Consider the following 115,343-nt stretch of genomic DNA (forward strand, 5'->3'; position numbering starts at 1 on the left):
TACGGTGGACATCGAACGTTTGAAGATCTTCCGGTCGGCGAGGTTACTTTGCATATTGTAAAGGATGATTCAACTTCCTTTAGTTTGCCAGTCGAGCTCAAAGCCCAGGGAATGAATTATTTGAAACTAGACGCTATCCAATGGACTAAGACATCCCAAGCAGCTCGGTTAGCTTACAAACTTGTACGCGATGAAATTATTGTACGTACCGTGGAGAATCCATTGCGGGATGCTATCCAGACTGGACAAGAAAACGATCTGCAGGGCTTAAAAATCGACCGGGAAGGTTTTAGCGCGAAAAGAAAGAATAATAAGGTCGCCAGGATCTTAGTTTATGATGGTGATACGCCATTAATTGGGGCTAAAGTGAGTGATCGGGATACGAAAAAGCAATACTTTACCAGTTTTGACGGTAGTTTGGAACTTGAGCTCTCCGATGACAAAAATACTGTACTTGAGATTGTTGCTTTAGGATACACTACATCTACGATTAAAGTCTCCAGTGGCAAAGATTATTTCGTGGAGTTAAAGCCAAGCGAAAATCAATTGGATGAAGTGGTCGTTATGGGATATGGCGTTCAAAAAAGGCAATCGTTGCGTGCGGCAGCGAAATCGATTGATGTCCGGATGGACGGCGTGACTACAGCTATGTTACAGGGCGCGGTAGCGGGAATTCGAATTCGTGGAGCTGCGAGCCCTTCCCCTAGCGATAAGCCGTTAATTTTGGTAGATGGGGTTCCTTTTGAGGGTGATATTTCAAGCATTGATCCTGCTAGCATCGCTTCATTTAATGTGATTAAAGACCAATCCATGCTTGCCTTGTATGGTGCTCGTGCTGCCAATGGTGTGGTGATGGTTCAGCTGAAAGCTGGAACTGCCGCATTATCGAAGGGCGTGGCGGATATGCCCTATTTGGAATCTGGAAATACGATGCGTGTGAACTTTAGTGATGATGCATTCTGGCAGCCAAAGCTCACTACCGATGTCCAGGGAAAAGCCAATTTTGAAGCGACCTATCCGGATGATATCACCAATTGGCGGACATTCTTTATAGCGAAGGGAGCGAAAAATTTTGCAGACAGCAAAGAATTAAGTATAAAATCGTTTAAGGCTGTTTCAGCACATTTGGCGACTCCGCGATTTGCCATCAGAGGTGATCAGTTTACAGCCATGGGGCGGGTTGTTAATTATCTTAGCGACAGCCTACAGCTCTTGCGTACCATCAATAATGGGCTAAAAACACAGGAGGCAAGGTTGAAAATTGCGAAGTCCTATCGGGATCCTATATCGGTTATTGCCGATAAGGGGGACAGCGTCCAACTTGCTTATTCGATCGGATTGTCCAACGGATATTTTGATGGTGAAAAGCGTAGCATTCCGATTTTTGAAAAGGGGCTTGAACAACATGAAGGAGATTTTAAAGTGCTCAATGGTACGGCAGAGTATGTGCTGAAAACTTCACCGTCGCTTGGTGAAGTAACCTTCCATGCTGAAGCAAATTCACTGGAATTTTTACAACGGGAAATCGAATTCATTGATCGTTACAAATTTCTATGCAATGAGCAGATGGCTTCCAAATTAAGTGCATTACTTTCGAAAAAGGAGCTAGCTAAATTAATCCGTAAACCTTTTACTGAGGATAAGAAAATAAAGGAGCTCCTGAAGGAGCTACAGAAAAACAAAAATTCCAATCAGGGCTGGGGCTGGTGGAACAAGAGTGAAACTGTGACTTGGATCAGCAACTATGTGGTCGGGGTACTGTTGGATGCCCGCGAAGCAGGATACCAGGTTGAAATTGATACGGAGATCTATGCAGAACGTGAAAAGACCCTATTGAAAAGCAGCTTGGCTTCGCTGGATCTTCTAGTGGATAAAAATAAGCTTCACGGGGCCAAAGAGAATTTGTTTAGCTCCTTGATATATCTGCTCCGGTTGGATCCTAAAACAGATTACAAAAGCTATTTCTTCGAAATTGATACTAAACTGAAAAGTAAAACCATTAAGGACAAACTGTTGAAATATCTATTGATCTCAAAACTGGGGCTTAAGGATTCACATGCGGCAGATACAGTGCTTAAATATTCCTCAAAGGCTATCTTAGGGGGACTATATTGGACTTCTGGAGCTACAACGAATCAGAAAGGGGGATTTTTTATGCGACCTACGGAAACCAATACCGAGAATACGCTGTTGGCTTATGGTGTCTTAAAATCAATTGGTGGTCATGATTCGGATTTAGAAAATATCCGTAATTACTTTTTTGCGCAGCGGCAGCAAAATCAATGGTATAATATCTACGAATCTTCCCGTATCATACGAAGCATTCTGCCTGATTTGCTAAAGGCGGGAGAAACTTTTCAACCACCAGTAATGATTGTCAATGGCAAACGTATCACGACATTTCCATATACGCAAAGCTTTAAGTCGGATGAAGAGATTAAAGTCAGGAAAGAAGGGACGGGTCCGGCTTTTGTGACAGCCTACCAAAATTTCTGGAATCCAGATCCTGCCGTAGAAAAGGAAAAGGGCCTCGCTGTGGCAACACGATTTAAGGACAATGGTGCTACGGTAGCGGCGCTCAAGGAAGGGAAGCCTGTAAAACTTGAAGCAAGCGTAACATTAACTGGTGAAGCGGAGTATGTGCAGATTGAAGTTCCGATACCGGCGGGATGTTCTTATGAAACCAAAACCAATGGATACTATCGAATCGAGGCGCATAGAGAGCATTTCAAGGATCGTGTTGTTATTTTCTGCAATAAATTAGGTAAAGGTACGCATACCTTTGAGATCGAGCTTTTACCTCGGTATAGCGGAACTTATACAGTTAACCCCGCGAAGGCTGAATTGATGTATTTCCCGATGTACTATGGGAACGAGAAAATGAAAGAAGTGGTAGTGGAATAAAGATATGACTTAGAAAAAAGGGGACCTACCACACGGTAAGTCCCCAACATATAAAAACAAAAATTAAAAAGTGTACTATCGATAGTCCCATCCGCCACCTAGGGATCTGTATATCGCTACGCTTGCTTTGAGTTGGTTGACCTTTTTTTCCACGAGCTCGAATTTAGATTCCAGCGCATCACGTTGGGTTAGTAGAACCTCCATATAGTCTGCGCGCGCATATTTAAAGAGGTCGTTGGAGATACCAATAGACTCATTTAATGCGTTGACCTCCTTGGTCTTGATCTGTAGGCCACTCTCCAGATTTTTAATTTTGGAGAGCTGATTAGCAACTTCGATGTAGGCAGCCAGAATCGTCTGCTCATAATGGTAAACAGCCTGAACCTGCCGCGCATTTGCGCTGTAATAAGCGGCTTTAATTGCCCTTTTGTTGATTAAAGGGGCCGTGAGTTCACCAACGAGGGAAGAAAGAAAAGATTCTGGTTTAATGAGATAAGTCGGATCAAAGGCTTGAAATCCAACTCCAGCAGCGATGTCCAAAGAAGGATAGAACCGCGCTTTGGCAGATTTAATATCCAGTTTGGATGCAGCAAGTTCAAACTCCGCCTGCTTGATATCTGGCCTGTTCTCCAATAGGTCAGCGGGAACACCTGCATAAACAGTTTGCGGAACGAGTTGGTCGAATGCGCCTTGATCTCTTTGAACTGGCTGAGGAAACCTTCCGACGAGATAATTTATTCTATTCTCGGTCTCGGTGATCTTCTGTTTGATGTCATACTGCATACCTTGTGTCTTCAAGATCTGTGCTTCAAATCTTTTGACAGCAAGCTTATTGGATCGTGCATTTTTCTTCAAGTTATTGACGACAGCCAGGGCATCGTTTTGAATCTTAACATTCTCATTAATAACTAGGAGTTCATTGTCCAGTGCAAGAAGTTCATAGTAGGAATCTGCAATTTCAGCGATCAGATGAGTGACCATAAAATTTTTGCCTTCCACACTTGCAAAATACCGCTGTAACTGAGCTTTCGTTGCATTATGGAGTTTACCCCAGATATCTGTTTCCCATTGTGCCTGTACACCAACTCCAAAATCAAATAGTGGTTCAGGCATTTCGCGGCCGGGTTCGATTTCTGTATTCTTTTCCATCGCTCCAATATTTGTATACCGACTTACTTTGTCGACGCCTGCACCAACTTTTACACCAACAGAGGGCAGATATTCACCTTTTTTGGCACTTACTTCGTTTTGGGCAATTTGAATTTCCTGAAGCATAATATGTAGCTCTTGGTTGTTTGCCAATGCCTGGCTGATAAGTCCTTGTAGATTGGGGTCCTTAAAATAGTTTTTCCATTTAATTTTTCCAATATTCAAGGTGTCGCTGTCAGCATTCCCATATGTTTCAGGGACGTTTTTATTTTCGGTACGTTGTTTGATTTCGAGTGGTTTGCATGCCCCAAGACTAAGCCAGAAAAGCGCGAAACCTGTATAGTGATATAATTTATTCTTATTCATAATGTATCATGTCTTCGCTTAATGGTGAATCGTCTTCGGCTTGAATCATTTTTCTTCCGTCAGCCAATTTTGCAAAAATATAGTAGAGTCCAGGGATAACGATAACGCCAAAGATTGTTCCGACGAGCATACCCCCAAGTGCGGATGCACCTATGGTATGGTTACCTATGGCACCGGCACCGCTGGCAAAGACTAGTGGAACAAGTCCAGCGATAAAGGCAAAGGAGGTCATGAGAATAGGTCTAAAACGTGCTCGTGATCCCTCAATTGCTGCCTCTAATATACTGTCGCCGGCTTGTCGCCTTTTCACGGCAAATTCTACGATAAGCACCGCATTTTTACCCAACAAACCAATAATCATGATCAGCCCGACCTGTGCATAGATGTCATTTTCAAGTCCCATAGCTTTTAAGAGGAAGAAGGAACCAAATACACCGACAGGTAGTGACAAGAGAACCGCAAATGGAATGATGAAGCTTTCATACTGCGCGGCAAGTACAAGATAAACGAAAACTAAGACGACTAGAAAGACATAAATAGCTTCGTTTCCACGTTGCGCCTCATCGTAGGAGAGACCTTCCCAAGCCACTTTGTAGCCGTGCGGTAATGTCTGAACTGCGGTTTCGTTGATTGCCTGAATAGCATCGGCCGTTGTATATCCATTGGCCGGAAGTCCACGGATGGCGGCCGAATTGTACATATTGTAACGTGTGATCTCATTTGGCCCCTGTGTTTTTTTTAAGGTCATAAAGGCCGAATAGGGAACCATCTGATCATGATCGTTTTTGACGTAAAGGTTCATGATATCAGAAGGTAATCTTCTGAATTCTGGCCAAGATTGTACATATACCTTGAAAAATTGACCAAAACGGATAAACCCCTGTTCATATGTACTACCGATAAGGATATTGAGGTTATCCATGGCTTTACCTATAGAGACGCCCTTCTGCATAGCCGCATTATTGTCAAAAACCAATTCGTATTGTGGGTAGTTGGCAGCGAAAAAGGTAAAGACTCCAGTAAGTTCCTTACGTTTCTTGAGATTAGCGATAAATGCTTTATTCACTTTATCGAAATCTTGGTAATCCGTAGTCCGATTGAGGTCGAGCAGGCGCATGGAGAAACCTCCTGAAGAACCGAAACCCGGAACTGCCGGAGGTTCGAAGAACTCTACTGTGGCGCCTAAATTTTTTGATTTTTCTTCCAGTTCTTCCATGATCTCCTTAACAGAGTGTTCACGTTCACCCCAGGTTTTGAGGTTGATAAGACAGGTTCCGGCATTCGATCCTCGTCCTTCCGTCATGATCTCATATCCTGCTAGTGATGAAACGGATTCTACACCATCTACGCCTTGACAGATCTTTTGGAGTTCTCTGGAAAGCTTGTTGGTCTGTTCCAGTGTTGATCCTGGAGGCGTTTGGATAATGGCGTAAATCGTACCTTGATCTTCACTTGGTATGAAACCTCCCGGAAGCGTTTTGTTAATGACGAAAATACCGACACAGAAAGCGATTAAGATACCCCATGTAATCACTCTTCGGCTGGCAATTTTACGAAGTAAGGAGGCATACTTGCCCGTTATTTTATCAAAAGTACGGTTAAAAAGGTCGAGCGATTTAGTGAATACGTTTGATTTTTTTGGTTTACCATGGTTATTTTTCAGGAGCATCGCAGCCAGCACAGGAGTGAGTGTTAACGCTACAACTGCCGATATTACGATGGAACTTGCCATAGTAATTGAAAACTGCCGATAAAATGTTCCGACAGGACCCGTCATAAACGAAATAGGAATAAAAACCGCTACCATAACAGCTGTAATGGCGATAATAGCACCCGCGATTTCAGCCATAACCTCCTTTACGGCCTTATATGGGGAGATCGAACTTTCTTCCATTTTGGCATGTACTGCTTCGATGACTACAATGGCATTGTCTACGACAATCCCGATGGCGAGGACTAAAGCGAATAGGGTGACCAAGTTGATCGACATACCGAACCATTGAATGACGAAGAATGTACCTATGAGTGAAACGGGTACAGCGATGATCGGAATTAAAGTCGAACGCCAGTCGCCAAGGAAAATAAAAACCACGATGGCAACTAAAATAAAAGCATCCCGCAGTGTATGCATCACCTGTTCGATAGAAGCATCCAAGAATTGGGATACGTCATAGCTGATTTTATAGTCTATACCCGGCGGAAAGTTTCCTTTCATTTCAGCAAGTTTGGCTTTTACATCTTTGATTACGTCATTGGCATTGCTGCCATAATTTTGTTTCAATACAATCGATGCCGACGGATGCCCGTCCAAATTGGAATAGATATCAAAAAATTCACTTCCCAGTTCGACTTTAGCCACGTCTTTTAACTTGATGTTTTCTCCGTCGCCATTCGCACGAACAATAATATTTTCGTATTCTTCAGGTGTATTGTATTGCCCTTTGTAAGTCAGCACATATTCGAGTGATTGCGCGGCGATCCCTGAACTTTGTCCCAGTCGGCCGGGGCGGCCGATGATGCTTTGTTCTCCTATTGCTTTCATCACTTCATCAACCGACAAGCTATAGGCGCGCATGCGATCAGGATTTAACCAGACGCGCATAGCATATCTTCGGCTACCGAGAATTTGCGATTTGGCGATGCCGTGGATGCGATTGATTTCCGGAATAATATTTACCGTTGCATAATTGTATAGGAACTTTTCGTCCATACTTTTATTGGTACTGTAAAGATTCACGTACATCAGCATACTGGGCTGAATTGGATTAACGACCACCCCTTCCTTTTGGACAAGTTCGGGCAAAAGTGGCATTACCTGATCCACCCGGGTTTTTACCAATACGACGGCATCGTTGGGGTCTGTGCCGGGGTCAAATACGACGTTTACGGTCGCTTCACCCGCACTGGTTGCATCGGTGGCGATATAGCGCATTCCTTGCACCCCGTTGATGGCATTCTCAAGAGTAATCAGTGAGGATTTTACAAGTACATCCGCGCTTGCTCCGGGGTAGGCTATGGATACCGCAACAGTGGTCGGTGCGATTTTCGGAAATTGTTCGGTAGGAAGTTGCTTGATAGCCAGACCTCCAATAAATAGGATGACAACCGATATGACAATAGCAAATACCGGTCGATGTATTACTTTTTTAAACATGATGCTGCTTTTTTAATTACTCTGCATATAAATCTAAGTTTGACATGACTTTCTCCGGAGTCTGATATTTGGATTCAATAGTCTGGTTTTCTTGTACCATTCGAAGTCCATTCAGCAGAATCTTTTCGTCCTTGCCCAATCCGGAAGAGACAACATAGATATGCGGTAGTTCGGCAGCAACTTTTATTTCTCTAGCTTTTACTTTATTATCTTTTGTAATAACATATACATATTTTTTTTCAAGCTCCTCGAATGTCGCTTTTTGGGGGATCATAAGCGCATTGTTATAGGGCGATGTAATGACAATATTCCCCGTCTCGCCATAACGTAATAAGCCCTTTGGATTAGGAAAAGTCGCTCGGTAGGCAATATTTCCGGTTTCATTATTGAAGTCTGATTCGATGGTCTCGACAATCCCCTCATGACCGAATTCTTTTCCATTGGCCATGTTTAATCGTACATGCAGCGGGCTATTGTCTTTTTTTTCGTCCATTTGATTGAGGTATTCCACTTCGGGGACATTAAAATAAACCCACATCTTACTATTGTCGGACAATTCTGTGATCAACTCGCCCTCATCGACAAGACTTCCTTTACGGACATGAAGCTTACCCACGATTCCTGAGAATGGCGCTACGATGTCCGTAAATTTGAGATGCGTATTCATAGCGGCTAACTCAGCTTTGGCTTTTTCATATTTTGCTTTTGCCATTTCAGTTTCTTGCGGCGCTACAATATCTTTTTCAGATAGATTTTTGGTATTCTGATATTCGATTTCAGCATATTTTACCTCGGCTTTGGCGCGATTGACATCGGACTCATAAAGGTTGGGCATGATTTTAAAGAGGGGTTGTCCCTTTTGTACAAATTGACCCTCGTCGACAAATATCGATTGAATGTAACCTTTCTCCTGCGCGCGGAGTTCAATATGGTTAATGGAACGGATTTGAGCCACATATTCTTTATGAACGATGGTGTCTTTGACTAAAGGGGTGGTAACGTTGAAAACTGCAGCTTCTTTTTTCTCTTTTTTTTCTGACTGGCAGCTTGTCGATAGAATAATAAGGCACAGGCTTGTATACATGAAGGTTCTCATGAACATGATGATAGTTTTTAATTATTTTCGAAAAATTGAACAATAGTGTGACATGCTTTCAGGTGATTTTGAAAGCTATTTTTATGTTTTTTAAGAAAGTATTAAAAAATCACAGCCTGAATACACTGTAATGGATATATAGTGCGTTTTTGCGGAGAGTAAAAGGTGTTGTATTTGCAAGCGAAACCGCGGTGAGCGTATTGTGAAATTGAGGGAGGAAATCGTTTAATATATTGCCAAAACTGTCTCCTGTGAGTGCGAATAAATTTGGGCTATTGGAATCGTTTCCTGTGTCGTCGTTTTCATTTTCATTTTCTGAAAAGTAAGCTCTTAATTTTTCGTGCCGATGACGTTTAGTTTTGCGAATGACTTTGGTTCCAAAACCTCCGCTTTCTACCTGATGACTGTGTTGATTGGCAGCATGCAGATGGAAGGCAGGTGAATATTTTGGTGTGGAAATAGCATACCAGCCAAAACTGATAAGTATTGCGTAAAATACGCTGAACACATATTGATGGAATTTTCCTTGCATCGCCGGAAGCAAATGTAATTAAACTTTAAAAATGATACAAGTGATTTTGGTATGCAAATTTTAAAGTTTAAGCGAATTGTTACAAAGTGTTTAAATCGTATGCTAACTGGTTTAAAACGGCTTATTTTCGAAACAGCTCATTTGATGATTTATTAAAAATCTGATGTCCTTTTATATGATCTTAATCCTTTCGATTTGAATTAATGTATTCGTATTTTTGACTAGTTTTTATCACCTGTTGGCTAAGATAACAACATGGTGCGCCTTTGGCTAATGCTGATGACGGACAACGTTTTGTAAATCCCATTCAGAAGCAAGTGGGTAAAATGAAGGATAATGTAGGACATAAAGTTTAATTCAAATGTTTAGACACCAAGGAAGAGGAAGGAATTACATCCACAATTTGAAGTTAGCCTCTATTTTATCCTGTGTTGCAGGGTTGGTTAATATTACAGGAGTTCTTTCACTTAACACGTTGACCACAAATGTCACGGGGCACTTTGCTTTTTTTTCTGAGCAATTGATTTTGACGAATTATAAAATGGCCTTGATTTATCTATGGTATATCGGCTTCTTCTTATTAGGGGCTTCCGTTTCAGGTTTTATTGTTGAATTGGCCGCAAAAAAGAAATCCCATAATGCCTATATCATCCCAATTTGTATAGAATCCATTATTTTGATTTCTGCAGGACTTCTCCCAGTTTTCATCCAGATAGAACCATCGTTTATAACGGTCATTTCATTCGCTCTGCTTTTTGCAATGGGACTTCAAAATGCCTTGGTAACGAAAGTCTCCAAGTCCGTTGTCAGAACGACACATTTGACCGGATTGTTTACTGATTTGGGCATCGAAATTTCACAGCTGTTTTTTTATAAAGAAGCTGGTGAACGAGTGAAACTACACAGAAGTATTTTTCTTAAACTAATGATTATTGCAGGTTTTTTTATTGGAGGGATAGTCGGGGGTTTTATGTTTCAATTTTTTAAACTGCAAACATTATTACTACCAGCAGTAATGCTTTTGTTTGCTTTGTGGTACGATCATATACTGCTTCAGTTTTATCATCTCAAACGAAGTCTAAGGCACGATGAATAGCTTCGATTAATCGAAGTTTGCTGCAATCAGGTCATTATCTTTTGAGCCATTGGTGTTTTGGCAGTATCTTTGTGTCTCGTCGTTAAACAATATTGAGTTTTACTGTGAACGATATGAAAATAACACTAACGACCCTTCCATTTTTACTATTTAGTTTCCTCTTTTTGGTTGGATGCAACAATAACCAACCGATCAGAATGATTGATAAAGATGGAAATACGCATTTATTGACAAGGGAAGGTGATCGAAAAAGTGAATTAGGACTAGAGCGCATTATTGCACGTGGTAACGACACCGTAATCACAATTGATGGTACAGGTCGTAAAATGATCTGGACAGCTTCCGATGTAACTAATATAGACACAACAAAGATTCAATACTATCTCAAAAAGAGAAATGGAAACAGTGTCCATATTTATACGCCGGTCGATGTCAATCAAAATTTTATACATGCGGAGGATAGTCAAAATGTTTTGTCAGATCCTTATGATGATAAAGAAGAGAAAAAATCGCTACTATAGCTTTTTATGTAAGCAGCCTAATTTGATTAAAAAGAAATCCTAGCGTATACATGCTAGGATTTCTTTTTAGGGACTTTGGCGCCTTCCTTCCGGGCTTCGGATAAGCCAATAGCAACAGCCTGTTTTTTGGAGGTCACTTTTTTTCCGCTGCCGGATTTCAATTTTCCTTCCTTCATTTCATGCATCGTTTTTTCGACTTTTTCAGATGCTTTTTCTGAATATTTTGCCATAATCGTGTTTTTTTTAAATGATCATTGAACACTTACTGCAAAAAGAACAGCGGTCTAAGTCCGATGGTTTGAACATTTTTTAAGTCTATTCATTCAATTCATTTCCAGCGTTAATCACGGCTTTGTTTGCTACTTTAATTTTTTCGAGATCCATTTTTTGTATCTTACGGTCGTAAGTCAACAGTCCATTGACTTCGTGTTCGACATCGGTCGTTTGCGTATAAATTGCGACACTAAGACCTTTGTATCGGAGCAATTGCTCGACATTATCCATGAGGAATATATAGCGGTCGGTAAGTGCACCGATCGTGGGTTCGTAGGCATAAGCATTATTTTCGACAGGCCACATATGACCGCGGACAAATAGACCTACACCACCAAATTCACCAAGCGAGGCTGCTCTTTTCTCGTCGGGTTGTGAAGCACCTTGAGGACCAACATAGATATGCGTATCCACAAAATCACCATTTCCGGGGTCTCCATACGCTTTTTGATAGGACGGATTGTTATTAAATCCCGAGTTCCCGTTTACTAATCGAGAAGGGTCGTATTGTTTGGTCCACGCTGTAATATTGCGTACATCGAAGGCACCCCAATTCTCGTTAAACGGCACCCAAGCAATGATGGATGGCGAATTGTAGTGGTCGTCAATGATGGCTTTGTATTCATCACGGAAAGATTTTCGATAAATCGTTGTATCTTCTTCCGGATACCAGAGGCAGGGCATATCCTGCCACACGAGCAGCCCCATTTTATCTGCCCAGTAATAGAACCGCTGAGGCTCAGTTTTCATATGCTTACGTATGAGATTATACCCAGCTTTTTTTGTGAATTCGATATCATATTTGAGGGCCTCTTCGGTAGGAGCTGTTAAAATTCCGTCAGGCCAGTATCCTTGATCTAGCAAACCAAGCTGCATAACAAATTTGTTATTCAATAAAGGCCTTACAATTCCGTTTACCTGACCAAGTTTAATATCACGCATGCCAAAATAGCTCTTAACTTCATCGACAATTTCTCCATTCTTGCCGTGGATACTTAATTTTAAATCGTATAAAAAGGGCGAGTCAGGAGACCAAAGTTGAGGATTATCTATCGGAATACTAGACGGAATACCGGCTTGTAGTACCGTTTTTGAGATTTCTTTCCCGCCTACCGAAACGATGGCTGTAACTTTTGACTTTTGGGAAGTATTGACCTGTAGTTTTAGCTGACTTTCGGCTACTTTAGGCAACAATTTGATCCCCTGTATATGGCATTTATTTACTGGTTCAATCCATACCGTTTGCCATATTCCAGAGGAAAACGTATAGTCGCCGCGAGGTCCATTTTTGCCCGAAGGGTATTTACCGTCGTTCTTATCATGCGCGGCTACGACAATATTATTGGTGCCAGGCTTTAGAAACTCAGTGATATTGATCCAAAAGGAATCGTAACCACCTGAATGATTACCTGCCTTTTTTCCATTTACAAATACGGTCGCATCGTGATCCACTGCACCAAAGTGAAGAATAATATCTTTCTCTTTCCAATGTTTAGGTAGTTCGAAATTCCTGTGGTACCAGAGGTTGATTTCTTTTTTGCGCTGTATTCCAGATAAATAGGATTCTGGGCAATAGGGGACAAGAATACTTTCCCGACTCTTATCAAAAGAAATCGGCACCACAGGGTTCAGCGCATTTGGAGCATCCTTACCTCCGATATAATCCCATTTACCATTTAGACATAGCCAGTCGTTCCTTTCCATTTGAGGACGGGGATATTCGGAAAGTGGAATCTGTGTTTTCTGGGCTGTTTCGGTCCATGGGGTAGAAAGCTGGGGATATTGTGCCAAAGCATTCATCCAACTGAAAAACGATAGTACTAGCGTAAAAATTGAGGTTTGGGTTTTTATCATGGTATACTTAATTGGTAATTCTATAGTGAATATAAGTATACTAAAATGATTTAGTACATTATCAAAGAAATGTTACTAGTGGGGCTTTCGATATTGGGCTTGGTTGGTGCACAATTTGTTGGTGCACAAAAGTACTCGCTGTTGGATTAAACAAAACGACAGGAGCTGCCCTGTTTGAGACAGCTCCTGTATACAGCTTATTACCAGATTTTGATTCTTTCTTCTGGAGACTTGTAGAGTTTGTCGCCCTGTTTAATGTCAAATGCTTTGTAGAAAGCATCCACATTGATCAGAGGGGCAAAACTTCTGAAATATCCAGGGGAGTGTGGATCAGTCTTAACTTGGTTGATCATATATTTTTCGCTGGATAGGGTTCTCCATACAGTTGCCCAACTGAGGAAAAATCGCTGATCTTGCGTATATCCACTTATTTCGCCTGGATTTCCCTTATCTTTTAAATACATTTGAAGCGCATCATAGGCGATGTTGACCCCGCCTAAATCTGCGATATTTTCGCCGTTTGTAAACGTACCGTTAACGAAGGTACCTTTTACAGGTTCATATTTATCGTATTGAGCAGCCAGTGTTTTTGTAGCTTTTTCGAAATTCGCTTTATCTTCTGGTGTCCACCAGTCTACCAAGTTTCCGTCCGCATCAAATTGTGCTCCCGAATCGTCAAATCCATGGCTCATTTCATGGCCAATCACAGCTCCTATACCACCGAAATTGACCGCTGCATCAGCTTGTGCGTTGAAAAATGGAGGTTGCAGAATAGCTGCTGGAAACACAATCTCATTGTTTACCGGATTGTAGTAGGCGTTTACGGTTTGCGGAGTCATGCCCCATTCTGATTTATCAACTGCTTTTCCAATTTTAGCCAGATCCTTTTCATATCGCCAAGTGGTAATATGTTGAAGGTTCGTATACAGGTTACCCCCTTTGTTTTCAGATAGAATATTTAATTTAGAATAATCTTTCCATTTGTCCGGATAGGCGACTTTTACGGTAAATTTGTTTAGTTTGTCAAGCGCTTTGCCTTTTGTGACGGAAGACATCCAAGTCAAATCGTTGATATGGACAGCAAAGCTTTTCTTTAGGTAGTCGATCAATTCTACCATTTGGGCTTTAGCTTCTGCTGGAAAATATTTATCCACATAGAGTTTGCCGAAAGCCTCACCCAGTGTGGAATTGATCAGTTCAAATCCTCTTTTATTTAATGCGCGTTGTTCTTGTTGACCTCTTAAATATTTGCCATAAAAAGCAAAGCGCATATCGCCTAATTTTTCACTTAAATAAGAAGCACTGCCGTTGATCATATGGAATTTTAAGTAATCCTTGATGATAGGAAGGTTTTGAGCATTGACCAACTTGTCGAAGTTTTTGTAATAACCTAACTCTCCAATAATTACTTTTTCTGTGTTGACACCTACTTTTTTAAGGTACTCAGGTAAATTGACATTTTTAACCAATGCCGTTAGTTCATCCATAGTCTGCTTATTGTACTGCAGCGTATTATCTCGGCTCTGTTCATTGGTCAAGTAGGTTTTAGCAATACTTTTCTCGTAGTCAACGATGCCTTTTGCGGCAGCATCACCATTTTTATAGCCCAATTCTTTTAACATTGAAGCTACATATTTTTGGTATTCTGCAATAGCTTCTGTATTTTTCTCATTCTCTTTTTGATAATAATCTCTTCCTAATCCTAAAGTCGCATCGCCTAAATAGACCGCATTCATTTTGGAATCTTTCAAGTCAGCGTATACACCCCAACCATAAAAGTTGTTTTCACCTTCTTTTGTTACCGATATTAAATAATTCTGAAGATCTTTTAAGTTTTTGATGGCGTCGATTTTGCTTAAATTCCCCTGAATGGGTTTAATACCTTCGGCATTTCTTTTCTCTAAGTTCATATAGGAAGCATACAAATCCTGTATTTTTTGGCCCTCACTGCCTTCAGGAAATTTATCTTTTAATAGAGAGTTCAGAATTTTCATCGAATTGTTGTCCGTATCTTCTGCCAATTTATTGAAGCTTCCCCAAGTGGGTTTGTCGGAAGGGATTTTAGCAGTTTTCATCCAGGTCCCGCTCACATAATTGTAAAAGTCATCTTGTGGACGTACCGATTTGTCCATTAAGCTCAAATCAAGACCTTTGTCCGAACTTGTATCTCCTATTTGCGCTTCTGCATGCTGAGAGTAGATTCCAGCCAAGAAAATTAAGGCAAGTGTTAGTTTTTTCATTGTTTTTTAATGTTGTATGATTTCAATAATTCAATCTGGCGATACGCGCAAAGTACGAATAAAATAGGGTATATTATTTGCTTCGATTAATTGAATCTGTATCAATCCTATCACGAATAATGAGCTGCGATTTTTTAAGCTAATAAATCGACGACACAAATGACGGTAAATTCTAATTCAGCAGCAAGTAAATTTGATCATTATCGCTAATTTTACAAAATATTAGGCAATGAGAAGCCGTTTTTTAATGATAGGCTATATCGCAGCGATGTTTGGCGCATCGGCTGCTGAGCGGATTCGTCACACAACAAAAGGTCGGCAGATTAAAATTAATTGGCAAGAAGATTTTGTCGAGTGCTCATAAAATATTATATTTTAGTAATTTTAAAATTAAGAAACATAAATAAAAATGTCGTTAATAGATTTATCAAGACGCGTGGCGTTGGGAATAGATATTGGGGGGACCAATACGAAGTTTGGCGTGGTCAATCATCGCGGTGAAGTGCTTGAAAAAGGAAGCATAAAAACAGATGATTATGAGACAGTAGAAGAGTTTATTGATGCGCTGTATGAAAAAGCACTTCCTTTAATTGAAAATTTTGGTGGCAAAGACAGTTTCGATGGAATTGGGGTTGGAGCGCCAGACGCAAATTATTATACTGGAACAATAGATCATGCGCCCAATCTTCCGTGGAAGGGCGTCATTCATTTCAGTGATTTAATGACTACCAAGTTTAGTATTCCTTGTACCATCACCAATGATGCCAATGCCGCGGCTTATGGTGAAATGCTTTTTGGCGCAGCTCGAGGAATGAAAGATTTTATTATGATTACCTTGGGTACAGGTGTCGGGAGTGGTATTGTGGCTGGAGGGAAGCTTATTTATGGGCATGACGGATTTGCGGGGGAGTTAGGTCATACGATTGTGAAACCCGGGGGGAGAAAACATTGGAGCACAGGTTCTGAGGGAAGTTTAGAGGCCTATGCTTCCGCTACTGGAATAACCATCACGGCAAAGAAAATGCGGGCTGAATTTCCCGAATCGATGTTAAATCAATATCCTGAAGATGCTATAAATTCCAAAACTGTTCATGAATGTGCGTTGAAAGGTGACGCAATTGCCATCGAAGTATTCCGATATACAGGGCAGAAGCTTGGTGAGGCGTTGGCTAATTTTGTGATGTTTTCATCTCCTGAAGCAATTCTTTTATTTGGCGGTGTCATTAAAGCCGGAGATTTTATATTGAAGCCCGCTAAATTGCATATGGAAAGAAATCTTTTTCCTTTGTTTAGGAATAAAGTGAAACTTGTCTTTAGTGAATTGGAAGAAGCCGATGCAGCAATTCTCGGGGCAAGTGCATTGGTTTGGGAAAAATAGGCAGACCTTTCTTCGCAACATAGACTACAATTAGCTTTTAGTAGCTAAAGGCATAGTCTTTGCGGATAGATTCTTTTAAACTCAAAAAATATATGAAAAAGATCGTATTTCTTTCCCTGTTGCTATGCGCAGCTTTATTCTCGAAAGCGGACCAACTGCAGGCCCTTACACAGAAGCAGGCCGAAGCCGCTGTTGTTTACCTCAAGAAAGAGCCTGTTATTATTTTGTGGTGCAGCTGCTGCGATAACCAAATTCCCAAAAAGATCTCGGTGAATGAAGTTTTTTATAAGAAAGATTCCGACGGAAAATATTATTCTGTTATCGTAAAAGGCAGAGATGAAAGTGGGACGGAAGTAGAAGAATATGTTGATTTGGCTTATGTATTTGTAAAAAAAGGTAAAAAAGCCAAAAGTCTAGGGAAGGTCTTAAAATTTGAATGCGATCCTTGTACCAAACCATTCGAATGGTCTGTCTAATTGATGGAGCGAAGATGTAATTTTAAAAAAAATCCCGAGCTGATAAGTTCGGGATTTTTTTGTGCGGAAGAAGGGACTCGAACCCCCACGCCTTGCGGCGCCAGATCCTAAGTCTGGTGCGGCTACCAATTACGCCACTTCCGCATTAGGATTTCTTATGGGACAAATATAGAAACCAAAGTAATATCTTGCAAATATGGAAGATATATTCTCTGCTTTAAATACGGATCATCCTGTTTATGAACACAATATTTTTCACCATAACGCTATTTTTTTTTATCATCTAGTTTTTAAGCAACCTTTTCAGGCTATCTCTCCATTAAAATACGTGCTGATTGATGAGAATCTTATTGGATAAGGAACGTTTAAATTTGATAAGGAACGTTTAAAAAATTACAGTTATCATAAAGCCATTTACGTAACCATTTGTTGTTCTAAGGAGTATGCTACGTATTTTTACTCGTTTTACAGGAACTTTAACTTATTTTATTTTAGCTCTTTTTTTTTATAATTTTTAATGATCATCTTTAGGCTATTATAAACGTAAAATTTGAGTCCATTACACAATCTTTCTGAAGAGACATTGATTCTTTTATTGAAGAAAAAGAATCAACAGGCTTTTAGTTATCTTTATGATCACTATGCCGATGCGCTCTTTGGGGTGGTTTATCGTATCGTCATATCAACTGAGCATGCAGAAGAAGTAATACAAGACGTCTTCGTCAAAATTTGGCGGTATATCGATGTCTTTGATGAGTCAAAAGGCCGTCTTTATACCTGGATGATTAACATCGCCCGTAATACAGCACTCGATCATCGAAAATCAAAAGCAATTGTTAACGAGCAGAAAAACCAACCACTTTCAAATATCGTAAATAGGGAAGAAGAACAGGATCAAAGTCAGGGTGGGCTACATATAAAGTCAGATTTTATTGGTTTTAGCACTATTTTAGATAAATTAAAGCCAGAATGGCGTATCTTGATTGAAATGGCTTACTATGAAGGGTATACACAACAAGAGATTGCCGAACAACTTGATGTTCCGCTTGGTACGGTAAAAACCCGTACCAGAGCAGCATTTATACAGTTACAACAACTACTAAAAGAGTACCGTTAATTTTGGATATTAAAGCATACATATCATCGGGGATTATTGAATCGTACGTTTTGGGGCTCGCATCCGAAGAGGAAGTGAGTATCTTAAACTGTATTCGAAAAAATAATGTCGAAGTGGAACAGGCCATCGCAGAAGCAGAGATAGCACTCGAACAGCTGGCCGATAACCAAGCGATTGAAATGCCTATGCAGTTGAAACAAAATATTTGGAATAGGCTCGTTACGGAAAATCTCGTACCAAGCGAAGGTGAGGAAGTGATCGAAACACAATCGGATTCTTCGGCCGGCCCTCATGAAGTAGTTGTTATGAATGCCGACAAGAAAGCATTTGTCAAACGATCTTACACCTGGGCCATTGCAGCAAGCCTATTGTTGGCTGTTAGTATTGGTACAAATATATTCTTATATCAACGTAAACAAGAGTCCGTAAATAAATTGAATCAGACAGCGATCTTATTCGATGCTCAACAAGAAAAGCTTGCGATATTGCAGGATAAATGGACACTTGTTCAAAATCCTACGATCAAGACCATCCTACTTAAGGGAGTAGAGAATAAAATGGATTATCGGGCCTTGGTATTTTGGGATCAGTCCTCAAAGACAGTCTATCTGAGCATTGAACATTTGCCTCCGGCACCCAAAGGAAAGCAATATCAGTTGTGGGCAATGGTTGATGGTAAGCCCGTTAGTGCAGGAGTTTTCCCACTCGACGTAAAGGCAGACATTGCGAGTAAGATGCTGGACATTCCTCATGCCCAGGCTTTTGCTATTACACTGGAGGATGAAGGCGGAAAAGATGTGCCTACACTCAGTGCATTATGTGTAATGGGTACTATATAAAAAATAACCCTGGGCAATAACTTATTGACCACACCACTATTATTGCTGATAAGAATCTAAGCTTTTTTGATTGAATGCGCGGTTCGGTGGGCACAGTATTCGTAAATTTCAGCTGATAAATTTCGGTAAATTCATTGCAGAAGTTAGTTTTAGTTTATCTTTAAAAAAACTTTTTTGAAGTAGCGATGTTCATGTCTATATTTACAATGCTATTCTCTCTGTCGGTCTGCCTTTTTTTTATAGAGCAACATAAGCTAAATTAAAATCTATGTGGGCGGAAAAGGATGATTGAACCAAGCTATACCTGAGGACCTATAAATGCGTAGAAGAAATAATTGATAACCAATACGGGCTTTTGAATGAATGCTAAATTATCTCCCGCAAACGAATCAGATCGAATACGTGTTTTGCACGCATACGAAATTCTACATACAGCACCAGAGGAAGAATTCGACCGTATAACTAAAATTGCATCGCTTGTATGTGGTACGCCTATTTCACTGATTTCATTAGTTGATAAAGATAAGCAATGGTTTAAATCGCGCCTAGGCCTGGATACCGAAGAAACAAAAAGAGAGGTTTCATTTTGCCAGTACACACTGCACGAAGATCAATTAATGGAAGTGGAAGATGCCGAAAAGGACGAGCGTTTTAAATCCAATGAATTGGTCACTTTAGAACCAAATATCCGTTTTTACGCAGGCTTACCACTAATTGATCCCAATGGTTATGCATTAGGTGCGCTGTGTGTTATCGATCGTGTTCCGAGGCAGCTCGATCAATATCAAAAGGAAATTTTAAGACTTCTGCGAGATGAAGTCGTCACACTGATCGTCAATAGAAAAGAAAAAGAAAAGTATAAGGAAAGTGAACAGAAGCTGAAAGCATTTTTCGAAAACTCTCAAGGACTGATGTGTACACACGATCTGAATGGTAATTTCATAACCGTGAATGATGCGGGTGCCAGAATCCTGGGCTATACAAAAGATGAGATTCAGTCAAGATCGCTTTTTGATATTGTTCCCCAGGAGGGACATCAAAATTTACAAGATTACCTATCCGTAATTGTTCAACAAGGAATTATTAAAGGGGAAATGCGTACCGTTACACGTTCGGGCGAGATGCGTATTTGGATGTTCAATAATATTCTACAAAACAATACGAACAAAGTCCCCTACGTGATTGGAAATGCAGTGGATATTACTGAGCAGCATTTTCTGGAAAAGAAACTTAAACATGCACAGGCAACTTTGATGCGGACTGGAAGGGTGGCCAGGATTGGTGGTTGGGAGTATACACCTGCTGATGGAAAGATTGTATGGTCGGAAATTACCAGAGAGATTCATGAAGTACCTGACGCATATGAACCAAACTTAACAACGGCACTGAACTTCTATAAAGAAGGGGAATCTAGGAATAAAATGCGGCTTGCAATTGAACATGCACTCACGACAGGAGAGCCTTGGGATTTGGAACTCGAAATTGTCACATTCACGGGGCATGACCTTTGGATACGTGCGTTGGGAAATGCTGATTTTGAAAATGGGCATTGTGTTCGTTTATTTGGTACTTTTCAGGATATTGACAAACGTAAACGCATAGAAGCAGAATCTTCGCATTCCAAAAAAATGCTGACAGAAGTGTTAGATGCTACCTCCGCGGTCGCTATTATAGCAACGGATAAAACTGGCTTAATTACATTGTTTAACACAGGTGCCGAAAACCTTTTGGGATACAGCAGTGAAGAAGTCATTGGTAGATTAGGTCTTGCACATTTTCATTTAAAAGAGGAACTCGTTTTGCGGGCTAAAGAAATGGAGGTTGAATTGGGGCACGCAGTAGATGAATTTCGTCTTTTTGCAGATACGGCTGAATTACATGGCGCTGAACAACGAGAGTGGACCTATTGTAGAAAAGATGGAAGTAGGTTACATGTTTCGCTCGCTGTTACTTACATAAGGGATATAAACGAAGATGTCATTGGTTACCTTGCCATCGCCACAGATATAAGTAGAATCATTTATCAACGTGAGGAGCTTGAAAAGGCTAAAATAGTTGCAGAGCAAGCTAATGTAGCACAAACTCAATTTTTGACGAACATGAGCCATGAACTTCGCACGCCTCTAAACGGAATTGTTGGCTTTACCGATTTACTGCTCGGAACAGCACTTGAGGAGACGCAAAGGGAGTACCTCACGATCGTGGATCAATCTGCTAATTTATTGCTTGGAATTGTCACAGATATCCTAGACTTTTCCAAAATTGAAGCAGGCAAATTGGAACTGGATGTCGAACAGACTGATCTTTACGAATTAGTTATTCAATTGACAAACTTTCTTAACATACAGCTCAAAGCCAAAAGACTAGAGTTTTATTTGAATATCGCTCCCAATGTACCCAAATACATCTGGGTTGATGCGCTGCGTATCAAGCAAGTATTAATGAATTTACTGAGTAATGCGACTAAATTTACGGAGAAGGGCACCATTGAACTCAGTATTTCAGTCGTATCAGAAGGTCCTGACCAAGCTGTGTTGTGTTTCAGCGTAAAAGATACAGGTATAGGTATCAAACAAGAGAAATTGGAAAAGATATTTGAAGCTTTTTCGCAAGAAGATAACTCGATGACTAAACGCTATGGCGGGACTGGTTTGGGACTGACCATATCGAATAAATTGCTTCATATGATGGACAGTGAATTGAAAGTGGAAAGCATTTTCGATGCAGGAAGCCGATTCTTTTTCAATATCAAAGTACCTGCTATTTGGGAAACGGAAGAATTGGCAGGACTGGGAGAAATAAAGGATGTGCTTATTGTTGCTGAGGAAGCGTATGAACGAAATGATTTGGCCCGGATGCTGTCTTTTAAAAAGATTAATACAACGCAAGCAAAAACAGGATTTGAAGTAGTACAAATGTTGAAGGGGGGGCGCCGTTTTGATGCTATTTTGATTGATAATCAATTGCCCATTATGAGTGGTATTGAAACCATACAGCATATTCTCGAAAAAAAATACAATAACAATTTTGAGCAGCATATTATTCCTGTTTTTAGTGCTTACGAACACAATATAGCGCAGCTTTGTCAGCCTCTTGACATAACGTGTTGGTTAGTGAAACCTGTGACGCAGGAAGCCCTTTATGCAGCCTTAGTAAAAAGTATATTTCCTAGAGTTGATTAACTTTTTGATTATCAGTATTTCATATTTTTTAGTGGCCTAGTGTCCTACATATGCTTTTGTATTTAAAATAGTCTTTAACCAGGATAAAATATCAATAATAGCTATTGATATTCAAAAATGCGATTTGTTATCTTCCATGAATCAAGAGTACTGCAATTATCGCAAGTTTCGGATTTTTTAGGGTTCTCTTTTGATATAGTTTTGTGTAAACTAATAAATATTACACGATGCAAGTTTTTAAAGATAAAATCATCTTGGTTACAGGAGCCAATAGAGGAATAGGTAAATCACTAGTGAGTGCACTGCTTAATCATGGAGCAGGAAAGATATATGCCACCTGCAGAAATTTGAAATCGATGCCGTTATTCGATGATGATCGAATAGTGCCTTTACAACTGGACATTACGGACGATGAACAAATAGCGGAGATTGCAAATGCAGCTCTCGATACAGAAATTCTGATCAATAACGCCGGGACCTTAAATCCAGGAAACATGCTACATGGAGAACTTTTGGGCATGGAAAATGATCTAGAGGTGAATTATTTTGGGACAATAAAAATGATGCGTGCATTTGCTCCAATTCTCATAACGAATGGAGCGTCTATTATGATTAATATCGTTTCCATTGCGGCATATTCTCCGTTACCCTCAATTGCTGGTTATGCGGCGTCAAAAGCAGCCCTCTATTCGGCTACACTATCCGTTCGCATCGAATTGGCTAAAGATGGTGTAGCCGTGTATGCGGTGAACCCTGGAGCTATAGATACTGATATGAACAAAGGAAGCGATTGGGAGATGCCAGATCCAGATACTACAGCGGTGAAAATATTGGAATATGTATCCGCTGGAAAATTGGACATCGTTCCGGATGATATGGGGCAAGGTATGTATGCCGCATGGAGAGAAGATCCTGAGAAACTGTCAAAAATATTTTCGGATCTTTATTACATGGAAAAATAATTGTGTATAAACCGTTCGGCGCTTGTACGCTTCTGTATAGTATCGAATAGGTGGCAGGGGTCAAAAAATAAGCTATTCACAGCGAGTATCAGGCTACAATCGGCACAATCTCTTAGGCAAAATAATCGCTGTGAATGCGTTTAACACCAAATTTGACTATTATTCTTTTGATTGTAGGTAGGGGAGGCGATAGTGTTCATCAAATCTTTTTTTGTCATCCCTATAGCTGCTAACTGCTCCTAGTTTATGCATTATTTTAATATAACACCACGCAAGATCAATTTGGTATGGTTTGAAACCGCTACGTGCACTCTTGGGGTATAGATGATGGTTATTGTGCCATTCACCTGCTACAATGCCTGGCCATAATTGATTTATGGATTTGTCCTTCTCATTGAAATCGATGCCTTCCCGTTGTTTGTCTTCGCCTTTTGCATGGCCTTCATAGTTGAAGGTTCGGACGCCGACAGCCCAGAAGCCAGCCGCGCCAAAGAGTGTGCAAGCAAGGGCATGACCACCAATCAGATAGAACATGGCATACCAAAAGGCCCAATTAAGTATCCATGACCACACGGCGTGCGATGGATTGACATATGATCCCCATTTTTTATATTGTGCATAGCTATTGGCTGTAACACCTGTGTGTCGCATAAGTAATTTCACCCGGTTATATGAATTTTCCGTCAGGTCCTTAGCAATAGGCTGATGATTTACATCGGCTAAGAAACAGTATAGAAAGCCAGCCTGTGCATTGTATGGATCGCCGGGTTTATCCGATTTGGCATGATGCACATGATGCGAAATCACATATATTTCTTCGGGAATTACATTGATAGTCAGATTCTGTGTGACAAAGCGCCAGAAACCGTTACGGAATTTAAATGCACCATGTGTGGCAAATCGATGATGCCATATCGTGCCATGGGTTCCCATAACAATCATACTATAGAGGAAGGCTGCCAATACTGTCCACCAACTGAAGTGGTATATCAAAAAGAGTATAAAAAACGGAATTAGGCAGGCTACTTTGAACCAGCTAAAAAAGGGTAGCCAATTTCGTTTATCCTTAAAAATATTGAGGCGTTTGAAGAATTCTTTGAAAATTTCTTTCTTGGTTGGCTTAACGAGGTTTCCATCGGCGTCTTTCCATCCGTAGGTAGGAACTTGCAGAACATGGTCTAAAAAGGGCATTTGTGGTTGATGTAAATTCTAATTTTTGTTAAAGTTACCATATTACATGGTTAAAAAGTGTTAATCTTAAAAGTTTAACATATCCTTAAGATGTATCATGGCGTAGTTCACTATAGTTGCATCGGTATTTTTGATTAAAGATCTGATAAATTGAAACGTCAACGTCTGGAATATAAACAGATGTTCCAATGTGGTAATTTTGCAAGTGTTTGTTTAACCTGTCGGCAAAATTGTCGTTTGCTATTCGCAAATCGCTTACGGTATGTAGAAAAGACTTTGGAAAGAAATTTTAACGATCGAAACATTAAAATATGATGCAAACTTTTTAAAGTTCTGCAGCGTTTATATAGGGGAAAACCACAAAATTTATTTAAATGTCAAATAACAGTGTACCACAGAAGGTAAATGACCATCTTGCTAATGAACGGACTTTTCTCGCTTGGATACGAACCAGCTTAGGGATTATGGGCTTTGGATTCGTAGTCGTTAAATTTTCATTATTTATTCGTCAGATAGAGCTCATTTTAAAGAAAGATGTCGTTGTTGGCTCCCAACATGAATATTCTGGCGTTGTTGGCGTTTCCATTGTGGTTATTGGTGCATTGACTGTTATTGTTGCTTTCTTTAAATACCGAAAGACAAATAAGCAAATTGAGGAAGAGAACTTCGTTCAAACTTCGAATAGTATCACCATTGTTGCTGTATTAATTTTTGTCATTGGTCTTATTCTGAGTTGGTATCTTATCGACGGTCTTTAGAGCGCAGAAATTATTGTATTTTTACAATAAATGACCCAGCCTTTTGCCTCGATAAAATAAAAAGTCGACTCGTGTTTGTATCAATCAGTTTGCAATTATTTACTAGCGTCTTAAAAGCCCAGTTGGTATTAAAATCAAATTTTATTTGATTTGGAATAATCGGTTATTCCAAGCTTATTTCCGAAAGGATCATTAAATTCGACTGCTAGACCTGTCATAATCTCAAACGGCTCGCTTAAAAATACGATCCCCTTCTCCTTTAAATATGCATAGGTTGCCTTAACATCTGCAACGGTAAACCAGATACATGGTTTTGCCTGTTGGGCAGAACTCAGTATGATAGCTGGTTCATTGTCGCCTATTTTGAACGCAGTCATCCCTTTTGCTGGAAAGTCAAACTTAGTTTCGAGCCCAAGTTGGTCTCGATAAAATTTCTTTGCTATATCGAGGTCATCGACCGGTAAAAAGAAATTGTCGTAATCCAATAATAAGTTCATGGTAATTAGGGTTTAATTTGTGATAAGTCTATTCCAAATGCTATCAATTGCGACTCTCCAAGTTCAGTGATATAGAAGTTTTTATCTGCGGGATCTTTTTTTGCCAACCAGCCTTTTGTTATCAAATTTTCGAGTAAGAGCTGACCGAGTTTACCGCCGATATGTTCATAACATATTTTTGCGGGCTTCAATTTGTCGTTTTTTTTCATTTTTGTCTTTTCTTTATCGTTCACTTTTGATTTATAATTTCTTAGCTATAAAATTATGAAAATGCTATGGATTGAAAAATGATAGATATCATTCATTCTAGTAGCTCTTTGACACGATGTAAAGCATATCTCTTTTAGATTTTAAAAACAAAACGTGCCCAAACTTGGTATCTAGAGAGGAATTTTATTATATATGGAACAGGAACAGGATAGCGAGTCGCAGGTAAAGAGTTTATTTGAACATTTTAAAACTCAAATAGCAGACCCAGCTTATATAAATGTTGATTTTTTGGTTTCACTGGTAGACGTCGTTCGTCCAAAGCATGTCAATTTACATTATCGGACTGACATTCAATTTTTATTAGACTATTTTGATGCATCACCTGAAGAACTTCAATGTTTTCAGCTTTATCTTAAAAGAATCCTGGTTGCCAAGGATTTTGATCAGCTGATTTCTGATACGGGCATCATAAGTTATGCAGATTTTTTTTACGAACTAAAAAAAAGAATTACAGAACGGTATCTACCTTTTCAGCCGCCGAAGTCTACTTTACAATATCTTTTAAATCAAGTTTTTTATAAATCTCGCGATGCTGAGTGGATAGCAACGATACCTCAGGATCAGGTTGATGAACTGTTTTGTTTATGTGGATTGCAAACGATTTATGACGATGAAACTGGCTTTGGGATGATTGAAATATTGTATGGACTGGAAGTGTTGGTCCAACGTATTACAGGGCGTGCTATGGAAACAGATGTAAACAAGATGGTGCCGGAGTTTCAAAATTTTGATAGTCCATTTATTGCAATTATGCGGGAATTTACCGAATTGAATGATCGTCTTTTGCAATCCAATATAAAGTTTATTCCATCCAACGATCTATCTTATAAGCAGATTTTGGTGCTACATAGACAATGCGAAGCGTATATCGAAACAGCATTCGACAATTCACATCGTTTTGGCATTTCAATTAAAGTGAATCAATCCCTTTTGCGCATGCGGCAACAATTAGAAAGGATCCGAGAAATTTTATATTTTTTGGTGATTGATCATCCGGATGAAAAGAAGCAAAAGACAATCAAACTGGCAATCACTCTCCTTGGATACAATTCCGGGAAAAGCAATATTCGCAAATTAGTTGGACAGAGTACACAACTTTTGGCCTACGAGATTACGCATCATACCGCGCAGACCGGTGAACACTATATCACCTCAAGTGAAAAAGAATATTGGAAAATGTTCCGATCCGCCTGTGGTGGTGGCCTCATTGTAGGTGTGATGTGTATCTTAAAGTTATTGTTGGGAAAGGTACATACCAGTGAATTTGGTCATGCATTTTTATATAGCCTGAATTATGCGATAGGTTTCACGTTAATTTATCTTTTTGGTGCAACTTTAGCAACCAAACAACCCGCAATGACGGCTTCTGCTTTGGTCAATGCAATTGAGCAGGGAGCTTCCGGAGCTGGAAATAACAGACATCGTTATTGGATGTTTGCTGAATTATTTGGAAGGTTATTTCGGTCTCAGTTCATTGCTTTTGTTGGTAATGTTGTGATGGCTTTTCCGATGAGTCTTTTTTTTGTCTGGTTGATTCAACAGCTGTCTCATGTTAATATTGCGAGTGCACAGTGGTTACATCTTGTTAACGACCTTAACCCTGTAAAAACACCTTTAGTTTTTCATGCATCAATCGCGGGAGTTTTTTTATTTCTTTCGGGAATTATTGCTGGAAGTATATCAAATAGAGACAAGCACAATTCAGTTTATTATCGCATTCAGGAGCATCCTATGTTGAAAAAGATATTCGGACAGCGGCAGACAAATAAAATAGCTTTGTTTTATGAGAAAAAATGGGCAGGTATTGTATCGAACGTTTGGTTTGGAATTTTTATGGGAACTACAGCTCCGGTCGGACTTTTTTTAGGTTTAAATTTGGATATTAGGCATATTACATTTGCGAGTGGGAATTTGGCATTGGGTTTATTTGGGCATGGTATGGAGTTGCCTGCTGAGATCTGGTTTTGGGGTATTTTGGGGGTTGGAATGATCGGGTTTTTCAATTTTATGGTCAGTTTCTCTTTATCGTTGATTTTAGCTTTCCGTTCACGTAACTTATCCTCGAAAGAATTGATTAAAATGGGTAAAGCCGTTTGGATCTATTTTAAGATAAACCCAAGGCTGTTCTTCTTCCCACCTCGAAAAGGTTAAGTTATAATGAGACCCAGCAACTTTCAGTCAGTCACTGCCAATGCAACGATAATAGGATAATTTCCTTTTAAACATTGATATCACCAGAAAGATCGGGTGTGTCTTCGTCGTCTTTCTCTTTCTGTGCGGCTTGTTCTGCGTCCTTATTATGGGTACGATCGTCTTTAATACCTGATAAATCGGTATTAGGACGCTTTTGTCGTTTGGAAATGTCATTTTCTTGACTTTCGGACAAGTCTGTATTTGACTTCTTTGAATCCGTATCAGCGATCGCTGTCATCATAGAAATAAGTATGCTTGCCGTACGATCTTTATTTTTCAATCTATTCATTTGACTTGTTGTTTTTAGTAGGGAACAGCGTTCGTAGCGTTATCGTTGGCAAAAACTATAGCTCACTTTCGCCAGCAACAATTTCAATAAGGCTATCAAGCAAGGTAATTTTTATTTGCTGGCCACTGTAACTTCTGCATTCGTCATCGATGTGTATTTTTTTGCCTTCCCATTCCATGGTCAACCGGCTAGCTCGGATGGGTTTTATTTTCAATGCTACATCGGATCCATTCAATAGCCCGTCAATATAGTCTAAAAGTTCCTGCCGTTGCTTGTCAGTTACAATGATAATGTCGAACTGTCCGTCGCCCGGATCAGCATTAGAAGATAAGATTAGTCGCGGCCCCATGCTTGGAATATTCATAACTTCAGCGAGAATACATGCTGTTTCAAAGTTACTTTCTGCTAACTTTATCTTCAGCTTCTTGGCTGGGAACGTTTGGACCAGTTCGCGTAATTGTTGGAGTGCAATTTTTATTTCTTCTTCCGCACTAAGATCTTCCGCTAAACTTTTTTTATCCATTTTCTCCATCAGTAAAGGAAATACCCCGAAACCGATAGATTCTATAAAATGGAGGGGCTTTTTTGCTAATCCCAAAACCATTCCTACATCGATTTTTTTAAGTTTACAGTCGTTCCAGAGATCAATGGCTTTTTCACAATCAAGGGGAATCCCAAGAGAAATAGCAATATTGTTTGCAGTTCCTTGTGGCAATATGGCGATTGGTCTTTTAAATTTTAGTTTTTTTTCCAATAGCGCTAAAACTGCAGCTCTGATCGTGCCATCACCGCCGGCCAAGGCAATGATATCAGTCTGCGGATCGATCTTCTTGACAGCGTTTTTTTTTGCGACTACTGTGCAATTGTGTCCAAGATTTTCAATCAATTGACATAGTTCATCTTTGTCCCCATTGGTATCATCCCCAGCGGTAGGGTTATGTACTAATCTTATGTTTTTGCCATGTTCTTTCATAACAATTGAACAAAGCATGGCTGAGATTGGTTTTTAAAGAAAAGAACAACTATGAATATACTTATTACCAACGACGATGGCATTTATTCGCCTGGTATCGCAGCACTGGCAAGGATAGCGAAACAGTTTGGGACAGTAAAAATTGTGGCACCCGATGTGGAGCAGTCGTCAATGGGACATGCGATCACGCATTCCCGGCCGCTAAGTTATCGGCGGGCACCTATTACTTTTGAAGATATTGAAGCTTTTAGGGTCAATGGAACTCCGGCAGACTGCGTAGCATTGGGTTTACATATGTTTCCTGATACGCAGGTTGTACTTTCCGGTATCAATATGGGGCCGAATCTTGGTAATTCTATGTGGCATTCGGGGACACTAGCTGCTGCTAAGCAGGCCACCCTTCTTGGTGTTACGGGTATTGCTTTGAGCACCCCTGTCGGAAAGACTGAACCGGATTTTGAAGGCTTATCTACATGGACAAGCGATGTGCTAAAAATATTAATGGAAAATAAAGAACCCGCGCTTTACAATGTGAATTTCCCAGCCCAACCCCAGGGCATAGCATGGACAAGACAATCAGTAAGGTTGTATGACGGCAGGGTTGTATCGGGAGAAGATCCTATGGGAAGGGAAAACTATTGGATCACTGTCGTACCTTTAGAACCTGCTGATAAAGGCACAGATCGTTGGGCAGTAGAGCATAATTTAGTATCCATTACACCGTTACGTCTTGATCTTACTGCGCATGATGAACTTGCGGAAAGAGTGAAACGGGAGCAAAGTTGATTTGGTGGAGCTAAGCGAATGGGTAAATTAAACATTAATGGAAAAGATATGAATGCAACAGAAAATTTAATGCAAAAGGAAAGATTTCGTCCAGTTGATAAGGCAGGATTTGGAGGCGTAGCCTTAGGGAATGGATTTCAGCACCATACTGATTACGCATGTTTGGAGGCGGTAGAAGCGGCGTGGAAGGCGGGAATACGATTGTTTGATACATCCCCATGGTACGGTTTAGGCATAAGCGAACGCCGAATGGGCTTATTTTTAAAAGATCAGCCTAGGGAAAGTTTTACCTTGTCAACAAAAGTGGGCAGACTCATGTTGCCTCAAGAGGATTTTAAAATGGACCAGCCGCTGTGGAAAGGGAAATTAAATTTTGGCTACCGCTATGATTATACTGCTTCAGGTGTAAGAAGGAGCTTAGAAGATAGTTTACAACGCTTAGGACTATCTTCGATAGATATGGTATTTATTCATGACCTGTCACCAGACAATGGAGATATGAAAGACAGCTATTCTTATTATTTCGAGCAAGCTGCACACGGGGCGATGCCTGAATTGACTAGGATGAGAGAAGAAGGGATTATTAAAGGCTGGGGGCTAGGAGTTAATACCGTTGCACCGATATTACAGACATTGGAAGTTGCAGATCCAGATGTTTTTCTTTCAGCCTGTCAGTATTCATTGATAAAACACGAGGAAGGGCTGAATCAAGTTTTTCCTAAAGTAGCTGAACGAGGTATTTCAATCATTGTGGGAGCGCCATTATGTGCTGGATTTTTAGCTGGAAAAAACCGTTATCTCTACGATGGAACTTTCCCTGCTGGTGTCAAGGAAAAACTAAATGCTTTGTATCAGGTCGCAAAAAATCATAATGTTGATCTTCGCACAGCAGCATTACAATTTTCGGCAGCTCCCGAAGAAGTATCTGGAGTGATACCGGGTGCACATACGGCTGAACAGGCGGTAGAAAATGCAAATTCGTTCAACGTTAAGATCCCCAATGACTTCTGGATCGAGCTAAAACATGAGAAACTTATTGAACAAAACTGTCCAGTACCAAAGATGTGAAGTACTTGACGAGATTTAGGGTGTGATTGGCACACCCTCTTTGAAGTGATGTCAATTGTACGTTATATGTTAGACCAACTTTAATATATGTTATTGAATAGATCTCAATTGAATAGATCTCATGAAATCTGTAGGGATAACCAGCTTAAAGGTAATCTTAGTGTTGTCTGAGTGAACGATTATTGTCCCTTTGTGAAGTTTTGCTATTTCACTTGCAATAAATAGTCCTAATCCTAAACCTTTGCTATTGTCTCCTCGCATAAACGGTTCGAATAAGTTTGATAAATCCGACACTTGTTGAGGGAATATAAGGTCATTTGTAACGCTAAAAATAAATTGCCCTTCTTCAATGAATGCATTGATTTCTATATTTTTATCCGGGTTCCCATGCTTTATTGCATTTCCAATTAAATTTGCAAAGGCCCTTCCCATTTTATGTTGATCACAACGTATTTCAGTTGGAAGATCGATGTTGGCCATTAATGTTTTATTATGTAAAAATTCATATTCGGATAGGATTTGTCTAATTAAAGTATCGATCCGGAAACATTCATTAATTATTGTGGGTTTATTTTCAAGACGTATACTGCTGAAATCCAATATATCATCGATCATTCCTTTCATCCGAAGAGACGCTTCTTCTATTTTCTTTATTAAGCGTTTTTGGTTATCATCTTTTACAGTCCCCATCAGATATTGTGATATCACCTTTACGATACTCACAGGGTTATTCAGATCATGGGCTAGGGAGGTTAAAATGAGCTCTCTGTTTTTAGTGTAACTGAGCTCCTGTTTTAATTCTCTTCTCGCCTTGTTAAGGCCGAATATTGTTTTAAAATCTATTGCAATTAAATCACTACAAACGGGGAGCAGCGTTTCCAACTTGGTTCGGTCAAAATGTACAGGCTCCGCATTCATAAAACTCATGTGCCCTACAATAGCATCCTTCTTGTTAACTATTGGGTAAGAGATATAACTTTTTAAGCCGAATTCCTGAAGAACGTCAGTCCATTGATCAACAGTACATTGTGTACTATCATTAATGTAAATAGGCGAAAAACCTGTTCTAATTTCTTGATATATTTTAACGTAGGTGTCGCTGTTTTTATTGACTATTTGCTGAGACTGATAGTCATAAACGCACCAATTTCCCCATTTTAGTCCATCTTTCTTACGTATCAAACCATATCTCATTTTGGTCTGGCTACAAAGTTCCTCCAAAATTCGTTGACAGGTATTGAAGTCGCTTTTATCGGATGTGTCGTATGGTTTATGTATTTGATTTGGGATGGTCATTTTTTTTGCATTGTTAGCGATGTGAATCCACCGATGGGTGTTCATCTCTCAGTGAAAATACAACATAGTTTCCTAAAAAATTGATATAATCGTAAAAGTGGCGTCAAAATAACAGTAATCAACACATTATTTTTCCAATTTTGCTATTTGCTCGATTAGTCCTTTAAATATAAAGGCATGAAATGGTAGCACGGCATACCAATATAGCCTACCTGAAATTCCCAATGGCCTAAAAGTCGCAGTTTGTATCAACGTTTGTCCCTCGATTTTAAATTCGAGCCACGCTTCACCCGGTAATTTCATCTCTGCATAGAGAAGTAGTCTTTTCTGTTTTTTATCTGCAATTAATACACGCCAAAAATCAAGGGTGTCACCTGCGGAAAGATCAGTTTTGCTTTTCCGCCCTCGTCGCATCCCGACCCCACCAACCAATTGATCCATAAAGCCCCGGATTTTCCAAAGCCAATTGCCATAGTACCAACCCGATTGTCCTCCTATAGACCAGATCTTATTTAATGAAGCGTCACTGTTGCCCAGTGTAACACTACGTACATCTTTAAAGCAGCCATAAGCGGGTACTTCCAGCAGTCTACTCAATCCTCCAGATAAAATGTTACTGGTCTGCGCATCTTTCCAGCTCGAAATCACATGGTCACTTTCAATTTTTTGGAAAGCCAATTGGATAGCGGTACGGTAGTTGATCAGTGTGATGCCAAGTTGCTCGGCTAGACGATTTGGTTTACAAATCACTTCTACTTTCATACTGTCAACTAAGTTTTTTGCCAAATTGTATGAAGTCGAAGTAACAAAATAGAGCCAATAGGAAGATAGTCTGGGTGTCATCACGGGAACGATGTAAATATGTCTCTTAAGCTTTCTTTCAGTGGCATACTGCAAAAGCATTTCTTTGTAAGTAAGAACATCCGGACCACCAATATCATAACTTTTGTGGTATGTTTCAGCGTTCAGCATAACACCGACCATAAATTCAATGACATTCCGGATTGCTATTGGCTGGCATTTAGTTTTAAGCCATTTTGGTGTCACCATAATGGGGAGTTTTTCCACTAAATCGCGTATGATTTCGAAAGAAGCACTACCTGACCCGACAATTATACCAGCCCTTAATGTTGTAATGGGAATTGAACCACTTGCTAATACTTTTTCTACATTTCTCCTTGAATCCAGATGTTTGGAAAGCTGATTGGAATTACTTATTCCACTCAAATAGATAATCTGCCGTGCTTTGGTCGACTCAATGAAATTTTTGAAATTGGTAGCGCATTCAATTTCCATGCGTTGAAAGTCGCCAGTTTGGGTAGCCATCGAATGTATAAGATAATAAGCTACATCAAAATCAGTCGGCACGTTTTTGAGTGTTTCTTTATCCAGAAAATCTACTTCGATAACATCTATATTATGCTGTTCAGTTGGAATATTGAGACGATCTCTATCCCTAACACAGCAGATAAGCTCATGTCCTTGCTCCAATAATACGGGTAATAGGCGTTTGGCAATATAACCCGTCACACCTGTCAAGAGAATCTTCATAAGCCATTACATCTTTTATTTGTGTTATTTCCTGTGTAAATACCCTAAAATATAAATAAATTTTTAATTTTAGTTAGCGGTTTGGCTAGGTATTCTTTCCCGAGCATTGTAGCAATCTGCCTCTCCTTTTAGACAGTTAGCGTTTTTATAAATAGAATAAATACATTTTATCCATCACACGATGTATCACGAAGTAAATTTAAAATGGATTTTTATTCCAAAAAAATAATCTGAGTAGGCGAAAAGTAAATTTAAACGAAAATGATTAAGCTTTAGTCGTGTCGGCAATATCTTATTCCTCGGATCTGCGAGCTTCGCGGCTCCCATTAATTGTTATTGCACGAAATATGAATGTTACAGTAGCCAAAATTAATAAGACGTGAACAATATCTTCTGTTACAAACCCGCCAAGAAAAGTTACCGCCCAAATAATGACTATGCTGACGGCTATCGAATATAATAGATCTTCCATATGATATTTCTTGATTGAAGAACAATATGCCGATGAAATCGTTTAAAATTTGATAGGAAAAGATCACTCTCAATTTCGATATTGGAAGCAGAGATATACTTCTTGTAAGATTGAAATTAATCAATGTATACTCGGTATCCTCGGAATATAGAAGTTTAAAAGCGTCATTCCCTTAGGTTTCCAAACATATAAGATGGAATTTATATTGCAGGAACAGGATTTGAAACCAAAAATGAAATGCCCGATTTTTCGGGCATTTCATTTTTGGTTATTAATGCTTAAGCAGATTCATTTACACCGGAAACAGCAATTTCTGTAAGTAACGTATCTGTTTCTTTTTCTTCATCAAGTGTTTGTTGTAGCAATTGCTCTGCTTCTGAATGTTTCATCAGCTTTGCAAATGTAACCAGACAACCATAACTTGCTATCTCATAATGTTCAACTTTTTGCGCTGCAGAAATAAGCGCTGCATCCAATGCTGGGTCTCCTTCAAAATTTTCGATAATCTCGTCAGCTTCCTCTAGGAGCCCCTCCATGGCTTTGCATTTCTTACCTCGAGCAGCGATTCCCAATACGGAAAACACTTCCTTAAGCCGCTCAATCTGCTGTTCGGTCTGGCCATGATGTTTTTCAAATGCCTGTTTCAGTTGTTCATCTTCGGCTGCTTTGCTCATTTTCTTTAACCCTTTTAAAAGTTGTTTTTCAGCACCCAAAATATCTTTTAATTCGTCTACAAATAACTCATGTAAATGCTCATTTGGCATTTTTTGTTGATTTTGATTCGATTTTGCCATAATTCTTTTTTAGAGATGGACATCTGTCAAAATAAGATCGTTTTTAAAATCTCATTTTCATTTCTTTATTGTCACTGGCATTCGTCAATTGGTGACAATAAAACCCTTACATTCTTTTGTTCCGTATAGTCGAAGTGAGCTTGATCGTATCATCCGTAACAAAATTTAATACATATGCGGTCTATTTGATCTCAAATTCAGGTATTATTGCTGTTTTTTAGTATATTACAAACTAATAGTAACTCAGAATTAAGCTCTATATTATTTTGATTAGTTTATTTTTATCCTAAAAACAACCCTTTTTTTTTATACATAAAACTATAGTAGTATATTAGTGTTCTAATTTGTGCGTATGAAGTATAAGCTTTTAAAAGAAATCATTGGATTAGTCGAGGAATTTGACGCGGAAACAGAAGTTACTGATAGCTTTAGCGATGACTCCGATGGATTTAAGCGTTGGGTAACGGCAAAGGAAACAGGAATTTCTGTTGAGCCCTATTGGGAAGGAAAAGAGAATGGGCGCACGCCAGAGAGTGTAATCAGCACCTTACTTGTGCATATGAATAGGTTTGCAAAAAGCTATTCCAAAGCGGCTATATGGGAATCTGATTTTTCAACCCAGGAGGAATATATATATCTTATTACCCTTAGGTCGTTTGGCGAGATGACAAAAATGGAGCTAATCAGAAGGAATATTCATGAAAAACCTGCGGGTATGGCCATTATTAACCGTTTAATCAAACAAGGATGGATTAGCCAGCAAAATTCAGAATCGGATCGTCGAAGTAAAGTGATTTATATTACGGAGAATGGTCGATTAGCTTTAGATCAACAAATGGAAAAAATACGGCATGCAACACAAATTGTTTCAGGTAATTTGACATACAGTGAAAAAATAACATTAATAAGTTTATTGGATAAGCTGAGCAAATTTCATCAGGTGATTTATGATAAGAATATTTCACCAGATAAACTGTTGGAGCAGATCAATATAGCGAAATAACATCCTTAGTTTAATTAACATCAGTGAAGAAGAAGGAATCAAATTAACATAAATGAAGAAGAAGGTAGCAGTTATAGGTGCGGGTTTTTCAGGTCTTTCAGCTGCGGCTTATCTCGCTCAGGCTGGATGCGATGTACATGTTTATGAAAAGCATACGGTGCCCGGTGGGAGGGCGAGACAGTTTGACACAGTTGAAGGATTTAAATTTGATATGGGACCAAGCTGGTACTGGATGCCTGATATCATTGAGTCATTTTTTTTAGATTTTGATTGCAGTACAGCGGATTTTTTTGAGCTCGTTTCGCTCAATCCGCAATTTGAAATGATATTTAGTTCAGGGCAGATTAGCGTACCCGAATCTTATCCGGAATTAAAGCAGTTGTTTGAGCAGATCGAACCTGGAGCGGGTGAGCAGCTGGATAAATTTATGGAGGCTGCCAAATTTAAGTATGAGGTAGGCATGCGCGACTTTGTCAATAAACCCTGTCACAATTGGAGTGAATTTCTGTCCCCTAAGATTGCTCTTAGTGCTTTTAAGCTCGATCTGCTTTCTAATTTTAGATCCTATGTTGCTAAATATTTTAAGGACCAGAGGCTACGCACATTAATGGAATTTCCTGTTATATTTTTGGGTGCTTCACCCAAAGATATTCCGGCCTTATACAGCCTAATGAATTATGGCGGTTATGCATTAGGTACTCATTATCCAAAAGGAGGTTTTTTTCAATTGGTGCTAGCGATGCAACAGGTGGCTGAGAAGCAAGGCGTAACTTTTCATTTTGATCATAATGTCGATGGAATGAAGGTTAAAAATAATACGATCAGTTCGCTGGAGATTAACGGAGTGTATCATGATTATGATGTTGTGGTTGCCTCGGCAGATTATCATCATATTGAAACATTATTAGATAAAGAGTTCAGAAACTACGATGAGGATTATTGGAAAACCAGGACGTTTGCACCATCCAGTTTGATATATTACTTAGGTATGAAGTCTCCTATTCCTAATTTAACGCACCACACCTTGTTTTTTGAGCATCCATTGGATGATCATATTGAATGTATCTATGGCGAAAAGAAGTGGCCTCAGAATCCTTTGTTTTATGCTTGTTGTCCATCCAAAACGGATCCCAATGTGGCGCCTGCAAATACGGAGAATCTTTTCTTATTAATGCCATTGGCTACAGCTATTTCGGACGATGAAGAAACGCGTGAAAAATATCTTATTCATATGTTAAAGCGTCTAGAAAAGCATACTGGTTCAAATATGTTATATGAACAGATCGTATATAAAAGAAGTTACTGTGTGAGCGACTTTGTAAGCGATTATAATGCTTATGGCGGAAATGCTTATGGATTAGCAAATACATTGACACAAACAGCGGTATTGAAACCGAAAATCAGGAATAAGAAAGTTAAGAATCTTTTTTATACAGGGCAGCTGACGGTGCCCGGCCCCGGGGTACCTCCATCCATTATATCGGGTAAGATAGTTGCCAAAGAAGCCATTGAATTATTGCGTAAATTATAAGATCATGAAAAAACTATTTGATGAACTCGCTTATGAAGTGAGCAAAAAAACAACTGAAAAGTATAGTACAAGTTTTTCGCTCGGTATTTTGGCTCTAAAACCGAGCATTCGTGCAAGTATTTATGCGATATATGGTTATGTACGATTGGCTGATGAAATTGTCGATAGTTTTCATGGTTATGACAAGCAACGGTTATTGGGGCGACTTTATTTGGAAACCACCAACGCTTTAGATGAAGGCATTTCGTTAAACCCTATCCTGCAATCTTTTCAGGAAACCGTACGCAAATATAATATTGATATGTCCCTTATCAATCAATTTCTTCATAGTATGGAGATGGATCTCAACAAAGTTGAGTACAATTCAGAACGCTACAAGGAATATATTTATGGTTCTGCAGAAGTCGTGGGACTGATGTGTCTACAGGTTTTTTGTGAAGGCGACCGTCAGCGCTATGAAGAGCTAAAGCCTTATGCCATGAAGCTCGGTTCTGCATTTCAAAAAATCAATTTTTTACGCGATCTAAAAGAAGATTATCAGGTGCTTGGGCGCACCTATTTTCCAAATTTGGATATGAGCCAATTCGATAATATCATGAAACGTCGTATCGAAGAGGAAATTCATACCGAATTTAAAGAAGCACTTTTGGGAATCAAGAAGTTACCTGCGTCGTCTAAGTTTGGAGTTTATTTAGCTTATAAATATTATCTCTCTCTCTTTTCACAGATCCGAAAGAAATCTTCTGAAGAAATTTTGGAAAATAGGATTAGAATACCTAATATTCAAAAAGCTTATGTCGCAGTTAAAAGTTACGTGCGCTATAAGGCGGCTTATTTATAAATCCATCAGCTTATCGCAATATGAACTTGATTATTATACTGCTCACTTTTATCGCCATGGAAGGCGCTACCTGGTTAATTCATAAATATATTATGCATGGCTTCTTATGGATGCTCCATAGGGATCACCATGATCATAGTAACGAGGGATTTTTGGAGAAAAATGATTACTTCTTCATTATTTTTGCTGTTCCGACCATCGCGCTAATGTATTTTGGTTCTTTAAGAGATTACAATTATCTTTTTTATATCGGCATTGGGATTATGCTGTATGGCCTGGCTTATTTCTTCGTTCACGATATCTTTATACATCAGCGTTTCAAATGGATGAGTAAAACAAATAATCGTTATTTTTTGGCTCTTCGGCGTGCTCACAAGCAGCATCACAAACATTTGGGCAAGGAAGAAGGGGAATGTTTCGGTTTTTTGTATGTGCCAATGAAATACTTTAAAATGTATTCTAACAATGAAAAAATATGATGCAATATACTTATTCGCTTATCTTATTTTTTACGGTAGTAATCTGTTTTGTCGCATCCTTCGACAAGCGGCTTCGATTCGACCGTGAATTTTTTCCATTCTTAAAAGCAGCTGCGCTTGTTGCTATATTTTTTATCGCTTGGGATGTGTGGTTTACAAGTGAGGGAGTTTGGTGGTTTGACACAAGATATACTTTAGGACTGGTGATAGCAGGACTGCCGATAGAAGAGTGGCTGTTCTTTATCTTCATTCCTTTTTCTTGTATTTTTACTTATTTTTGCATTGACAAATTTTTTAAACTGCAATCCCTTTCCGCCTTTAACAACATCGTCGTTTTTGTAAGCATCATTATATGCGCCGTGGTTGCTCTCCGTTATACCGATCGAATTTATACCCTGGTAACCGCTGTAGTCACTATTTTAACACTGTTGATTTTCCATTTTGTTTTACGCGTGCAATGGATTACGCAAGCCTCTTTGGTTTTTACCCTGCTCATGTTGGGCTTTTTACCTGTGAATGGTATACTCACGGGAACTGGATTGGAATCGCCAATAGTGAATTACAACCCAATGGAATTTATGGGCATCAGGATACTGACGATTCCTGTAGAAGATGCGGTATATGGCTATACACAGTTTTTATTGGTTCTCTATTTTTTCAAGAAATTTCAAAATAAAGGTTTTGCTCCAATAGCGAAGTGAGATGCATTGGAGCAATTGGATTAGGGATACGTATGCTGCATATGTCCGTAGAGGAGCTGATTCCGACTTCATTTTGTTATTTTATTTTTACATGCTTTAAGTAAAAATTGTTTTGTTGATCAATTTCTATCGTGTAATTACTATTGAGCTCTAGTGTCCATCCATCCCCCTTAATGAGATTTTTTTCAATGGATATAGGTTTAGTGATGGATACCTTTTTCCAATCAGGACTAATTAAAGCCCCATTTGTGACATCTAAAATCCCCCAAACATCTGTAATTCGGGTGGTGGGATAGTATGTGCCCAAGTTTTCGATTGGAATGATGGTTCTAGGGTCGAAAGAATAGTTCATTTTTTCGAAACGAATTTCAAAATGAGAAGATTCGACAAACTTGTTTTTGTAAGTTTTGACTAAGCGTTTATTTTCAGCATCCCTTTTATTTTCTTCTTCAAAAATTACAGCTGCATTATATGCTTTGGAAAGATTTTTAAAATTTTGTTCAGTTGGCGGAAGGAGAGAAATAGCAGACTTGCGGATAAATAATGCTGTTAGGTCAGTTTCTTTATCTATTTTTTTATTCCAATCGTTATCCGTTTTATACAGCAGATAACCATAAGTTGGCGTCGTTTGGTAGGCAAATGATCTTACAAAGGTGCGATTGTTTTGAGATCGATTAATACCATTTATAAGATATTGTTTTGTCGATTCATCGCTGCGGGCACTGACTATTATTCCTGTAAATTCGGCAATTCCTTCGTTAATTTCCAATAAATTCTCATTTTTAGCAGCTTCATCGAATAACACGTATCTATATTTTCTAAAAAATAGGGCATTGGTGAGATGACGTTTCATGTCATTTTTATGTGTGGACATTAAAGCTTGTTTTAAAGCTTCAAATTCAAGACGTAAGCTAATCCGGCCATCTTTTTCGTCGAGGTGATTATTGTTCGCATTATTTAGTGAGAAACCCAAATCAGGTTGTATACGATGAAATGACTCATGTGCAAGCAGATTTATACGATCATCCCTGTTTTCTGGAAGTGGCAACATAATCATTGCCCACCTCTTGTCATTCCAATCCAGTGCCGTGTTGGAAAAATTGACCTCCTGAGGTAGAATTCCAGTATATAAGTTAGCTGATGGTTTTAAAGTTTTTTTTCCATCCAATTCGTTGGCATAGATCGTGCGTGTGGCGGGATCAATAAGAAGAATTGGTCCGTATATACTTTTATTCCATAACTTGAAACTCTGATCTGAGGCAGTTTTGAGCTCTTCAAACCAGGAGTTGATATCGGCTGTTTCATATTGCTTACGTTGTGCATAAGCCTGCGCAGTAAGATGGATAATAAAGAGAAGAGTAAATATTTTTTTCATAACTGTATGGGAAATAATTGACTTTCAAAATAGGCTGGCCAGTTTAAATTAAAAAGTATTAAGGGAGAATCTCTTGAAAAAAGGTATCATGATAGGTTTTGCCAATCGCGATTTCATATTTGTCGATAAACACGTCATTATGGTCAAATGAGTCGATTTTATGTTTATTAATGATATAGGAGCGATTTATCCGCAAGAAAATAGATTTTGGAAGCCAGTCATGTATATTCTTTATGGTCATACGTGTAATCACGCGTTGATCTTCCATTTGGAAAATGACATAATCTTTAAGAGATTCAATAAAAAGAATTTCGTTGAGATTGATCTTAAAAAATCTACGGTCAGATTTTACAAAAATATAATCATCCGTGATTTGCTCTAAATTTTTATTCTCTTCATCTAAAAGAAGTCCATGATAAACAATCGCCTTGTCTACAGCTTTACGAAAACGAACGGTATCAATAGGTTTAACAAGATAATCAATTGCGTCGACCTCATAGCTGTCTACGGCATATTCGGAATAAGCGGTGGTAAAAATCACAAGCGTATTTTTGGGAATATTTTGTGCAAACTCAATTCCGTTAATTTCCGGCATATTGATATCCAGAAAGATTAAATCAACAGCGTTTTGTTGTATAAATATACCCGCAGAAACAGCATTGTTGAAACTTTCAAGAAGTTCAAGAGATGCAATCTGATCGACTAGTTTCCTTATTCCTTTACGCGCTATAGGCTCGTCATCTACAATGATACATCTCATAATAGTAGCGTTAATTTTACGATATAATTTTGTTCTGTTTCTTCTATTTCTAAATCGTGCCGATTTTCGTAAAGCAACTGTAATCTACGAACGATATTGCTCAATCCGATACCCCCCCTTTCTTTTTGCCTTTGGTTTATAGATTTTGAATTTTTGCATATAAAAATAAGGGATTCTTTTTCTAATTGAAAGGATATATTAACATAAGATATGCCATTACTGTTCAGGTTGTGTTTAACAGCATTTTCTACAAAAGGAATGAATAACAAAGGAGCAACAATTACTTTATTGCTGTCTCCCCAAATTTTTATATCGAACTCAAATTGGTCCCTTCTGACTTTCTCCAATTCCAGATAGTCTGTCAATAGACATACATCGTCAGACAATGAAACTTTATCCCTGCTGTTGTTAGTGAACTGGTATTGCAGTAAGTCATCCAGTTTGGTTAAAATGTGGGCTGCCATGTTAGGATCTTCATCCACCAGTATATTGGCATTATTAATCGTATTGAATAAAAAATGAGGATTGATTTGACTCTTTAAAAATTTGAGTTCCGATTCAGTAGTTGCTTTTTGTAACTCCTGCTGCTTTATTTTGCTTTTTATTAAAGGCTTAAAGAGTAAAAGGGATGAAGTGCCGACAATAAATAGGATGATTGCCAATAGGCTAGATGCTAAACTCAGAAATATAGCTGTAGGGCTGGGATCGTTTCGGCTGACTGCGATATCGTAAAACATATGTTGTAGGATTATCACTATCAATAACGCAAGTACGGAAAATAACACGGCAGCAATTAAATAATGTATCAGCTTATCTTTGGCCAAAAAGAAGGGGAAGAGCAGGTAAACGTTTACATAAACCAGCATATTCATAAACACATAGTAGGCTACCCAACCGCAAGTTCTGTCGAAAGATAAGTTTAGTTTATCAGGCGCATCGAAGAATATCCCAATTGAAATTAACAGCATAAATAGTTGCATACAAAGATGCCTTTGTATGCTGTAGCGATCCGCAATTAAGAAAGCAATTTCTTTATTTTCTACGGCTATTTCCATTCCTTAAGATCTAGTTGAAGACTTATATTTCCGGATTCCATAGTAAATATATATAAATCAGGATAGAGCATATTTAATTTGTCGGTTATTTCCATTTTGTATTCCGGGGGTAATAGATAAGTGTTCTCATAGTTTACGATAAAGCGTATTTTTTTTTCTGAAATTTCAACGTTAATACTTAAGCTTTTAATTTCATTTGCTATCAGTATGGACTGTATCAATACGATGAATAAAAGAGGAGAAATCAGCAAATTGTTGGTTTTTCCCTTTACCTCCAGAACATATTCAAAACGGCTATCTTCAATAAATTTTTTTAATTGTAGTAAGTTTTTTAGGAAGATTATTTCGGAATTAAGGAAAACTTTATTTCTATCGCAGTCATAGAGTTGGTAGCGCAGTAAATGACCGAGTAACATCAATATTTGTGAGGCTTTTTGTGGATCTGATGCGGTTATTAAGGCCGCTTTACGTAAGGCTCTCGACATAAAGATTGGCGAAACTTGTCCTTTCAGTTTGTTTACTTCTGTTTCAAGGAAGTTCTGCTCCAGCATCATCACATCTTCGTTCTTTTTATTCCATTTTCGAAAGAGTTTTATAACTGACATGCTCCATAGACAGATTATAGTCATTGCTGAGGAAGATAGACTGTCTATTAGGATAATTGGATTGCTATAGGATGTTATGCGATGCGGTAGACTCAAAATTGCGCGTATGGAATATTCCAAAACAAGCGTGCAGCCCATAAGCGCTACCACAAAAGATACTAACAAAAGGATATAAATGGTATAGTTTTCCTTTAACAAGAACTTTGGTATGAGGTAAAAATAATTCAGATATGTTGTTAGTAGGTAAGTGACAAATGAGAGAAAACAAATTAAAAAGATAGTGTTTCCCAAAGAAGACATAATGTCTTGATACACTATAAATGTTTGATTAAAAGTAATAATAACTAAGGTTACAATAAAGGTTAGATGCCTCCATGGTCTATAATTGGAGGCAAATAAAAAATGATACGGTTTGCTTTGGCTCATATAGGTACTAAAATTACATTAAAAATCCATTCTATACAGTATATTAAAAAGTGATGTTGCTTGTTTTTTGGGTACTATGGCCCCTGTCTTTAGATTATATTGATGTCCATAATACTCTTTTGCGCCTGTAACATTCAGCCATTTGATTGCAATCTCGTGCGATCGTTTCAATCTGTTAAGTCTATAACTTATCGAATAATTAGCGATAAACATGGGGGAGAATTGTTTAGCAAATGCATTTTTTTCCTCGTATTGGATTTCTTTATCAGGATGGTTAAGGGAAGACTTTTCCAATACCGGAGCATATCTTTCTCCTCCTTGCAAGGTCAATTTCAGGTTAACGCTTAGTAGATCCCGTTGCTGTTTGTCCATAAACCATTCTTTGCCTGTCAATCCATTAATAATAAAACGCCTGTTAAATTTGCCGTTATGCCAAATGGCGTCTCCACCCGCAAATTTGGCATCAAATAGAGTGGCGGTCAACATATAATAAACACCTTTTTGTAAGTAGCGCTCGATTGTAATATCCAATCCGACATGCTGTCCTTTGCCCCGGTTCACCAGCGCATCTTCCACGTAGAATAGGTTGCGGTTAAGGATGGAATATGAGCTATCCGCAATAACTGGCACATGGAAGAGATATTGATAAAACGGTTCTAGTTTGATACGCATGTTATCCGACAGTTTATATTGATAGGATAAAGACATATGGTGCGCTTTGGTGAAATCAACATCCTTATTTAGTGGTTGGCCATTTCCTCTATCTTTTACAAGGAATACGTCCATCTTCTCCATACGGCTATGTAGGCCATAAGCCATGGCAATCGAGCTTTTAGGTCCTGAAGACCACTTTATAGCAGCTCGTGGTTCAACCGTCCAATGGTTATTCAGGGTTAATAACTGTGCATTGAGCCCTAATGTTACATAGATTTTTTTGTTTAATTCAATTAATGAACTGCTGTAAGCTGAAAGCAATGTGGTAGTCCCTTTTCCTTCGGAAATTGCCTGCAATGGTTTTCCTACAAAAGGTGAACGATCCAGCTGGGTGTTGTAATACATGTTTGTTACCGTAAAGCCGGTTTTATTGCTATACTTCTCCGCATATTTTTTATCAAAGGAAGATGTTAAAATCACATTGGTATAGCGGTTTCTTAAATTTAAATAGGGCATTTCGGTACTATCGTTGAAGATATCTTCGGTTGCCTTATTAGTTGAATGGGTAGTGGCCAAAGTGGTACGAAGAACTCCTCCATTCTCAAAAAAATAGCGATGGGTAATGCCGGCTGCTGCAGACATCTGGTCTGTTTTTGAGGATTTACGATCATCCATATACTTCCAGCTTGATTCTGATTCTTTTTTTGTACGGAACCTATCGGCTAATGCGTTTCCCCAAATTGAAAATGTTCCTTTATGCTTACTCGGAAAGTTTAATTTAAAATTTAGATCCTGATAGTCCAATAACTGCCCATTAGTTTCTCCTGCGTTAAGTTTGCTCATTAAGCCTGTTGTAGAATAGCGGTAATTAATCAAATAAGAAGCATCATTATTTGTACTAAAAGGTCCCTCCGAAGCGAAATCCAAGCCCAATAACCCTGCTTGGAAGGTATGTTCATGTTTCCGATTATTTCCTGTCCGCAATTTTAGGTCAAATACCCCTGATACGGCATTGTTATATTCTGCAGGAAAGGCGCTATTATAGAAATCCGAGTTGGCTAAAACATTTGTGCTCAATGAAGTCAGTATGCCGCCGCCCAAAGTCGCTATATCTGCAAAGTGATTTGGATTCGGTATTTCTATTCCCTCAAGTTTCCACTGAAGCATACTTGGTGCATTTCCATGTACTGAGATGCCATTATTTCCAAGACTTGAAGATACCCCGGCAAAAGAACTAACCAGACGGGCGGGATCATCCATTCCGCCGGCATAGCGATTAATTTCTTCAATCCGAAGTAAACGTCCTCCAGTCAGCGCCATTTTATTTGAAGCTCTTTCCTTATTGGCTGCCATTACTACGTCTTTCAATACGTAATGCGTCGGATCCATCGCAATTTCTAATGCGATCTCTTTTTTAGAAGTTAACATAATCTCTTTAATCACTGTAAGCTCGTAGCCTAAGCAATAAGCCTGTACGGTATATCGTCCGACTGGAAGATTGGGCAAAACGAATTCACCCTTATCGGAGGTTACTGCAACCAAACCTGGTTTTTCCAACACTCGGATAGATACGGCAGCGAGCTGTTGGCCGGATAATCGATCTGTGACGACCCCGCCTATTTTTTGTGTTGGGGGAATCTGAGCATGAACAGCCGTAGAAATTAAGGTGAACAAGAATATAATGACGATTTTATCCTTTAATTTTTCCATAATTTTATAGAGTAAATCGAAGCTATGTCGAAGCCCCTTTTTTCGCGCTAATTTTTGGCTGAGTACGATTTCGAGTGCATCCAGGACTCTTTCGCATTCAGGGGCTGATACTTGGGATAGTTTTGAGATCTGTTCTATTGTTTCTTTTCTATTCATTCTTAAATCTGATTACGGTTCAAATTTATCGGTCTAAAAAAGTTCCTTTAGCGATATGAGACGAAATGACGCTAATGAGCGACAGAAATATGTATAGCTAGGATCATGCGATAGCATAGGCAGTTCCCGACCAATTGCAAATCGATAAATAGGGGCATGTTTACCTGATTGCGTACTGATGTAATATGTATTTCTTATTTTTGTATACCTAGTATTGCCTATGCATATCTAATCAATGATTAGATTGATCGAAAAAAATTGCTAGATTTGAATTAAATTTTATCTACTTAAACTGAAAAGCAAAAACGGCTCAAATTTATAAATGAACTCTGATCAACAGATTTGGCAAATGTTTCAAGTTGGACATGAACCTTCGTTCAAAATACTTTTTGAACGCTACAACCACCTGTTGTTCAATTATGGATTTAAATTTACGCAAGACGAAGAAATCATCGAAGATAGCATTCAAGAGCTATTTGTTAAACTATGGTGCAATCGGGAAACTTTAAGTGTAGATGTCGCGGTGAAAAATTATCTGTTTAAGGCATTCCGGCGCACACTGATCAAGAAAATAGAACAATCCATGCGAAGGGCGGATATTGCTCACTCATCCCTTGATTATTTGCCCTTTACCATCGAACTACCTCATGATCTCAGTATGATCCGTCAGGAACGTGCCCAAGAGGTAAGAGATAAGCTGGATCAAGCGCTGCAGCAGATGACCACACGTCAACGAGAAGTTATCCACCTGCGCTTTTTTGAAGAGTTGCCGTATGACGAAATTGCCGAAATTATGGGTCTTTCGACCAAAGATACTTATAAATTGTACTACAGGGCATTGGAAAGTTTGAGGAAACATTTTGGCACTTTTGGTTTATTGGTACTACTCCATATACTTAACGAGCTGCGTTATCACTAAATCTTTCACCTATCTGCAAGTTTTTCCGAAATAAATAATAGACATTATTTACAATCATAGTCAGCATTAGCGCTGTTTAATGATGATTTGACTGGGTAAGTCTGTTTTTTTTAAAAAAAATATAATTTATTGGGGTAAAATTCTGTCGAGTGGTGTAACCTATATAAAACAGTATGAACTCTCGATTATCAAAATATAAAGATTATAAGGCAACAGATTTTTTTGCGGATGAGGATTTTGTGCTGGCAGTGCTAATGCCGGAAGCTACCTTAACCGATTTTTGGTCTGAACTTAGTCTTCATTATCCACATCTTTCAGACGAAATGGCTCTCGCCAAAACATGGGCCTTATTGATCCAGAATCAGACCACTGCACAAAGTACCTTAAATAGTGACGAGCGCTGGGCGAGGATTCAAGCACAAATTCCAATCTACGAAAGCAAAAAACAACGTAGTCGGATTGTACGCACTTTATTCCGGTGGACAGCATCTGCAGCAGCCATCTTGTTATTTATTGTGGTGGCATATGATGTTAGCCAATTTGGGACTAAAGAGACCAATACGGCCTTCGGTGAACAACGTCGACTTTCCCTTCCGGATTCTTCTATCATCAGACTAAATAGTAACTCTCACATTTCATACGTCCGCAGTTGGAAAACGGATAAACCGCGCGAAGTTTGGCTTGAAGGAGAAGGCATGTTTGAGGTAAAACATACTGCCATTAAAAACCGTCTGCGCGAAAGCGACTTCTTTGTTGTGCACGTGGGGGATCTTTCATTGACTGTGTTGGGGACAAAGTTTAATGTGAAAGACCGTCGTGGACGTATCGAAGTGGCTCTATTTGAGGGAAGCGTCCGTATTCAGGGACAAAACGGTGAAGATCGTATACTAAAACCAGGGGAGACTTTCGTCTATGATACATCGGCAAAAGCAAATCAGGTTGTTACTAACGATGCGAATAGGGTGCTATCCTGGACGCGCGGTGAACTCAGTATTGAACATAACAGCTTAGCAAATATTGTAGATGTATTGGAAGATAACTATGGCTATCAAGTTGTAGTAGAAGATCCAACATTGCTCAATAAGCGATTTACAGGTGTTATACCAGTCAAAAAAATAGATGACATCCTCTTTGTTATCAAACATACTATGAATGTAAACATCGAAATGAAAAACAAACAAATAATAATAAAACCTAATTAAAAAACGAAAATTAATCAATCGAAATTTATGAAAACTAAATTACTTGTGCCTATAGTCTGCCTGTTGAGTACCACGGGTAGTTTTGCGCAAAAAAGAGCTAGTCTCAGTCAGGCTCTTAGCGAAGTTACCCGAATCTATGGAACTAAATTTTCCTATGAAGAGGGCTTGATCCGGGATGCCTTTGTCAACAGTGAGCATATTCCGAAAAACAAAAGGCTTCCTGTGGAGACCGTGTTAAAAGAACTTCTTTATCCAAATAACTTCTTGTTTCTTTATGTACAGAACAATTACTTCACGATTATAAAAGATTCGCGGGGCAAACGAGACAATGATGGAGACGACCGCTTCTGGAAAGTCATTACGGGTAAGGTTAAAGATAACAACGGAACAGCACTTGCTGGTGTTACTGTGATACCGGATGGCTACGCCGTACGGTCGGGTGTAACCACCAGTAGCGACGGAAGCTATACCCTGCGCCTAAAGGATCCAGCAGAAGCAATCATTTTTTCTTATGTTGGTATGGAGCCTACCCGAAAGGTCATCGGCAGCGATACACAGATCAATGTCACCCTGGGCTCGGTTAACAATCAACTGGATGAGGTTGAAGTTGTGTCGACAGGATACCAAAAAATTGCAAAAGAACGTGCAACTGGGGCTTTTGGTCAAATTACCGCTAAACAGTTGAAGGAAGTGCCTTCCATTAATCTTTTGGATCGCATTGCAGGCATGATTCCTGGCGTACAGGTTGACCCGGTGAAGAATTCAATCACCGTCAGAGGAGTAAACACCTTCAATACAGATGGCGATTCTAAGCGTCCACTTATTGTCATAGATGGCTTTCCCGCAATCGATCAGGACTTGGTAAAAAATACCACGCAATTTGCCAACAATTCCATATTGAGTCGTTTAAATCCGGCAGATATTGAAAGTATTACCGTACTTAAAGATGCGGCAGCAGCTTCCATATGGGGGGCGCAGGCGGCAAATGGTGTTATCGTCATTGAAACAAAAAAAGGACGTGTAGGCGAACCCGTCATCTCTTATAATACCAGCCTCAGTATTTCAGCTCCAGCAGATCTTAATAGCTTGGATCGGATGACCACTGCGCAGTATATTGATTTTGAAAAGGAAATGTTCGATTATGGCTGGATAGCTGATCCGGAAGATTGGAATTCGTCATGGCAACCTTTTAATACCAATAAGCCTGCTAGTGAAGCGGTTCAATGGATGTATAAAAATAAAAAGGGATTGATTAGCGATGATGAGTTGGCTAAACAGCTCGATCGTTTAGGTCAAATTGACAATACCAGCCAAATTCGGAAATACCTGCTACAGAATGCAGTGACCCAACAGCACAACCTTTCCCTCTCAGGCGGAAATGGAAGGACAACGTATGCGTTCTCGGGCAGCTACGCAAAGGATGTTCCCGTATTCCGTTCCAATCAGGCCCAGTCCTTTTTTATGAATTCAACTTTATCGACAAACTTTTTAAATCAACGATTAAGTTTGACAACGGGATTGAATTATAATTATACGAATACTGTTGCTAACCAAGTTGCGGCAAACGCCATTGGCAATTCGACTGAGGGATTAAGGCCATATGAATTATTGGTTAATCCCGATGGAAGTAGAAATCGGCGATCATTGCGTTTTACAGAGTCTGTAGCAGCAAATCTAAAAGAGATTGGGTTGTATGACTGGACCTATAGTCCAATAGATGAACTGGACTACAACAAATATACCACTGAAGACAATCGAATAAGAATTAATGCTGATCTCAACGCCAAAGTGACTAGCTGGGCGAACATCAGCCTGTCAGGTATGCTTCAACGTACCATTGCAAACAGTCGAAATCTTGACGAATTAAAAAGTTATTCAATGCGTGACTTTTTAAATTATTATTCTACTGTTGATTTCCAAAATAATACGTTCACCAAAAATTTCGTACAGGGCGGGAGAATCGCATTGCGAGACCAAAATGCCACACAGTATAATATTCGCTTGCAAGGTAATGTCAATAAGACGTGGGGTGACTTCGTTAATTTAAATCTTCTCGCAGGAGCAGAGATTAGTTCTCAAACAGGCTTTAGCTCATCACAAACGGGATATGGCTTTAATGAAGATACCTATTCAATCGCTCCGTATAATCAGCTTGGTAGCTTCATGGGGATAGAGGGCTGGCAGCAGTCGATTACGGGGTCAGATGGCATTAGCAGAGCTAACCTACGCAAGATGTCTTATTACTCCAATGGAGCATTATCATTTCTTAAAGATAGGTACATTTTGTCTGCAAGTGCACGTTTTGACGATCTTACGTTGGTTGGTATTTCAAGATCGAAGCGAGCTAAACCAATCTGGTCTGCTGGGGCCAAATGGAATATCAAGTCCGAACGTTTTATGCAAGAAGTCGATTGGCTAAATGCGCTGAACCTTCGTATTACCTATGGTGTCGGTGGTACCGTTCCACAAGGTGGATCGAATGTTACCATCATCAACGTCGAAGGACCTGATTATGCAACAGGTGAAATACCGGCATCAATATCGCAACCGCGAAACCCTGAGGTTGGATGGGAAAAGGTATATACGCAAAATTACGGACTTGATATCAGTTTGATCAATAACAGATTAAACATCGCATTTGATCTTTATAAAAAACACACACGTGATATCCTGTACACTTTTCCTTATAATGCGACATATGGATGGACAGACCTCCAATTTAATGGCGGAACAATGCAATCTAATGGAATCGATCTGGGTATACAGGGACTTATCATTCGCAAGAAAGACTTTCGATGGAGCTCCACCCTTAACTTTTCCTACAACACCAACAAAGTTACGGATTCACGCTTAATAGCAACAGACATTAGTAACTACATCAATGGTTCGATTTTAGAAGGGATGCCCTTGGATTATCTATATGCCTATAAGTGGGGGGGGCTCGATGAGACGGGACAGTCACAAATTGCCAAAGCCAACGGTGACATCGTAAAGAGTACGCAAGGGGGACGCAATGTATTTGTGCGTGAAGATCTCGTGTATATGGGACGTAAAACGGCGCCTTACTTTGGTGGTTTTATGAATACATTTTCATATAAAGGTATTAATCTTGGCTTTCGCATAACCTACGATCTTGGAAATGTCAAACGTCTGGAAACATTTGGTAATTATCCACAATACCAAGGAACTTTCTATGGTGTGCTTAACACAAACAAGATGCAGACAGCGCGTTGGCGAAATCCGGGTGATGAAGCAACAACAAATGTTCCGGGCTTAAAAAACATAAATACAAATAGCTTCAACAGGTTTAGAGATTCCGAGCTAATGGTTATTGATGCTAGCCATATACGTTTTCAACAGATATCGTTGGGATATAGCGTACCGTCAACTTCACTTAAGCGTACGCCGTTTAAATCTGTGGGTGTAAACGCTGCAGTACGAAATTTAGGCATTCTTTGGAAAGCAAATAAACTAGGTATTGATCCCCTTTATGTACGCACGAATAGCTATAATAATTTGCCGCCTACCAAGAATTTTTTCTTAACCATTGACGCCACCTTTTAAAAAATAAACAGCATGAAAACCAAATATATTTTTTTTGCATCGATTTTTGCGCTGACAGCCGTTATGCAGGGCTGCCGTAAATATGTGGAAGTTGAACAGTATAACCGTAGGGAATTAAAGTATACTACAGATTATGCTTATCTCTTAAATAATACAACGGTATTTTCGCCTACTTTTAGTACACCGATATTATCTAGTGACGATATCACTTTTGCTAATCTGGCATACCAACAACAACAAATTGAAAGTATCGCGTGGCCTTATATTTGGTCCTCGCAACTTGTGCCGGATAATACAGAAGATCTGAACTGGTCAAGACCTTATAAACAAATTTATACGGCCAATGAAGTCATTGCTGGCGTGATGCAAAGCGAGGATGGTTTAGAGAAGGAGAAGCGTGCACTCTTGGCAGAAGCGAAAATCCAAAGAGCTTATGCTTATTTTGTGTTGGCTAATCTTTATGGAGACATTTATGACCCAAAGACTGCCGGAAATGCATTGGGGGTACCCCTGCTTTTACAACCTGATTTATTTGCTTCGCTAAAGCGAGCATCGCTCGCCCAGGTGTATGCGCAGATACTTCAAGATTTAAACGAAGCATTAGTTGATATTCCGACAACGGCAAGCAATAATAGACATCCGAATAAAGCTGCTGTAGAAGCTTTGTTGGCCATTGTAAATCTTCATATGCGTAATTTCGATTTAGCAGCGACGCATGCAGATGTAGCCCTCCAATACAATGCAACACTTTTAGATTTACAACAGTTCGCGACATCGGCATCTGGATACCCCCTTCCGTTCAATCATCCTGAAACCTATTTTTTAAAACAGGTTGGACAAATGATTGATCAACAATTAAATCCCGAGCTTGTTTCTCTTTTTGATACCAAAGATCTTCGACGTACAGTTTATATGCAAGCTGGTACTGGTCAGATGCCAAGTGGCGCATTGCGCTCAAAAAAAATGAGCGTGATGGTCGGTGCTCCTAATGCTGGACCTTCTGTTCCAGAGATGTTACTTATCAAAGCCGAAGTTGAGGCGCGAAAAGGAAATACAGCGACCGCAATGGAATTTGTCAACAAGCTGCGCGCAAAGCGATTCAAGCAACAGGATTTTACACCGTTATCGGCAACCTCAGCAGACCAGGCGTTACAAATCATCGTGGATGAACGCCGACGGGAGTTTTTCGGAACAGGTTTACGCTGGCTGGATATGCGTCGGTTCAATCTTGATGCTAAATTGGCGAAAGAATTTAAAAGACAATTTATAAATCAAGAGTATACACTCAAAATTAATAGTGCTAGCTATGTATATCCGGTAGCAAATAAATATTTACAGCTCAATCCAGAAATAGGTCAAAGACCAATGTAAAATAATATAAGATGAAAAAAGAATTTATTTTTTTAGTGCTGTTGTTTGTTCAGGCTGTGTCATATGCACAGCCTCGATTTGACAGCAGTGTTTTTAAACCAGCCAAACCTAGAACATCTGAACCTGTTCAAGTGCTATACGATGCCAAGGATAAAGATCTTGAATTTAGCGATGCAATAAATGCGGCCTGTTTTCTCTTCGAAGATTTTTCATGGAGGCAAATTAGTCTTCCCATGCAAAAAAATGCAGCAGGGCTATGGACAGTAGTGCTACCTGTCAAACCGACAACGGCTTTTATTGCTGTAAAATTCTATCAGGGCGAATTTGATCATCCCGACGTAATAGATAACAATCAGGATCGAGGCTATGCGGTAGCTTTAAGTGATGCAAAAGGAAAAGCAGTACCGGGAGCCTTTCTTGGAGAGGCTGCCTTCCAACAGCCCACCATAGCAGCAGGTGGAATTTTCACTTATTATGGCAACCAGCCCGCAGCGATGCCTGCAGAATACCTCAAAAGCTTGGCTGATAAAGAGTTTGCCTTGTCCGGAAAGCAATACCTCCGCTATTTTCAGTCTTTTATGAACTTACAAAAATTGGCTTTAGGTGATGCTTTTAATGCTTACGCTAAGAAACTCATTATGACTCAATTGGCACAAAAAGACCTTACGGAGGATGTACTTGGTCAGCTCTATTCTTTTGGTAGCGCAGGTTTACAAGATAAGGAATTAACGCAGTTAATTGAGCAGCGCGTAAATGCTGATTATCCGAAGGGAGCGACAGCGCGATTCATCGCTTATCGTAATACAATGGTCGGCAATCCCACTAACGACGAGGTAATCAATATATATGAAAATTTTTTGAAGGATTTCCCCCTTCAGCAATGGAAACAAAGTCCAAATGGTCAGGGATTTATCTATTATGCGGTTTACCGAGGGTTAGGTTCGGCTTATTTCGATACTAAGCGGCTAGACAAATTTGCTAAGCTTTACGATGATATCGATTTCCGCACAGGAAATGAGTTGATGCGATGGAATATTATGCGTGCTTACATGTTTAAGACAGTAGGAAAAGATAGTCTTTATCAAGTTTCCGAAGCTGTTTTTCCCAAATTGATAGCTCGACGAAAGGACAATTCTTATCAGGTTGACTTTGAAAATCAGGCACAGGCAGATTCCAATGTGGTTAAAAACTTGAATGACCGTCTCTTTACCCATATCTCCTTGTTAAATGATCTCAAAAAATATACAGAAGCACGGAAATACTTTACGCTGCTCTCCGAAGATGCTAAATACAATAATGCCGAACTGAATGAAATTAATCTTCAGGTTTTAGAAGGGCTTGGCGATGATAAGCAAATCCTGCCTTTACTGGAAATGAGCGCGCGATACAATGCAATGACGCCGCGGATGTTTGACAAGCTTAAATCAATTTACTTAAAAGGACACCCCAATGATGAAAGTGGTTATCAAACTTATCTGGCGGGATTAAAATCTGATGAAGAAAAAGCCGCATTGCAAGCCTATGTTGATCATAACTGGGTCAATCACCCGATGCCTAATTTTCGTTTAGAAACCGCTGACGGGCTATTTATTACGCCAGAAGACTGGAAAGACAAAATTGTGGTAGTGGATTTCTGGGCGACTTGGTGTCGACCATGTATCATGGCATTCCCCGGAATGCAGCTTTTGGTCGATAAATATGCACAGGACAAACAGGTTGCGATATATATGCTGGGTACCATGCAGACCGGAAATTATAAAGATAAGTCAGTCAACTATGTTCGTAGTGAAGGTTTCCGTTTCAATCTCTTACACGATTCCGTCAATCCAGTAACTAAAGAACAAGATGTACTATTTAGACAATTGGTTCCATTGTTCGGCGACTCTTCCATTCCACGGAAGATCATTGTTAAAAACGGTCGTGTGCGCTATTGCTCAGGAGGTTATTCGGGAAGTCCGAGTAAATTGATGGATGAACTATCCCTTGCTATTGAAATCCTTAAAAATGAAAAATAGACTATTAAACCAAGATATACTATGAATAGTAAAGCAACAAGCTTACTCGTCGGAATGCTCGGTCTGGGACTGTCTTTACAGGCTCAGATGAATCCAAAATATAAATTTGAGGAGGCACTGAAGCTTATTCAGCAGAATTATGTCGACCAGGTAAATGAAGAACATTTGGTCGATGCCGCGATCAAAGCAATGATATCGGATTTAGATCCTCATTCACGTTATACGAGTCGTGAGGAAGCCGAGCAAATGCGTGTGGTCATGAGTGGAAGTTTTGCTGGAATTGGCATTCAGTTTCTAAAAAATAATGAACAGACCTTCGTAACAAAAGTTAATCCAGATGGTCCAGCCATGCGTGCAGGAATCCGTGTTGGTGACCAAATCCTCGGCATTGATGGCGATAGCATCGTTGGGGAAAAATGGGGGAACCGTGAGATTATGGAAAAATTGCGTGGGGAAAAAGATGTACCGGTTGTGTTGACAATCGTGTCGCCGGGAAGCACTGACAGCAAAAATATAAGCATAGTACGCGAAAATATACTGGAGAAATCCGTTCGTGAAAGCTATATGGTCGACAAGGAAATTGGCTATATTGCACTTTCAATTTTCAATCAGACCACGCGTCAGGAAATAGACGCTGCTTTAAAGAGCCTTAAAAGCCAGGGAATGAAAAAATTGATCCTGGACCTGCAGAGTAATGGTGGCGGCTATGTGCAATCCGCTATTGGTGTCGCAGATGAATTTTTACCCAAAGAGAAAATTGTTTTTTATTCCGTACCTAACCAAGGCGGAAAAGATTACTACTTCACTGGCGGTTATGGTCAATTTTACGAAGGGGAATTGGTCGTCCTAATTGACGAATCCACAGCTTCAGCCAGTGAAATCGTTACAGGAGCACTTCAGGACTGGGATCGCGCTGTGGTCATCGGTCGGCGCAGTTTTGGAAAAGGCCTCATGCAGAAACCCGTTCCATTGTCTGACGGTTCAGAAATGAATCTAACAGGAGCCCGCTACTATACTCCATCCGGACGGTCAATTCAGAAACCCTATACCAAAGGAAAGGAAGATTATTTCCAGGATTTTAATCGCCGTATGGCCTCTAAGGAATTATTGGAAGCAGGACATATTTCTTTTCCAGATTCTTTAAAGTACAGCACATTGACTAATAAAAGGACCGTGTATGGCGGCGGAGGCATCATGCCAGACCGATTTGTGCCCATCGACACAAATCTATATAGCACCTGGATGGCACAGTTCATGAACAATGGGATTGTTGCCAAAGGTGGATTTGAATTTGTACAGCAGAATCGTCGCGCGTTACTGAATGCTTATCCAGACTTTACCGCATTTAATTCTCGATTTAATGTGCCTAAAGAAGTGCATAGACAGCTGATTTCAGCAGCACGTAAGCAGTCTATTGCTATACCTCCAGAAGATCATCAAAGTGCCCATGCTGCCATCGACATAGAATTTAAAGCGCAGGTTGCCTCACTACTTTATACAGGTGGGGATTATATGGCGCGCATCAGAAATGAATCGAATAAGAGTTTCCAAGACGCCCTACTTGTCCTTCGTGACGAAAAGCTTTATAAACAATTATTACAAACGGGCATTGTTGGGCAAACCTTAAAAAAAGGTACTGAAAACGTGTCAAAATAAATTTTAAATAGTAGAATAAATACTGAATGAATATGAGAAATATAAAATGGACCCTCGCATTGGCCTGTATATTGCCAGCGATGGGATATGCGCAGCAAAATTATACGCTGCAAGGTACAGTGGGCAAGTTAGATAAACCTGCAAAAGCCTATCTTCGTCTGAGCTACGAAGGAAAAGAAAAGATTGATTCTGTTGAAATGAAAAATGGAAAATTTGAATTTAAAGGAACTATTCCGTCACCGATGGAAGCGCATTTACGTATCATTCACGATAATGCCCCTTTCGATCCAGCGAAACCACCAAAGCAAGATATATTGCCTTTTTTGATAGAAGGAACAACAATCAAATTCGCGGCGGCAGATTCTATACGACATGCAAAGATAACTGGATCTCCTTTGAATGCAGAAAATGATCGGGTAAATGCTATGCTAAAGCCGATTTATGACCAGTATCAGGTATTGGAAAATGAATATAAGTCCAAATCGCTTGCAGATCAGCAAGACCCCAAATACATTAAAACATTGGAAGATCGTGCTAATGTGATACAGCAACAGACAATCGATGCAAAGTTGGACTATGTTTCCAAAAATCCAAAAAGCTATATGGCCTTGATGGCATTTAACTCAACATTACCACCCGAGTTTGACGCTGTCAAAGCCGAAAAAATATTTAGCACATTAGATCCGAGCTTACAAAACTCTATTCTTGGGAAAGACCTTGCTAAGCGTATTGCTCTGGTCAAAAAAACGAGCGAAGGAGTAGAAGCACAAGATTTTACACAGCCCGATGTTGATGGTAAACCGGTCAAGTTATCGGACTACCGTGGAAAGTATGTCCTGATTGATTTTTGGGCATCTTGGTGTGCACCTTGCCGTCGTGAAAATCCAAATTTAGTAAAAGCCTATGCGAAATACCAGAAACAAGGCTTTGAAATTCTAGGAGTTTCCATGGATAAAGCCGCGGATAAAGCGAAGTGGTTAAAAGCTATTCAAGATGATGGACTGACTTGGAAACAGGTGGGGGATCTTAAGGGATGGGAAAATGAAGCAGGGGCCATGTATGATGTCAAGGCTATTCCCATGAATTTTCTGGTTGATCCAAATGGAAAAATTATTGCTAAATATTTGCGTGGTGAAGAGTTAGATAAAAAACTAGCTGAAATTTTTGCAAAATAGTTTTCATTGATGCTATAAAACAGCATCAGTGCCGACAAATTTTTATCCAGTTGCTAGGGCTGCAACCTCATTGTAGCCCTAGCAACTTCCTGTAAGTGATCACTTCCAAGATCGAATACGGCAATATATTGTCCGGTTTTAAAAAACAATATTCCATTTCAAGCTGTCTATCTATGTAAAATAGATAAAGAAAATGAATTTTGATCTGATTAAATGTGCAGACCTGAAGCAGGCCATACATATACCAAACACAACGACAGACCATAGTGAAGAAACTTGGTTTGTTACATTTGGAGAGGAAATCATAGGTGTCGGACTTTTTCCAATACAAAGCGAACATTGTTCCTTAGCAATTGTTGGAAATAGCTATGATGATAAGCAAATACTGGGTGATATTGACGCACACGATCCAGTAATTATTGAGGGCTTGAATATCGCATATGAAGGCTATTTAAGATCTATTGTTGGCGACATCGTTATAGGTGAAAAGCGAGTGGAAGATTAAACGAGCACGCCAATTTGCTGATGGTTACAATAGCTGCACGTACCTTTTAATTTTTTTTTCGCAATAAAAATTCTTTCATTTGTAAAGAAGAGAAAGTCGTGATGATAAGAAAAGATCTTTTGATCGAAATAGCTGAAGAGCTTGAAGATTACTGCACCAATGAATCAGCAAATGGCACACTTGATGATTTCCTAAAATACATGTATCTCAAAAATTCAATTGGGATGACTCAAACACGGAAAGTCGGGGGAGACCATGCAGTGGTAGAAGATAGGGACGTTCCAGCAGAAGATTTAGGAAAACTTCTTTTGATGATGAACCGTTATGCCAAACATTATATTAAATTGGCATTCGAAGGAACTCATCTACAGTCTCCAGAAGACTTTACCTTCTTAATGGTGCTATTTTCTTATGACAAACTTCTGCAAACAGAACTGATTCGAAAAAATGCAGTCGAAAAGGCCTCCGGTACTGAAGTGATTCGGAGATTAATGCGTCTTGGTTTAATTGAAGAGGCACCCAAAATCTCTGATAAAAGAGCTAAACCAATATGTATTTCCAATGCTGGGCGTGCCGAATTATTTAAGGTGCTGCCTAAAATGAAAATTGTAGGTAATATATTAGTTGGAAATCTTTCCAATAAAGAACGTGATTTATTGATCATATTGCTTGCAAAGCTTGATCATCATCATCATACCCTGATTGAAAAGAAAGACGTGAACGACCTCGAACAATATTTAAAAAAAGATTAGGCTAAGCCTAATCTTTTTTTATTTGAAAAAGCATTCTTTAGCTTAATCTTCGTGCAATGTGTTATCTTTGCGCAATGTGTTGATTATTAAATACCTATTGATTGTGCTCAACCGTCTTTTTATACCGATGTATTAGCTAAATTAATTATCTTCAATTATTTCACTGCTATTTTTTTTTTCTATTTTAGTATTTTTTAATACTAAAATAGAGTTTAAATGAACTATATTTGGTGGAAGATTTTAAATAATTTTTTTATGGTTACTAAAAAAATGGTGGTAAAATTCAATGAAGCTTATACCATTTCTAAGTAGCATCAGTGGCTTTATATTTAGAGCATGACAATAAATAGGAAAATTAGGATTACAAGATATCGGGTTTAGCGTCATCTCTTGTTTTTAGTTTGTTTTTAAACTTAAAATAAGGTATTCTAAATTTATTTAAACAATAATAGTATATTTATAATCTATTTAGGTTGAACTGAGCATCCCGATAGCGGATGATGCCCTTCACTACAGGCTGTAAATCGAGTGGAGTAAGAAAAGGAGTATTGGACATTAATTATGAGGGAGTAAGAATTGATCAAACCTTATTTTAGGTAAATAAGTTAAGTAATGAAAGAAAAGAGATATTAAATAAATAGATATGAATATAAACAAATATTTTATCATCCTGTTTTGTATGTTGTTTGGATTTACAGCGTATTGCCAGAATAATAAATATCAATTGTCGAGTCACATTTTGGATATTTCCAAAGGAAGTCCCGCACCAAATGTCAAAGTTGATTTGGAAAGACTAATGCCAAATAAGGAATGGATTACTCTAGCCAGTGAAAAAACGGATAGTAACGGTCGTATTGGTAATTTTTTAGTAGTTGGAAAGAGTGATAATAAAGGGATATATAAACTTAAATTCTATACAGAAAATTATTTTGTCAGTCAAAACCTCGAAACCTTTTATCCTTTTATTGAAGTCATTTTTGAGATAAAAGACGATAAACACTACCATGTTCCAATCACGGTAAGTCCATTTGGATATTCCACATACAGAGGTAGCTAGGTGAAATGAAAGCGGCTTATTGATCTTGTATTACTCAATCGAGCGTCTAGTCAGATCATAAATTATTGGACCATGAAGAAACTATTTGATGAACTCGCTTATGAAGTAAGCAAAAGAACTACCGAAAAATATAGTACCAGCTTTTCACTCGGTATCTTGGCACTAAAACCCTGCATTCGTAATAGTATTTATGCAATCTACGGCTATGTGCGGCTTGCAGATGAAATTGTAGATAGTTTTCACGGTTATGATAAGAAGCGCCTTTTGGGACGCTTATATTTAGATACAAACTGTGCTTTAGAAGAGAAAATTTCCTTGAATCCCATATTACAATCCTTTCAGGAAACAGTACATAGGTATGCAGTAGATACTGAGCTGATTCGTCAATTTCTTCACAGTATGGAGATGGATCTGACTAAGATCGATTACAATGACGAACGTTATAGGGAATATATCTATGGCTCGGCAGAAGCTGTGGGACTCATGTGTTTGCAAGTTTTTACCGAGGGAGACAGAGCGCAGTATGAAGAACTGAAACCCTACGCCATGAAACTCGGATCTGCATTTCAGAAAATAAACTTTTTACGTGATCTCAAACAGGACTATCATATTCTTGGAAGGACGTATTTTCCTAACTTGGATATGACAGTTTTTAATAACGCAATCAAAAGTCAGATTGAGCATGAAATTCACAATGAATTTAAAGAAGCGCTTTTGGGAATAAAAAAACTGCCCGCATCTGCAAAGTTTGGGGTTTATTTAGCTTACAAATATTATCTATCACTTTTTGCCAAGATTCGTAGAAAATCTTCAAAAGAAATTTTAGAAAATCGGATTCGGATACCGAATCTTCAAAAGGCCTTGGTTGCGGTCAAGAGTTATGTACGGTACAAAATAGCGTATTTATAAATTGAAATATGAATTTAGAGGCGGATATTCCTTGTCTCTTAAATTACAAAACTATGGATAGAAATCATGTTGTCATTGTAGATAAAAATGATCAACAAATGGGTCAGATGGATAAGCTTGCTGCTCATAAGGAAGGGCTATTGCATCGGGCTTTTTCAATATTTATTTTTAACAGTAGCGGAGAGCTACTGCTGCAGCAACGGGCGTTGGATAAATATCATGGTGGGGGGCTTTGGACAAACACATGTTGCTCGCATCCGCAGGTTGGGGAGGACGTTTTAGATAGTGCTCAAGAGCGGCTTTTTTTTGAAATGGGCATCACTTGCGAATTAAGTTTCTCTTTCGCCTTTATCTATCATGCTAAAGTCGAAAATAATTTGATTGAACATGAGTATGACCATGTATTCATAGGATGTATCGATACTGATCCAATACTCAATCCAGCAGAGGCCGCTGATTTTAAATGGTGTTCGGTTGAGCAAATTTTGACGGATATTTCTGCTCATCCGACACGTTATACCTATTGGTTCAAAGCCGCGCTTCCTCAGGTAATACAGAGGCTAAAACAAGCTAGTATATGAAGAAGATCTTAATCGCAGGAGGGACTGGTTTTGTAGGTGGTTATCTCGTTTCCCACCTCACACAGCTTGGTTATGAGGTACACGTCTTAACACGTAAGGCTCTAGCGGAATCTGAGCAGAGCGGAACAAAGTTTTTTGAGTGGGATTTAGAAAAGAGCTACATCGATATAAAGGCTTTTGAGGGAGTAGATACCATCATTAATTTGACTGGTGAAAATATAAGCGCCGGACGATGGACAACTAAACGCCGTTTGGACCTGATCGAAAGCCGGGTGTTGTCACTGAATTTACTTTACAAATACATCGAACATCATGCTATTGCGATTGATAAAATCATTTCATCATCGGCAGTTGGGTATTATGGTGCATGTACAACCGATACCCTATTTTCGGAAGATGCTTATAGCGGCAGTGATTTTCTGGCCCACATCTGTAAATTATGGGAGAAGGCTGCTCGGCAGTTTGAAAGCTTGGGCGTCAAAACTGTTATATTGCGAAAAGGTATTGTCTTGGGTAAAGAGGGAGGTATGTATGCTAAGCTTGCGCCGTTGGCAAGACTTGGTATCAATGTGTCAGTAGGCAATGGGAAGCAATACCTCCCTTGGATCGACATTCGTGATTTGGGGCGTATCTACGAGTTTATACTCCATCAAGAGGATGCCCGAGGTGTTTATAATGCTGTTGCTCCTCAACATATTACTATGAATGATTTTTCTTACGTATTGCTGAGATCGTTTGCTAAAACAAGCCTTTTGCCTAATGTTCCTGGATTTATGTTAAAACTATTATATGGCGATATGGCTGTCATGCTGCTGCAAGGTTCGCGCGTCAGTGACGAGAAAATTAGGCGTATGGGTTTTAAATTTATTTATGACACCATAGAACGGTCGCTGCTGCGTGATGGTAAATGATCGATAATTATATAAGCTGACTTTAGAACTTTTTCGTTTTATTTGCTTCATATGTGGTTACTCGTCCATATTATTTATATATACATATGATGCTTTACAATAACTATGCAACCTCCGTACTGAAAGATCTGAAGACCGCCATAGATGATCAGATCGCTGATTTTGTTGAGCTGGTCAAATTTCCAAAGAACACCTTATTGTTATCACCCGGACAGCGGAATTTGTATTATTATGTGGTGGAGACAGGAATCTTAGTGAACTATTATATAAGAGATACGGAAGAAGTTGTTACAAGCTTCACCTTTCCTGGAGATATCGTAGCTGACTTTAGAACAGCCGTATTCAAAATCAAAAGTACCGACTATATTAAGGCTCTTAGCCCAGTGACGGTTTATCGTATTTCTGTAGCTGATTTTGATAAGTTGAAAAAAGACAATATAATTTTATTGGAGTTGGAGAAAAAGCTAATTATTGCCTACGCTCTTCTTTTAGATGAACGTTTGCGATTTATTCAGCATACAACAGCTATGGAGCGATATCAATTTTTGATGGGTCATTATCCACAATTAATTGCCACCGTGAGTATCCGATATATAGCATCTTATATCGGAGTTAAAGTTGAAACATTGAGCAGGATTCGAGGCAAAATTTAGACGCGAATTATAGGGTACCGCTGTCTACTGATTTTATTGACAATTGTCATGTTTATTGGTCGTTTAATTTCAGTTTTTTGTATTTATGAAAAATAAGAAAGCAAATAAGACAGATGCTGCGCGCGTGTTAGAGGTTATATGTAGTTCATTTGTAAACGATCCTTGCTTTAGGTGGATGATTGGAAAAAGAAACTTCGAAAAAAAGATTTATTTTCTGGCAAATTATATAGTTGAAGAAACATTCACTAACGGTGAGATATTTATTGATCCGACTAGAAATGCTGTAGCACTGTGGCAATCTCAAAACAAAACGCGTGTAACAGCTGCACAAATAGTTAGAAACTTAAAGTTCTTACTCTACATGGGACCTTCGACAGTTTTTCGATCACTTAAACTGCTAAAACTTAAGGATGCGCATATAGATAATCAAAAGCCATATCTATATTTGGCATGTATCGGTGTAATGCCTTCGGGGCAGGGGAAAGGATTGGCTAAAGGATTATTAGATCCTGTTTTGACTGAGGCCGAAAATTCTGGAAGAGATGTATATCTGGAAACTGCTAATCCATTGAATGTAAAAATTTATAGGAAAAAAGGTTTTGAGATTATTGACGAAGTGGCGTTATCCGATATCAGAATGACGTTTATGGTAAGGCGCAGTTCAACTATCCATAAGACCGAGAGTGTCTAAAAATTGGTAAAGGGCTGAAAAACTCATTGAAATCTCCATATAGCTCTGTATGGACAACCAGTAAAAATAGCAGCTATTGGAAAAATGAAAAAGTAAATTTTCCTAGCCTGCTTCTGAGTAAAATGTTGTTCACTAAATGCTGTTGAGACGTTTAAATGGACTTTTATCAGCTTTTGTATAGGTAGATAAGTCAAAACAATATCTATATTAGCTTGTTTTTATGGGTAAAATATAATGTGCTTCTATGAATAAAGACAATAAAATTAACGACTTAACTCAACTCAACGAAGACCTGGAAAATTATTTTAGCAATACCATCATCCCACAATTATTTGTGGATGCGGACTTAATTTTAAGGAAGTTTACTCCGCCAGCGATGAAGCAGTTTGATCTTAAGCCAGAGTTCATAGGAATGTCCCTTGAAAATATAAGGGGAAATTTTCGGTTTCCGACTTTTATCAATAATATAAACACTGTTATGGCAACCGGTAAAATCCTGGAGAAAGAGATACAGACAACAGATTTAAGGTGGTATCAGATGAATATACTTCCTTATCATGTTCGTAAAGAGAACCGGACAAACGGTGTGATTATAACATTTGTCGATATTACTCCGAGGGTGAGAGATCTTAAGGAACAAGAACGGCTGGTTTTGGAACATGAGTTGCTGCTGGATACGATAGCCCATGATATCAAAAATCCATTATTGGTACTCAATCTTACATTTGGGTTGATGAAGGAAGTAAAGGATAGAAATTCCGAGAAATTCTTGCCTTTAATGCAAAATCATGAGAAAAGCTTGATAGAAATAAAAAAGATAATTCACGATCTTACCGAAAGTCGGTGGGAGAAGCAAAAGTATCAGGCATCATCTGAATTGGTAGATCTTCCTAATATTTTGGAGGACGTACGTTTAAGTTTAGCACAGCAGCTTATAGAGACCGATGCGATTATTCATCAGGATTTAGCGGTTTCGGAATTTTATTTTGTACGACGTAAGCTGCGCAGCGTGCTCTATAATTTGATCAATAATGCGGTGAAATATACCCCAGAGACACGCCCTCCGGAAATTCTCGTGAGATCATTCATAGCGGGTGACTATATCGTTGTATCTGTTAAGGATAATGGGATCGGTATGGGAGCTAAGGATAAGGAAACAATTTTTGAGAAATTTACGCGGGCTACCAAATTGGTTGATGGATCCGGAGTGGGCCTCTACCTGGTCAATACTATTGTCAAACAGGCGGGTGGCAAGATAGACTTAATCAGTGTACCTGGACAAGGGACTGAAATAAAGATCTTTTTAAAGCAAAGTTAGTTTAAATTGTTAACAATTGAGACTATCTGCCTATAGCACCTTCGACAATGCGATAATTCCTTCTTCTAATTCTTTTTCCGATAGAGATCCATAACCTAACCGGATGCCTTTTACCGGTTTATCGAAGCTATAGGTATTTGGTAGAATGATTTGAATTCCTACGCTGTCTAATTTTCCTGCGACATACGACCAATCGACGGCCTTATGGGGCACTATCCAAAATGCTAAACCACCTTCGGGGAAAGTAAATGTCGCTTTGTCGGCGAAATGTTTGTTTAACAGCCCCGCCATAAAATCCCTCTTGGATTTGTAATAATGGCTTGCCTTTTTGATATGACGTTTAATCGTACCATCTTTAATAAGTTGTAACACTGCCTGCTCCATAATACCGTCTCCCTGCACATCAATTATTTTTCGCAGGCTGCCCGCATTTTTAATTAAGTCACCGTTATTGCTTACCAGATAGCCAATACGCAATGCGGGCGCTACTACCTTGCTTAGCGTACCGATATATACATAGTTTTTTAGTTCTGTAAAACTTGACAAAGGCAACAGCGGACGGTATCCGAAATGAAACTCATTATCATAATCATCTTCAATAATAGTAAAACCATAGGTGTTGGAAAGCTGTATTAATTCCAATCTTCTCTTTAAACTCAGGGTTGCAGTCGTTGGGTATTGATGGTGCGGGGTTACGTAAATAGCCTTTATTTTTTTATAAGTTTTCAGATAGTGACTGACCTCTTCTATCATTAAGCCGTTGTGATCTACATTAACCGGCAGCAGCGTGGCCCCTGCATGTTCAAATGCTTCCCATGCGGGTTTGTAACCAGGATTTTCTATCATCACATAGTCGCCTTTGGTAAAAAGACATTGTGAAGTGAGGTACATCGCCATTTGACTTCCCCTTGTGATGCAGATATGATGTTCGTTTACCCGCATTCCCCTTTGATGATTGAGCATTTGAACAATTGTTTTACGAAATTCAAAATCTCCAAATTCATTGCCATAGCCCATCATCTGCCACTTGGCTTTTTGATTGAAAATTTGACGATAAGCGCGAGCCAGCTCACCAATAGGAGCAATTTTAGTATCCGGATGCCCATCATCAAACCGCAGATGATAATGCTGGTTTGCAGTACGCTGTATAGTCGCGGTTAGTTCATCACTACTGTGTACATCTTTAAAATTAGGCAATGTATCAGCAACAAATGTCCCTTGTCGTTCCTTAGAAACCAGCCAGCCTTCAATCAGCAGGACACTTAGCGCTTCTACAACCGTATTTCTATTGACTTTTAATAGTTGTGCCAAGTTTCTGCTTCCGGGTAAAGCATCCCCAGGATTTATTCGTCCCGAATGGATATCTTTTATTAAAGCATCGGCAATTTGTAGATAAATGGCCTTATCCAATTTCTCATCTAATTGTATTTCAAACTTCCAATCGCGTAACATCTGGACTATCAATTTTTGTAAAAACTGCATCATTAATACAGTCCAAAGATACAATACTTTTGTCATGCAATAGTGCAAAAAACAAATCATATTTCAGTAATGGCAAAATTAGAAACAGCTACAGAAGTAAAGAAATCTATTCATGACGAGCAAAAACAATTCAGTTCAAAAGATTTTCATCAAACATTTGCCCGGCCAACCTATGTAAAGCCTTCGCATGTTATCCACAAAAATGTAGAGAACGCTGGGGTACATCATCAATTTTCGGAGGAGAGAAAACATCCGGTATTCTTTGTGGATCTGCCAAGTAAAAATGTAAGTATGACTATCGGTGGATTATTGCCTGGACAGAAAACGCATCTACATCGCCATACCTATGAGACCGTTTTGTATGTGCTCGAAGGTAAGGGGTGGACAAAAGTTGAAGATGAAATTGTGGAATGGGAAGCAGGTGATGCTGTTTACATTCCATCGTGGGCGTGGCACCAGCACCAAAATCTAAACGATAGCCAACCAGCAAAGTATATTGCCTGCGAAAATGCCCCACAACTTCAAAACCTTGGAGTAGCACTCCGTGAAGAAGAAGGAAGAGATTTTTAACTTTAAAATGAAATTTACATAATGAGCACAGTACCATTTAAAGGTGTGATTGCCTATCCCATTACACCCTTTGACAGCAACGAGCACATCGATATTCCCTTGTTCAAAAAGCAGGTAGAGCGATTAGTGACAGCTGGTGTACACGGTATTGCTCCCTTGGGGAGTACTGGCGTGATGCCTTATCTGAATGATGGTGAAAAAGAAGCCATTACCGAAGCGACGATGCAACAGGTGGCAGGCAGATTGCCTACACTGGTAGGGGTTTCAAACCTTACAACAGAGCGAACCGTTTATCATGCAAAGTTTGCCGAAAAAGCAGGAGCAACAGCCGTAATGATTATTCCAATGAGCTATTGGAAACTTACCGATGACGAAATTGTAAACCACTACGACAAAGTAGCGTCCAAAATTTCTATCCCTATTATGGCATATAACAATCCGGCTACGGGCGGCGTGGATATGTCGCCTACATTGTTGAAACGTTTACTGGACATTCCAAACGTTACGATGATTAAGGAAAGCACTGGAGATATTCAGCGAATGCATTATTTGAGAAAGGTATTGGGAGAAGAAGTAGCTTTTTTCAATGGTTCGAATCCGCTGGCTTTGGCCGCTTTTTCTGCAGGTGCACGAGGTTGGTGTACCGCTGCGCCTAATCTGATACCTGAACTCAACATAGCACTTTATGACGCCATTGAGAAAAATGATCTGGGCCGGGCGAGAACAGTTTTCTACCAGCAGATTGAGCTGCTGAAATTTATCGTCGCCAAAGGTTTACCACGCTCCATAAAGGCAGGTCTGGATTTGCTTGAAGTAGGTGGCGGTGGATTTAAAAGCCCTATTCAGTCCCTCGATGAAATGGAAATAGCAGAACTGGCTGGCATACTTTCAGCTATGGAAAACGAAGTTTATCAAAGTTAAAGCTTGCTGGTGTACAACCTCTTTTCAGCATTGTTACCGGCTAATGCAAATGTATGACATCAACTTTGGAGTTTCGATCACAGATTGGAAGTCTTTTAAAAGCCCGGGAACCAACCAGAGCTTCTGGGCTTTACAGGTTCAGATGTGATTTCAAATAAAGTACAATGACGTCAAAACAGACGGGTAATTCATGTAAAGCTCGGTATAGGCCATTCAATACGATTAAGGTGAATGTAAAATCGAAAGCAGTAACCAAATCTTATGTACTGGCATACCCGTTTTTTGATAAACTGTACCACTAAGCTCATCTTATTATCATCTATTTTAGCATAATCAACAACACTCATAAAAAATGGAGTTTAACATTAAAAAAGTAGGTCTCAACGAATTAGACGAAACCGCAGAATTATTTAACCTTTACCGGATTTTTTACCGCCAGAACGAAGACTACCAGCAATGTAGAGAGTTTGTGCGGGAACGAATGATTCACGATCAATCCACTATTTTTGTGGTATATGCAAATGGTAAAGCTGTTGGTTTTGTACAGCTTTACAAACTGTACCATTACATTAAACTTGCAAAGCAATATCTGTTAAGTGATTTGTTTGTACATCCTGATTATCGAGGGCATGGCTTATCTGTGGCATTGATAAACCAAGCAAAACAGTGGTGTGGCGAAACAGAAGCTTGCGGATTGATGCTTGAAACGGAAAAAACAAACGACATAGGGAATAAGCTATATCCACGTTGTGGTTTCGAATATGATGGCAATCACAACTATTACTATTGGTGGAAGTAGAAAAATACGATAGCAGGACGTATAAATACAACGGTATTCTGTTGTAAAATAGGTTGCTAAAGAAGCGTTAAATTTCGGCCGAAAGTTTCGCTTTTTGAAAGGCCAAAAGGAGTAGAACGCAATAGTTTTCTACTCCTTCTTTTGTTAATTAAGTTGTTTTAATCGACATTATCATTTTTTCCAGTCTAAAAAGCTACCGTTTAGCTCCTATTTCCGATGGTACAGCAGCGATTCTCCTTTTCATTCCAAACGATTCGGAATTGAGGGCTGAGCGTAATTCGGACTATTGTTCAGAAAATTAATTTTCCGATCAGCAATCGAAAATATAGATAGAAGATGAAAGAGTTACTTGGAAAAAAAAAGAATAATGAGTGCAAAACCGTTTTAGTTTTTACTACATTTGCATATAACCATCTTACGATAGTCCTTATACAAGTTAAACGATACAGGTTGAACGGCAATATGATGAAATATTCCGGCATCACGTAGTTATCTTGTTTGGCGTTCACTAATTTATGATGCTTACTAGTTTATAACGTTCACTAGTTTATACCATAAATTTTAAGATTGGAAATAGATAACCAAATAGAATAAACGTTTAGCAATATTTGCTATCGATGAAAGGGTAAAACGTGACCATGGATGCACAAAAATACGACGACGCTGAAGAGAAAGCTGTGTTGATCGCCCTACGTTCGGGTTGCCAACAAGCTTTTCAGCTAATTTACAAAAAGTACAGTGGACGTATTTATCTCAATATCCGTAAGATGGTCAAGTCTGAACAAGATGCTGCTGAATTACTACAAGAGGTATTTATTAAAGTGTGGGATAAGCGTGAATTGATTGATCCCGATCAGTCTTTTCGATCGTATCTGTTTCAGATTGCCAAATATGCTGTCTACAATTTTATCCGAAGAAATAACGTTGAAAAGCAAGTTCAAGCATATCTCAGCTTGCAAAATACAGCATTGTATAGTCATGTCGAAGAACAACTCTATGAAAAGCAATATCGGCAATGGTTGTCGGTAACCATAGACCAGCTTCCACCACAACGTAGACTGATTTATAAACTTTGTAAGATTGAGGGCAAGACCTACGCGGAAGTAAGCACTTTATTAAGTATATCGACGTCGACGATCAATGACCATATTGTAAAAGCCACTAAGTATATAAAGGAGAAACATGGAATTTTGGACAAATCTACATGGCTTCTCGTTTCATTTATACTTCTCCAACAGTAATCATGTTGATCATCTTTCTCTTCCTCAAAAAAAATAAAAAAAAATGAAACCGGAGCAGATGATGTACGCTGCTGAAGTGTATTAGCTGAAAAGAGAGTAACCAATTGTGGAAAAGGAAACACTTCGATATACGCTAAGGCAGTATATACATGGAAAACTTAGTGAAGAAAATTCGCGCAAGTTCTTGTCCTATATAAAGTCTGGTAAAGATAAAATACTACTTCAAGAAATCATCCAAGAGGTTTTGGACGATCCCATCGATCAATATTTGTTGGATGATCCAGCGATATTGGCTGTATTGGACAATACATGGGATCAATTGCATCACCACATCAATAAACCCGAAATAAGATCGCTGCGACCCTGGAAACGTATTGGCGCAATCGCAGCCTCCATTATTGGACTATTAGCTATCGGTCAATGGTTTTTTAACGTAGAAACGAACAATGTTGGTCCGCCAGCAATACAAAGTGCAATATCACCTGGAAAACAATCCGCCACCTTAACGCTGGCCAACGGCAAGCAGATTCGTCTACATGAAGCACAGAATGGTCGGCTTTTGGAACAATCGGGCATAAGAATCTCTAAAACAACGGATGGCCAACTGATTTACGAGGTCAGCGGTAAGACGCAAGGCGATAGCGAACATAATACCTTATCGACAACCAAAGGAGAAACCTATCGGATTAAACTACCTGATGGTACACAGGTATGGCTCAATGCGGCCTCTTCGCTCAGCTATCCCGTTAGTTTTGCTAATCAGAAAGACAGAACTGTCACACTGACCGGAGAAGCTTATTTTGAGGTAGCGAAGGATGCCAAACAGCCTTTTATTGTTCAGGCAGCAGACCAGCAGGTCAAAGTGCTCGGTACTCATTTCAATGTAAACAGTTATGCCGACGAATCGGCGGTACAGACTACTCTTCTTGAGGGTCGTGTGCAGGTCAGTTCCCATAATCAAAAATTGCTATTAGCGCCGGGAGAGCAGTCGAGCCTTACAGCGCATGGGGTGCTAAAATCCCATCCAATAGATACAGCTCCGGTTATTGCCTGGACAAACAACGAATTTATGTTTGACGAAGATGATATCGAAAGCGTGATGCGCAAGGTTGCACGCTGGTATAATGTCGAGGTCATCTATCAGGGTAAAAAAACAACCGAGAAATTTGGTGGCGGAATATCGCGTTTTGATGATGTTCAAAAAGTCTTAAGCCTGCTCGAAAAAACGGGTGCCGTACATTTCAGAATAGACGGAAAAAAAATACATGTACTTCCGTAATGATCCTGTAAATAATTAATTACACAATAACCTAAATAAACGAACCGATGAACAAAAAACGACAAAACGAATAGCCACAAAGGTGGGGGTATAAAAAAGCAACCAAGATCCTGAAGGGACTCGGTTGCCGTTAGGGACAATTAAATTTAACTATCCAATCTGCAGTATGTTTCTGTTTTGGACGACTCGAATACACTGCAAATAAACCTTACAAATGTATCAAAATTATATCAGAAAAAAGGAGATAGCCTATCGGCTATTCCGTAAACTATGGCTTATTATGCGATTGACAACCATAATTATCTTGGTTACTTTTATGCAGGTTAGCGCTACCACCTTTGCACAAAAGGTAACATTAGAATACTCCAACATGAGCCTTAAGAAAATATTTAGGGAACTCAAATCCCAGACGGGATATAATTTTCTGTACACGGAACGGCAGATGGTAAACGCGAAGTCTGTTGACATAAAAGTTAGGGACCGTCAATTGTCGGATGTATTGGACCAGATTTTTAAAGATCAGCCATTGTCTTACCAGTTGGATAATAAGACTGTGGTCATTTATGATAAGCCAAAAGCTTCCATAAAGTCCGCACCGATGGCGTTTACGATGACCCCAAATCAGGTTCCTGTAAAAGGACGGGTGACCAATGACCGTGGCGAACCTCTTGCAAATGTCTCTGTGCGGGTCAAAGGAAATGAATCTATAGGTACTACCACCAATGGTGATGGTATGTTTACGCTCACAAACCTTTCGCCCAAAGCGACCCTAATATTCTCCTCTGTTGGTTATGATGCATTGACCGGGGAACTGTCTTCCCTGCGGACCGATGGATCGGGGCAGCTCAATGTAATCATGAAAAATAGCAACAGTCAGCTCGAAGAAGTTATCGTAATCGGCTATGGTACTACGACACGTCAGCGTGTTGTCGGGGCCGTTGATCAGATCAGTGCGAAGACTTTCGAAAACCGACCTGTAGGCAATGTAACGCAAGCTCTTCAGGGAGCCTCGCCCAGCTTGACCATCCAACAGAAAAGCATGGACCCCAACGATAATTCGATGAATATCAATATTCGTGGGATATCTACCATAAACAGTAATGCACCGCTGGTGGTGATCGATGGAATTATTACAGAAGGTGGAACGCTCAATAAGATCAATCCGGATGATATCGAAACGGTGTCGGTATTGAAAGACGCAGGTTCTACGGCGATATACGGTTCAAGGTCTGCCAATGGCGTTATTTTGGTAACCACCAAAAGAGGACGCCAAAATCAGCGGCCTGCAGTGACTGTCGGCACACAGTGGGGCGTGCAAGAACCCAAAATTTTATTTTCACCGGTTGCAGGATATGAAAATGCGACCCTTCGTAATCTTGCGCTGACCAACTCAGGAATGGATCCTCAGTTTTCACCAGCGGCTATCGCAGACTTATATGCCCATCAGGATATCGAGCGGTGGAACTTGCCGGAAATCATGAAGAACTCTTTCCAGCAAAAATATAATATCAGTGTGGCCGGGGGCGGCGATAAAAGTTCCTATTTGTTTTCAGGCGGCTTCTACAATCAGCCCAGCAACTTTGTCGGACAGGACTTTGGCATTAAGCGGTACAATTTGCGGAGCAACCTCAGTACAGAGATAGGCCGTTTTAAACTGACCTCAATCTTAGCCTATACACGCAACAACAACATGAGCAATACGGCCGGAAGTGCCATTATCAATGCTTCCAGACTTCCGCCTTATTACTACTATCGCATGCAGGCTGACAATGGAAAATATCTTGTCAACAATGCACTGACAGATCAAAATCCTTTGGCTGAACTGAATGAAGGCGGCTATATCAAAAACGATAACGACTATTTTAATATCAACCTGAATCTCGAAGCAAAACTCTTCGAAGGTTTAAAACTGCGTGGTATATTCGGAGCGGACATCTATGCCGATCACCGTTCTATCCGTAGAATCCAGGTGCCACTATATTCCAGTCCGGATGCCACCCAAGCTCAGGTCTACGTCAATTCAGACCGTAATACGGAAGATTTTAACGAAAAAGCTTCCTTACTGAACTTTCAGCTGCTCCTGGATTATGACCGAAATTTTGGCAGTCATCATGTATCAGGTCTATTTGGGGCATCCAACGAATCCTATACACGCCGACAAAACGAACTGAAAATGAAATTTACTGATCCGGTCCTCGGCACACCTACGACAGGGACAGTTATTGACCCTGTGAGTGCCCGTGTAACACCAAATGGGACGCTGCAAAATAGTATCAATTCGATCTTCGGCCGTGCAGGATACGACTTTGCAAGTAGGTATTTTGCCGAATTTAGCTTTCGCTACGATGGATCTTCTAAGTTCTCGAAAGCTAATCGCTGGGGCTTCTTTCCTTCGGGATCCCTCGGATGGCGGGCATCCGACGAAGTATTTATGAATTGGTATAAACAACATGTCGGTAGCCTAAAAATCAGATCTACCTATGGTGTTCTTGGCAATCAGGCCGTAGACGACTACGCGTATTATTTTACCTATGAATCCTATCAGAACAGTTATGGATTTAACAACAAACCTGTTTCTGCTGCGGGATTTAATTATGCTAGTCTGGATCTACGCTGGGAGAAAACTTATAATTTCAATATTGGCTTGGACGCCACTTTCTTCCACGATAAATTAACGGCCAGTTTCGATTATTTTAAAAAGCGTACAGTTGATATCTTGATGTCGCCACAAATACCTTCCACATTCGGAACTTCCTTAAAGAATCAGAATTTAGGTGAAATGAACAATGAGGGCTGGGAAATAAACCTCAGCTACCGGGCTACAACTGGCGATTTCCACCATACGATCAATGCGAATATGGGCGATAGCCACAATAAGATTATTGCGATGCCCGGTGATGACCGTATTTCAACAGTCGATAACATTACTAAATTGACGCGTGTTGGGCTACCTTATAATTCCTACTATGGGTACAAGATGGCCGGATTCTTTCAAAATATCACGGATATTGAAACTTCGGCCTTACCGAGCGGTATTACTGCAGCAGATCTGCGCCCGGGCGATGTAAAGTATGTGGATCGGAATAACGATGGAATTATCGATGCACGGGACCGCTTTGTTTTGGGCAATGGTTTCCCCCGGTTTACATTTGGGCTGACCTATAACCTGAACTATAAAGATTTTGATTTTAGTATGTTCTGGCAAGGGGTAGGCAAGCGCGATATGATGATCCGCGGAGAATTGATCGAACCATTTCATCAGAATTATTCATATACCATTTATCAGCATCAACTCGATTACTGGACACCGACTAATATTGATGGACGCTGGCCACGATTGACTGCAAATGGATCAACAGCATCGACCAACAATTTTGGGAAAGATTCTGATCTCTATCTTTTCAACGGGAAATACGCGCGATTGAAAAATATACAGGTAGGTTATTCTTTACCCAAAGAAGTAGTGTCGAAATTGGGACTGCAGCGCGTTCGCTTTTTTATCAATGCCCAAAACTTGCTGACTTTGAGCAAAAACTCCTGGATAGATCCCGAATCCTCCGAATTTGATTCTAACATGGGTGGTTCGGCCAATAGTGCCCGCAATTATCCGACGTTGAAATACTATGGCGGTGGATTAAATATTCAATTCTAACCTTTTATGTAATGAAACTATATAAGATACTTGTAGGAGGCTTGAGTTTAATGGCAATTCTCCAATTAACATCCTGTAATAAGTTGGATACGCTGCCAACAGACCGCTTTACCGATGAAAATTTTTGGGACTACGCAGACAATGCCGAAAAAATTGTCAATATGGCCTATAATCAGCTGTATTCAGCAGATCGTATGTGGAATGATGAAGCCCTGAGTGATAATATTTTTGAGGGGCGCTCAAACACAGACCAGCGTGCAATCCGTAATGGAACTGCCGATCCGACACTGGGCCGCTTTGGGGCAGAGTGGTCCGATCTCTACGGCGGTATTAAGACCTGCCATGTCTATCTAGAGAATGTGGAGCGTGTACCCGGAATGGACCCGGCACTCAAAAAACGCCGTACTGCCGAGGTGCGCTTTATACGTGCATTTCTCTATTTTAGACTTGTTAATTTCTATGGCGCTGTGCCTTTCTTCACGAAAGATATCTCACTGGAAGAGTCCAAGGCTCTACCACGGACAGAAAAAGCGACTATTATGGCATTTATCCATCAGGAGTTGGATCAATGCATGGCCGATCTACCGAACAAAGATGCTTTACCGGCAGACGACCGCGGCCGGATTACCAAGGGCGCCGCTTCAGCCTTTCAAGCCCGGGCCTACCTGTATGAAAGCAACTGGAATAAAGTAGTGGAGTACTGTGAAAATCTGATGAAAAAACAAACGGAATTTGGAACTTATTCATTATTCCGCAGTTATCCCGAGTTGTTTACTGCAGCCAATGAATATAATGCAGAGGTTATTCTGGATTATGCATATGTACCTCTTTTAAAAACCTGGAATAAGTTATATGATGCAGCACCGATCTCTGCACAGGCACGTTTAAACGGATATGCACCATTACAAAGTCTGGTTGATAATTATTTGACACTGGGCGGAAATACCATTGCTACGGATCCGCAATATAACGACAGTAATCCCTATGTCAACCGCGATCCACGCATGGCTGCAACCATCGTTTTCCATGGCGGACAATGGACAGATTTTGACGGTACAACACGCAAGATTTTTATCAAACCCGGCTCGGGTACAACCGATAAGGAACGGCTCGACGAATATCAGGGTGCCAGTGCCAACGCTTCCGCGACAGGTTATTACGTAAAGAAATACTACGATGTAACAGCAACGGTAAAATACGATGCCGGATTGAACATCATCATGTTCAGGTACGCCGATATCTTATTGATGTATGCAGAAGCAAAAGAAGCACTGGGACAACTGAATGCCGCTGTATGGGACATGACGATCAGACCTATTCGTCAGCGGGCAGGTTTTGAAGCATCAAAAGCGCTGGACTTCCCGACGACCGGGGACCTAAAAACAATTGTCCGAAATGAGCGGAGAAGCGAGCTCGCACTTGAGGGATTGCGTTACTATGATATCATGCGCTGGAAGGCGGGTAAAACTTATTTGGACGGCCAGGTATTGGGCGCTAAATATGGTGGTAACAATAGTAATATCAAACTGGATATCCGTCGATTTGATGAAAGTAGAGACTATCTCTGGTCGATACCACGAACCCAGATCGATCTAAATAAAAATTTATTGCCTAACAATCAGGGCTACTCAAACTAAATTAATTAAAAAACTAGCGCAAACGGCGCATTAAAAAAATGTACGTTTCGAACCATAAATTAATGATAAAGACATGAAATGGTATTTTAAAGTTATAGCAATGGTCGCATTGGCTGCGAGCATCGTCTCCTGTAAAAAAGACGATATGAGATACGCTGACGCAGAGGTGTCTGCTGTTGAGAACCTATATGCCCCTGCAGATGGAAAAGCTGTCAAATTATTAAGTTCCAGCTCCGCAGCGCTGTATTTTGAATGGGAGTCGGCCTTGGTAGCCGACGGTGGGGCAGCTCAATATGAAGTTGTCTTTGACAAGTCCGGCGGCGATTTTAGCAAACCTCTTTACACAGTTACGTCGGATAATAATGGAAACTCAAACGGCGCCAATATCAGTCACAAAATATTGAATCAGGTAGCAACGAAAGCGGGGATCAACCCTGGTGAGAGCGGCGATGTAATCTGGTCTGTGTATGCGATCCGTGGAATGAAACGAGTGTTGAGCAAAGCTAAGAAGGTATTGAACATCAAAACACTGGAAGGCTTTGCGGAAATCCCCGATGAATTATTTATCACTGGAGAGGCAACTGAGGCTGGGACGGATGTTGCTTCATCTTTACCTTTTAAATTGGTAGGGAACGGTGAATATGAGATCTTTACAAAATTGGAAGCCGGTAAAAAATATATTTTTACGGATCGCAAGTCTGCTGAGGGACGTGTTTTCTATTCGGAAGATCAAACCAAAATAAAAGAAGGTGAAACCGGAAGTAACAGCATTGCTAAGACCGCAGTATATCGTATTCGAATAGATTTCAATGTTGCAGCAGTTACCTACACAGAGATCAAAAACATGGGCGTTTATTTCTCGCCATCCGGAGCTGTAGTGTTGGATCTACCTTATCAAGGTAAGGGAATTTGGGCTGCAACGGGTATCATCAATTTTAAACAAGAAAGTTGGGGCCGCGACCAACGTTATAAGTTCCAAATGGAAACCGTCAAGGCCGGAAAGGCTGAAACCTTACAGCTGGGAACTCAGAATGGAACGGACAGTCCTCCAAATAGTTCATCAGCTCCTTCTTATTATTTCGTTCGCATATTGCCCAATCTTTCGCAATGGGATGATAAATGGAAATTTGTAGATGCAGTAGACGGCCATCCAACAAAAATATCGATGATTTTACAAGGCGACAAAGACTATACGCATACTGTAGTACCAAATTAAAGGAGGAGACCCGATGAATAAAATGATTATACTGTCATCCATAGTGTTTCTACTCTTTGGATGCACCAAGATTGAGGACAGCTACCCGTATGAAGACTCCGTAGACGAAAGCTGGACAGCTATTGCAACACAGGTTTCCGATAAGATGATCGCCGGGTTCTGGAATGAGTCCGGGTATTTTAACAATGCGATCAATCAATCCGATCTGGGATTTCAATATTGGCCCAATGCACATGCCATGGATGTTGTTATCGATGCTTATCTACGGACGAAAGATGCCAAGTATAGTGCCTATTTCAGCAAATGGTTTGAAGGTGTGAAGATCAAAAATGGCAATACCTATTATAACGTATTCTATGATGATATGGAATGGAATGCACTGACCATATTGCGCCTATATGAAATTACCAAGGATCAAAAATACCTCGATACGGTATTACTTTTATGGAAAGATATTACCGGTGCATGGGATGAGCAATATGCAGGCGGCGGATTGGCTTGGAAGAAAGATATGCGCTATAGCAAAAATGCTTGCTCGAATGGGCCAGCTAGCATTCTGGCAGCTAGATTATATCGTTTGACAAAAGATGAAAACTACCAGACCTGGGCCAAGAAAATCTACGAATGGCAAAAGGCAACCTTGTACAATCCGTCAACAGGTGCTGTTTATGATAATATTAATGGTCAGACTGGTAATGTGGATATGACGACCCTTACGTATAATCAGGGAACGTTCCTTGGTAGCGCGGTTGAGCTTTTTAAGATCACGAATGACCAGCTTTATCTAGTTGATGCGCAAAAAATTAGTTATTACACGATCACACGTTGTATCGATGGCGGGAATAATATCTTGCGCGACGAGGGAAATGGCGACGGCGCATTGTTTAAGGGAATATTTATACGATATTTCGTAGACTATTTAAATCAGGAAGGAATTGATGCAGCCTACCGCAGTAAGTTTGAGAAGTTTTTGGTCAATAATGGTAAAATTGCCTGGACTAAGGGAACAAGTCTACCGACGTTGTTCTTTGGGCCATCCTGGGCGCAGCCACCTATTGGCAACAGTGAAATTACGGCCTATGCAAGTGCAGCCATGCTCTTTGAAGGATTAGCAAGCTATCAAAATAAATTAAAATAATTGAACGAATACAAAGAAGCCTTCGTGATCCAACAGGTTCCGAGGGCTTCTTAAAGAATTATATGCAGATGAAACAAATTACTAAAATAACGACCACTGTATTACTGTCAGGCTTATGCTATCTTACCAGCAATGCACAGCGCAGCAAAGGACAGTCTGCTGAAAGAGCCCAAGAGACTTTAACTGTTATTTATGCTAAATATGGAAATGCCAACAACCAGCTGTTAACAGAGAAATTTCCTTTTGACGAAAGCTTTAAAGCAGACTATCTTGATAATCCCGAACAGGCAGCCGGGCAAAAGAAATATGCCTACCTATGGCCATTCTCGGGAAGCTTTTCCGCTGTAAATACATTGATGGAGCTCCCGAAGAACAAAGCTCTTTATCAAAAGATCCTGGACCAGCGCGTGCTGCCGGGATTAATGGAATATAGGGATCATTCCAGGGAGCCTGTTGGTTATGCGTCCTATATCAATTCTGCTCCAGCATCAGACCGGTTTTATGATGACAACGTTTGGCTCGGAATCGATTTTACCGATAGCTATGTGCAGACAAAAAAGATTGATTACTTAAAGCATGCAGAAGAGATCTGGACTTTTGTGAAAAGTGGTGAAGATGAAAAGCTTGGCGGTGGAATCTATTGGTGCGAGCAGAAGAAAGAGTCTAAAAACACCTGTTCGAACGCTCCTGCAGCAGTATTCGCACTTAAACTCTTTGAAGCAACGAAAGACAAGGAATACTTGAATGAGGGAAGGCGTTTGTATGCGTGGACGAAAGCAGCACTGCAAGATCCAATGGATAACCTGTATTGGGATAATATTCAGCTCAATGGAAATATAGGTAAAGCCAAGTATTCCTATAATTCAGGGCAAATGTTGCAGGTTGCAGCATTGCTTTATAAGCTGACGAAGGAAAAAAAATATCTTCAAGACGCCCAAGTGCTGGCGAAAGCATGTTTAGCCTATTTTTTTCGCACTACGGAGGAAAGCGATTTTCCAATTTTAAAGAACAGTAATTTATGGTTCCATGCCGTAATGATGCGAGGGTATGTTAGTTTATTTGAGCAGGATGGAAATAGAACCTATCTTGACATTTTTGCTAAAAACCTTGACAGGGCTTGGTACAAAATGAGGGATCAATACGGACTGTTTGACGTTGATTGGACTTTAGAGAAGAAGCAGACGTCTAAGTGGCTATTGGATCAATGCGCTTTTGTGGAAATGTATGGACGTTTAGCGCAGCTAGGGTATTAGTCAAGCTTACTATCGTCATTTACCTATGTTAACGCCGACATAGACATATTTACCTCATTTGTATACTTAGTGGCTAAACAGCAACGTTTTGATTGGGTGCTGTCCAGTTTGTCCGTTACTATCTAAACGGACAAACTGAAAACATACGCTACACCAAAGTTTTTTTACACCTACTTTTTAGCCACCTTTTTCTCCAAATATCCGCTGAATAATACCATTAAATAAGCAAGTAAATCAAATATTAAGGTAAGCCACGGAGTGTAAGCTAACCCTTTGTTAACAATAACCCACCCGCCAATAGTTGTCACAATAGTTATACCTCAGTTTAACCGATCATGTAATCAATGGTTAGACCCAGTAGAAGGACCATTACTGAAAATGTGATTAATCCTAAAACATATGCAGCCAGTGCTTTAAAGTAATTTCCTGCCTTTTTAGCGTCGAAGAATTGTCCTATTGCCCAAGAGCAATATACGATCCCTACAATGCCGCCAACATTAGCTATACGCATATGAGTGACACCTTGCAAAATGGAAAATACGGCATAAATGAGCATGCCCATTCCCATGACAAAGCATAGTAAGATTAATATTTCAAAAAAGTTATAATTATACTTTTTAAAAAATAGCTGAATCCATGCCGCAATAAATACACCCATAATGAGGTTTGCATAACCATAATGCCCCTGTACCCACGCAAACAGTACTCCTGTAGTGGATGGCTTAGCTTCGTTGTAATGGACATATTTGTCTTCAAGATGGAAGAAGTGCGTGATAATGGAGTATATCAACGAAGTCACAATAATGAATATAATCGGTTTGACTAGCCGACTTCGATTTTCCGAAATGTATTTTTTTACATTTTGGCCGGGAGTGATAATAAGTTCTTTGATCGTATATAATATACCCCTTTCAAAATGAAGTACATGCTCAATTTCATGAGTAATGTAATGTGCGTCTATTCTTTTGAGAACCGCTGGCTGTCCGCAGTCTGGGCAAAATTTTGAAGCAATGGTAGTTCCGCAGTTTTTACAGTTCATATATAAGTGATTTTAGATGAATATAGTTGATTAGCGTTCGGCAGCTCAGGGCCGAAAATCTGCAATGACATTGTTATATTGGCGTGCAGACTGATAAAGTGGTTATAATTATAATGGATCTTGGTGAATACTCATGTTTTTTTGCATCTTAAACGATATTAATACTATTTCGTTCAAAAATATTGCAGTTTACACGAAGATTAGCTACACTTAAGTGTAGTCTGCTAAAAAGAATTTTTATTATACGCTATTGTATAATCCAACAAGCCTATATTTAAGATGATATGCAGTGCTTATCCAGTGGTAGCTCGGTAATGAATTGTATTTTAAACAATGGAAAAGAAGCAATCTCTTGAAGATGTGCTCTACATTTCGAACAATCTAAAGAATATTTTTGTTTAAGCCAAACCGATGTGATGATTGCAACCTGATACGATGTAGTTAAGCGAGATATGTAGCATCCTTCTAGTCACTTGAGGTTCATTGCTTAAGGATGGTTATATTCAAATCTTTAAAATAATACCTTAAGTCGTGATTTTCAAACAGAAAAAAATGAATGGAGATGCTGGTAATTGAAGTTTTTTTCGAATTTATTCTTGTTTTTTTTGAATTTTTCAATCCTTTTTCTTGATTTATTAACTCACTATTGTGTTTGAGCTTGTTAATTTCGATTATTGCTGTAAATAATCTTGTATAGATAGTTGCCTTAAGTTGTCAATTAAAAAATCACGTCCAATTATGAATAGAAAATTTAAAACAATAGCCTTTATTTCGCTATTGTTCATTACGACCGGCATCCAGGCCCAGGTAGGTAAATATGTATGGAAAGATTCCACTGAAGGTGGATATGCCTATAAGTATGTGACCAACGATCCCGTTCGTACCCGTTTCTACAAACTTAAAAACGGTCTCACTGTCATCCTCAGCCCGAATAACAAACAGCCTCGTATTCAAGCATACATCGCGACCAAGGCTGGAAGTAAAACAGATCCTAAAGACCATACCGGATTGGCGCATTATCTTGAACATATGCTTTTTAAGGGTACCGACAAATTTGGTAGTCTCGATTGGTCGAAAGAAAAACCATTGTTGGATCAGGTTGACAATCTGTATGAGAAATATAATCGTACAACGGATGCTAATGAGCGGGCGGCGATCTATAAAGAAATTGATCGCGTATCCGGTGAAGCAGCTAAGTATGCGATTCCGAATGAGTACGACAAGCTGATGAGTAGTATGGGCTCCAAGGGAACCAATGCATTTACATCTTTTGAACAGACCGTCTATGTGGAAGACATTCCCAATAATGTGCTCGACAAATATTTAACGGTTCAGGCCGAACGCTTCAGAAATCCCATACTGCGTTTATTCCATACCGAGCTGGAATCCGTCTATGAAGAGAAAAATATCAGTCTGGATAACGACAATAGAAAAGCTATAGAAACTATTTTTGCGGCCATGTTTCCGAAAAATAATTATGGAAAACAAACGGTATTGGGCTCTGTAGAACACCTTAAAAACCCTTCGCTAAAGGCAATACGGGAATATTACACGACCTATTATGTGCCCAATAATATGGGCGTGATTATGTCGGGTGATTTCAATCCCAACGATGTTATTCAACGTATTGACAAGTCGTTTTCCACAATGAAACCTAAAGCTGTTCCAGCCTACACTTTTGAAAAGGAACAAGCGATTACGAGTCCCGTTACTAGAACTGTCATGGGACCTACAGCGGAATATCTGCTGATGGGATTTCGTTTTCCAGGGGCGGCTGATCCTGATGCGCAAATGCTGAATCTTATGGCAAATGTGCTGACCAATGGATCCGCGGGATTGATTGACCTAAATCTAGTTAAATCACAGAAATTATTGGGTGCAGGTGCATTTCCCTACGTATTGAAAGATTATTCGATGTTGATACTTCAGGGGAACCCCGGTGCCGGACAAAGTCTGGATGATGTCAAAAACTTATTGCTGAGCGAGCTTGATAAATTGCGAAAAGGGCAGTTTTCAGATGACTTGCTGACCTCAATCGTTAATAATGAAAAGAAAGCGCAGATCAAGTTATTCGATAACTATAGTAGCACTGCGGAGCAGCTCATGTCAGGCTTCACATCGGAGATTGATTGGGCAAAAGAATTGGGTTATACCGATCGATTATCAAAAATTACTAAAGAAGATATCGTACGTTTTGCCAATAAGTATCTTTCTGATGCGAACTATGTTGCTGTCTATAAACAAAAAGGACAGGATGACAAGGTGGATAAAGTATTGAAACCGACTATTACGCCGATTACTGTTAACCGAAATATTGAATCCGCCTTTTTGAAGCAGATCAACGCGATGCCTGAGCAGGATATCAAACCTAAATGGATTGATTTTGCAAAAGATATGTCAACAGCAAAATTGAAAGATATCGATGTGTTGGCCGTTCAAAATAAAAATAATGAGTTGTTTAGCCTTACCTATCATTTTGATTTTGGAAGCTGGGATAATAAATTATTAGGCCTTGCGGTGGGATATTTGGAGTTTTTGGGTACCAAAGATAAGAGTAGCGAAGACTTTAGCAAGGCATTCTACAAATTGGCATCAGACTTTTCGGTCTCTTCGGGAAATGAAGAAAGTAGCGTTTCTGTTTCAGGGATGAATAGTAATTTCGCAGCATCCATTGCCCTGTTGCACGATCTTATGCACCATTGCGTGGTAGACGAGGGGGCGTTCAAAGCATATATTGAACGCGTCAAAAAGTCGCGGGCTAATGCCAAGGAGAATAAGGCATCCATCATGGAAGGATTAAAAGCGTATGCACGTTATGGCGCCAAAAATCCATTTAATTACACCTACACCGATCAGGAGCTTGACGGATTGAAGGCATCTGAACTCGTAGCTGTGTTACATCATCTAGCAAATGCCAAACATCGCATCCTATATTATGGCCCCCAAGAGGTGACTGATTTAGTGAAAAATCTGAAACCTTTAAAACAACATGATTTACCTTATTCAGCGATTGAGAAAGGTATGAAATTTGAGGAAAAGCCTACAAACGAAAATAAAGTCTTGTTTGCCCAGTATGCGATGAAGCAGGCAGAAGTTTTCTGGGTTCGTAATTCCGGATTATTTGATAAAAACCAAATACCTACAGTGGCTTTCTTTAACGGTTATTTTGGAGGCGGCATGGGAAGTATTGTTTTTCAAACGCTGCGTGAATCCAAAGCTTTGGCCTATACCACTTATGCTTACTATGGACAGCCTCAAAAGAAGCAAAATCACGGTATGGTAGGCGCGTATATAGGAACACAATCTGATAAGTTTAAAGATGCCGTTAGCGGTATGAATGAGCTTTTGAATGAGCTTCCAGAATCAAAGGTAGGACTAGAATCAATTCGCACCAATTTACTAAAGTCGTTGGCAAGTGAACGGATTACTGGCGCAGGCATTCTTTCCAGCTATTTGGCCGCACAACGTCGTGGACTTACAGAAGATGCTAGAAAGATAATTTTTGAGAAGCTTCCTCAGCTGACATTTTCAGATCTAAAAGCATTCCATAACGATAATATCAGTCATAAACCGTATATCTATTGCATTGTAGGCGATGAAAAGGACCTAAATGAAGGCCTGATGTCTGGGTTGGGAAATGTTAAAAAATTAACTCTTGATGAAATATTTGGATATTGATCCAAATAAAAAAATATTCAATGTTTATAGTTTATCGGGGCACATCTATTTTGATGGCCCCTTTTTTATTCATTACCGCCATTTTACGATCAGCTAAAATAGGAACTTTGCGAATTTCAAAGCTAAAGACCAAAAAGTTGAAAGCTGATCTTTTGGAATCTGCAGTGGTAATACTATTTTTTCCACATGAGGTGACGCTTTATTGGTAAATTAGTTCATCAAGAGCATCCTAACATAAGTTATATGTGATTTAAAACAAAATTATATCTGCTCTCAACAGGACCAGTTGGAACTGTGATTACATCATATCCCAGATCGATATAAGTATCTTTCATTTTGCAATAAGTATGAGCTGCTTCTTCCCAGCTTTGCTTTCGCTCCATATCAGTTTCATAAATTTCAGCCCATGGCGGTAATATGAAAACCTTTCTGTTATAAATCGTATCCTTTACAGTTTTAATTTGGTCATCAGTTACAGGTATATTTTCCATTTTCATGTAGCATAATGTATCCACCAGTCCACGATCAAAAAAGACCGTTTTATTGCAACTAACATTGAAAATTTGATGATAAGCCTCTAGCGATTCCTTAAACATCAGTTGTGCATATACGTATTTGTTTTTCCAAGGAACGCCATCACCATTTTTATTCACTTGATCTTTAATGATGGCTCGAGCAGATTCAGGAACAATTGAAAAGCCCTTTTTATTAAGAAAGTCAACCAATGTTGTTTTGCCAACACCAGGCCCACCTGTGATAATATATAGATTCATTTTTTCTATTGGAGTTTTATTTTCATATTATACGCTTTGGAAGGATATGGTCATAATATTCAGGTATTTAACCGTTAATCTAGCGATTTTATTTCTTATATTAGAAATATGAATAGAAATTTTATAACCATTTTAACTCTTTTAACGATATTTTTATCTGCTTGTTCAGGTACCCGAATTGCCACAATGAGGAAATCGAAGATGGAGCAACTTGAACTGGGGATGTCTAAATCGCAGGTTGTTACTATTCTGGGGTCGTCCTATTCAATTTCGCAAAAAGAAGTTAGCAATAAGGATACCATAGAAGTGATTTCCTATAGAAATATTCCTTTTGATGATGAATTCTATTTGTTTCGGTTTAAGAATAATAAATTGGAGAAATGGCATCGAGAGTTCCAGCCTATGTACAAGGAAATAAAACCATAGTTTTTTATAATAACAGCGATCCATTCGCAGCGAGGTTTTCGGAAAGTTGATAAATTATCTGGATTTTAATCTGGCGATATGCCCTTATTCTTTAAACTATAGGTGCAAAAGTTTAAAAGGTTTTATAGATTGCTTTTCCTTAGCTTTGTCGTTTACCAAGAATTGAAAATAGCCTTCCATGGATAATATCATCGCATCTATACGTAAGCATTTTGACATAAGAGATGAGTCTTTAGCAATATTGCTTAGCGGTTTAAAAGAACTGAGTGTGTCAAAAAAGACCATACTGATAAAGCCAGATAGAATTGATAGAAATATTTATTTTGTTGAGAACGGAATTTCTCGGGCATACACAGTACGCGATGGAAAAGAAGTTACATCTTGGTTTAGCAAAGAAGGGGATCTACTTTATTCAACAAATAGTTTTCACGGACCTGTGCCCGGTTATGAGAGTGAAACAGTTCAGGTTCTCGAGGATTCGTTGTTATATTTTATGCCAATTGATCAATTGGAAGTGCTCTGTCGTAGTCATATTGATATTGCTAACTGGATGCGGTATGTGCATCAAAGAGCCTTTGTGGAGATGGAGCGTAGGTTAATCAACCGATTTTATCTGTCGGCCGAAAAACGATACGAAGATTTTATGGCAAATCACGCTAAATTAATCCAAAGGGTAAATCTAGGCTATATAGCTTCCAATCTCGGCATATCGCATGTAACACTTTGCGCTTTGCGTAAATAGCATCAATTTCTTTAACTACTTAAAAATTGTTCAAAATCAGATTGTCTACTTTTGCATCTTAACCAAATTACGTTGAGCATGCAAACCTCTTTTTCTAATTTTGATCAGCAAAGAATTGTCTGGGTTGATCTATTGCGTTTTATCGCTATAATCATGGTGATTGCCATTCACTGTTCCGATCCGTTTAATGTGTCGCCCGAAGCGCGATCAAACCCGGATTTTAACTATTGGGGAGCTATATACGGCTCACTGCTCCGTGCCTGTGTGCCTATCTTTGTTATGATTACTGGGCTGTTGTTGCTTCCAGTCAAAATGAACATTGGCGAATTTTATAGAAAGCGTCTTCTGCGGATCGCTGTTCCTTTTTTATTGTGGTCTGTATTGTATAACCTCTTTCCTTGGATTACGGGTGTACTCGGTCTTCCCTCGACGATCATATCAGAAGTATTTGCCTATGCGCCGAAAGACGCCGCCCAAACTTTTAAGAGTGCGCTCGTTCAAATTTCCTTAATTCCGATTAAGTTCAATGTTTACACCGTACCTATGTGGTATATCTATATGCTGATAGGCCTCTACCTTTATATGCCCTTCTTCTCTGCGTGGGTAGAGAAGTCAACGCCAGGGCAGCGAAAAGTCTTTTTTGTAATTTGGTTATGCACGCTTTTTTTGCCGTATGCCTACTCATTTTATTCGAAGGAACTATTTGGTCTTAGTGCTTGGAATAGTTTTGGTACATTTTATTATTTTGCTGGATTTAATGGGTATTTACTGCTTGGGTATATATTGACACATCGTTTCAAAGTATGGTCCTTTCGCAAAACGCTTTTAGTTAGTATACCCTTATTTGGTATTGGGTATGGAATCACATTTAGTGGTTTTAAATGGATGGTAGCCAATCCGAACTCCAGTGAGGAACAGATCGAACTGTTTTTCTTATATTGTTCGCCACAGGTATTAATGATGACATTAGCCATTTTTTTGTTTGTTCGAACGTTTAAGGTGAAATCATCTAAATGGAGAGAGGTGTTTTCAAATATTACAAAATGCGGTTTTGGAATTTATCTGATACATTATTTTGTTGTAGGTTTTGGTTATTGGCTGGCTAACATACTTGCGATTCCGATATCGTTAAAGATCCCTGTCACTGCAGCTATTGTTTTCTTGATCTCCTGGGGCTTTGTCGCTTGTTTTTATAAAATGATTCCCCGGGCATCAAAATGGATCTTTGGATAATCCGCTTTTATGAAGTAAGCTAATGATTATTATGATGTTTATTTTTCTGAAAAATAGGTTGTATATAGATGCAGATGAATGGAAAAAAAATATATTGTATCTTTAGTGATGGCTAAAAGTAATGTATTTACGTTCAAACAGGTTTTACCTTATCCCACAAGTTGGAGCCTTTTCATTATTATTCCATGTTTGGTATGTTATAGTTTATTATACTATATATTTTTTAAGGCAATATTCCATCTTACGATCATGATGTTTTTCATGCTTATCTATTTGGGTACATGCTTTTTTATTTTAAAGGCGCTATCCGTATGTATGACAATTTGGTTCGAAGGAGATTTTATATATGTACAAAAAGGAAATGCATCTCCGCAGAAGTACTTAAAAAATAATATTTACGGATTTTATGCTTACAACTATGAAACCGAATCACCTGCCTTAAAAACTTCAAAGATATATTTTAGGTTCTGCGTGACAAATGGGAAAGATATTTATTTAAACGATGTCGAATATAAAAACAGGTATGATGAAATTAAAAGCAGAAATCTGAAGAAATTTCTGAAATCAGCACAAACAGAACTGCAATTTTCAAAAGTCAGTACACATAGTCTTCAAAATATATACTGGTATTCTAATCACGATTAATAGCGCTAATAACTTAACTAAATTGTAAACATCGAATGATGTAAACGAAAAGAAAGAACAATGATACCGTTGCTCCTCCTCTTCGTTTACGCTACACTACTGTGCACATCCTATTTAAGGCATCAATACAGCATCTATCACATGGATTACCCCATTCGATTGATTGACGTCAGCAACCGTTACTTTTGCGCTATTACCTTTTGCGTCTTTTACATAAACGTCTTTCCCTTTCATCCAAAAAGTAAGGTCGCCACCTTGCACTGATTTGGTTAAATAGGTTCCTTTGCCATCCTTAATTGCTTGAACGATTTGCGGAGCGCTCCATTTCCCAGGAATCACGTGATAAGTCAATATTGAAGTTAATTGAGCCCTGTTTTCTGGCTTCATTAAATTATTTAGAGCCTCTTTGGGTACTTTAGCAAAAGCGTCATTGGTAGGAGCCAAAACCGTAAAAGGACCAGGCCCCTGTAAGGTTTCCACAAGCCCAGCAGCTTTTACTGCAGCAACTAAAGTCGTATGATCTTTAGAATTGACTGCATTCTCAATAATGTTTTTGGAAGGATACATCGGTGCACCACCCACCATAACAGTTTTTTCCTTTGTTTGAGCTTGGCTCATGTAAGTGCTTCCCAATAATGTTGCTGCAGTGGCAGCTGCCCATAAGATTGATTTAATTTTCATGATCTTTATTTTTTACATGTGATTTAAAAGTTTTATATGATCATTTACGATAAAATAGGAAGTTTGGATTGCCATGCAGTATGAAATTTTTATACAATACGTTGCAAAAGAACACTCATCTTAGCTCTGGTTTTTAAACGAAGTAATCGAATTAGCCATACTAAACTGGACGACCATAGCTATTTCCGATAATTCAAACCTTTCTGTGGTACCGCCCTGCTGAGAGCTGTATGCCTCAACTTTACTTTTAATCTTTCTCGAAGCCATTTTTAATGCTTCAATCATTGTCCAATCGAAACCAAATGTCCAAATAGAATGATATGCACAATAAATCTTGGCAACCAACTAAAGCGCAAAATTTAAAATAGCGATGTTCGCTTGTTCAAAACCAAAATAGTACAATCTCGACGGGGATTCGTACGATACGTATTCGATGCTCTTTTTTATACGTGTTCGATGCTCTTTTTTTCGTTTTATGGTTTCAACTTGTATATTTGAAGGCTTGAGAGCCTTTTAAAATTACGGACAGTTAACTTGAGTTTCTTTGGTTAAAGATGAATAGGACTTTATATAAAGATGAGGAAATCTTTAAGGAGATTGTAGACAAGTGCTATTCCCAATTATGTGCGTTCTCGGTACAGTATACCGACGCCATTGAAGTTTCCGAAGACTTGGTGCAGGATGTATTGCTTCGGTTTTGGGAAGACAAGAAATACCGTCTCTCCACAGAAAGTCTTCGTGGCTATATTTTTAGAGCTGTGCGCAATGCTTCCATAGACTATGTCCGAAAAAATAGAACACAGCTGTTTACCGATCTGGAAGAAGCCGCCTATCTTGCAGAAGAGGAGGTATCCGAGCGCGAACTAAAGGTAAAGCAACAAGCCTTGCACGATCTTCTCAATCGTCTCCCCGCGCAGGAACGCCGGGTATTGCTTGCCATCGTCGTCGATAATAAAAAATACAAGGTAGTGGCCGAAGAAATGGGTATTTCTGTGAACACCGTAAAGACCCACCTTTCCCGTGCGATGAAATATTTGCGAAAGAACAACATTAATATTTTAACTTTTTTTCTTTTTTATTGATTTTCGTGTCACCCATTTTCCACATCCTTTCGTCCTTCAGTTAACAATCCAATAAAAAAACCTGAAATGGATGAAAAAATAGTGACCTTGTTCCACAAGTACAGAGCAAACACATTGTCGAAAGATGAATATGCTGAACTGTACGCTTGGGTCGAGCATAATGAGGAAAATAGACAATATATGGCTACGTTTATACGGTTGTACAAAACGCAGCTTATGCAGGAAACATACAGATCTGTAGATCCGGATAGCGCATACAATTCAATCCGATCGCGTTACAACAAACGTAAAAAAAGCATACGCATTCGCTATGCCGCGGTAGCGGCGGCGTGCTTAATCGCCGTTATCTCTACTATCGCTATCCTATACCAACGAGCAGGAGAGGGGAATCATCGCCTAGAGCAGCTTGATTTCCAAAGGTCAGTCCAGCCCGTATTATTTACCTCAACAGATGGCGAAGTAAAAAGTCTGAAAAATGGCGGAGAACTGATCTCTGCTAATAGTACTGATACTGCTGCCATATATCATACCGTCCAAACCCAGCGTGGAGGTAATTTTAAGTTGGTACTACCAGACCAAAGTATCGTTTGGCTTAATGCGAATACCAAGATCCGATATGCCGCTAATTTTTTAGCCAATCGTACACTCGAACTTGAGGGAGAAGCATTTTTTGATGTGAAAAAAAATGGTACTGCATTTTACGTGAAGAGTGGCGGTAATACCATCCGGGTGCTCGGAACCCGTTTCAATGTGTCGGCGTACGCTAGCAAGCCTGTCGTGACCACCTTAGTGCATGGCTCTGTGGAAGTATCGAATAGCCGTGACCGGTTGGTACTCGTACCACAACAGCAAGCAACCAGTGTAAAATTGGACGCACCCATGACACTCAAAACTGTCAATACGGACATCTACATCTCGTGGATGGATGGAGTATTCGAATTTCATGGCGCAAAGCTCGAAGATATCATGGAGCAATTGGCACAATGGTATGAAATTGAGGTCGTCTATCAGAGTCCAAAGCTGAAAGATGTTCAGTTTACCGGGAGCTTATTCCGTGATAATTCAATCGCATATTCTTTACAGATTATACAGGAGATTTCAGATGTAAAATTTCGTAATGAAAATGGTAGACTTTATGTCTATAAGTAAGATTTCAAACTAACCACCAATTATTTTTTTATTATCTATGAAGAAAAATGAACCCGAAAAACTATGGTTTGGCATCGCAAGTCGGTACAAGCTGTTGGCTTTATTTCTATTCTGCTATACGGTTGTAATGGGACATTCGCAGGAGCAGAATCGGATTTCCATCCAGGCAAGAGCCATCTCCGTGATCAATGCATTGGATCAGGTGAAACAGCAGTCGAATATAACGATCATGTATCAAGATGAAGTCATCGACAAGCAGCAAAACTTAGACCTCAGTCTGAAAGATGTAACGCTCACGGAGGCCTTGGCTACTATCTGTATGCGGGCTGGGCTACACTACACGGTACGTGATAAATATGTATTGATTACGCGTGCCAAAGAAGCAGCAAAGCCCCTATCTTCCACGTCTGCTGCGGTCAATAAACCAACTGTTGTACAGAAACGTTATGCACGTGGTCATGTAATCAATGATGCGGGGCAACCATTGCCAGGGGCCAGTATCGCGGTGGAATCAACAGGATTTTCGTTATCTACAGATGCCAATGGTTCTTTTTTAGCAAGCATCCCAGCCGATCGTAGTGTCGTATTGATCATTACGTTTGTTGGTATGGAGCCTAAGCGAATATCCATAAAAGCCGGATCTACCGATGCGCAGCTTGGTGATGTGCGTTTGGAGTTAAAACAGAACAAAATTGAAGAGCTTGTCATCACGGGGTATCAACAGATCAAACGCCGTAATCTGACTGCATCCGTTTCGTCAGTTACTATGGATGAACTTAAGATTCCTGGCGCCACCGACCTAAACAGAATGCTGGAAGGAAGAATTCCAGATATGGTAGTTTTTAATAATAGTTCGGAAGTTAACGCGACACCTCGTTTAAGGATACGCGGGACATCAACAATCATTGGTAACCGTGAGCCACTGTGGGTGGTCGATGGTATCATCGTGACGGATCCGGTTAATTTGTCGGCAGACGAGTTAAATAATCCAGATTACATAAACCGGATAGGTAATGCAATATCGGGATTGAATCCGCAGGATATCGAACGATTGGATGTACTGAAAGATGCTGCTGCAACAGCACTCTATGGTGCGCGTGCGGCCAATGGAGTCATCGTCGTGACTACAAAGCGCGGACGTGTTGGAAAACCTTTAATAGCTTACGGTACTCAGATGACGGTAAGACAGCGTCCCCGATACACCGATGGACGTGTCAATTTGATGAATTCGCAAGAGCGCATTCAATTCTCACAGGACTTAGTATCTAAACAATTTATATACCCATTAGATATGCCGTTGGTCGGATATGAGGCAGCTTTATCCGATCTCTATTCTGGCGCCCTTAATGAGCAACAATTTCAAACTGAGGTAGCCAATCTCGCGACAAGAAACACCGATTGGTTTGATATCCTTACCCACAATTCCTTGTCGCAAGATCATGCATTAAGCGTGTCTGGTGGCAATCAAGCAACACGATATTACATATCGGGCGGATATACAGATGAAAGTGACGTAGTGAAAGATGTTCATAACAGACGTTATACTGTGTCTTCCAATCTTGATCTGACGCTGTCCGACCGATTCTCCTTGCAGTTTAATCTAAAGGGAAACCTGAATCAGAGGAAATTTACGCAGAATAGTATCAATCCAATTAATTATGCGTATAGTACAAGCCGCGTAATTCCTGCCTTCAATGCTGACGGCACTAAAGCATTTTACAGGCGTTCTGTTCCAACTGTCGGCTACCTGAATTTTAATATACTGCACGAACTGGAAAATAGCTTTCAAAAAGTTGACGGAAATGGAACGACAGCGACCGCCAATGCGCTGTTTAAGGCGACTAGTTGGTTAAAGATCAATGCCGTGTTGTCAGGGGGCGTCATCAACAATGTGCAGGAGAGTTATTGGGGCGATCAATCATTTTATGTGTCCAATTTGCGCCTCAGTGAATATGGACAGTCTCCTCCTGCAAATAGTCTGTTACCATATGGAGGGGAATTGTCTCAGACAAACAGTAATACCAAGAATTATACCGCGCGTCTGCAGGCAAATGTTGACAAGACATTTGGTAATCGTAATCAGCACTACCTAAATTTTGTGTTGGGCACCGAGGCCAATACGACGCAGTATGTGAGTTATGCCGATATACAAAGAGGATATTCTCTAGAGCGGGGACGTAAATTTGTGGAGGATATTCCAGCTACATTTACAAACTATACCAACTGGATTTTACGAAATAGACCTGTAATAGTGGACAATAGGCGAAACCTTCTGTCGGTCTATTCAACGGCAGCATACACCTATAACGATTATCTGACCTTAAATGCAAATACACGATTTGACGGTTCTAATCAGTTTGGGAATAGAAGTAATGAGCGTTTGTTGCCTGTATGGTCGGTGTCGGCAATGGCTAACATCAAAAGTATGTTGGACGCGGATGGTAAGTGGGCTTACCTTGATGATCTATCTTTGAAGGCATCTTACGGACAGCAAGGAAATATGTTGGACAATCAAAGCCCTGTACTAACATTGCAGCGAGGAAGTTACAGTGCTTATTACAATGAGCCTATATCAACAGTAGACAAGTTGGCCAATCCAAACCTGAGGTGGGAGAAAACACATTCCACCAATGTTGGACTTGATGCGATATTCTTTAAAGGCCGTTTGTTGGTCGGAACAGAATACTACCATAAGCGTACCGTAGATGCTTTTATGGATAAGCCGATCTCCGATGTCAATGGATACACTTCCTATATTGTCAATTCCGGTGTGATTTCCAATAAAGGTTTTAATATTAATCTGACGACAGTGCCGGTTAGAAGCGAAGATTGGCGGTGGATGCTTTCAGCGTCGTATTCCAAAGTACGGAATACCATGTTGACAGCTCCTGGGCAGAGTACGTATCAGTTAAGTAACTTCTTAAATGGTACGGCAGTCGTACAGGACCAACCTGTGGAGACGTTTTATTCTTATCGTTTTGTAGGTCTTAGCCCTATTGATGGTGGTCCATTGTTTGACGACTGGGAAGATCGGCAGAGTGAATTGGTGGGATTAGGACAATACGATACGTATACACGTGTGCTAGAACCAAGTGGTGTGCGAATGCCAACATCGACGGGTAGTATAAATAACACAGTAAGTTATAAATCATTACGGTTTAACATCGGCCTGGTGTATGGATTAGGTGCTAAGACGAGATTGTTTAAGTTATTAGGCAATGTTCAGACGGGTTTCTCGTCCGAAAGAAATTTCAACAGGGATTTATTGGATGCCTGGCAGAAACCCGGAGATGAGCTGACGACGCGTATCCCTGCACTTATGAGTACATCATCCCCCGGATATAATTATTACACACAGCATTGGGGTTCAAATGGAAGCAATGGTGTTGCCGTTATTGGATCCAACGCTTGGGAGATGTATGATCTATCTGACGCTAGGGTCGTTAATGCAAATTTTTTGCGGGTCAATAGCGCATCACTCACCTACGAGTTTTCCAAGGAAATGCTTGCTCCATATAAGTTGTCTCGTTTGGCATTAACCCTGGGGGCGACCAATCTCCATGTATTTGCTGATAAACGTCTTCGAGGACAGATGCCATCACAAAGTGGTTTTTCTGATATACAGTTGACAGATACACCTACATTTACGTTTGGCCTTAATATCAACCTATAGTCTTCACGACTTATCTAAAGTAATATACCATGAAATTATCGCATTATATATTTTTATTGAGTACCATGGCGCTCGGCGCCTGTTCAAAATACCTGGAGGAGGTCTCACAAGACCAATATCATGTACAGGCCTATACCGATTTGGATGAACTGCTATTGGGAGCTGCTTATTATCCAGTTAAGAAATCTGCTCCCGTACAAGAGACGGAGAGTATGGGCGGATTCATCCACTTTCTGGGAGATGAAATGGAGGAACAAAATGGTGGTTTACCTGGGCAGTATGTTTTTGATACAAAACAATTTATATTTGGCCAGTACACGTGGCAGCAACGCGTTGGTGTCAATGAAAGCAATACAGGGTTTGCCTCGGAAAATGAAGCTTGGAGTGAAACGTATAAACTGATCAATGTTGCCAACAGTATTATCGCGGCTGCCACTAAATTACCGAAGGCCACCACTGACCAAATTCAGGGAGCCAACCGTGTAGAAGGCGAAGCGCGATTTCTTCGTGCTGCATACTATTTTTGGTTAGTCAATCTCTATGCTAAACCCTATGTAGCATCCACTGCCAGCGCAGACTTAGGCGTACCGCTCAAAATTCAGGAGGAAGTATTAGACGTATTGTATCAGCGTAATACTGTGCAGGAGGTCTATGATCAGATTCTATCAGATTTAGAGATGGCAGAAAAACTATTGGATAATACAGGCCCCCAAAGATCTCTGTATAGGGCGGACATTACGACCGTTCATTTGTTATTGAGTCGCGTACATCTGTATATGCAACATTGGGAAAAGGCATTTGATTATGCCGACAAAGTTGTCACTGCTCGTCCAGCACTTGTCGACCTCAACAGTTCGCAGGGATCTTTCTTGCGAAAAGAATCAGTAGAGAATATTTTTTCAATGGGAGGAAATGATGTCCCGCGTAATATGTTAAACAGTGTACAAAGTTTTCGTGTGGCGCATGACTTGTATCAAACCTACAGTGATGATGACTTGCGCAAAACACGCTGGTACTGGGCTATGGGAGATTTTGTAGGGTATACTAAGACACCTTCTTCGGGGGCAGCAACATTGCCGAGTAATATCAGTTATTACAACAACCAATATTTCAGTTCAGGCTTTACAGCGGTATTGTCTCCCGTATCCGACAAATTCTTGTACCGTACAGCAGAAGCCTACCTCAATAAGGCGGAGGCATCTGCATATCTCAATAGAGAAAGTGAAGCCAGAGCAGCGTTGAATCTGTTGCGTAGTAAGCGCTATAAAGCAGGATCTGCTTATGAAGTGAAAGCTGGCGGAAATGAGCTGATCCAGCGTATACGTACCGAACGTCGTCTGGAGCTCGCGCTAGAAGGACACCGCTGGTTCGATCTACGCCGTTACGGTGTCAATAATGTACTTCCCCAATCCAAACGGATTGTCCATAATTATACCGTTTATTCAGGACGTGTTTCAACAACTATGGTAGAGCGCCGCCAGTATGTGCTAGAAGAGAATGATCCAGGATACACGTTGCCACTGCCACAAAGTGTAATCGATTTTAACACGGGAATGATCAATAATCAACGGCCCGTGAGAACATTTACCTTAATACCCCGCTAACCATAAGAGCATGAAAAACCTAAATTATTTTATAGTAATAATCGTTGTAGGATGTTTGACATCTTGCCGAAAGGAGGCTCCGCTTAAGGTGCAAGAAGATCCTCGGAGCGCTTATTTCCTACCAAATGAATCTGCCACTGACGAAGAGTCCATCATGCGTAGATCATTCTTTACCGAAGAGAAAAGCTATCTTTTATTTAATGATACTTTGCGTAACGAATTTTTGGGCGTCGATTATAATGGAGACAAGCAATATCGTACAGAACGTTTGAATATGGGATATATTTTGGCAGGTACGGTAGACGGACTACAGTCATTTACGCATTTACTCCTGCCAAGTATAGAAGAGAAGCGTGCGTCTGTTGCATTTATGAAAAATTATGTATTGCCCGATCTACCTTACGTGCTGCGACCCTATTCTTGGTTTCTAACCAGTAGTACTGAGATCATCGATGTGCTAGGAATGCCATCCTACCCAGTTGCGATAGCGGGAGAGCGTAGTGTCGCTGTATCGCTTGGTGGTATTGCGACATTGTCGGACAACCAAAAGAGCGTTTTGGCCAGTCAGATAATTGCTACGACTGTTGCCTATAAGGTTGCAAAGCTTGACGACGTAGCACAGCGTTTTTATGCGGTCAGTCAAACGTTGTACGGTACACAGTTTCCTGTAGTTAGTTATACAGAAGAGGAAAATAAAAGAGAACTCCTTCAACGCGGATTTATTGTGCAAAATTGGTTTATAGAAGGTTTGTTTTTATTATATGGTTCTATTCCGTCTCGTGAAAAGGATTTAGAGTCGTATGTAAAATTGGTGTTTACGAGTACCGATGAGGAAGTAAATGCGCAATATGCCCAGTATCCAGTGGTCATGCAGAAGTATCGGTTGTTGAAGACGATTTTTACCGAGGAAGGATATTTGAATAGATAATAACGAAATGATGAAAAGATATTGTAAGATATGTATTTATATCGTCCTTGCTTTGCTCTTGGTAGCCTGTGCGGATAAGCAGGACAATTTGAAACCTATGGTGATACCAACAGGGAGAGGAACCTTTACCGATAGCCGTGACGGCTTAACGTATAACTGGGTCCGCTACGGGAGATTGGAATGGACGGTTGAAAATTCGCAGTTTGATACCGGTAATAGAAAGAATTGCACCATATACCAATCGTATGGATGGGAGCAGGGACAGCCATTGTTGTTAGACAATGCGGTTCGATATGGTTACCTCTATACGATCGAAGGAGCAAAGCTGGCGGTGCCAACCGGCTGGCGTCTTCCAACAGATGAGGATTGGAAGGCCTTAGAACAGGAGTTAGGCATGTCTGCTGCACAGGCTAATGCATTGGACTGGCGCGGAGAGCATGTGGCTGACTTGATGAAGCATACCAGTTCAGAGCGTGGTTTGGATATTAAGATGAGTGGATATTTTACACCCTACACCGTTATGGCAACATCAGGATACCGGTTCATGGGCTCATATGCTTTTTTGTGGACAGCGACAAAGGATGAGGCCAAAGAGGGGGAGTACTATTTTTATCGTAAACTTCTATACAACAGCGGGCAGGTTTACCGAGAGAGTATGGAGCCCGATCAAGCTATGCTTAGCGTACGTTTCGTCCGGGATGTGGCCGCACAATGATATTATATAATAGAAGATTAAATTTAAAATTAAACAAATGATGATAAAAAAGATGAGGGTTTTGACGAAAACCTTATTATTTGCCGCGGTGCTGATAATGTTGGCCGCATCAAAAAAAGGAGGATATACCTTACAAGGAACAGTAGAGGGAGCAAAAGAAGGTGATACTGTCTTTTTAGTGGAAATGCAGGGCTTTGGCATGCTACCGCTTGATACCGCTTTGATTACAAAAGGGAAATATCTCTTTAAAGGTGTGCAAGATGAGCCTGTTTGGCGTTTTGTGGTCTGCATGAGCGGAGGCCAGCACATCGGTGGTACGGATCTCATATTGGAAAATGGCAATATCCGAGCGGATATCATACCCAAAAAGCGCTCTGCTGTCAAGGGTACGGCTAACAATGAATTGTGGAACAGTTTTGTGCTAGAGAAGGAGAAGCAGGGCGATATGCTTAACCCACTGTGGGAGGTTTCGAGCGATTCTACAGCCAGCGATGCAGATCGTGAAGCAGCAAACAAGGCAATGAAACAATTGCAGGCAGAACAAGATCTGTATGAGTTTAATTTTATACGGAAGAATATCAAAACAGGAGTCGCAAAGGTTTTATTGGAAGATAAGTATATGCGATATTCGCTCGAGCAACTCGAGATCCTTACACAGGATTTTAGCAGAGCTAAAGTTAACAATGGTATAGCACAGGCTATCGGCAAATATGTGGATAGTATGAAGAAGACAAAAATCGGTGCAACAGTACAGAATATCAAGTTATCAAATGAACAAGGGGAGGTTGTGGACCTTTTGGATCAGGTCTCCAAAAATAAGATCACATTGATTGATTTTTGGGCCAGCTGGTGCGCACCATGTCTTGCCGAAGTGCCACATTTGAAAGAGGCATACAAGGGTTACAGGTCCAGAGGTTTCGAAATAGTCGGTATATCACTGGATCAAAGTAGCGAAGCTTGGAAGAAAGCCATAGTCGAACATAAGATGTCATGGCCGCAGATCTCTGACCTAAAGGGATGGAAAAGTGTGGCTGCCGAACAGTATGGTATACGGGCTATTCCGTTTACGCTGTTGGTCGATCAGCAGGGTAAAATTGTCGCTAAAAATCTGCGAGGCGAGGAGCTAGAGCATAAGTTGGCAGAATTGCTGTAAGAATTTCAGTATATCGCGCCAGACATGATTTGTTTGGTTAAATCCATAGAGGCTGTATCACATGTCAATTTTCATATGATACAGCCTCTTTTCGATTTAAATTTTTTATTGAAAGAGACCAACTTAGCTATTTGTTAAATGGCTTATTGGTAGATTACTCTACGGATTTTTTGAAGATAGTAAGCATTAGGTTTGCTTATTCCATCTTTCATCTTTATATTTGGCGGATTAACTAAACATGAAAGCGAAACAATTCATATGGATTTTACTGCCATTGATGCTCTTACAGAGTTTTTCAAATGTATGGCTATGGTCTGTATTTGAATTGAATAGAGATTATATCGCACGCAATGAATGTGTGAATCGCTTCAATGAAAAAGCACTTTCCTGCCGCGGGCAATGTGTGTTGATGAAGAAAATGCGTGAACATGAGGAGAAAGAACAAAAAAATCTTGAATCCCGTATTATTGACGTAGTCTTTATTGACAACTCCCACAATTTTTCTTTTGATATTTCTTCCTTAAGTAACGAAGATTACATTCGTTTGTCTTATCCAGAGTACAAACAAGATTATTCGTACAACCCCATCTTTACAATTTTCCATCCACCATTGATTTAAATATTTAATCGCATGTGGCAATTGATATGCTATTCAACGAGATGGCTTTTTCAATTGCGAGTGTCAAAAATAATTAAATCAAGATATCATGAGCACATATTCCCGTATAGGAATATTTGTGACCTTATTTTTAGCATGCCAATTTATTACATGTAAGCCATCATCTATTTCAGATCGATTACCCATTTTAGGTGAAAGAGAGATTACTGAAACTGATAGGGGCGGAACCAAGGTTATAGATACCCTATACCATACAATACCTGATTTTGCATTGGTTGATCAGGACAGTACCATCGTGTCTAAAAAAACATTGAATGGAAAAATCTATCTAGCAGATTTCTTTTTCACACGTTGTCCCACGATCTGTCCGGTCACTTCCCGCAATTTACTTCAAATCGCAAAACACTTTGTGAATGAACCCCGCGTTGTCATTGTATCACACACGGTAGACCCTAAATACGACAGGCCCTATATATTGAAGCGTTATGCTGCAGAGCTGGGAGCACCTTCCAATTGGCTTTTTCTGAATGGTCCGAAAGCCGAGGTGTACAAGCTAGCTGGTGCTGGCGGTTATTTCTCGTTCGCGCAGGAAGATCCGAACGCTCCGGGAGGATTCGACCATAGCGGCGCTTTTACACTTGTCGATACTGATTTTCGTATCAGGGCAGTGTATGATGGTACAAAAACAGATTCAATTCCAAAAATCATAACCGATATCCAGCATTTGCTGAATAAAGGATAACAAATATAATTTAATGAATTTATCAAAACTAGTTTTCAAATTTACTATAGCATTTTCAATTGCCTTATCGGCGATCGCTTGTTCGTCTAAAAATACCGACAAAAAACAGGCTGATGGCGAGGATTCCGTGGCATCTGCCATTCCTAACGAATCTGAGCTTATTTCGATCTCTGATACCATATACAATGGTCTGACATTTAAAGTCTATGCAGATGATAAACTTGACAATAAATATCATACTATTTATTTACAGGTAAAGGACAAAGATGGCAAACCTTACAATAGTTCATCACTTGACTATTACCCACAGATGGATATGGGAATGATGAAGCATGGGGCACCTTTTGAACATCCTATTGCTTTGGGCGAGGGTTGGTATCAGGGACCAATGGTATTTATCATGGCTGATATACCGGATATGGGACCAGGCTGGCACTTGTATACCATCCTTGAGAAGGAAGGGAAAAAAGATACCATAACCATAAAGCTGCCCGTATCCGCCGCGAAGACAACGCGTACGATGAGCTCCGGTACACGGGATGATAGCCGCGTATTTGTATCTAATCTGCTTCCCGATACCTTAAAGCAGGGAAAGCATCCGATCAAATTTTTGCTGAACAAAATGGAAGACCACCATTTCCCTGCACTGGATGGATATCGTATCAAATTAGCAACAAATATGCCGTCGATGGGGCATGGATCATCAGGGAATAAGGACGCCGAAGCCATTGGAAATGGTTACTATGAAGGAGAGGTCAACTTTTCCATGGCCGGCCAATGGGAAATCATCGTTGAACTGTGGAAAGACGGGAAGAAAGCAAATCAGGACGATATCAAGTACCATGTTCAGGTAACTAAATAGTTATTGAAATTAAAAATAGGGATTATCGTAATTTCTGGCTGTTTTTTTTTTAATCTGAAATAGCTTCCAGGTTTACGATAGTTTTAAAACCAACTAACATAAAATAAATTATTAAAATGAAAAAAAATCTAGTCTTTTTATTGACCGCAATTGCAGGTCTTGGTCTTTCATCTTGTGAGAAAGAAGTTGTCAAAGAAGTTCTTACGGATAGCCAAGGGACAGCGACACTTAAGTTTGATGCAAGGTATGGCGATCAGGATTTTGAATTAAACAAAAAATATGATTACAAGCTAACCAATGAAAGTGGTACATACAATCTTCAATTCGATTTTAATAGATTCCGCTATTGGGTAAGCAATGTCAAATTGATTAATGCTGCCGGACAGGAAGTACTGGTACCCAATTCATATTATTTGGTTGAGGAGACCCAGGAATTGGTCGTGGATCATTCCAATGATGTATACCCAGCCACAAAAAGAGAAGAAATCGAATTAAAAAATATTCCCGTAGGGCAGTATAAAAGCATCAAATTTTCGATCGGTGTAGAGCCTAAATATAACGATAACTTCTCGTTGACCACTGGTGAACTGGGCGTGCTGAATGGAATGGGCTTTGACGACGGATGGATGTGGTTTACAAGTTACAAGTTTCTGAACCTCAAAGGAAATATCTATTGGGCGGATGGCAATCCAAACAAAAAGGCATTGTTGTGGGATATCGGGTCTAATGAGCTATACACTGGCGCTGAAAAAGAAGTGGCATTTGATAAAAATATTGAAATCAGCGGCACCTCAACCTCTACTATAAATTTCAATGTAGATGTTAAAGAACTGTTGTCAACTACACCTTATCCTTGGGCCAATAATACCATCAGCCAGACAACAAAAGATCTAATGAAAAGCTTGCGCGATACGTTCCTTTCCAAGGCAATAGTTTTCAAAGGGACTGAATCCAAAACAAAATAAGATAGTGGGGATGTCAATATCAAAAAGAATTAAGGTATTTCAGTTTGGTTTTTTGTTGGTGGCCAATTTAATGTTTTCCTGTCAGAAGGAAGCCGTAGAACCGGTTGGTCCAAAAGATAATATTGCTTATGTACTGGAAGTGCCGGCCAACTTTCCCCAGCCAGCTGCAACGCCAGACAATCCCCTCACAAAGGCAGGCGTCGAACTGGGACGGCGCCTGTTTTATGAACCCTTACTGTCCTCAACGATGACAGTAAGCTGCGCAAGCTGCCATCATCAGGACCGTGCGTTCTCGGATGGTCTGATCCTTTCCAATCTTGGTATTTCGGGCAAAGCCCTGGATCGGCATTCTCCGGCATTGTTCAATCTGGCCTGGGCCAACAATGGACTTTTCTGGGACGGTGGATCTAAAAATTTAGAATCACAAGCCTTCGGACCGTTGACCCACGAAGATGAAATGGGAATTTATTTTCCAGAAATGGTTGATCGGCTGATGGCAAAGCCATCCTATGTCAGCCTTTTTAAAGAGGCATTTGGGGAAAATCCCACGGCCGCCGGCGTGGTCAAGGCGCTGGCCCAATTTCAGCGGACGATTATATCGGCCAATTCAAAATATGACCGCTACAAACGTGGAGACAGAAAAGTCTCTTTCAGCGAAAAAGAGCTGCTGGGTATGCAGCTGGTACAGGCAAAATGCGCAGGCTGCCATTCTTCGGAACTGTTTACCGACAACAATTATCATAACAATGGAATCGATACGGATTTTAGTGACGATTCCAAAGATTGGGTCTACAAGGGCAGGTATCGTATCAGCTACGACAGCAAAGACTTGGGCGCTTATAAAACGCCTTCTTTACGCAACATTATGGTTAGCGCTCCGTATATGCATGACGGGCGTTTTTCAACCATTGATGAAGTTTTACAACATTACAGATTTGGGATAAAAAGCACAAAATATACCGACCGGCTGCTTTTTCAAGATAATGGGAATGCGGGCATACCCCTGTCAGACAAAGAAGTAGAAGCGGTCAAAGCATTTTTAACTAGTCTTACCGACGAAACACTACTATCAGAAGCGAAGTATGCTAATACAAAGTTAGACATCAAAGGGATTAAATAACAATAAAAAAAATATGAAAACGATTCAATTTAGTATTTCTGTGTTCATTCTGTCAATGACACTCATCTTTGCTACCGGTTGCAGCAAAAAGGATGCGCCAGCACCAGATGAGACCAAGAAAGGTGTATTCTCCATCGAATTTGACAACATTGTTGGCGATGAAACATTGGGATTTGATCCTCGTACCTATAAAAATGCTAAGGGCGAAACCTTTCGGATCAAGATATTGCGGTATTATATCAGCAACATAAAACTTTACAAAGCTGATGGCAGCGAGTATGTTGTTCCCCAGGAAAAGAGCTACTTTTTTATCGAGGGCTCGGAGAAAGCGACACGATTTGCAAAGGTGGACGTTCCTGAGGGCGACTATAATAGGGTGAAATTTATTATCGGTGTCGATAGTGCACGCAGCACCATGCCTACCGAAGCCCGTCAGGGCGTACTGTCGTTTAATCCGGATGAGGGGCATGATGGGATGTATTGGGGATGGAATCAAGGTTATATTTTCTTCAAACTAGAAGGGTATTGTGACAAAATTTCCGATGACCAGCAAGGCGACCCAACAGGTAATAAGCAATTTAAATATCATATTGGCGGTTATGGTGGCTACAACCCCAAAGCACCCACACTAAACAATATCAAAGAGATTACGATGGATCTAGATCAGGCTGGTATTGCCCAGGTCCGCGAAGGCTTGCGAAGCAATGTGCATTTGTTCGTTGATGTCATGAAACTGTTCAATGGGCCTTACACATTTTCTATTGTGCAGCATCCAAATGTCATGTTCAGCGAATTTAGCCAGAACATCGCTAATAATTTTACGTCCATGTTTACACATGATCACACCGAAAACTTCGTGAAAAGCGAATCTGAACTGTAACTATGAAAAAGTTTATTGTCTTAGCACTCGTTTTAGGCCTGGTTTGGGCCTGTCATAAAGCAGATGATATTGCAGAGGATATATTCCCTGGATTTGTACGTCCTGCAAATTTTCCTGAGCCCGTTTATAAATTTGAACGCAATCCCATTACATCTGAAGTATTTGAGTTGGGGCGGCAACTGTTTTATGAGCCGCGTCTATCCCGCAACAATACCATTGCCTGCGGTAGCTGCCATATTCTTTCAGCAGCATTTACCCACCATGGCCACGATGTGAGCCATGGGATCGACGACAGGTTGGGCATTCGAAATCCGATGCCTATTTTCAATATGGCCTGGCAAAAGGAGTTCTTTTGGGATGGAGGTGTTTTCGATTTAGATATGTCGCCTGTCAATGCGATTACCAATCCTGTGGAAATGGATGAGTCGGTGAGCAATGTGCTGAGCAAACTGCGCAAAGATTCCGATTATCAGCAGCGATTCAAGAAAGCCTTCGGTAGCGAAGGTATCACAGACGAGCGATTCTTTAAGGCGCTGTCTCAATTTATGCTAATGGCCATTAGTGCCAATTCAAAGTATGATCAGGTCATGCGGAAGGAAAACGGAGTCTCTTTTACAGATGCTGAAAAAAAAGGCTATCTCTTTTATCAAAACAACTGCTCGCGCTGTCATACTGAGCCACTATTTACCGATCGGGATTACCATAACAATGGATTATCACCCAATCATGCCCACGATATCGGTAGAGATACCGTGACATTGAATCATAATGATCGCTATAAATTCAAGACACCAAGTCTGCGCAACTTGTCCTATACAGGTCCGTATATGCATGACGGCCGTTTCTTGACCTTGGACCGGGTATTAGAACACTACCGTAACGGCATGGTAGATTCCAAAACCTTGGACCCGGGATTCCGGAAAGCCGACGGTACTTTGGGCATCTCGATGTCAGATGAAGAGAAAGCCAATCTGTTGGCATTCCTAAAAACCTTAAATGATGCCTCTTTCGTAAATAACAAAATGTTGGGAGAACCTGGAAATACGGGCTTTGTGGTAAACTAAAATCAATATGAAACGAATAAAAATAAAAATAATAATACTTGCTCTTGCACTATTTCCCTTATCGTCTTGGGCATGTGATATCTGTGGCTGTGGCGTAGGCAGCTATTACTTGGGCATCCTGCCACAGTTTAATAAGCGTTTTGTGGGGGTACGTTACCAATATAAAACTTTACAGACCCACTTGGGACCTACAGGCAGCCGTACACCACTCAGTGCCGACGAGACCTATCAGACGATGGAACTCTGGGGAGCATGGAACTTTGGGAGCCGCTGGCGGGTTATGGCGATTGTTCCCTACAATTTCAATGAGCGTAAGATCCCTGGAAGTGGCGATATGGGGAAGATGAATGGCCTTGGCGATGTGGTAGTCTATGGCTATTACAAAGTGTTTGAAGAGATGGGAGGAACGAGGTCAAACAAAATGTTCAACCATTCCCTTTGGGTAGGTGCGGGAATCAAAGCGCCGACAGGTAAGTATGACAATTCCCAACGTTCATCAGCCAGTCAGGATGAGCCCAACAATTTTCAGCTGGGTACAGCCAGTACAGATTTTATGCTAAATCTGGCTTATGATATCCGCATAATGGATTTGGGACTCAATACCAATGTTAGTTATAAGATGAATACAGAGAACAAATACGATTACCGGTATGGTAACAAATTTTCTGTCAATTCATTGCTATACTACAAATTCAATATAAAAGATAAAGTCCGCCTATCGCCCAACTTAGGGGTGGGGTACGAGACACAGCCTAAGGATGTCACCATGGCACGTTATGATGTGGCTCAGTCAGGAGGCTATAGCCTGGCTGGAATAGGCGGTGTCGAAGTCAATATGGGTAAAATTAGCGTCGGAGCCAACTATCAGACCTTATTGTCCCAGGATCTTGCCGACAGCCGCGCTAAATCGGGCGGCCGCTGGCTTACGCATATTTCCTATAGTTTTTAATCACCATAACATAAAAGAGAGATGAACAAACGAATCAACGTAATTCTTTCCTGTCTCGGTATCATCGGAATGATCGCCTGCGGTGGGAATGGAGACAAGAAGAAAGAAAGCAGCAGCAGTACAGCAGCAAACCAACCTGTAGCATCAACAGAAGCAGCAATGTTGGACTTCAAATCAGATGGGTCCAAAGGAGTAGGGCCTGTTACCGCTATCGAACACAAACCATTTGATGCAAAGCTAGCCAATAAAGGTGTAGAGCTCTTTGTTTCCAAATGTGCTATGTGCCACAATTTTGAACGCACTTTAGTGGGGCCATCGTTGGATGGTGTGGTGAAGCGGCGTACGCCAGAATGGATTATGAACATGATGTTGGATCCTGCCACTATGCTTGAAAAAGATGCCGATGCAATAGCCCTGAGCAAAGATTTCAGTTCACCGATGATTAGCTTAGGACTACAGCAGGAGGAAGCCAGAGCTATTTTGGAATATTTAAGAGAACGTAATAGCGCTTCGAAATAAATCGACCTATGAAAACCCACAAAATCAGATTGTTGTTTTGTACCATGATGGCTTGGGCTATTTGCCTACAGTCAACAAATCTGTTGTGGGTGTACATAGGTTTTGAGGCTAACCGGAGTTATATTGAACAAAATTTATGTGTCTATCGGTATATGCCTGCAGCCACCTGCAAAGGTTTCTGTTATCTCAGTGAAAAGTCAACTCAGGAGCAGCACGCCAATGATGTACACGTCAAAATGAAGGGTATAGAAACGTTGGTCATTGCGCAGTATACCGCAAATTTCTACCTCTATTGCCCTGTTGTTGAAGTTCTTACCATCTCTTATTACAACCCGAATGCTATGCCGGTATGCCCCGGTGTAAGCACTTCCATATTTAAACCTCCTATCGTATAGCCTTTTGCCTATTTATTTTTTACATTAAATATGAGACAATGGTTATACGAAAAGAAAAACTAGATTTTTTAAGATTAGAAGATATTGATTCCTCTTCCAGCGGAATTGTGATTATCCCAATAGCCCAATTTTTACATGCTAAAGGTAACCAGAATACACTGCATTCACGCTCATTTTTCAGTCTGCTCTTGTTGACGCAGGGCAGCCTTCTAATGGTAGCCGACAAAACAATTTGTACTGTTGAGCCCAATGAGATTATTAGCCTCAATTCCAATTGCGTGTGTAGTTTCCAGCACAACGCATCGGTTGAAGGTTGTGTAATACTTTTTACGGAAACGTTTTTTATGCAGCGATATAATACCGACACACTTCAGTATTTCAATTTTCTGAAGATTAATGCGATAAACGGTTTTTTGTTGGGGGAAGATGAGATATATCGATGCAGACATCTGGTGAAATTGATGCAGGAGGAATTTCATTCCCTAAGAGTAGGATCAAAAGATGTCTTGCGCAATTATTTGAGCATCCTTTTACAGATGTTGGGTCGCAATATGGCAAATGATTCAGTTTCCACTAAAATGGATGAAAAGGAAGAGAAGATCAGTCTTTTCGAATCATTAGTGAATGAACATTATAAAGTGAGCCGCTTTCCATCATTTTATGCTGACCGGCTCAACATATCTGTCAATTACCTCAACCGTATCTGCAGAGAAAAACGGTCGGCAAGCTCTGGAAATATGATTCGCGAAAGGATTGTGCTCGAAGCAGAGCGTTTACTTTATCACACTTTCAAGACGGTAAAGGAAATAGCTTTTGAGCTCGGGTTTGATAATGTACCGTATTTTATTACATTCTTTAAAGCTAAGAAAGGTGTTAGCCCCGAAGAGTTTCGGCGCAAACAGTGATATTTATAGATGAAGCTCATCAAAGCCTTTTCCCGATTCATGGAAAAGGCTTTTTTCGTTTCTATGGTATCCTAGTGGCATTTTTGAATTGGGTCTTCTTTTAAAAGACCATAAAAAAACGTAGTACTTATATTTCTATTTGCACAGGTAATTGAAATTGTACACGGTTGAATCGATGCTTTCTTGCATATTAATTTCTTTCAGGTGCAAAATTTTGTTATCCTGATCAGTTGTGTATTCAAAATGATAAGATCCAATACTTTTGATTTGATTTTTCACCTGTTTGCCAAGGTAACCACCGGCATACAGAATTCCCCACGGAGAAGTCTGGTTGACGGGTTGTGGTATTCGGTTGATCAATGTCTGAATATGATAAAACGGAGATAAGGTAAATAGGGGATTGGCTGTGTACGGCTTCTCCGTATTGTACGTCAACGAAAAGCTTCCTCCGGCTATTCCGTCAGACACATTGACCAAGTTTCCATTTTGGTAGGTAAGCAATACCTGTTTGTCCCCTTCTTTGATAGCTTTGAGTTGATCATTCTGATCATAGTCAAAACTTAGCTCCATATAGGTCTTTAATTCCGTATCTTTATAAGAGTGCATTTTTCGGGTCATACTTACCGCGAGGCCCTTGTTATTGAGTTTGTATTCATCGATAGATACATAAGGTTCTTCAAAAACAAAATATTTTATGATAATTTTATCATTATAGTACTCGAATGACATAGGATTGCTGTCGACTGAACCGATGATTATTCGGTTATCGGCATCGTTCTTAAACTTGGTTGTTACTAATTTTCCTTCCCGGTCACCCATATACCATTTGGACGAGTAGTCTTGGAGTATACAGATTGACTCAGGTTCATGTGGAGATTCGGTTGTTTTTTCGTCTTTTGAACACCCCATAAATAGGGTTGAGGCTGTAAGTGCTACGGCGAATAATTTTTTGATTGTAAAAGTCATTTTATTTTAATTTGAAGAAGTTGTTTTTGAAGGCCTCTGCTGCTTTTTCCATCAGCTCTGGAGTTGATGCTGCCACAGCAGGATTATTCCAGCTGTCTACTGCCTGAAGAATAGTGGCTACATCACCCTCAAATTTTATTATTTCTTTGCCGTCTTTCGCAAGGTTTATATCCTTTTTCACGGTGATTGTCCGGTAGTTTTCGTTCAGTCCAGTCTCAATTTTGAGTACCTTGGATGTCTTATCGACAACCATTCCTTTGAGACTACTAAATATATAGCTCGTATGCCACATCCAGGATACGTTGGTCATACCTTTCATGGCTGACAATTCACCAATTGCATCGCTGAGGTTGTTGTTGCGTTTTTCATCTACCCCTACAGCAAACGATATGGATTTATAGGTGTTTTTTGGAATGTTATTTAATGTGATACTTTCCCGCTTATTGGCGGGGTAGGTATATTGCCCTTCCTGTACTGCTACCTCGCTAGTTTCTTCAATCAGGTAATATGCATTTGGAACTTCATACCATGAGCCGTCCAGAGCCTCTAGCTTTATATTGCTGATCCAGTATCTAAAGCTGTCAAATGTGTAGTTTTTTCCATCGATGTTATAGGTCTTATTGATAGCAAAATCCTCGTTACCAACCCGATTATCGAATATCAGTTCTAAAGAGCTGTTGTTTGTTATTATTTCTTTTTCTTTGCTGCAGGAGATGAGTGATAGCAGGGGAGAATAGATCAATAACGATTTAAGAGTTGATTTTAGCATGGTGAATAGTTTTTGTTTATTGGGTTCTATTTTTATGTTGTAAGTAATACTGCAAAAATATCAATCCTCTACGCCATTGACGTTTTACAAAACGTGCGAATGAGTTTTGTTTTCGTGCATAATCCATATCCCCTTAGATAGAGACTCGTGAATTTTATAGACAAGCATCGCTCTATTATTTTTTAAATGCAACTAAATTGCTTTTGTGGATTATTGTAAGTACTTTTGTTTATAAATAGAAGACAATGAATATAATTCCTAAAAACTTTGAAGACTGGAAATGGTGTATCGAAAAGAAATGTGGTATTCCATTAACGGTAGATTTTGTCAAAAGCCGGTTAGCTATCTATAACGACTATTCAAATACCGAAACGCAACGTTTTGTAGCTAATTACGGGAAAGAACATCTTGAGAATATCAAAGACTGGATGAAAGTAGTTGCTGATTTAGAGGAGCATACAAGTAAAAATTAATTTTGATCAAAATGGAAAATAAATTACCGGTTACAGTCTTAAGTGGCTTCTTAGGTGCTGGCAAAACATCATTGTTAAATCACGTGTTGCATAACAAGGAAGGTAAAAAGGTTGCCGTGATCGTAAATGATATGAGTGAAGTAAATATAGATGCACAGTCTGTTGAGCGTGAAAATGTTCTTTCCCGTACGGAGGAAAAACTTGTTGAAATGAGTAACGGATGCATCTGTTGCACGTTAAGGGAAGATTTGATGATTGAGGTTGAGCGCTTAGCAAAAGAAAATCGGTTTGATTATCTCCTAATTGAAAGTACAGGGATATCCGAGCCGATTCCTGTTGCTCAAACATTTAGTTACGTTGATCCTAATAATGGGATTGATCTTTCATCTTTTAGTTATATTGATACAATGGTCACTGTGGTAGATTGTTTCAATTTCTCTAAGGATTTTGGTAGTGCAGACACTTTGTTGGATAGGAAATTGGCTGATGATGATATGGATAATAGGACAATTGTGAATCTATTGACAGATCAAATAGAGTTTGCAAATGTTATTGTTTTAAACAAAGCAGATCTTGTATCAGAGGAAACAATAGGAACTTTAGAAGCAGCTATTGGTAAACTCAATCCTGGGGCCAAGCTAATAAGAACTCAATTTGGACAGGTCGATCCCACAGAAATTATGGGTACTGATAGGTTCGATTTTGAAGAAGCATCTGCATCAGCAGGTTGGTTAAAGGAGCTTGAGGCAGATCATGTTCCCGAAACAGAAGAGTATGGAATTTCATCATTTGTCTTTCGTTCGCAGCGGCCCTTTCATCCACAGCGGTTACATCGCTATTTAAATGAGCATTATCCCCATAATATAATCCGCGCAAAGGGCCTTTTTTGGTTAGCGTCAAGACCCGATACGGCAATTAGTTTTAGCCAGGCCGGTGGAAGTGTCCGTTTAGAGAGTGCGGGCTCTTGGTGGAGTAGTATGCCAGAAGAAATGCGTTATCAATATCCGATTTATTCTGAAATAAGAGCTGATTTATTAAAGCGTTGGCATCCAGAATGGGAGGACCGAAAAAATGAATTAGTTTTTATAGGACAACATTTGGAGAAGGATAAATACCTTCAGGAGTTGGAAGCGTGTTTGTTGACCGAAGAAGAAGCTGATGATTGGCGCTTCACTTGGTGGAAGGACGAATTTCCTAAAAATCTTTAAAAATACTATCAATATTACCGCTATTTAAATCCTGCATGCTTATTCTGTTTTTAATAACATATTGGCAATCTACGTGAAGCATGGGCGACAAAGCTTAGTTAAATAACTCATATATCTATCTAGTAAATTCTATTCTGGAACAGAGCCCCAATTAGCCTTTAAAGTTAATTGGGGCAAATGAGTATTATTTGTACAGTATGTTAATGAATTGTTGTAGTGACGTTGGTTTTCTTCCTAAAAATTGTTCCAATGTATCATCTTCAACATCCATGGTTCCTTGTGCTTGAGCCATCGCCCACATACTAAAAACACCTACGAATGCTTCCGGCACATTTGCCTGTTTTAGTATAGCCTCATATTCGGCTACATCAGGCGATACATAATTTATACCCTTACCTATAGTATTTCCTATTGCTTCGGCGACATCGTTAAAGTTAAAGGATGTAGTATTTGTTAGTGAATAGGTTTTGTTTTCGTGTCCTTCGGTAGTCAAAACGTGAGCTGCGGCCTCTGCCAGTTCTTCACGTAAAACATAACTTGCTTTTCCATCACCTGCCGGGAATAATATCGTACCATTTTTGGCAACATCAGCACCGGTAAAAATAGAGAGCATTTCAAAATAAATACCATTTTGAAGGATGGTGTACGTTATGCCGCTATCTTTTAAAGTAGCTTCTGTATCTACGTGCGATTGCTGAAAACCTGCGATAGCAGATTGTTCAAATCCCGGAACACGAACAAAAGAGGTATAGACGATATGTTTTACATTTGCTTGTTTTGCAGCATCGATTACTGCTTTGTGGTGAACGGTGCGGTTTTCGTAGGCCTGTTTATCATTACTAGATACCAAAAACAATTTGTCTATATCCTGCATCGCCATCATTAATGAAGCTTCATTCTGATAATCTCCGATACGTATATTTATTCCTTTTGCTTCGAATCTTTTTGCTTTCTCCGCGTCTCTAACCAATAGCGTAATTTCGGAAGGTTGAACCCCCTTATTTAGTAAATGTTCGACAGCTTTACCACCGAATTGTCCTGTTGCTCCTGTTATTAACATCATAATAATATATTTTTTTAACTTTACAAAGTTAGAAAAGCCATTACGTCTATTCGACTTTTGGAGACACAATTAACGGTATACATATGTATACCAAATCTTTTAGCTGATAATGAAAAGTTTTGAAGAAATAATCAATAGTGGATCTGAAGCATGTCCACGCAGTTATGTTTTGGCATTAATGGATACTTTAAATGTAGTGAGCGGTAAATGGAAATTGCCCATCATTGCCTCCCTTTTTCGTAAGAATACCCGTTTCAAAGATTTAAAAGATAACGTGCTTAAAATAACGCCTAAAATGCTTTCCAAAGAATTGAAGGAATTAGAGATCAATGGTATTGTGGAAAGAACCGAAGTAGATCATATTATCGAGTACAATCTGACGGCATCTGGAAAGAATATGATGGGTATTATCGAAGCAATGATTGGATGGGGACTTACACACAGAGAATTAACGATCAAAAACGATCCTATTCCTGTCAGCGATGGCGGTAGCGAAATATAGAATTGATGCTTGCCATAGCTTCGCCCCATCTGATTATATCGGGAGGAATGCTTGAAATCTCTATTGACAACACTGTCTAAATTAGTCCATATCAAGTCCATATAATCCAAATCACATTTTTCCCTTACGGTCTTCCATGATTGAGTTGACATTATTAGCCGGTAGTCCGTCTTCCGTTGGGAAATTTTTAAAAGACTTTTCTTTGCAAGCTATGCTTATAGTCTTTAATCGTCATCCCAATACGCTTTTCGCAGAATTCCAAGGTAAAGTTTTCGCCAGATGTTCTATACCCTGAGAATCATTGGTGATTGGCTCAGAATTTTTATTCTTGAAAACAATGTTTCTAAGTTTCATAATATAAGGTTCGTTTAAAGGCAGTTATTTCGATTTTGGCCATAAATAAAATAAATACTACTAAATAGAAACAAACATTCAGTTATTCCAAATCAAAATAAGATCCATTGACTACAACCGTATTTTGTATACCGAATATTATCTGTTTTCTTGTAAATAATGCCTTGATTTAGAATAGTAGTATCGCTGCTTAGTACTATCGGTTTAAAGTGATAAAATATCTATTTGTCTCTTGCAACTTATACTAAAGGCGTTTCTAAATCTGCAATTGGATAATTAATTTGGCGCAAATAGATAGTCATAGATAAAAAATGCATGTCCGATTATCGATAGGCTCTGATAGTTCAATACCATTATTTGGGATAGCTGTCGTTTCTAAATAGATATTTAACGCGCCTGATGTGCATCTAGAAGCTTGAGTAAATGA

Annotated in this window: 98 protein-coding genes and 1 tRNA gene (1 of these 99 only partly in view); 70 read left to right on the plus strand and 29 right to left on the minus strand. The window is 39.7% G+C overall.

Annotated features, from left to right (window positions below; all coding sequences use genetic code 11):
- Positions 1 to 2,904 carry the 3' end of an alpha-2-macroglobulin family protein gene (locus B3139_RS17315; protein ID WP_293884795.1) on the plus strand. The gene continues 3,096 nt to the left of window position 1, outside the view, so only the last 2,904 of its 6,000 coding nucleotides appear in the window; its start codon lies beyond the left edge, outside the window; the stop codon is at positions 2,902 to 2,904.
- 75 nt (positions 2,905 to 2,979) lie between these two features.
- On the opposite strand, the gene B3139_RS17320 is transcribed toward B3139_RS17315, so the two are convergent.
- From B3139_RS17320 to B3139_RS17335, 4 genes are all read right to left on the minus strand, one after another.
- Positions 2,980 to 4,419, minus strand: a complete 1,440-nt coding sequence (locus B3139_RS17320; RefSeq protein ID WP_293884796.1) for a TolC family protein — start codon at positions 4,417 to 4,419, stop codon at positions 2,980 to 2,982.
- Positions 4,412 to 7,573 (minus strand): efflux RND transporter permease subunit, encoded by a 3,162-nt coding sequence (locus B3139_RS17325; RefSeq protein WP_293884797.1) that lies wholly within the window; start codon positions 7,571 to 7,573, stop codon positions 4,412 to 4,414. Before B3139_RS17325 ends, B3139_RS17320 begins: the two co-directional genes overlap by 8 nt.
- A 16-nt stretch (positions 7,574 to 7,589) precedes the next feature.
- Positions 7,590 to 8,675: an efflux RND transporter periplasmic adaptor subunit gene (locus B3139_RS17330; protein WP_293884798.1), complete on the minus strand. Its 1,086-nt coding sequence runs from the start codon at positions 8,673 to 8,675 to the stop codon at positions 7,590 to 7,592.
- A 103-nt stretch (positions 8,676 to 8,778) separates the two neighbouring features.
- Entirely contained in the window at positions 8,779 to 9,201 is a 423-nt protein-coding gene (locus B3139_RS17335) for a hypothetical protein (protein WP_293884799.1), read from the minus strand.
- A 361-nt stretch (positions 9,202 to 9,562) separates the two neighbouring features.
- On the opposite strand from B3139_RS17335, the gene B3139_RS17340 reads away from it, so the two are divergent.
- Both B3139_RS17340 and B3139_RS17345 read left to right on the plus strand, forming a co-directional pair.
- Positions 9,563 to 10,297: a YoaK family protein gene (locus tag B3139_RS17340; RefSeq protein ID WP_293884800.1), complete on the plus strand. Its 735-nt coding sequence runs from the start codon at positions 9,563 to 9,565 to the stop codon at positions 10,295 to 10,297.
- 113 nt (positions 10,298 to 10,410) lie between these two features.
- Positions 10,411 to 10,818 (plus strand): hypothetical protein, encoded by a 408-nt coding sequence (locus B3139_RS17345; RefSeq protein ID WP_293884801.1) that lies wholly within the window; start codon positions 10,411 to 10,413, stop codon positions 10,816 to 10,818.
- A 53-nt stretch (positions 10,819 to 10,871) separates the two neighbouring features.
- On the opposite strand, the gene B3139_RS17350 is transcribed toward B3139_RS17345, so the two are convergent.
- The 3 genes from B3139_RS17350 to B3139_RS17360 form a co-directional block, all read right to left on the minus strand.
- Positions 10,872 to 11,048: a DUF6496 domain-containing protein gene (locus B3139_RS17350; protein ID WP_209577976.1), complete on the minus strand. Its 177-nt coding sequence runs from the start codon at positions 11,046 to 11,048 to the stop codon at positions 10,872 to 10,874.
- A gap of 85 nt (positions 11,049 to 11,133) precedes the next feature.
- Complete coding sequence (locus B3139_RS17355) at positions 11,134 to 12,945, minus strand: glycoside hydrolase family 2 protein (RefSeq protein WP_293884802.1); 1,812 nt, start codon at positions 12,943 to 12,945, stop codon at positions 11,134 to 11,136.
- Positions 12,946 to 13,145: 200 nt separating this feature from the next.
- Positions 13,146 to 15,185, minus strand: coding sequence for a M13 family metallopeptidase (locus tag B3139_RS17360; protein WP_293884803.1), 2,040 nt, complete (start codon positions 15,183 to 15,185; stop codon positions 13,146 to 13,148).
- Positions 15,186 to 15,414: 229 nt separating this feature from the next.
- Between B3139_RS17360 and B3139_RS17365 the strand changes: the two genes are divergently transcribed.
- The 3 genes from B3139_RS17365 to B3139_RS17375 all read left to right on the plus strand — a co-directional run bounded on the left by B3139_RS17365 (position 15,415) and on the right by B3139_RS17375 (position 17,039).
- Positions 15,415 to 15,549: a hypothetical protein gene (locus tag B3139_RS17365; RefSeq protein WP_293884804.1), complete on the plus strand. Its 135-nt coding sequence runs from the start codon at positions 15,415 to 15,417 to the stop codon at positions 15,547 to 15,549.
- A gap of 45 nt (positions 15,550 to 15,594) precedes the next feature.
- Positions 15,595 to 16,563 carry an ROK family protein gene (locus B3139_RS17370; protein WP_209577979.1) on the plus strand — a complete coding sequence of 323 codons (969 nt, stop codon included), beginning with the start codon at positions 15,595 to 15,597 and terminating at the stop codon, positions 16,561 to 16,563.
- Positions 16,564 to 16,655: 92 nt separating this feature from the next.
- A complete protein-coding gene (locus B3139_RS17375; RefSeq protein WP_293884805.1) occupies positions 16,656 to 17,039 on the plus strand; it encodes a hypothetical protein in 384 nt (127 codons plus the stop codon).
- Positions 17,040 to 17,101: 62 nt separating this feature from the next.
- Here B3139_RS17375 and B3139_RS17380 read toward each other — a convergent pair.
- A tRNA-Leu gene (locus B3139_RS17380) sits at positions 17,102 to 17,183 on the minus strand.
- Between the two features lie 406 nt (positions 17,184 to 17,589).
- Between B3139_RS17380 and B3139_RS17385 the strand changes: the two genes are divergently transcribed.
- The 4 genes from B3139_RS17385 (at position 17,590) to B3139_RS17400 (ending at position 23,139) form a co-directional block, all read left to right on the plus strand.
- Complete coding sequence (locus B3139_RS17385; protein ID WP_293884806.1) at positions 17,590 to 18,156, plus strand: RNA polymerase sigma factor; 567 nt, start codon at positions 17,590 to 17,592, stop codon at positions 18,154 to 18,156.
- Positions 18,157 to 18,158: 2 nt separating this feature from the next.
- Positions 18,159 to 18,995 (plus strand): anti-sigma factor, encoded by an 837-nt coding sequence (locus B3139_RS17390; RefSeq protein WP_209577982.1) that lies wholly within the window; start codon positions 18,159 to 18,161, stop codon positions 18,993 to 18,995.
- 359 nt (positions 18,996 to 19,354) lie between these two features.
- Complete coding sequence (locus B3139_RS17395; protein ID WP_293884807.1) at positions 19,355 to 22,177, plus strand: PAS domain S-box protein; 2,823 nt, start codon at positions 19,355 to 19,357, stop codon at positions 22,175 to 22,177.
- Positions 22,178 to 22,404: 227 nt separating this feature from the next.
- Positions 22,405 to 23,139 carry an SDR family oxidoreductase gene (locus B3139_RS17400; RefSeq protein ID WP_293884808.1) on the plus strand — a complete coding sequence of 245 codons (735 nt, stop codon included), beginning with the start codon at positions 22,405 to 22,407 and terminating at the stop codon, positions 23,137 to 23,139.
- 159 nt (positions 23,140 to 23,298) lie between these two features.
- Here B3139_RS17400 and B3139_RS17405 read toward each other — a convergent pair whose 3' ends face one another.
- Entirely contained in the window at positions 23,299 to 24,330 is a 1,032-nt protein-coding gene (locus B3139_RS17405) for a fatty acid desaturase (protein ID WP_293884809.1), read from the minus strand.
- A 374-nt stretch (positions 24,331 to 24,704) separates the two neighbouring features.
- On the opposite strand from B3139_RS17405, the gene B3139_RS17410 reads away from it, so the two are divergent.
- A complete protein-coding gene (locus B3139_RS17410) occupies positions 24,705 to 25,088 on the plus strand; it encodes a YidH family protein (RefSeq protein WP_209577986.1) in 384 nt (127 codons plus the stop codon).
- 134 nt (positions 25,089 to 25,222) lie between these two features.
- Here B3139_RS17410 and B3139_RS17415 read toward each other — a convergent pair whose 3' ends face one another.
- On the minus strand, positions 25,223 to 25,585 hold the full coding sequence (locus B3139_RS17415; RefSeq protein ID WP_293884810.1) for a VOC family protein: 363 nt from the start codon (positions 25,583 to 25,585) through the stop codon (positions 25,223 to 25,225).
- Positions 25,586 to 25,590: 5 nt separating this feature from the next.
- On the minus strand, positions 25,591 to 25,794 hold the full coding sequence (locus B3139_RS17420) for a hypothetical protein (protein WP_293884811.1): 204 nt from the start codon (positions 25,792 to 25,794) through the stop codon (positions 25,591 to 25,593).
- Positions 25,795 to 25,987: 193 nt separating this feature from the next.
- Here B3139_RS17420 and B3139_RS17425 point away from each other — a divergent pair, with 193 nt between their 5' ends.
- Positions 25,988 to 28,006, plus strand: a complete 2,019-nt coding sequence (locus tag B3139_RS17425; RefSeq protein ID WP_293884812.1) for a hypothetical protein — start codon at positions 25,988 to 25,990, stop codon at positions 28,004 to 28,006.
- Between the two features lie 67 nt (positions 28,007 to 28,073).
- Here the strand turns inward: B3139_RS17425 and B3139_RS17430 are convergent, their stop codons facing one another.
- Both B3139_RS17430 and B3139_RS17435 read right to left on the minus strand, forming a co-directional pair.
- Positions 28,074 to 28,337 carry a hypothetical protein gene (locus B3139_RS17430; protein WP_293884813.1) on the minus strand — a complete coding sequence of 88 codons (264 nt, stop codon included), beginning with the start codon at positions 28,335 to 28,337 and terminating at the stop codon, positions 28,074 to 28,076.
- A gap of 55 nt (positions 28,338 to 28,392) precedes the next feature.
- Entirely contained in the window at positions 28,393 to 29,328 is a 936-nt protein-coding gene (locus B3139_RS17435) for a diacylglycerol/lipid kinase family protein (RefSeq protein ID WP_293884814.1), read from the minus strand.
- A 33-nt stretch (positions 29,329 to 29,361) separates the two neighbouring features.
- Between B3139_RS17435 and surE the strand changes: the two genes are divergently transcribed.
- Positions 29,362 to 30,096, plus strand: a complete 735-nt coding sequence (gene surE, locus B3139_RS17440) for a 5'/3'-nucleotidase SurE (protein WP_293884815.1) — start codon at positions 29,362 to 29,364, stop codon at positions 30,094 to 30,096.
- A gap of 48 nt (positions 30,097 to 30,144) precedes the next feature.
- Positions 30,145 to 31,164, plus strand: a complete 1,020-nt coding sequence (locus B3139_RS17445; RefSeq protein ID WP_293884816.1) for an aldo/keto reductase — start codon at positions 30,145 to 30,147, stop codon at positions 31,162 to 31,164.
- Positions 31,165 to 31,254: 90 nt separating this feature from the next.
- On the opposite strand, the gene B3139_RS17450 is transcribed toward B3139_RS17445, so the two are convergent.
- The 4 genes from B3139_RS17450 to B3139_RS17465 all read right to left on the minus strand — a co-directional run bounded on the left by B3139_RS17450 (position 31,255) and on the right by B3139_RS17465 (position 35,277).
- Positions 31,255 to 32,460 (minus strand): GAF domain-containing sensor histidine kinase, encoded by a 1,206-nt coding sequence (locus B3139_RS17450; RefSeq protein WP_293884817.1) that lies wholly within the window; start codon positions 32,458 to 32,460, stop codon positions 31,255 to 31,257.
- 126 nt (positions 32,461 to 32,586) lie between these two features.
- Positions 32,587 to 34,011 carry an SDR family oxidoreductase gene (locus B3139_RS17455; protein ID WP_293884818.1) on the minus strand — a complete coding sequence of 475 codons (1,425 nt, stop codon included), beginning with the start codon at positions 34,009 to 34,011 and terminating at the stop codon, positions 32,587 to 32,589.
- Between the two features lie 292 nt (positions 34,012 to 34,303).
- On the minus strand, positions 34,304 to 34,483 hold the full coding sequence (locus tag B3139_RS17460) for a DUF5670 family protein (protein WP_293884819.1): 180 nt from the start codon (positions 34,481 to 34,483) through the stop codon (positions 34,304 to 34,306).
- Between the two features lie 278 nt (positions 34,484 to 34,761).
- Entirely contained in the window at positions 34,762 to 35,277 is a 516-nt protein-coding gene (locus B3139_RS17465; RefSeq protein WP_209577996.1) for a ferritin-like domain-containing protein, read from the minus strand.
- Positions 35,278 to 35,629: 352 nt separating this feature from the next.
- Between B3139_RS17465 and B3139_RS17470 the strand changes: the two genes are divergently transcribed.
- From B3139_RS17470 to B3139_RS17490, 5 genes are read left to right on the plus strand one after another with little or no spacing between them, the layout of a single operon-like run.
- A complete protein-coding gene (locus tag B3139_RS17470; RefSeq protein ID WP_293884820.1) occupies positions 35,630 to 36,280 on the plus strand; it encodes a MarR family winged helix-turn-helix transcriptional regulator in 651 nt (216 codons plus the stop codon).
- A gap of 52 nt (positions 36,281 to 36,332) precedes the next feature.
- Entirely contained in the window at positions 36,333 to 37,811 is a 1,479-nt protein-coding gene (locus B3139_RS17475; protein ID WP_293884821.1) for a phytoene desaturase family protein, read from the plus strand.
- A gap of 4 nt (positions 37,812 to 37,815) precedes the next feature.
- Positions 37,816 to 38,652 carry a phytoene/squalene synthase family protein gene (locus B3139_RS17480; RefSeq protein WP_293884822.1) on the plus strand — a complete coding sequence of 279 codons (837 nt, stop codon included), beginning with the start codon at positions 37,816 to 37,818 and terminating at the stop codon, positions 38,650 to 38,652.
- A 20-nt stretch (positions 38,653 to 38,672) separates the two neighbouring features.
- Positions 38,673 to 39,131 carry a sterol desaturase family protein gene (locus B3139_RS17485; RefSeq protein ID WP_293884823.1) on the plus strand — a complete coding sequence of 153 codons (459 nt, stop codon included), beginning with the start codon at positions 38,673 to 38,675 and terminating at the stop codon, positions 39,129 to 39,131.
- Entirely contained in the window at positions 39,128 to 39,832 is a 705-nt protein-coding gene (locus B3139_RS17490; RefSeq protein ID WP_293884824.1) for a lycopene cyclase domain-containing protein, read from the plus strand. Before B3139_RS17485 ends, B3139_RS17490 begins: the two co-directional genes overlap by 4 nt.
- A 76-nt stretch (positions 39,833 to 39,908) precedes the next feature.
- On the opposite strand, the gene B3139_RS17495 is transcribed toward B3139_RS17490, so the two are convergent.
- The 5 genes from B3139_RS17495 to B3139_RS17515 form a co-directional block, all read right to left on the minus strand.
- The gene (locus tag B3139_RS17495; protein WP_293884825.1) at positions 39,909 to 41,207 is read right to left on the minus strand and encodes a hypothetical protein; all 1,299 of its coding nucleotides are present in this window, start codon (positions 41,205 to 41,207) and stop codon (positions 39,909 to 39,911) included.
- A 58-nt stretch (positions 41,208 to 41,265) separates the two neighbouring features.
- Positions 41,266 to 41,967 (minus strand): LytR/AlgR family response regulator transcription factor, encoded by a 702-nt coding sequence (locus B3139_RS17500; protein ID WP_293884826.1) that lies wholly within the window; start codon positions 41,965 to 41,967, stop codon positions 41,266 to 41,268.
- Positions 41,964 to 43,022 (minus strand): sensor histidine kinase, encoded by a 1,059-nt coding sequence (locus tag B3139_RS17505; RefSeq protein ID WP_293884827.1) that lies wholly within the window; start codon positions 43,020 to 43,022, stop codon positions 41,964 to 41,966. The genes B3139_RS17500 and B3139_RS17505 overlap by 4 nt, the downstream gene beginning before the upstream one ends.
- Complete coding sequence (locus B3139_RS17510; RefSeq protein WP_293884828.1) at positions 43,013 to 43,627, minus strand: histidine kinase; 615 nt, start codon at positions 43,625 to 43,627, stop codon at positions 43,013 to 43,015. The genes B3139_RS17505 and B3139_RS17510 overlap by 10 nt, the downstream gene beginning before the upstream one ends.
- A 444-nt stretch (positions 43,628 to 44,071) precedes the next feature.
- Entirely contained in the window at positions 44,072 to 46,573 is a 2,502-nt protein-coding gene (locus B3139_RS17515) for a TonB-dependent receptor (protein WP_293884829.1), read from the minus strand.
- A gap of 322 nt (positions 46,574 to 46,895) precedes the next feature.
- On the opposite strand from B3139_RS17515, the gene B3139_RS17520 reads away from it, so the two are divergent.
- From B3139_RS17520 to B3139_RS17595, 16 genes are all read left to right on the plus strand, one after another.
- Positions 46,896 to 47,492, plus strand: coding sequence for an RNA polymerase sigma factor (locus B3139_RS17520; protein WP_293884830.1), 597 nt, complete (start codon positions 46,896 to 46,898; stop codon positions 47,490 to 47,492).
- Between the two features lie 173 nt (positions 47,493 to 47,665).
- The gene (locus tag B3139_RS17525) at positions 47,666 to 48,694 is read left to right on the plus strand and encodes a FecR family protein (RefSeq protein ID WP_293884831.1); all 1,029 of its coding nucleotides are present in this window, start codon (positions 47,666 to 47,668) and stop codon (positions 48,692 to 48,694) included.
- 27 nt (positions 48,695 to 48,721) lie between these two features.
- Positions 48,722 to 52,258: a SusC/RagA family TonB-linked outer membrane protein gene (locus tag B3139_RS17530; RefSeq protein WP_293884832.1), complete on the plus strand. Its 3,537-nt coding sequence runs from the start codon at positions 48,722 to 48,724 to the stop codon at positions 52,256 to 52,258.
- Positions 52,259 to 52,270: 12 nt separating this feature from the next.
- The gene (locus B3139_RS17535) at positions 52,271 to 53,629 is read left to right on the plus strand and encodes a RagB/SusD family nutrient uptake outer membrane protein (RefSeq protein WP_293884833.1); all 1,359 of its coding nucleotides are present in this window, start codon (positions 52,271 to 52,273) and stop codon (positions 53,627 to 53,629) included.
- A gap of 11 nt (positions 53,630 to 53,640) precedes the next feature.
- Positions 53,641 to 55,644: a TlpA family protein disulfide reductase gene (locus B3139_RS17540; RefSeq protein ID WP_293884834.1), complete on the plus strand. Its 2,004-nt coding sequence runs from the start codon at positions 53,641 to 53,643 to the stop codon at positions 55,642 to 55,644.
- Between the two features lie 21 nt (positions 55,645 to 55,665).
- Positions 55,666 to 57,300, plus strand: a complete 1,635-nt coding sequence (locus B3139_RS17545) for a S41 family peptidase (protein WP_293884835.1) — start codon at positions 55,666 to 55,668, stop codon at positions 57,298 to 57,300.
- Positions 57,301 to 57,332: 32 nt separating this feature from the next.
- Positions 57,333 to 58,475 carry a TlpA disulfide reductase family protein gene (locus tag B3139_RS17550; RefSeq protein WP_293884836.1) on the plus strand — a complete coding sequence of 381 codons (1,143 nt, stop codon included), beginning with the start codon at positions 57,333 to 57,335 and terminating at the stop codon, positions 58,473 to 58,475.
- 193 nt (positions 58,476 to 58,668) lie between these two features.
- Positions 58,669 to 58,980: a hypothetical protein gene (locus B3139_RS17555; protein WP_293884837.1), complete on the plus strand. Its 312-nt coding sequence runs from the start codon at positions 58,669 to 58,671 to the stop codon at positions 58,978 to 58,980.
- Between the two features lie 101 nt (positions 58,981 to 59,081).
- On the plus strand, positions 59,082 to 59,732 hold the full coding sequence (locus B3139_RS17560) for a MarR family winged helix-turn-helix transcriptional regulator (RefSeq protein WP_293884838.1): 651 nt from the start codon (positions 59,082 to 59,084) through the stop codon (positions 59,730 to 59,732).
- A 643-nt stretch (positions 59,733 to 60,375) separates the two neighbouring features.
- Entirely contained in the window at positions 60,376 to 60,789 is a 414-nt protein-coding gene (gene uraH / locus B3139_RS17565; RefSeq protein ID WP_293884839.1) for a hydroxyisourate hydrolase, read from the plus strand.
- Positions 60,790 to 60,861: 72 nt separating this feature from the next.
- On the plus strand, positions 60,862 to 61,698 hold the full coding sequence (locus B3139_RS17570) for a phytoene/squalene synthase family protein (RefSeq protein WP_293884840.1): 837 nt from the start codon (positions 60,862 to 60,864) through the stop codon (positions 61,696 to 61,698).
- Positions 61,699 to 61,751: 53 nt separating this feature from the next.
- On the plus strand, positions 61,752 to 62,279 hold the full coding sequence (idi, locus tag B3139_RS17575) for an isopentenyl-diphosphate Delta-isomerase (protein WP_293884841.1): 528 nt from the start codon (positions 61,752 to 61,754) through the stop codon (positions 62,277 to 62,279).
- Entirely contained in the window at positions 62,276 to 63,190 is a 915-nt protein-coding gene (locus tag B3139_RS17580) for a TIGR01777 family oxidoreductase (protein ID WP_293884842.1), read from the plus strand. Before idi ends, B3139_RS17580 begins: the two co-directional genes overlap by 4 nt.
- A gap of 86 nt (positions 63,191 to 63,276) precedes the next feature.
- On the plus strand, positions 63,277 to 63,843 hold the full coding sequence (locus B3139_RS17585; RefSeq protein ID WP_293884843.1) for a Crp/Fnr family transcriptional regulator: 567 nt from the start codon (positions 63,277 to 63,279) through the stop codon (positions 63,841 to 63,843).
- A gap of 85 nt (positions 63,844 to 63,928) precedes the next feature.
- Positions 63,929 to 64,534, plus strand: coding sequence for a GNAT family N-acetyltransferase (locus B3139_RS17590; protein ID WP_293884844.1), 606 nt, complete (start codon positions 63,929 to 63,931; stop codon positions 64,532 to 64,534).
- 244 nt (positions 64,535 to 64,778) lie between these two features.
- A complete protein-coding gene (locus B3139_RS17595; protein WP_293884845.1) occupies positions 64,779 to 65,852 on the plus strand; it encodes an ATP-binding protein in 1,074 nt (357 codons plus the stop codon).
- A gap of 30 nt (positions 65,853 to 65,882) precedes the next feature.
- Here the strand turns inward: B3139_RS17595 and B3139_RS17600 are convergent, their stop codons facing one another.
- Entirely contained in the window at positions 65,883 to 67,370 is a 1,488-nt protein-coding gene (locus B3139_RS17600; RefSeq protein ID WP_293884846.1) for a PLP-dependent aminotransferase family protein, read from the minus strand.
- 33 nt (positions 67,371 to 67,403) lie between these two features.
- On the opposite strand from B3139_RS17600, the gene B3139_RS17605 reads away from it, so the two are divergent.
- The 10 genes from B3139_RS17605 (at position 67,404) to B3139_RS17650 (ending at position 81,040) form a co-directional block, all read left to right on the plus strand.
- Entirely contained in the window at positions 67,404 to 67,904 is a 501-nt protein-coding gene (locus B3139_RS17605; RefSeq protein WP_293884847.1) for a cupin domain-containing protein, read from the plus strand.
- Between the two features lie 21 nt (positions 67,905 to 67,925).
- The gene (locus tag B3139_RS17610) at positions 67,926 to 68,825 is read left to right on the plus strand and encodes a dihydrodipicolinate synthase family protein (RefSeq protein WP_293884848.1); all 900 of its coding nucleotides are present in this window, start codon (positions 67,926 to 67,928) and stop codon (positions 68,823 to 68,825) included.
- A 352-nt stretch (positions 68,826 to 69,177) separates the two neighbouring features.
- A complete protein-coding gene (locus tag B3139_RS17615) occupies positions 69,178 to 69,624 on the plus strand; it encodes a GNAT family N-acetyltransferase (RefSeq protein ID WP_293884849.1) in 447 nt (148 codons plus the stop codon).
- A gap of 638 nt (positions 69,625 to 70,262) precedes the next feature.
- The gene (locus B3139_RS17620; RefSeq protein ID WP_293884850.1) at positions 70,263 to 70,865 is read left to right on the plus strand and encodes an RNA polymerase sigma factor; all 603 of its coding nucleotides are present in this window, start codon (positions 70,263 to 70,265) and stop codon (positions 70,863 to 70,865) included.
- Between the two features lie 106 nt (positions 70,866 to 70,971).
- The gene (locus B3139_RS17625; protein WP_293884851.1) at positions 70,972 to 72,144 is read left to right on the plus strand and encodes a FecR family protein; all 1,173 of its coding nucleotides are present in this window, start codon (positions 70,972 to 70,974) and stop codon (positions 72,142 to 72,144) included.
- 214 nt (positions 72,145 to 72,358) lie between these two features.
- Positions 72,359 to 75,796 (plus strand): TonB-dependent receptor, encoded by a 3,438-nt coding sequence (locus B3139_RS17630; RefSeq protein WP_293884852.1) that lies wholly within the window; start codon positions 72,359 to 72,361, stop codon positions 75,794 to 75,796.
- Between the two features lie 11 nt (positions 75,797 to 75,807).
- Entirely contained in the window at positions 75,808 to 77,433 is a 1,626-nt protein-coding gene (locus B3139_RS17635) for a RagB/SusD family nutrient uptake outer membrane protein (RefSeq protein ID WP_293884853.1), read from the plus strand.
- 73 nt (positions 77,434 to 77,506) lie between these two features.
- Complete coding sequence (locus B3139_RS17640) at positions 77,507 to 78,649, plus strand: SusE domain-containing protein (RefSeq protein WP_293884854.1); 1,143 nt, start codon at positions 77,507 to 77,509, stop codon at positions 78,647 to 78,649.
- Positions 78,650 to 78,662: 13 nt separating this feature from the next.
- Positions 78,663 to 79,787 carry a glycoside hydrolase family 76 protein gene (locus B3139_RS17645; RefSeq protein WP_293884855.1) on the plus strand — a complete coding sequence of 375 codons (1,125 nt, stop codon included), beginning with the start codon at positions 78,663 to 78,665 and terminating at the stop codon, positions 79,785 to 79,787.
- 68 nt (positions 79,788 to 79,855) lie between these two features.
- Complete coding sequence (locus B3139_RS17650) at positions 79,856 to 81,040, plus strand: glycoside hydrolase family 76 protein (RefSeq protein ID WP_293884856.1); 1,185 nt, start codon at positions 79,856 to 79,858, stop codon at positions 81,038 to 81,040.
- A 325-nt stretch (positions 81,041 to 81,365) separates the two neighbouring features.
- Here the strand turns inward: B3139_RS17650 and B3139_RS17655 are convergent, their stop codons facing one another.
- The gene (locus tag B3139_RS17655; RefSeq protein WP_293884857.1) at positions 81,366 to 82,079 is read right to left on the minus strand and encodes a DUF3667 domain-containing protein; all 714 of its coding nucleotides are present in this window, start codon (positions 82,077 to 82,079) and stop codon (positions 81,366 to 81,368) included.
- A gap of 738 nt (positions 82,080 to 82,817) precedes the next feature.
- Between B3139_RS17655 and B3139_RS17660 the strand changes: the two genes are divergently transcribed.
- A complete protein-coding gene (locus B3139_RS17660; protein ID WP_293884858.1) occupies positions 82,818 to 85,757 on the plus strand; it encodes a M16 family metallopeptidase in 2,940 nt (979 codons plus the stop codon).
- 239 nt (positions 85,758 to 85,996) lie between these two features.
- Here the strand turns inward: B3139_RS17660 and B3139_RS17665 are convergent, their stop codons facing one another.
- On the minus strand, positions 85,997 to 86,530 hold the full coding sequence (locus tag B3139_RS17665) for an AAA family ATPase (protein WP_293884859.1): 534 nt from the start codon (positions 86,528 to 86,530) through the stop codon (positions 85,997 to 85,999).
- A gap of 186 nt (positions 86,531 to 86,716) precedes the next feature.
- Between B3139_RS17665 and B3139_RS17670 the strand changes: the two genes are divergently transcribed.
- From B3139_RS17670 to B3139_RS17680, 3 genes are all read left to right on the plus strand, one after another.
- Positions 86,717 to 86,956 (plus strand): hypothetical protein, encoded by a 240-nt coding sequence (locus tag B3139_RS17670; RefSeq protein WP_293884860.1) that lies wholly within the window; start codon positions 86,717 to 86,719, stop codon positions 86,954 to 86,956.
- A gap of 178 nt (positions 86,957 to 87,134) precedes the next feature.
- The gene (locus B3139_RS17675; protein ID WP_293884861.1) at positions 87,135 to 87,698 is read left to right on the plus strand and encodes a Crp/Fnr family transcriptional regulator; all 564 of its coding nucleotides are present in this window, start codon (positions 87,135 to 87,137) and stop codon (positions 87,696 to 87,698) included.
- A 78-nt stretch (positions 87,699 to 87,776) separates the two neighbouring features.
- A complete protein-coding gene (locus B3139_RS17680; RefSeq protein ID WP_293884862.1) occupies positions 87,777 to 88,931 on the plus strand; it encodes an acyltransferase in 1,155 nt (384 codons plus the stop codon).
- A gap of 759 nt (positions 88,932 to 89,690) precedes the next feature.
- On the opposite strand, the gene B3139_RS17685 is transcribed toward B3139_RS17680, so the two are convergent.
- On the minus strand, positions 89,691 to 90,257 hold the full coding sequence (locus tag B3139_RS17685) for a fasciclin domain-containing protein (RefSeq protein WP_293884863.1): 567 nt from the start codon (positions 90,255 to 90,257) through the stop codon (positions 89,691 to 89,693).
- Positions 90,258 to 90,811: 554 nt separating this feature from the next.
- Here B3139_RS17685 and B3139_RS17690 point away from each other — a divergent pair.
- The 18 genes from B3139_RS17690 to B3139_RS17775 all read left to right on the plus strand — a co-directional run bounded on the left by B3139_RS17690 (position 90,812) and on the right by B3139_RS17775 (position 109,581).
- Positions 90,812 to 91,339, plus strand: a complete 528-nt coding sequence (locus B3139_RS17690; RefSeq protein WP_293884864.1) for a sigma-70 family RNA polymerase sigma factor — start codon at positions 90,812 to 90,814, stop codon at positions 91,337 to 91,339.
- A gap of 66 nt (positions 91,340 to 91,405) precedes the next feature.
- A complete protein-coding gene (locus tag B3139_RS17695; protein WP_293884865.1) occupies positions 91,406 to 92,488 on the plus strand; it encodes a FecR family protein in 1,083 nt (360 codons plus the stop codon).
- 37 nt (positions 92,489 to 92,525) lie between these two features.
- Positions 92,526 to 96,161 (plus strand): SusC/RagA family TonB-linked outer membrane protein, encoded by a 3,636-nt coding sequence (locus tag B3139_RS17700; protein WP_293884866.1) that lies wholly within the window; start codon positions 92,526 to 92,528, stop codon positions 96,159 to 96,161.
- Between the two features lie 29 nt (positions 96,162 to 96,190).
- Complete coding sequence (locus B3139_RS17705; RefSeq protein ID WP_293884867.1) at positions 96,191 to 97,765, plus strand: RagB/SusD family nutrient uptake outer membrane protein; 1,575 nt, start codon at positions 96,191 to 96,193, stop codon at positions 97,763 to 97,765.
- 10 nt (positions 97,766 to 97,775) lie between these two features.
- A complete protein-coding gene (locus tag B3139_RS17710; protein WP_293884868.1) occupies positions 97,776 to 98,693 on the plus strand; it encodes a hypothetical protein in 918 nt (305 codons plus the stop codon).
- 7 nt (positions 98,694 to 98,700) lie between these two features.
- Positions 98,701 to 99,408 carry a fibrobacter succinogenes major paralogous domain-containing protein gene (locus B3139_RS17715; protein ID WP_293884869.1) on the plus strand — a complete coding sequence of 236 codons (708 nt, stop codon included), beginning with the start codon at positions 98,701 to 98,703 and terminating at the stop codon, positions 99,406 to 99,408.
- A 37-nt stretch (positions 99,409 to 99,445) separates the two neighbouring features.
- On the plus strand, positions 99,446 to 100,561 hold the full coding sequence (locus tag B3139_RS17720) for a TlpA disulfide reductase family protein (protein ID WP_293884870.1): 1,116 nt from the start codon (positions 99,446 to 99,448) through the stop codon (positions 100,559 to 100,561).
- Positions 100,562 to 100,799: 238 nt separating this feature from the next.
- Positions 100,800 to 101,180 (plus strand): hypothetical protein, encoded by a 381-nt coding sequence (locus tag B3139_RS17725; protein ID WP_293884871.1) that lies wholly within the window; start codon positions 100,800 to 100,802, stop codon positions 101,178 to 101,180.
- Between the two features lie 88 nt (positions 101,181 to 101,268).
- A complete protein-coding gene (locus B3139_RS17730; protein ID WP_293884872.1) occupies positions 101,269 to 101,922 on the plus strand; it encodes an SCO family protein in 654 nt (217 codons plus the stop codon).
- Positions 101,923 to 101,935: 13 nt separating this feature from the next.
- Positions 101,936 to 102,784, plus strand: coding sequence for a FixH family protein (locus B3139_RS17735; protein ID WP_293884873.1), 849 nt, complete (start codon positions 101,936 to 101,938; stop codon positions 102,782 to 102,784).
- A 116-nt stretch (positions 102,785 to 102,900) separates the two neighbouring features.
- Positions 102,901 to 103,749 (plus strand): MbnP family protein, encoded by an 849-nt coding sequence (locus B3139_RS17740; RefSeq protein ID WP_293884874.1) that lies wholly within the window; start codon positions 102,901 to 102,903, stop codon positions 103,747 to 103,749.
- Between the two features lie 10 nt (positions 103,750 to 103,759).
- Positions 103,760 to 104,869 carry a cytochrome-c peroxidase gene (locus tag B3139_RS17745; RefSeq protein WP_293884875.1) on the plus strand — a complete coding sequence of 370 codons (1,110 nt, stop codon included), beginning with the start codon at positions 103,760 to 103,762 and terminating at the stop codon, positions 104,867 to 104,869.
- Positions 104,870 to 104,882: 13 nt separating this feature from the next.
- Positions 104,883 to 105,749 carry an MbnP family protein gene (locus tag B3139_RS17750; RefSeq protein ID WP_293884876.1) on the plus strand — a complete coding sequence of 289 codons (867 nt, stop codon included), beginning with the start codon at positions 104,883 to 104,885 and terminating at the stop codon, positions 105,747 to 105,749.
- 2 nt (positions 105,750 to 105,751) lie between these two features.
- Positions 105,752 to 106,813 (plus strand): cytochrome-c peroxidase, encoded by a 1,062-nt coding sequence (locus B3139_RS17755; RefSeq protein ID WP_293884877.1) that lies wholly within the window; start codon positions 105,752 to 105,754, stop codon positions 106,811 to 106,813.
- Positions 106,814 to 106,820: 7 nt separating this feature from the next.
- Positions 106,821 to 107,762 (plus strand): transporter, encoded by a 942-nt coding sequence (locus B3139_RS17760; RefSeq protein ID WP_293884878.1) that lies wholly within the window; start codon positions 106,821 to 106,823, stop codon positions 107,760 to 107,762.
- 21 nt (positions 107,763 to 107,783) lie between these two features.
- Entirely contained in the window at positions 107,784 to 108,281 is a 498-nt protein-coding gene (locus B3139_RS17765) for a c-type cytochrome (RefSeq protein ID WP_293884879.1), read from the plus strand.
- An 8-nt stretch (positions 108,282 to 108,289) separates the two neighbouring features.
- On the plus strand, positions 108,290 to 108,676 hold the full coding sequence (locus B3139_RS17770) for a hypothetical protein (RefSeq protein ID WP_293884880.1): 387 nt from the start codon (positions 108,290 to 108,292) through the stop codon (positions 108,674 to 108,676).
- Positions 108,677 to 108,714: 38 nt separating this feature from the next.
- Positions 108,715 to 109,581 (plus strand): helix-turn-helix domain-containing protein, encoded by an 867-nt coding sequence (locus B3139_RS17775; protein ID WP_293884881.1) that lies wholly within the window; start codon positions 108,715 to 108,717, stop codon positions 109,579 to 109,581.
- A gap of 135 nt (positions 109,582 to 109,716) precedes the next feature.
- On the opposite strand, the gene B3139_RS17780 is transcribed toward B3139_RS17775, so the two are convergent.
- Both B3139_RS17780 and B3139_RS17785 read right to left on the minus strand, forming a co-directional pair.
- Positions 109,717 to 110,547, minus strand: coding sequence for a DUF4595 domain-containing protein (locus B3139_RS17780; protein WP_293884882.1), 831 nt, complete (start codon positions 110,545 to 110,547; stop codon positions 109,717 to 109,719).
- A 1-nt stretch (position 110,548) separates the two neighbouring features.
- Positions 110,549 to 111,316: an MbnP family protein gene (locus tag B3139_RS17785; protein ID WP_293884883.1), complete on the minus strand. Its 768-nt coding sequence runs from the start codon at positions 111,314 to 111,316 to the stop codon at positions 110,549 to 110,551.
- Positions 111,317 to 111,561: 245 nt separating this feature from the next.
- On the opposite strand from B3139_RS17785, the gene B3139_RS17790 reads away from it, so the two are divergent.
- Positions 111,562 to 111,789 (plus strand): hypothetical protein, encoded by a 228-nt coding sequence (locus tag B3139_RS17790; RefSeq protein ID WP_293884884.1) that lies wholly within the window; start codon positions 111,562 to 111,564, stop codon positions 111,787 to 111,789.
- 11 nt (positions 111,790 to 111,800) lie between these two features.
- Entirely contained in the window at positions 111,801 to 112,997 is a 1,197-nt protein-coding gene (locus B3139_RS17795; RefSeq protein ID WP_293884885.1) for a GTP-binding protein, read from the plus strand.
- 184 nt (positions 112,998 to 113,181) lie between these two features.
- On the opposite strand, the gene B3139_RS17800 is transcribed toward B3139_RS17795, so the two are convergent.
- Positions 113,182 to 114,060, minus strand: a complete 879-nt coding sequence (locus tag B3139_RS17800) for an SDR family oxidoreductase (protein WP_293884886.1) — start codon at positions 114,058 to 114,060, stop codon at positions 113,182 to 113,184.
- 109 nt (positions 114,061 to 114,169) lie between these two features.
- Here B3139_RS17800 and B3139_RS17805 point away from each other — a divergent pair, with 109 nt between their 5' ends.
- Positions 114,170 to 114,562: a winged helix-turn-helix transcriptional regulator gene (locus B3139_RS17805; protein ID WP_293884887.1), complete on the plus strand. Its 393-nt coding sequence runs from the start codon at positions 114,170 to 114,172 to the stop codon at positions 114,560 to 114,562.
- The last annotated feature ends 781 nt before the right edge of the window (positions 114,563 to 115,343 follow it).

Source organism: Sphingobacterium sp. UBA1498, from assembly GCF_002325125.1.
Lineage (GTDB): Bacteria > Bacteroidota > Bacteroidia > Sphingobacteriales > Sphingobacteriaceae > Sphingobacterium.

Bases quoted from the DNA above. Each gene is read 5' to 3' on its own strand.
- B3139_RS17480 (WP_293884822.1), top strand. From the start codon at position 37,816: ATGAAAAAACTATTTGATGAACTCGCTTATGAAGTGAGCAAAAAAACA.
- B3139_RS17790 (WP_293884884.1), top strand. From the start codon at position 111,562: ATGAATATAATTCCTAAAAACTTTGAAGACTGGAAATGGTGTATCGAA.
- B3139_RS17605 (WP_293884847.1), top strand. From the start codon at position 67,404: ATGGCAAAATTAGAAACAGCTACAGAAGTAAAGAAATCTATTCATGAC.
- B3139_RS17665 (WP_293884859.1), bottom strand. From the start codon at position 86,530: ATGAATCTATATATTATCACAGGTGGGCCTGGTGTTGGCAAAACAACA.
- B3139_RS17740 (WP_293884874.1), top strand. From the start codon at position 102,901: ATGAAAAAAAATCTAGTCTTTTTATTGACCGCAATTGCAGGTCTTGGT.
- B3139_RS17520 (WP_293884830.1), top strand. From the start codon at position 46,896: ATGAACTCTGATCAACAGATTTGGCAAATGTTTCAAGTTGGACATGAA.
- B3139_RS17775 (WP_293884881.1), top strand. From the start codon at position 108,715: ATGGTTATACGAAAAGAAAAACTAGATTTTTTAAGATTAGAAGATATT.
- B3139_RS17655 (WP_293884857.1), bottom strand. From the start codon at position 82,079: ATGAACTGTAAAAACTGCGGAACTACCATTGCTTCAAAATTTTGCCCA.
- B3139_RS17725 (WP_293884871.1), top strand. From the start codon at position 100,800: ATGAAAGCGAAACAATTCATATGGATTTTACTGCCATTGATGCTCTTA.
- B3139_RS17660 (WP_293884858.1), top strand. From the start codon at position 82,818: ATGAATAGAAAATTTAAAACAATAGCCTTTATTTCGCTATTGTTCATT.
- B3139_RS17710 (WP_293884868.1), top strand. From the start codon at position 97,776: ATGAAAAACCTAAATTATTTTATAGTAATAATCGTTGTAGGATGTTTG.
- B3139_RS17455 (WP_293884818.1), bottom strand. From the start codon at position 34,011: ATGAAGATTCTCTTGACAGGTGTGACGGGTTATATTGCCAAACGCCTA.
- B3139_RS17525 (WP_293884831.1), top strand. From the start codon at position 47,666: ATGAACTCTCGATTATCAAAATATAAAGATTATAAGGCAACAGATTTT.
- B3139_RS17475 (WP_293884821.1), top strand. From the start codon at position 36,333: ATGAAGAAGAAGGTAGCAGTTATAGGTGCGGGTTTTTCAGGTCTTTCA.
- B3139_RS17650 (WP_293884856.1), top strand. From the start codon at position 79,856: ATGAAACAAATTACTAAAATAACGACCACTGTATTACTGTCAGGCTTA.
- B3139_RS17530 (WP_293884832.1), top strand. From the start codon at position 48,722: ATGAAAACTAAATTACTTGTGCCTATAGTCTGCCTGTTGAGTACCACG.
- B3139_RS17600 (WP_293884846.1), bottom strand. From the start codon at position 67,370: ATGACAAAAGTATTGTATCTTTGGACTGTATTAATGATGCAGTTTTTA.
- B3139_RS17765 (WP_293884879.1), top strand. From the start codon at position 107,784: ATGAACAAACGAATCAACGTAATTCTTTCCTGTCTCGGTATCATCGGA.
- B3139_RS17345 (WP_293884801.1), top strand. From the start codon at position 10,411: ATGAAAATAACACTAACGACCCTTCCATTTTTACTATTTAGTTTCCTC.
- B3139_RS17635 (WP_293884853.1), top strand. From the start codon at position 75,808: ATGAAACTATATAAGATACTTGTAGGAGGCTTGAGTTTAATGGCAATT.
- B3139_RS17745 (WP_293884875.1), top strand. From the start codon at position 103,760: ATGTCAATATCAAAAAGAATTAAGGTATTTCAGTTTGGTTTTTTGTTG.
- B3139_RS17795 (WP_293884885.1), top strand. From the start codon at position 111,801: ATGGAAAATAAATTACCGGTTACAGTCTTAAGTGGCTTCTTAGGTGCT.
- B3139_RS17595 (WP_293884845.1), top strand. From the start codon at position 64,779: ATGAATAAAGACAATAAAATTAACGACTTAACTCAACTCAACGAAGAC.
- B3139_RS17340 (WP_293884800.1), top strand. From the start codon at position 9,563: ATGTTTAGACACCAAGGAAGAGGAAGGAATTACATCCACAATTTGAAG.
- B3139_RS17645 (WP_293884855.1), top strand. From the start codon at position 78,663: ATGAATAAAATGATTATACTGTCATCCATAGTGTTTCTACTCTTTGGA.
- B3139_RS17730 (WP_293884872.1), top strand. From the start codon at position 101,269: ATGAGCACATATTCCCGTATAGGAATATTTGTGACCTTATTTTTAGCA.
- B3139_RS17555 (WP_293884837.1), top strand. From the start codon at position 58,669: ATGAATTTTGATCTGATTAAATGTGCAGACCTGAAGCAGGCCATACAT.
- B3139_RS17350 (WP_209577976.1), bottom strand. From the start codon at position 11,048: ATGGCAAAATATTCAGAAAAAGCATCTGAAAAAGTCGAAAAAACGATG.
- B3139_RS17680 (WP_293884862.1), top strand. From the start codon at position 87,777: ATGCAAACCTCTTTTTCTAATTTTGATCAGCAAAGAATTGTCTGGGTT.
- B3139_RS17805 (WP_293884887.1), top strand. From the start codon at position 114,170: ATGAAAAGTTTTGAAGAAATAATCAATAGTGGATCTGAAGCATGTCCA.
- B3139_RS17375 (WP_293884805.1), top strand. From the start codon at position 16,656: ATGAAAAAGATCGTATTTCTTTCCCTGTTGCTATGCGCAGCTTTATTC.
- B3139_RS17670 (WP_293884860.1), top strand. From the start codon at position 86,717: ATGAGGAAATCGAAGATGGAGCAACTTGAACTGGGGATGTCTAAATCG.
- B3139_RS17510 (WP_293884828.1), bottom strand. From the start codon at position 43,627: ATGTCAGTTATAAAACTCTTTCGAAAATGGAATAAAAAGAACGAAGAT.
- B3139_RS17360 (WP_293884803.1), bottom strand. From the start codon at position 15,185: ATGAAAAAACTAACACTTGCCTTAATTTTCTTGGCTGGAATCTACTCT.
- B3139_RS17685 (WP_293884863.1), bottom strand. From the start codon at position 90,257: ATGAAAATTAAATCAATCTTATGGGCAGCTGCCACTGCAGCAACATTA.
- B3139_RS17535 (WP_293884833.1), top strand. From the start codon at position 52,271: ATGAAAACCAAATATATTTTTTTTGCATCGATTTTTGCGCTGACAGCC.
- B3139_RS17620 (WP_293884850.1), top strand. From the start codon at position 70,263: ATGGATGCACAAAAATACGACGACGCTGAAGAGAAAGCTGTGTTGATC.
- B3139_RS17460 (WP_293884819.1), bottom strand. From the start codon at position 34,483: ATGGAAGATCTATTATATTCGATAGCCGTCAGCATAGTCATTATTTGG.
- B3139_RS17420 (WP_293884811.1), bottom strand. From the start codon at position 25,794: ATGAAAAAAAACGACAAATTGAAGCCCGCAAAAATATGTTATGAACAT.
- B3139_RS17430 (WP_293884813.1), bottom strand. From the start codon at position 28,337: ATGAATAGATTGAAAAATAAAGATCGTACGGCAAGCATACTTATTTCT.
- B3139_RS17365 (WP_293884804.1), top strand. From the start codon at position 15,415: ATGAGAAGCCGTTTTTTAATGATAGGCTATATCGCAGCGATGTTTGGC.
- B3139_RS17500 (WP_293884826.1), bottom strand. From the start codon at position 41,967: ATGAGATGTATCATTGTAGATGACGAGCCTATAGCGCGTAAAGGAATA.
- B3139_RS17335 (WP_293884799.1), bottom strand. From the start codon at position 9,201: ATGCAAGGAAAATTCCATCAATATGTGTTCAGCGTATTTTACGCAATA.
- B3139_RS17700 (WP_293884866.1), top strand. From the start codon at position 92,526: ATGAAGAAAAATGAACCCGAAAAACTATGGTTTGGCATCGCAAGTCGG.
- B3139_RS17705 (WP_293884867.1), top strand. From the start codon at position 96,191: ATGAAATTATCGCATTATATATTTTTATTGAGTACCATGGCGCTCGGC.
- B3139_RS17780 (WP_293884882.1), bottom strand. From the start codon at position 110,547: ATGACTTTTACAATCAAAAAATTATTCGCCGTAGCACTTACAGCCTCA.
- B3139_RS17330 (WP_293884798.1), bottom strand. From the start codon at position 8,675: ATGTTCATGAGAACCTTCATGTATACAAGCCTGTGCCTTATTATTCTA.
- B3139_RS17405 (WP_293884809.1), bottom strand. From the start codon at position 24,330: ATGCCCTTTTTAGACCATGTTCTGCAAGTTCCTACCTACGGATGGAAA.
- uraH (WP_293884839.1), top strand. From the start codon at position 60,376: ATGAATATAAACAAATATTTTATCATCCTGTTTTGTATGTTGTTTGGA.
- B3139_RS17410 (WP_209577986.1), top strand. From the start codon at position 24,705: ATGTCAAATAACAGTGTACCACAGAAGGTAAATGACCATCTTGCTAAT.
- B3139_RS17560 (WP_293884838.1), top strand. From the start codon at position 59,082: ATGATAAGAAAAGATCTTTTGATCGAAATAGCTGAAGAGCTTGAAGAT.
- B3139_RS17465 (WP_209577996.1), bottom strand. From the start codon at position 35,277: ATGGCAAAATCGAATCAAAATCAACAAAAAATGCCAAATGAGCATTTA.
- B3139_RS17675 (WP_293884861.1), top strand. From the start codon at position 87,135: ATGGATAATATCATCGCATCTATACGTAAGCATTTTGACATAAGAGAT.
- B3139_RS17490 (WP_293884824.1), top strand. From the start codon at position 39,128: ATGATGCAATATACTTATTCGCTTATCTTATTTTTTACGGTAGTAATC.
- idi (WP_293884841.1), top strand. From the start codon at position 61,752: ATGGATAGAAATCATGTTGTCATTGTAGATAAAAATGATCAACAAATG.
- B3139_RS17540 (WP_293884834.1), top strand. From the start codon at position 53,641: ATGAAAAAAGAATTTATTTTTTTAGTGCTGTTGTTTGTTCAGGCTGTG.
- B3139_RS17755 (WP_293884877.1), top strand. From the start codon at position 105,752: ATGAAAAAGTTTATTGTCTTAGCACTCGTTTTAGGCCTGGTTTGGGCC.
- B3139_RS17415 (WP_293884810.1), bottom strand. From the start codon at position 25,585: ATGAACTTATTATTGGATTACGACAATTTCTTTTTACCGGTCGATGAC.
- B3139_RS17630 (WP_293884852.1), top strand. From the start codon at position 72,359: ATGTATCAAAATTATATCAGAAAAAAGGAGATAGCCTATCGGCTATTC.
- B3139_RS17785 (WP_293884883.1), bottom strand. From the start codon at position 111,316: ATGCTAAAATCAACTCTTAAATCGTTATTGATCTATTCTCCCCTGCTA.
- B3139_RS17760 (WP_293884878.1), top strand. From the start codon at position 106,821: ATGAAACGAATAAAAATAAAAATAATAATACTTGCTCTTGCACTATTT.
- B3139_RS17695 (WP_293884865.1), top strand. From the start codon at position 91,406: ATGGATGAAAAAATAGTGACCTTGTTCCACAAGTACAGAGCAAACACA.
- B3139_RS17750 (WP_293884876.1), top strand. From the start codon at position 104,883: ATGAAAACGATTCAATTTAGTATTTCTGTGTTCATTCTGTCAATGACA.
- B3139_RS17445 (WP_293884816.1), top strand. From the start codon at position 30,145: ATGAATGCAACAGAAAATTTAATGCAAAAGGAAAGATTTCGTCCAGTT.
- B3139_RS17640 (WP_293884854.1), top strand. From the start codon at position 77,507: ATGAAATGGTATTTTAAAGTTATAGCAATGGTCGCATTGGCTGCGAGC.
- B3139_RS17610 (WP_293884848.1), top strand. From the start codon at position 67,926: ATGAGCACAGTACCATTTAAAGGTGTGATTGCCTATCCCATTACACCC.
- B3139_RS17570 (WP_293884840.1), top strand. From the start codon at position 60,862: ATGAAGAAACTATTTGATGAACTCGCTTATGAAGTAAGCAAAAGAACT.
- B3139_RS17325 (WP_293884797.1), bottom strand. From the start codon at position 7,573: ATGTTTAAAAAAGTAATACATCGACCGGTATTTGCTATTGTCATATCG.
- B3139_RS17470 (WP_293884820.1), top strand. From the start codon at position 35,630: ATGAAGTATAAGCTTTTAAAAGAAATCATTGGATTAGTCGAGGAATTT.
- B3139_RS17400 (WP_293884808.1), top strand. From the start codon at position 22,405: ATGCAAGTTTTTAAAGATAAAATCATCTTGGTTACAGGAGCCAATAGA.
- B3139_RS17485 (WP_293884823.1), top strand. From the start codon at position 38,673: ATGAACTTGATTATTATACTGCTCACTTTTATCGCCATGGAAGGCGCT.
- B3139_RS17590 (WP_293884844.1), top strand. From the start codon at position 63,929: ATGAAAAATAAGAAAGCAAATAAGACAGATGCTGCGCGCGTGTTAGAG.
- B3139_RS17585 (WP_293884843.1), top strand. From the start codon at position 63,277: ATGATGCTTTACAATAACTATGCAACCTCCGTACTGAAAGATCTGAAG.
- B3139_RS17320 (WP_293884796.1), bottom strand. From the start codon at position 4,419: ATGAATAAGAATAAATTATATCACTATACAGGTTTCGCGCTTTTCTGG.
- B3139_RS17615 (WP_293884849.1), top strand. From the start codon at position 69,178: ATGGAGTTTAACATTAAAAAAGTAGGTCTCAACGAATTAGACGAAACC.
- B3139_RS17690 (WP_293884864.1), top strand. From the start codon at position 90,812: ATGAATAGGACTTTATATAAAGATGAGGAAATCTTTAAGGAGATTGTA.
- B3139_RS17495 (WP_293884825.1), bottom strand. From the start codon at position 41,207: ATGAAAAAAATATTTACTCTTCTCTTTATTATCCATCTTACTGCGCAG.
- B3139_RS17425 (WP_293884812.1), top strand. From the start codon at position 25,988: ATGGAACAGGAACAGGATAGCGAGTCGCAGGTAAAGAGTTTATTTGAA.
- B3139_RS17720 (WP_293884870.1), top strand. From the start codon at position 99,446: ATGATGATAAAAAAGATGAGGGTTTTGACGAAAACCTTATTATTTGCC.
- B3139_RS17545 (WP_293884835.1), top strand. From the start codon at position 55,666: ATGAATAGTAAAGCAACAAGCTTACTCGTCGGAATGCTCGGTCTGGGA.
- B3139_RS17505 (WP_293884827.1), bottom strand. From the start codon at position 43,022: ATGGAAATAGCCGTAGAAAATAAAGAAATTGCTTTCTTAATTGCGGAT.
- B3139_RS17580 (WP_293884842.1), top strand. From the start codon at position 62,276: ATGAAGAAGATCTTAATCGCAGGAGGGACTGGTTTTGTAGGTGGTTAT.
- B3139_RS17735 (WP_293884873.1), top strand. From the start codon at position 101,936: ATGAATTTATCAAAACTAGTTTTCAAATTTACTATAGCATTTTCAATT.
- B3139_RS17370 (WP_209577979.1), top strand. From the start codon at position 15,595: ATGTCGTTAATAGATTTATCAAGACGCGTGGCGTTGGGAATAGATATT.
- B3139_RS17450 (WP_293884817.1), bottom strand. From the start codon at position 32,460: ATGACCATCCCAAATCAAATACATAAACCATACGACACATCCGATAAA.
- B3139_RS17550 (WP_293884836.1), top strand. From the start codon at position 57,333: ATGAGAAATATAAAATGGACCCTCGCATTGGCCTGTATATTGCCAGCG.
- B3139_RS17355 (WP_293884802.1), bottom strand. From the start codon at position 12,945: ATGATAAAAACCCAAACCTCAATTTTTACGCTAGTACTATCGTTTTTC.
- B3139_RS17515 (WP_293884829.1), bottom strand. From the start codon at position 46,573: ATGAATAGAAAAGAAACAATAGAACAGATCTCAAAACTATCCCAAGTA.
- B3139_RS17395 (WP_293884807.1), top strand. From the start codon at position 19,355: ATGAATGCTAAATTATCTCCCGCAAACGAATCAGATCGAATACGTGTT.
- B3139_RS17435 (WP_293884814.1), bottom strand. From the start codon at position 29,328: ATGCTTTGTTCAATTGTTATGAAAGAACATGGCAAAAACATAAGATTA.
- B3139_RS17715 (WP_293884869.1), top strand. From the start codon at position 98,701: ATGATGAAAAGATATTGTAAGATATGTATTTATATCGTCCTTGCTTTG.
- surE (WP_293884815.1), top strand. From the start codon at position 29,362: ATGAATATACTTATTACCAACGACGATGGCATTTATTCGCCTGGTATC.
- B3139_RS17770 (WP_293884880.1), top strand. From the start codon at position 108,290: ATGAAAACCCACAAAATCAGATTGTTGTTTTGTACCATGATGGCTTGG.
- B3139_RS17800 (WP_293884886.1), bottom strand. From the start codon at position 114,060: ATGATGTTAATAACAGGAGCAACAGGACAATTCGGTGGTAAAGCTGTC.